The 112,816-nt window shown below is 71.6% G+C and carries 107 protein-coding genes, 5 tRNA genes and 1 pseudogene (1 of these 113 cut by a window edge); 92 read left to right on the forward strand and 21 right to left on the reverse strand.

Annotated features, from left to right (window positions below; genetic code table 11):
* From ACFC1F_RS05480 to htpX, 9 genes and pseudogenes are all read left to right on the forward strand, one after another.
* A pseudogene (locus tag ACFC1F_RS05480) lies at positions 1-529 on the forward strand (hypothetical protein); the annotation flags it as partial.
* Between the two features lie 2 nt (positions 530-531).
* Positions 532-1,485, forward strand: a complete 954-nt coding sequence (gene nuoH, locus ACFC1F_RS05485; RefSeq protein WP_376156010.1) for an NADH-quinone oxidoreductase subunit NuoH — start codon at positions 532-534, stop codon at positions 1,483-1,485.
* Complete coding sequence (locus tag ACFC1F_RS05490; protein ID WP_148644308.1) at positions 1,482-2,045, forward strand: NADH-quinone oxidoreductase subunit I; 564 nt, start codon at positions 1,482-1,484, stop codon at positions 2,043-2,045. Before nuoH ends, ACFC1F_RS05490 begins: the two co-directional genes overlap by 4 nt.
* On the forward strand, positions 2,042-2,749 hold the full coding sequence (locus ACFC1F_RS05495; RefSeq protein ID WP_376155895.1) for an NADH-quinone oxidoreductase subunit J: 708 nt from the start codon (positions 2,042-2,044) through the stop codon (positions 2,747-2,749). Before ACFC1F_RS05490 ends, ACFC1F_RS05495 begins: the two co-directional genes overlap by 4 nt.
* The gene (gene nuoK, locus ACFC1F_RS05500) at positions 2,749-3,120 is read left to right on the forward strand and encodes an NADH-quinone oxidoreductase subunit NuoK (RefSeq protein ID WP_376155897.1); all 372 of its coding nucleotides are present in this window, start codon (positions 2,749-2,751) and stop codon (positions 3,118-3,120) included. Before ACFC1F_RS05495 ends, nuoK begins: the two co-directional genes overlap by 1 nt.
* Positions 3,117-5,135: an NADH-quinone oxidoreductase subunit L gene (locus ACFC1F_RS05505; RefSeq protein WP_376155899.1), complete on the forward strand. Its 2,019-nt coding sequence runs from the start codon at positions 3,117-3,119 to the stop codon at positions 5,133-5,135. Before nuoK ends, ACFC1F_RS05505 begins: the two co-directional genes overlap by 4 nt.
* 129 nt (positions 5,136-5,264) lie before the next feature.
* Positions 5,265-6,845, forward strand: a complete 1,581-nt coding sequence (locus ACFC1F_RS05510) for a NuoM family protein (protein ID WP_209413973.1) — start codon at positions 5,265-5,267, stop codon at positions 6,843-6,845.
* 2 nt (positions 6,846-6,847) lie between these two features.
* Positions 6,848-8,515, forward strand: coding sequence for an NADH-quinone oxidoreductase subunit N (locus ACFC1F_RS05515; RefSeq protein ID WP_376155901.1), 1,668 nt, complete (start codon positions 6,848-6,850; stop codon positions 8,513-8,515).
* A 190-nt stretch (positions 8,516-8,705) separates the two neighbouring features.
* The gene (htpX, locus tag ACFC1F_RS05520) at positions 8,706-9,569 is read left to right on the forward strand and encodes a zinc metalloprotease HtpX (protein ID WP_209413975.1); all 864 of its coding nucleotides are present in this window, start codon (positions 8,706-8,708) and stop codon (positions 9,567-9,569) included.
* A 23-nt stretch (positions 9,570-9,592) separates the two neighbouring features.
* On the opposite strand, the gene ACFC1F_RS05525 is transcribed toward htpX, so the two are convergent.
* On the reverse strand, positions 9,593-11,053 hold the full coding sequence (locus tag ACFC1F_RS05525; protein ID WP_376155903.1) for a PLP-dependent aminotransferase family protein: 1,461 nt from the start codon (positions 11,051-11,053) through the stop codon (positions 9,593-9,595).
* Here ACFC1F_RS05525 and ACFC1F_RS05530 point away from each other — a divergent pair.
* The gene (locus ACFC1F_RS05530) at positions 11,052-12,068 is read left to right on the forward strand and encodes a DMT family transporter (protein ID WP_376155905.1); all 1,017 of its coding nucleotides are present in this window, start codon (positions 11,052-11,054) and stop codon (positions 12,066-12,068) included. The two genes, ACFC1F_RS05525 and ACFC1F_RS05530, sit on opposite strands and share 2 nt — an antisense overlap.
* Positions 12,069-12,222: 154 nt before the next feature.
* Here the strand turns inward: ACFC1F_RS05530 and ACFC1F_RS05535 are convergent, their stop codons facing one another.
* Positions 12,223-12,690: a hypothetical protein gene (locus ACFC1F_RS05535; protein ID WP_245205252.1), complete on the reverse strand. Its 468-nt coding sequence runs from the start codon at positions 12,688-12,690 to the stop codon at positions 12,223-12,225.
* A gap of 344 nt (positions 12,691-13,034) precedes the next feature.
* On the opposite strand from ACFC1F_RS05535, the gene ctaD reads away from it, so the two are divergent.
* From ctaD to ACFC1F_RS05555, 4 genes are all read left to right on the forward strand, one after another.
* Positions 13,035-14,693 carry a cytochrome c oxidase subunit I gene (gene ctaD, locus ACFC1F_RS05540; protein ID WP_245205261.1) on the forward strand — a complete coding sequence of 553 codons (1,659 nt, stop codon included), beginning with the start codon at positions 13,035-13,037 and terminating at the stop codon, positions 14,691-14,693.
* A 144-nt stretch (positions 14,694-14,837) separates the two neighbouring features.
* Positions 14,838-15,335 (forward strand): BlaI/MecI/CopY family transcriptional regulator, encoded by a 498-nt coding sequence (locus tag ACFC1F_RS05545; protein WP_376155907.1) that lies wholly within the window; start codon positions 14,838-14,840, stop codon positions 15,333-15,335.
* A gap of 3 nt (positions 15,336-15,338) precedes the next feature.
* Complete coding sequence (locus ACFC1F_RS05550) at positions 15,339-16,334, forward strand: M56 family metallopeptidase (RefSeq protein ID WP_376155909.1); 996 nt, start codon at positions 15,339-15,341, stop codon at positions 16,332-16,334.
* Between the two features lie 102 nt (positions 16,335-16,436).
* Positions 16,437-16,838 carry a YccF domain-containing protein gene (locus ACFC1F_RS05555; protein WP_209413980.1) on the forward strand — a complete coding sequence of 134 codons (402 nt, stop codon included), beginning with the start codon at positions 16,437-16,439 and terminating at the stop codon, positions 16,836-16,838.
* 75 nt (positions 16,839-16,913) lie between these two features.
* Here ACFC1F_RS05555 and ACFC1F_RS05560 read toward each other — a convergent pair whose 3' ends face one another.
* Entirely contained in the window at positions 16,914-17,924 is a 1,011-nt protein-coding gene (locus tag ACFC1F_RS05560; RefSeq protein ID WP_376155911.1) for an NADP-dependent oxidoreductase, read from the reverse strand.
* A gap of 174 nt (positions 17,925-18,098) precedes the next feature.
* Here ACFC1F_RS05560 and ACFC1F_RS05565 point away from each other — a divergent pair, with 174 nt between their 5' ends.
* Positions 18,099-19,025: a LysR family transcriptional regulator gene (locus ACFC1F_RS05565; RefSeq protein ID WP_376155913.1), complete on the forward strand. Its 927-nt coding sequence runs from the start codon at positions 18,099-18,101 to the stop codon at positions 19,023-19,025.
* 55 nt (positions 19,026-19,080) lie between these two features.
* Here the strand turns inward: ACFC1F_RS05565 and mug are convergent, their stop codons facing one another.
* The 5 genes from mug to ACFC1F_RS05590 form a co-directional block, all read right to left on the reverse strand.
* The gene (gene mug / locus ACFC1F_RS05570; RefSeq protein ID WP_148644320.1) at positions 19,081-19,632 is read right to left on the reverse strand and encodes a G/U mismatch-specific DNA glycosylase; all 552 of its coding nucleotides are present in this window, start codon (positions 19,630-19,632) and stop codon (positions 19,081-19,083) included.
* A gap of 130 nt (positions 19,633-19,762) precedes the next feature.
* The gene (locus ACFC1F_RS05575; RefSeq protein WP_209413983.1) at positions 19,763-20,794 is read right to left on the reverse strand and encodes a phosphatase PAP2 family protein; all 1,032 of its coding nucleotides are present in this window, start codon (positions 20,792-20,794) and stop codon (positions 19,763-19,765) included.
* Positions 20,795-20,879: 85 nt separating this feature from the next.
* Positions 20,880-21,998 carry an aminopeptidase P family protein gene (locus tag ACFC1F_RS05580; protein ID WP_376155915.1) on the reverse strand — a complete coding sequence of 373 codons (1,119 nt, stop codon included), beginning with the start codon at positions 21,996-21,998 and terminating at the stop codon, positions 20,880-20,882.
* A gap of 73 nt (positions 21,999-22,071) precedes the next feature.
* On the reverse strand, positions 22,072-23,424 hold the full coding sequence (locus ACFC1F_RS05585; RefSeq protein WP_376156012.1) for a dipeptidase: 1,353 nt from the start codon (positions 23,422-23,424) through the stop codon (positions 22,072-22,074).
* An 841-nt stretch (positions 23,425-24,265) separates the two neighbouring features.
* Positions 24,266-25,576, reverse strand: a complete 1,311-nt coding sequence (locus ACFC1F_RS05590) for an MFS transporter (protein WP_376155916.1) — start codon at positions 25,574-25,576, stop codon at positions 24,266-24,268.
* Positions 25,577-25,689: 113 nt separating this feature from the next.
* On the opposite strand from ACFC1F_RS05590, the gene ACFC1F_RS05595 reads away from it, so the two are divergent.
* Complete coding sequence (locus ACFC1F_RS05595) at positions 25,690-26,484, forward strand: winged helix-turn-helix domain-containing protein (RefSeq protein ID WP_376155918.1); 795 nt, start codon at positions 25,690-25,692, stop codon at positions 26,482-26,484.
* Between the two features lie 41 nt (positions 26,485-26,525).
* The gene (locus ACFC1F_RS05600) at positions 26,526-27,017 is read left to right on the forward strand and encodes a hypothetical protein (protein WP_376155919.1); all 492 of its coding nucleotides are present in this window, start codon (positions 26,526-26,528) and stop codon (positions 27,015-27,017) included.
* 138 nt (positions 27,018-27,155) lie between these two features.
* Here ACFC1F_RS05600 and ACFC1F_RS05605 read toward each other — a convergent pair whose 3' ends face one another.
* Together ACFC1F_RS05605 and ACFC1F_RS05610 are read right to left on the reverse strand one after the other, a co-directional pair.
* Positions 27,156-28,016: a hypothetical protein gene (locus tag ACFC1F_RS05605; protein WP_376155921.1), complete on the reverse strand. Its 861-nt coding sequence runs from the start codon at positions 28,014-28,016 to the stop codon at positions 27,156-27,158.
* A 198-nt stretch (positions 28,017-28,214) separates the two neighbouring features.
* Positions 28,215-28,703: a YajQ family cyclic di-GMP-binding protein gene (locus tag ACFC1F_RS05610; RefSeq protein ID WP_209413990.1), complete on the reverse strand. Its 489-nt coding sequence runs from the start codon at positions 28,701-28,703 to the stop codon at positions 28,215-28,217.
* Between the two features lie 216 nt (positions 28,704-28,919).
* Between ACFC1F_RS05610 and ACFC1F_RS05615 the strand changes: the two genes are divergently transcribed.
* Positions 28,920-29,000 (forward strand) — tRNA-Tyr (locus ACFC1F_RS05615).
* A gap of 71 nt (positions 29,001-29,071) precedes the next feature.
* On the opposite strand, the gene ACFC1F_RS05620 is transcribed toward ACFC1F_RS05615, so the two are convergent.
* Positions 29,072-29,737: an HAD family hydrolase gene (locus ACFC1F_RS05620; RefSeq protein WP_376155923.1), complete on the reverse strand. Its 666-nt coding sequence runs from the start codon at positions 29,735-29,737 to the stop codon at positions 29,072-29,074.
* A gap of 343 nt (positions 29,738-30,080) precedes the next feature.
* Here ACFC1F_RS05620 and ACFC1F_RS05625 point away from each other — a divergent pair, with 343 nt between their 5' ends.
* The 8 genes from ACFC1F_RS05625 (at position 30,081) to ACFC1F_RS05660 (ending at position 42,631) form a co-directional block, all read left to right on the forward strand.
* Positions 30,081-31,928, forward strand: a complete 1,848-nt coding sequence (locus ACFC1F_RS05625) for an APC family permease (protein ID WP_376155925.1) — start codon at positions 30,081-30,083, stop codon at positions 31,926-31,928.
* Between the two features lie 377 nt (positions 31,929-32,305).
* A complete protein-coding gene (locus ACFC1F_RS05630; protein WP_376156013.1) occupies positions 32,306-34,300 on the forward strand; it encodes an APC family permease in 1,995 nt (664 codons plus the stop codon).
* Positions 34,301-34,707: 407 nt separating this feature from the next.
* Positions 34,708-34,797 (forward strand): K(+)-transporting ATPase subunit F, encoded by a 90-nt coding sequence (kdpF, locus tag ACFC1F_RS05635; RefSeq protein WP_209414007.1) that lies wholly within the window; start codon positions 34,708-34,710, stop codon positions 34,795-34,797.
* Between the two features lies 1 nt (position 34,798).
* A complete protein-coding gene (gene kdpA / locus ACFC1F_RS05640) occupies positions 34,799-36,460 on the forward strand; it encodes a potassium-transporting ATPase subunit KdpA (protein WP_376155927.1) in 1,662 nt (553 codons plus the stop codon).
* Positions 36,460-38,580: a potassium-transporting ATPase subunit KdpB gene (gene kdpB / locus ACFC1F_RS05645; protein ID WP_376155929.1), complete on the forward strand. Its 2,121-nt coding sequence runs from the start codon at positions 36,460-36,462 to the stop codon at positions 38,578-38,580. The genes kdpA and kdpB overlap by 1 nt, the downstream gene beginning before the upstream one ends.
* A gap of 16 nt (positions 38,581-38,596) precedes the next feature.
* Entirely contained in the window at positions 38,597-39,232 is a 636-nt protein-coding gene (kdpC, locus tag ACFC1F_RS05650; RefSeq protein WP_376155931.1) for a K(+)-transporting ATPase subunit C, read from the forward strand.
* 151 nt (positions 39,233-39,383) lie between these two features.
* The gene (locus tag ACFC1F_RS05655; RefSeq protein WP_376155933.1) at positions 39,384-41,960 is read left to right on the forward strand and encodes an ATP-binding protein; all 2,577 of its coding nucleotides are present in this window, start codon (positions 39,384-39,386) and stop codon (positions 41,958-41,960) included.
* Positions 41,957-42,631, forward strand: a complete 675-nt coding sequence (locus tag ACFC1F_RS05660; protein WP_376155935.1) for a response regulator — start codon at positions 41,957-41,959, stop codon at positions 42,629-42,631. Before ACFC1F_RS05655 ends, ACFC1F_RS05660 begins: the two co-directional genes overlap by 4 nt.
* Positions 42,632-42,910: 279 nt before the next feature.
* Here the strand turns inward: ACFC1F_RS05660 and ACFC1F_RS05665 are convergent, their stop codons facing one another.
* Entirely contained in the window at positions 42,911-44,179 is a 1,269-nt protein-coding gene (locus tag ACFC1F_RS05665; protein WP_376155937.1) for a hydrolase, read from the reverse strand.
* A 252-nt stretch (positions 44,180-44,431) separates the two neighbouring features.
* On the opposite strand from ACFC1F_RS05665, the gene ACFC1F_RS05670 reads away from it, so the two are divergent.
* From ACFC1F_RS05670 to ACFC1F_RS05695, 6 genes are all read left to right on the forward strand, one after another.
* Positions 44,432-44,504 (forward strand) — tRNA-Thr (locus ACFC1F_RS05670).
* Between the two features lie 43 nt (positions 44,505-44,547).
* Positions 44,548-44,620 (forward strand) — tRNA-Met (locus ACFC1F_RS05675).
* An 83-nt stretch (positions 44,621-44,703) separates the two neighbouring features.
* Positions 44,704-44,868 carry a 50S ribosomal protein L33 gene (gene rpmG, locus ACFC1F_RS05680; protein ID WP_006604855.1) on the forward strand — a complete coding sequence of 55 codons (165 nt, stop codon included), beginning with the start codon at positions 44,704-44,706 and terminating at the stop codon, positions 44,866-44,868.
* A gap of 116 nt (positions 44,869-44,984) precedes the next feature.
* Positions 44,985-45,443 carry a MaoC family dehydratase N-terminal domain-containing protein gene (locus tag ACFC1F_RS05685; RefSeq protein WP_148644350.1) on the forward strand — a complete coding sequence of 153 codons (459 nt, stop codon included), beginning with the start codon at positions 44,985-44,987 and terminating at the stop codon, positions 45,441-45,443.
* Positions 45,444-45,447: 4 nt separating this feature from the next.
* The gene (locus ACFC1F_RS05690) at positions 45,448-45,870 is read left to right on the forward strand and encodes a MaoC family dehydratase (protein ID WP_148644351.1); all 423 of its coding nucleotides are present in this window, start codon (positions 45,448-45,450) and stop codon (positions 45,868-45,870) included.
* Between the two features lie 54 nt (positions 45,871-45,924).
* Positions 45,925-46,968, forward strand: coding sequence for a UDP-N-acetylmuramate dehydrogenase (locus ACFC1F_RS05695; RefSeq protein WP_376156015.1), 1,044 nt, complete (start codon positions 45,925-45,927; stop codon positions 46,966-46,968).
* Positions 46,969-47,008: 40 nt separating this feature from the next.
* Here the strand turns inward: ACFC1F_RS05695 and ACFC1F_RS05700 are convergent, their stop codons facing one another.
* Positions 47,009-48,049, reverse strand: a complete 1,041-nt coding sequence (locus ACFC1F_RS05700; RefSeq protein WP_376155939.1) for an adenosine deaminase — start codon at positions 48,047-48,049, stop codon at positions 47,009-47,011.
* Between the two features lie 95 nt (positions 48,050-48,144).
* Complete coding sequence (locus ACFC1F_RS05705; RefSeq protein WP_209414015.1) at positions 48,145-49,392, reverse strand: pyridoxal phosphate-dependent aminotransferase; 1,248 nt, start codon at positions 49,390-49,392, stop codon at positions 48,145-48,147.
* Positions 49,393-49,633: 241 nt separating this feature from the next.
* On the opposite strand from ACFC1F_RS05705, the gene ACFC1F_RS05710 reads away from it, so the two are divergent.
* From ACFC1F_RS05710 to ACFC1F_RS05790, 17 genes are all read left to right on the forward strand, one after another.
* Positions 49,634-49,706, forward strand: a tRNA-Trp gene (locus tag ACFC1F_RS05710).
* Positions 49,707-49,855: 149 nt separating this feature from the next.
* Positions 49,856-50,203 carry a preprotein translocase subunit SecE gene (secE, locus tag ACFC1F_RS05715; RefSeq protein ID WP_148644354.1) on the forward strand — a complete coding sequence of 116 codons (348 nt, stop codon included), beginning with the start codon at positions 49,856-49,858 and terminating at the stop codon, positions 50,201-50,203.
* Positions 50,204-50,414: 211 nt separating this feature from the next.
* On the forward strand, positions 50,415-51,314 hold the full coding sequence (gene nusG / locus ACFC1F_RS05720; RefSeq protein ID WP_376155941.1) for a transcription termination/antitermination protein NusG: 900 nt from the start codon (positions 50,415-50,417) through the stop codon (positions 51,312-51,314).
* A 162-nt stretch (positions 51,315-51,476) separates the two neighbouring features.
* Positions 51,477-51,911: a 50S ribosomal protein L11 gene (gene rplK, locus ACFC1F_RS05725; protein WP_376155943.1), complete on the forward strand. Its 435-nt coding sequence runs from the start codon at positions 51,477-51,479 to the stop codon at positions 51,909-51,911.
* 76 nt (positions 51,912-51,987) lie between these two features.
* A complete protein-coding gene (gene rplA, locus ACFC1F_RS05730) occupies positions 51,988-52,710 on the forward strand; it encodes a 50S ribosomal protein L1 (protein WP_148644357.1) in 723 nt (240 codons plus the stop codon).
* Between the two features lie 195 nt (positions 52,711-52,905).
* A complete protein-coding gene (locus tag ACFC1F_RS05735; protein ID WP_376155945.1) occupies positions 52,906-53,691 on the forward strand; it encodes a hypothetical protein in 786 nt (261 codons plus the stop codon).
* A gap of 96 nt (positions 53,692-53,787) precedes the next feature.
* Positions 53,788-54,609 carry a hypothetical protein gene (locus tag ACFC1F_RS05740; protein WP_376155947.1) on the forward strand — a complete coding sequence of 274 codons (822 nt, stop codon included), beginning with the start codon at positions 53,788-53,790 and terminating at the stop codon, positions 54,607-54,609.
* 135 nt (positions 54,610-54,744) lie between these two features.
* Positions 54,745-55,605, forward strand: coding sequence for a hypothetical protein (locus tag ACFC1F_RS05745; RefSeq protein WP_376155949.1), 861 nt, complete (start codon positions 54,745-54,747; stop codon positions 55,603-55,605).
* A 382-nt stretch (positions 55,606-55,987) separates the two neighbouring features.
* Complete coding sequence (gene rplJ, locus ACFC1F_RS05750) at positions 55,988-56,551, forward strand: 50S ribosomal protein L10 (RefSeq protein ID WP_209414022.1); 564 nt, start codon at positions 55,988-55,990, stop codon at positions 56,549-56,551.
* 90 nt (positions 56,552-56,641) lie between these two features.
* Complete coding sequence (rplL, locus tag ACFC1F_RS05755) at positions 56,642-57,025, forward strand: 50S ribosomal protein L7/L12 (protein ID WP_376155950.1); 384 nt, start codon at positions 56,642-56,644, stop codon at positions 57,023-57,025.
* A gap of 738 nt (positions 57,026-57,763) precedes the next feature.
* Positions 57,764-61,240: a DNA-directed RNA polymerase subunit beta gene (rpoB, locus tag ACFC1F_RS05760; protein ID WP_209414023.1), complete on the forward strand. Its 3,477-nt coding sequence runs from the start codon at positions 57,764-57,766 to the stop codon at positions 61,238-61,240.
* A gap of 103 nt (positions 61,241-61,343) precedes the next feature.
* The gene (locus tag ACFC1F_RS05765) at positions 61,344-65,237 is read left to right on the forward strand and encodes a DNA-directed RNA polymerase subunit beta' (RefSeq protein ID WP_376155952.1); all 3,894 of its coding nucleotides are present in this window, start codon (positions 61,344-61,346) and stop codon (positions 65,235-65,237) included.
* A 176-nt stretch (positions 65,238-65,413) separates the two neighbouring features.
* Positions 65,414-65,487: transfer RNA gene (locus tag ACFC1F_RS05770), tRNA-Met, on the forward strand.
* A 195-nt stretch (positions 65,488-65,682) separates the two neighbouring features.
* Positions 65,683-66,354, forward strand: a complete 672-nt coding sequence (locus ACFC1F_RS05775) for a hypothetical protein (protein WP_376155954.1) — start codon at positions 65,683-65,685, stop codon at positions 66,352-66,354.
* 82 nt (positions 66,355-66,436) lie between these two features.
* Entirely contained in the window at positions 66,437-67,624 is a 1,188-nt protein-coding gene (locus ACFC1F_RS05780) for a sensor histidine kinase (protein ID WP_376155955.1), read from the forward strand.
* Positions 67,621-68,310: a response regulator gene (locus ACFC1F_RS05785; RefSeq protein WP_376155957.1), complete on the forward strand. Its 690-nt coding sequence runs from the start codon at positions 67,621-67,623 to the stop codon at positions 68,308-68,310. Before ACFC1F_RS05780 ends, ACFC1F_RS05785 begins: the two co-directional genes overlap by 4 nt.
* Before the next feature lie 131 nt (positions 68,311-68,441).
* Positions 68,442-69,050: a hypothetical protein gene (locus ACFC1F_RS05790; protein WP_209414028.1), complete on the forward strand. Its 609-nt coding sequence runs from the start codon at positions 68,442-68,444 to the stop codon at positions 69,048-69,050.
* A 58-nt stretch (positions 69,051-69,108) separates the two neighbouring features.
* Here ACFC1F_RS05790 and ACFC1F_RS05795 read toward each other — a convergent pair whose 3' ends face one another.
* Entirely contained in the window at positions 69,109-69,285 is a 177-nt protein-coding gene (locus ACFC1F_RS05795; protein WP_376156017.1) for a hypothetical protein, read from the reverse strand.
* Positions 69,286-69,333: 48 nt separating this feature from the next.
* Here ACFC1F_RS05795 and ACFC1F_RS05800 point away from each other — a divergent pair, with 48 nt between their 5' ends.
* The 4 genes from ACFC1F_RS05800 (at position 69,334) to ACFC1F_RS05815 (ending at position 73,900) form a co-directional block, all read left to right on the forward strand.
* Positions 69,334-70,074, forward strand: a complete 741-nt coding sequence (locus tag ACFC1F_RS05800; protein ID WP_376155959.1) for an NAD-dependent deacetylase — start codon at positions 69,334-69,336, stop codon at positions 70,072-70,074.
* Positions 70,075-70,201: 127 nt separating this feature from the next.
* Positions 70,202-71,416 carry a cytochrome P450 gene (locus ACFC1F_RS05805; RefSeq protein WP_376155961.1) on the forward strand — a complete coding sequence of 405 codons (1,215 nt, stop codon included), beginning with the start codon at positions 70,202-70,204 and terminating at the stop codon, positions 71,414-71,416.
* Positions 71,417-71,438: 22 nt separating this feature from the next.
* Positions 71,439-72,434 (forward strand): ADP-ribosylglycohydrolase family protein, encoded by a 996-nt coding sequence (locus tag ACFC1F_RS05810; protein ID WP_209414033.1) that lies wholly within the window; start codon positions 71,439-71,441, stop codon positions 72,432-72,434.
* Between the two features lie 131 nt (positions 72,435-72,565).
* On the forward strand, positions 72,566-73,900 hold the full coding sequence (locus tag ACFC1F_RS05815) for a serpin family protein (RefSeq protein WP_376155963.1): 1,335 nt from the start codon (positions 72,566-72,568) through the stop codon (positions 73,898-73,900).
* 82 nt (positions 73,901-73,982) lie between these two features.
* Here the strand turns inward: ACFC1F_RS05815 and ACFC1F_RS05820 are convergent, their stop codons facing one another.
* The 4 genes from ACFC1F_RS05820 to ACFC1F_RS05835 all read right to left on the reverse strand — a co-directional run bounded on the left by ACFC1F_RS05820 (position 73,983) and on the right by ACFC1F_RS05835 (position 79,159).
* Positions 73,983-75,083, reverse strand: coding sequence for an ADP-ribosylglycohydrolase family protein (locus tag ACFC1F_RS05820; RefSeq protein ID WP_209414037.1), 1,101 nt, complete (start codon positions 75,081-75,083; stop codon positions 73,983-73,985).
* 111 nt (positions 75,084-75,194) lie between these two features.
* Positions 75,195-76,529 (reverse strand): DUF2786 domain-containing protein, encoded by a 1,335-nt coding sequence (locus ACFC1F_RS05825; protein ID WP_376155966.1) that lies wholly within the window; start codon positions 76,527-76,529, stop codon positions 75,195-75,197.
* 120 nt (positions 76,530-76,649) lie between these two features.
* Positions 76,650-78,293, reverse strand: coding sequence for a transporter (locus ACFC1F_RS05830; RefSeq protein WP_376155967.1), 1,644 nt, complete (start codon positions 78,291-78,293; stop codon positions 76,650-76,652).
* Positions 78,290-79,159, reverse strand: coding sequence for an ABC transporter ATP-binding protein (locus ACFC1F_RS05835; RefSeq protein WP_376155969.1), 870 nt, complete (start codon positions 79,157-79,159; stop codon positions 78,290-78,292). Before ACFC1F_RS05835 ends, ACFC1F_RS05830 begins: the two co-directional genes overlap by 4 nt.
* 244 nt (positions 79,160-79,403) lie before the next feature.
* Here ACFC1F_RS05835 and ACFC1F_RS05840 point away from each other — a divergent pair, with 244 nt between their 5' ends.
* The 10 genes from ACFC1F_RS05840 to ACFC1F_RS05885 all read left to right on the forward strand — a co-directional run bounded on the left by ACFC1F_RS05840 (position 79,404) and on the right by ACFC1F_RS05885 (position 92,209).
* On the forward strand, positions 79,404-79,967 hold the full coding sequence (locus tag ACFC1F_RS05840) for a DUF1707 and DUF4190 domain-containing protein (RefSeq protein WP_376155971.1): 564 nt from the start codon (positions 79,404-79,406) through the stop codon (positions 79,965-79,967).
* A 279-nt stretch (positions 79,968-80,246) separates the two neighbouring features.
* A complete protein-coding gene (locus tag ACFC1F_RS05845; protein WP_376155973.1) occupies positions 80,247-81,869 on the forward strand; it encodes a hypothetical protein in 1,623 nt (540 codons plus the stop codon).
* 55 nt (positions 81,870-81,924) lie between these two features.
* The gene (locus ACFC1F_RS05850) at positions 81,925-83,529 is read left to right on the forward strand and encodes a DUF2142 domain-containing protein (protein ID WP_376155975.1); all 1,605 of its coding nucleotides are present in this window, start codon (positions 81,925-81,927) and stop codon (positions 83,527-83,529) included.
* A gap of 380 nt (positions 83,530-83,909) precedes the next feature.
* Positions 83,910-84,281 carry a 30S ribosomal protein S12 gene (rpsL, locus tag ACFC1F_RS05855; protein WP_014144289.1) on the forward strand — a complete coding sequence of 124 codons (372 nt, stop codon included), beginning with the start codon at positions 83,910-83,912 and terminating at the stop codon, positions 84,279-84,281.
* A 2-nt stretch (positions 84,282-84,283) separates the two neighbouring features.
* Positions 84,284-84,754, forward strand: coding sequence for a 30S ribosomal protein S7 (gene rpsG, locus ACFC1F_RS05860; protein ID WP_030055803.1), 471 nt, complete (start codon positions 84,284-84,286; stop codon positions 84,752-84,754).
* 39 nt (positions 84,755-84,793) lie between these two features.
* On the forward strand, positions 84,794-86,899 hold the full coding sequence (gene fusA / locus ACFC1F_RS05865; protein WP_376155977.1) for an elongation factor G: 2,106 nt from the start codon (positions 84,794-84,796) through the stop codon (positions 86,897-86,899).
* A gap of 233 nt (positions 86,900-87,132) precedes the next feature.
* Positions 87,133-88,326, forward strand: coding sequence for an elongation factor Tu (gene tuf, locus ACFC1F_RS05870; RefSeq protein WP_376155979.1), 1,194 nt, complete (start codon positions 87,133-87,135; stop codon positions 88,324-88,326).
* Between the two features lie 191 nt (positions 88,327-88,517).
* The gene (locus ACFC1F_RS05875) at positions 88,518-90,602 is read left to right on the forward strand and encodes a hypothetical protein (protein ID WP_376155981.1); all 2,085 of its coding nucleotides are present in this window, start codon (positions 88,518-88,520) and stop codon (positions 90,600-90,602) included.
* Between the two features lie 216 nt (positions 90,603-90,818).
* Positions 90,819-91,778, forward strand: a complete 960-nt coding sequence (locus tag ACFC1F_RS05880; protein WP_376155982.1) for a glycosyltransferase family 2 protein — start codon at positions 90,819-90,821, stop codon at positions 91,776-91,778.
* Positions 91,775-92,209 (forward strand): GtrA family protein, encoded by a 435-nt coding sequence (locus ACFC1F_RS05885; protein WP_209414053.1) that lies wholly within the window; start codon positions 91,775-91,777, stop codon positions 92,207-92,209. Before ACFC1F_RS05880 ends, ACFC1F_RS05885 begins: the two co-directional genes overlap by 4 nt.
* A gap of 87 nt (positions 92,210-92,296) precedes the next feature.
* Here ACFC1F_RS05885 and rfbC read toward each other — a convergent pair whose 3' ends face one another.
* Together rfbC and rfbA are read right to left on the reverse strand one after the other, a co-directional pair.
* Positions 92,297-92,905, reverse strand: a complete 609-nt coding sequence (gene rfbC, locus ACFC1F_RS05890; RefSeq protein WP_209414055.1) for a dTDP-4-dehydrorhamnose 3,5-epimerase — start codon at positions 92,903-92,905, stop codon at positions 92,297-92,299.
* Positions 92,902-93,777, reverse strand: a complete 876-nt coding sequence (gene rfbA / locus ACFC1F_RS05895) for a glucose-1-phosphate thymidylyltransferase RfbA (RefSeq protein WP_209414057.1) — start codon at positions 93,775-93,777, stop codon at positions 92,902-92,904. Before rfbA ends, rfbC begins: the two co-directional genes overlap by 4 nt.
* An 83-nt stretch (positions 93,778-93,860) precedes the next feature.
* On the opposite strand from rfbA, the gene rfbB reads away from it, so the two are divergent.
* The 29 genes from rfbB to secY all read left to right on the forward strand — a co-directional run.
* On the forward strand, positions 93,861-94,838 hold the full coding sequence (gene rfbB / locus ACFC1F_RS05900) for a dTDP-glucose 4,6-dehydratase (protein ID WP_148644384.1): 978 nt from the start codon (positions 93,861-93,863) through the stop codon (positions 94,836-94,838).
* Positions 94,835-95,770, forward strand: coding sequence for a dTDP-4-dehydrorhamnose reductase (rfbD, locus tag ACFC1F_RS05905; protein WP_374106083.1), 936 nt, complete (start codon positions 94,835-94,837; stop codon positions 95,768-95,770). The genes rfbB and rfbD overlap by 4 nt, the downstream gene beginning before the upstream one ends.
* Entirely contained in the window at positions 95,767-97,104 is a 1,338-nt protein-coding gene (locus tag ACFC1F_RS05910; protein WP_376155986.1) for a lipopolysaccharide biosynthesis protein, read from the forward strand. The genes rfbD and ACFC1F_RS05910 overlap by 4 nt, the downstream gene beginning before the upstream one ends.
* 68 nt (positions 97,105-97,172) lie before the next feature.
* Positions 97,173-97,862 (forward strand): glycosyltransferase family 2 protein, encoded by a 690-nt coding sequence (locus ACFC1F_RS05915; RefSeq protein WP_209414059.1) that lies wholly within the window; start codon positions 97,173-97,175, stop codon positions 97,860-97,862.
* Positions 97,859-98,257, forward strand: a complete 399-nt coding sequence (locus ACFC1F_RS05920) for a DUF2304 domain-containing protein (protein WP_376155988.1) — start codon at positions 97,859-97,861, stop codon at positions 98,255-98,257. The genes ACFC1F_RS05915 and ACFC1F_RS05920 overlap by 4 nt, the downstream gene beginning before the upstream one ends.
* Positions 98,258-98,262: 5 nt before the next feature.
* Positions 98,263-99,171, forward strand: a complete 909-nt coding sequence (locus ACFC1F_RS05925) for a glycosyltransferase family 2 protein (RefSeq protein WP_376155990.1) — start codon at positions 98,263-98,265, stop codon at positions 99,169-99,171.
* Positions 99,172-99,756: 585 nt separating this feature from the next.
* Positions 99,757-101,559 carry a hypothetical protein gene (locus ACFC1F_RS05930; protein WP_376155991.1) on the forward strand — a complete coding sequence of 601 codons (1,803 nt, stop codon included), beginning with the start codon at positions 99,757-99,759 and terminating at the stop codon, positions 101,557-101,559.
* A gap of 490 nt (positions 101,560-102,049) precedes the next feature.
* Positions 102,050-102,358, forward strand: coding sequence for a 30S ribosomal protein S10 (rpsJ, locus tag ACFC1F_RS05935; protein ID WP_012785157.1), 309 nt, complete (start codon positions 102,050-102,052; stop codon positions 102,356-102,358).
* 14 nt (positions 102,359-102,372) lie between these two features.
* Positions 102,373-103,020 (forward strand): 50S ribosomal protein L3, encoded by a 648-nt coding sequence (gene rplC / locus ACFC1F_RS05940; protein WP_360184161.1) that lies wholly within the window; start codon positions 102,373-102,375, stop codon positions 103,018-103,020.
* Positions 103,021-103,024: 4 nt separating this feature from the next.
* Positions 103,025-103,702 (forward strand): 50S ribosomal protein L4, encoded by a 678-nt coding sequence (gene rplD / locus ACFC1F_RS05945; protein ID WP_148644391.1) that lies wholly within the window; start codon positions 103,025-103,027, stop codon positions 103,700-103,702.
* Positions 103,702-104,019 (forward strand): 50S ribosomal protein L23, encoded by a 318-nt coding sequence (rplW, locus tag ACFC1F_RS05950; protein WP_030280768.1) that lies wholly within the window; start codon positions 103,702-103,704, stop codon positions 104,017-104,019. The genes rplD and rplW overlap by 1 nt, the downstream gene beginning before the upstream one ends.
* A 43-nt stretch (positions 104,020-104,062) precedes the next feature.
* Entirely contained in the window at positions 104,063-104,899 is an 837-nt protein-coding gene (gene rplB, locus ACFC1F_RS05955; RefSeq protein ID WP_148644392.1) for a 50S ribosomal protein L2, read from the forward strand.
* Positions 104,900-104,910: 11 nt separating this feature from the next.
* Positions 104,911-105,192, forward strand: coding sequence for a 30S ribosomal protein S19 (rpsS, locus tag ACFC1F_RS05960; RefSeq protein ID WP_030055821.1), 282 nt, complete (start codon positions 104,911-104,913; stop codon positions 105,190-105,192).
* Positions 105,193-105,249: 57 nt separating this feature from the next.
* Positions 105,250-105,597, forward strand: a complete 348-nt coding sequence (gene rplV / locus ACFC1F_RS05965; RefSeq protein WP_030055822.1) for a 50S ribosomal protein L22 — start codon at positions 105,250-105,252, stop codon at positions 105,595-105,597.
* Positions 105,597-106,418 carry a 30S ribosomal protein S3 gene (gene rpsC / locus ACFC1F_RS05970; protein ID WP_209414069.1) on the forward strand — a complete coding sequence of 274 codons (822 nt, stop codon included), beginning with the start codon at positions 105,597-105,599 and terminating at the stop codon, positions 106,416-106,418. Before rplV ends, rpsC begins: the two co-directional genes overlap by 1 nt.
* A 4-nt stretch (positions 106,419-106,422) precedes the next feature.
* Positions 106,423-106,842 (forward strand): 50S ribosomal protein L16, encoded by a 420-nt coding sequence (gene rplP / locus ACFC1F_RS05975; protein WP_030393299.1) that lies wholly within the window; start codon positions 106,423-106,425, stop codon positions 106,840-106,842.
* Complete coding sequence (rpmC, locus tag ACFC1F_RS05980; protein WP_063348970.1) at positions 106,842-107,066, forward strand: 50S ribosomal protein L29; 225 nt, start codon at positions 106,842-106,844, stop codon at positions 107,064-107,066. The genes rplP and rpmC overlap by 1 nt, the downstream gene beginning before the upstream one ends.
* Complete coding sequence (rpsQ, locus tag ACFC1F_RS05985) at positions 107,066-107,338, forward strand: 30S ribosomal protein S17 (protein ID WP_030055826.1); 273 nt, start codon at positions 107,066-107,068, stop codon at positions 107,336-107,338. The genes rpmC and rpsQ overlap by 1 nt, the downstream gene beginning before the upstream one ends.
* 102 nt (positions 107,339-107,440) lie before the next feature.
* Entirely contained in the window at positions 107,441-107,812 is a 372-nt protein-coding gene (gene rplN, locus ACFC1F_RS05990; protein ID WP_030055827.1) for a 50S ribosomal protein L14, read from the forward strand.
* A 15-nt stretch (positions 107,813-107,827) separates the two neighbouring features.
* Positions 107,828-108,139, forward strand: a complete 312-nt coding sequence (gene rplX, locus ACFC1F_RS05995; protein WP_148644962.1) for a 50S ribosomal protein L24 — start codon at positions 107,828-107,830, stop codon at positions 108,137-108,139.
* On the forward strand, positions 108,139-108,708 hold the full coding sequence (rplE, locus tag ACFC1F_RS06000; RefSeq protein WP_030300393.1) for a 50S ribosomal protein L5: 570 nt from the start codon (positions 108,139-108,141) through the stop codon (positions 108,706-108,708). Before rplX ends, rplE begins: the two co-directional genes overlap by 1 nt.
* Positions 108,709-108,712: 4 nt before the next feature.
* Positions 108,713-108,898 carry a type Z 30S ribosomal protein S14 gene (locus tag ACFC1F_RS06005; RefSeq protein WP_030393303.1) on the forward strand — a complete coding sequence of 62 codons (186 nt, stop codon included), beginning with the start codon at positions 108,713-108,715 and terminating at the stop codon, positions 108,896-108,898.
* Between the two features lie 282 nt (positions 108,899-109,180).
* On the forward strand, positions 109,181-109,588 hold the full coding sequence (rpsH, locus tag ACFC1F_RS06010; protein WP_030232489.1) for a 30S ribosomal protein S8: 408 nt from the start codon (positions 109,181-109,183) through the stop codon (positions 109,586-109,588).
* Between the two features lie 22 nt (positions 109,589-109,610).
* Positions 109,611-110,150, forward strand: a complete 540-nt coding sequence (rplF, locus tag ACFC1F_RS06015) for a 50S ribosomal protein L6 (RefSeq protein ID WP_376155996.1) — start codon at positions 109,611-109,613, stop codon at positions 110,148-110,150.
* A 3-nt stretch (positions 110,151-110,153) separates the two neighbouring features.
* Positions 110,154-110,537, forward strand: coding sequence for a 50S ribosomal protein L18 (rplR, locus tag ACFC1F_RS06020; protein WP_209414075.1), 384 nt, complete (start codon positions 110,154-110,156; stop codon positions 110,535-110,537).
* Positions 110,538-110,585: 48 nt separating this feature from the next.
* Positions 110,586-111,209: a 30S ribosomal protein S5 gene (gene rpsE, locus ACFC1F_RS06025; protein ID WP_030055834.1), complete on the forward strand. Its 624-nt coding sequence runs from the start codon at positions 110,586-110,588 to the stop codon at positions 111,207-111,209.
* Positions 111,209-111,391, forward strand: a complete 183-nt coding sequence (gene rpmD, locus ACFC1F_RS06030) for a 50S ribosomal protein L30 (RefSeq protein ID WP_030300409.1) — start codon at positions 111,209-111,211, stop codon at positions 111,389-111,391. The genes rpsE and rpmD overlap by 1 nt, the downstream gene beginning before the upstream one ends.
* Position 111,392: 1 nt before the next feature.
* Positions 111,393-111,845: a 50S ribosomal protein L15 gene (gene rplO, locus ACFC1F_RS06035; RefSeq protein WP_209414076.1), complete on the forward strand. Its 453-nt coding sequence runs from the start codon at positions 111,393-111,395 to the stop codon at positions 111,843-111,845.
* 320 nt (positions 111,846-112,165) lie between these two features.
* Positions 112,166-112,816, forward strand: the 5' end (the start) of a protein-coding gene (secY, locus tag ACFC1F_RS06040) for a preprotein translocase subunit SecY (RefSeq protein WP_148644394.1). The gene runs 660 nt beyond the window's last position; only the first 651 of its 1,311 coding nucleotides appear in the window; its start codon is at positions 112,166-112,168; its stop codon lies off the right edge, out of view.

Here is a 112,816-nt window from a genome sequence, read left to right on the forward strand (position 1 = left end):
GGCCGGGGCTGCGGCCGAGGGCGGGCCCGCGGTGCGGGCCGACCGGCCGCGGCGGACCAGGACGGTCGGCGACGGTTCGGTCAGCCAGGCGGCGGAGCCCGCCGCGGGTGCCGACGGTACGGCGGAGAGCACGGCGCCGCCGGTGCGGGCCGACCGGCCGCGGCGGACCAGGTCGGTGTCGGAGGGCTCGGCGAGCCAGCCGCCGACGAGTGCCGCGGCGAGTGCCGCCGAGGGCGCCGCTGCGGGCGTCGCCGACGGTGCCGCGGCGAGTGCCACCGGGAGTGCCACCGAGGGCGCCGCCCCGGTGCAGCCCGAGCGGCCGGCCCGGACGCGGTCCGCGGACGCGCCCTGGCACAACCCCGTACCCGCGCACGACGAGCCCGGGCAGAACAACGTGAAGGACGCGGACGACGCGCAGGGCGCGACCGATGCGCCGAGCGTGAAGGACGCGAGCGACGCGAAGGGCGCGAACGACGCGCAGGGCGAGACGTCGGCCGATCCGGCCGGCCAGGACGGAGACAGCGCGTGAACCTGCTCGACACGTTGCTGCGCTGCGTCGGCGCGCTCGTCGTCTTCCTCAGCTTCCCCCTGGTCATCGGCCAGACCGAGCACAAGGTGATGGCGCACATGCAGGGCCGGCTCGGCCCGATGTACGCCGGTGGCTTCCACGGCTGGGCGCAGCTGGTCGCCGACGGTGTGAAGTTCGCGCAGAAGGAGGACATCGTCCCGGCCGGCGCCGACCGGCGGATCTTCCAGCTGGCGCCCGCCGTCTCGCTGCTTCCGTACCTGTTCGTGCTGCTCGCGATCCCGGTCGGCCCGGACGGCTTCGTCGGCCAGGCGATCGACGCAGGCCTGTTCTTCGTGCTCGCCGTGATGGGCGTCGGCGTGATCGGCAAGCTGATGGCCGGCTGGGCCTCGGCGAACAAGTTCTCGCTGCTCGGCGGTCTGCGGACGGCCGCGCAGCTGATGTCGTACGAGCTGCCGATGGTGCTCGCCGCCGCCTCGGTGGCGATGGCCGCCGGTACGCTCTCGCTGCCCGGGATCGTGGACGCCTGGCAGTGGTACTGGATCCCGTGGCAGATCATCGGCGCGTTCGTCTTCTTCACGGCCGGGCTGGCCGAGCTGCAGCGTCCGCCGTTCGACATGCCGGTGGCCGACTCCGAGATCATCTTCGGTGCGTACACCGAGTACACCGGCCTGCGCTTCGCGTTCTTCCTGCTCTCCGAGTACGCGGGCATCCTGGTGGTGTCCGGGCTGACCGCGGTGCTCTTCCTGGGCGGCTGGCACGGACCGCTGCCGGACCAGCTCGGCTGGCTCTGGACCGTCCTGAAGACCTTCGCGCTGGCCTTCGTGGTGATCTGGCTGCGGGTCACCTACCCGCGGCTGCGCGAGGACCAGCTGATGCGCTTCGCGTGGACCGTGCTGATCCCGCTCGCCCTCGTCCAGCTCGCCCTCACCGGCATCATCAAGGTGGCGATCTCATGAGTTTTCCAGGTGCCGGCCTGGCCAAGGGCCTGGCCGTGACGCTGCGGACGATGACGAGGAAGAGCATCACCGCGCAGTACCCCGACGTGCAGCCGGTGCTGCCGCCGCGTTCGCGCGGGGTCATCGCGCTGCTGGAGGAGAACTGCACGGTCTGCATGCTCTGCGCCCGTGAGTGCCCGGACTGGTGCATCTACATCGACTCCCACAAGGAGACGCTGCCGGCCGCCGACCCGAACGCCCGCGCCCGCACCCGCAACGTGCTGGACCGGTTCGCCATCGACTTCTCGCTCTGCATGTACTGCGGGATCTGCATCGAGGTGTGCCCGTTCGACGCGCTGTTCTGGTCGCCGGAGTTCGAGTACGCGGAGACGGACATCCTGGAGCTGACCCACGAGCGGGAGAAGCTCCGCGAGTGGATGTGGACCGTCCCGGCGCCGCCGGCGCTGGACCCGGCGGCCGAGGAGCCCAAGGAGATCGCCACCGCGCGCAAGGCGGCGGACAAGCTGGCGGCCGCCGCGGCCGCCGCCCTGGAGACGCCCGAGGGGGGTGAGCCGGAGTGAGTTCCGCGACCCTGCTGGCCGCGACCGGTTCCCTGGAGCCGGCCGCGCGTTCCTTCCTCTCCCCGACCGGGGTCGAGATCGTCTTCCTGCTGGTCGGCATCGTCGTGCTCGGCTCGGCCGTCGTCGCCGTGACGACGAAGCAGCTGGTGCACGCCGCGCTCTGGCTGGTGGCCGCGCTCGGCGGGCTGGCGGTGGAGTTCCTGCTGCTCACCGCCGAGTTCATCGCCTGGGTGCAGGTGCTGATCTACCTGGGCTCGGTGGTCGTGCTGGTGCTGTTCGGGCTGATGCTCACCAAGGCGCCGATCGGGCGCTCGCCGGACGCCGACTCGAAGAACCGCTGGGTCGCCCTGGCGGTGGCGCTGGCCTCGGCCGGAACGCTGGTGACGCTGGTCGTGGACGCCTTCCGGACCTCCTGGATCGACCTCGGCGCGGGTGGCGGCTCGGCGGCCGTGACCGGCGCCAGCCTGTTCCGCACCTGGGTGCTGCCCTTCGAGGCGCTCTCGGTGCTGCTGCTGGCCGCGCTGGTCGGCGCGATCGTGCTGTCGCGCGGGTCCGGGCGGCGGGTGCCGACGCCCCGGGCCGGGCGGATCCGGGCCGGCAAGCCGGTCGGCTCCAACGGCACGGTCGCCGCGACGGTGCCGAAGCCGTCGGCCGCCGCCTCGTCGGACCAGGCGGCCCCGACGACTTCGCCGGAGGAGAGCTGATGCACCTCGCCTACCCCGTCGTGCTCGCCTCGCTGCTGTTCAGCGTGGGCGTCTACGGCGTGCTCGCCCGGCGCAACATCATCCTGGTGCTGATGTCCGTCGAGCTGATGCTCAACGCCGTCAACCTCAACCTCGTCGCCTTCGACGCCTGGCTGCGGGACTCCCTGCACGCCGGCCAGGCGCTCACCCTGTTCACCATCACCATCGCCGCCGCCGAGATCGGTCTCGGGCTCGCGATCGTCCTGCTGCTGTTCCGGGCCCGGGGCACCGCGGACGTGGACCGGGTCACCGCGCTCGGTGACCCGTCCGAGTCCGTCGCCGAGGAGACGCCGGCCGGAGCCGAGGCGCTGAAGGGCCAGGCCGCCGCATGAACCTCGCCCTGCCCGTCCTCGTCCCCGTGCTGCCCGCGCTCGGTGCGGCCGCCACCCTGGCCACCGGCCGGAAGGTGCCCGGCCTGGCCCGGCCGCTGGCGATCGTGCCGGTCGCCGTCTCGGCGGTGCTCGCCCTGGTCGTCGCGCTCCAGCTGGGCACCGGCCAGACGCTGGAGGCCGCCACCCGGCTCGCCCCGACCGGCGGCCCGGGCATCTCGATCTCGATCTACCTGGACGGCTACAGCTCGCTGATCTCCGTGCTGGTCGGCCTGGTCGCCACCTGCGTGCAGGTCTACTCGACCGCCTACCTCAAGGACGACCCGCGCTACCCGTCCTACGCGGCGCTGGTCTCGCTGTTCACGGCGGCGATGTTCCTGGTCGTCTTCTCGGGCGACCTGATCGTGCTGCTGGTCGGCTGGGAGGTCATGGGCATCTGCTCGTACTTCCTGATCGGCCACCACTGGGAGACCGCCGACGCCCGCTCGGCCTCGCTGAAGGCCTTCCTGGTCACCAAGCTCGGCGACGTGCCGTTCCTGTTCGGCATCTTCCTGCTCGGCGCCGACGCCGGCAGCTTCCGGATCACGGACGTGCTGGCGGCCGCGGCCGACGGGCGCCTCACGCACCCGACGCTGACCGCGCTGCTGCTGCTCGGCGGCGTGGCCGGCAAGAGCGCGCAGTTCCCGCTGCACACCTGGCTCCCGGACGCGATGGCCGGCCCGACGCCGGTCTCCGCGCTGATCCACGCCGCCACCATGGTCGCGGCCGGCATCTACCTGGTCGCCCGGCTGCTGCCGGTCTTCCTGCTCTCCGGCGCGGCTCTGGTGGTGCTGGCGGTGATGGCCGCCGTGACGATGATCGGCTCGGCGCTCTGCGCGCTCGCCCAGGACGACCTGAAACGGGTCCTCGCCTACTCGACCGTCGGCCAGCTCGGCTACATGGCCGGCGCGCTGGCCAGCGGCGACCGCGAGGCCTCGGTCTTCCACCTGGTCAGCCATGGTGCGTTCAAGGCGCTGCTGTTCCTCGCCGCCGGTGTGGTGATCCACGCCGCCCACACCAACTCGATCTCCGCGATGTCCCGGATGCCCGGGCTGCGGGGGCGCGTCCCGGACGCCTACTGGACGATGGGCATCGCGCTCGTCGCCCTGATCGGGCTGCCGCCGTTCTCGGGCTTCTTCAGCAAGGAGGCGGTGCTCACCGCCGCCGAGCACGCGGCCCAGGGCGAGGCGCTGACCAACGGTGTCGGCCCGGCCTCGGCCGTCCCGCAGGCGGCCGGCTGGATCGTGCTGATCTCGGCCGGGCTGACCGCACTGCTCACGGCGGCGTACGCGACCCGGCTGTTCCTCGTCGCGTTCCACAGCCCCGCCGTCGCCGCGGAGCCGCTGGACCACGAGGCCGACGCGCCGTACTCGCCCGAGGTGGACGAGGCCGACCCGGCCACCGCCGAGCCGCCCGCGATGCGCTGGCCGCTCTGGGTGCTGGCGATCCCGACCATGGGCTTCGGCGTCGCGAGCCTGCGCACCGACTGGCTGCCCGAGCTGCTGGACGGCGGCTCGCTGCGGCCCTCGGCCGTGACCGCCGTGATCGGCACCGGCCTCGCCCTGATCGGCATGCTGCTGGCCTACGGCGCCTGGCGCTCCGCCACCGCGCGGCTCGCCGCCGGCCGGCCCGCCCCCGCGCCGGAGGGCCGGGTCCCCGACCAGGCCGGAGCCCCGGCCGCCGAGGGGATCGTCGCCGACCCCGGGCGCACCCTGCTCGGCCCGCTGTTCGGCCCGGCCCGGCACGGCTTCGGGGTCGACCGGCTCTACAGCGCGCTGTTCGTCCGCCCGGTGGCCGCCGCCGCGCAACTGGTGCGCTTCCTCGACCGCGAGGTCGTGGAGACGTACGTGCGCGGCAGCGGGGTCGGCGCCAACCTGCTCGGCCGGGCCGTCCGGCTCGCGCAGACCGGCAACGCGCAGACCTACCTCAGCGCGCTGCTGGCCGGCGTCGTCCTGCTGGCCGTCCTGGTGGCGGTGTAGCCGGATGCCGCACCCCGTTCCCCCGTTCCAGCCGGTGACCCGGGCCGTGTCCCGGACAGCGGCCCAACCGGTGACCCGGCCGGTGACCCTGACCGCGACCGAGCCGACCGCAGTCCGTAGGAGCCCCCGATGAACGCAGTCCTCATCGCCCTCCTGGTGCTGCCGCTGGCCGGCGCCGCCCTGACCCTGGCGCCGGTGTTCGGCACCGACCCGGCCGCCGCCGACCGGCGCGCGCTGCGGCTGAACAGCGTCGTCACCGGCGTCGTGCTCCTGCTGACCGTCGTCCTGGCGGCCGGCTTCGACCACGACGAACCCGGCCGGATGCAGGCCACCACGGACGTGTCCTGGATCCCGGCCATCGGCGTGCGGTTCCACCTCGGCGTGGACGGGATCTCGCTCCCGCTGATCGTGCTGACCTCGCTGCTCACCTTCCTCTGCGCGCTGTACTCGGAGAAGCGGCTGCCGACCGGGGAGGCCCGCGGCGGAGCCGGGGACGGGAACCGCCCGTCGGCCCGGGCGTTCACCGGGCTGTTCCTCCTCCTCGAAGTCGGCATGCTCGCCACCTTCGCGGTGCTGGACCTCCTGCTCTTCTTCCTGGCCTTCGAGATCGTGCTGATCCCGATGTACTTCCTGATCGCCCGATGGGGCAGCGGGGCGAAGGTGCCGGCCGCCAACCGGTTCATCCTGTACACGCTGCTCGGCTCGGCCGTGATGCTGCTCGGCTTCCTGCTGGTGGGCGGCAAGACCGGCACCTTCGACATGCAGGCCCTGGCCGCCGCGCACGGCAACGGCCTGAGCCACGGCACGCAGGTGACCGCCGCCCTGGCGATCATGGTCGGGCTCGCGGTCAAGGCCCCCGCCTGGCCGCTGCACAGCTGGCTCCCGGACGCGCACACGGCGGCCCCGACGGTCGGCTCCGTGCTGCTCGCCGGCGTGCTGCTGAAGATGGGCACGTACGGTCTGGTCCGCGTCCTCCTCCCGGTCGTCCCCGACGGCACCGCGACGCTCGCCCCCTACCTGGGGGCGTTCGCCGCCGTCGGCATCGTCTACGGCTCGCTGGCCTGTCTCGCACTGGCCCGGCCGGGGGCGAAGGGCGACCTCAAGCGCCTGATCGCGTACTCGTCCGTCGGCCACATGGGCTTCGTCCTGCTGGGCATCGCCTCCCTCACCCAGGTGGGCGTGAACGGCGCGCTGTTCGCCAACATCGCGCACGGTCTGATCACCGGCCTGCTGTTCTTCGTCGTGGGCGCGCTGAAGGACCGTTACGGCACGGCGGACCTCGACACCCTCGCGGGCACCACCGGCGCCGCCCTCTACGGACGGGCACCGCGGATCGGCGCGCTGCTCGCCTTCGCCGCCGTCGCCAGCCTCGGGCTGCCGGGGCTGGCCGGATTCTGGGGCGAGCTGCTCGCGATGTTCGGCGCGTTCGACCCGGCCGAGGGCCTCTCGCGCCCCGCGTTCGTCACCTACATGGTCCTGGCCGGCCTGGGCACCCTCCTCACCGCCGCGTACCTGCTGATCGTGGTCAAGCGCGTCTGCATGGGCGACCCGAAGCAGCCCGCCCTGGTGGAAGGGCCGGCCGACCTGCGCCCGTACGAGGCCGTCAGCTGGACGCCGCTGGCCGCCCTCACCCTGCTCGCCGGCCTCTGGCCCGCGCTCCTGCTCGGTCTCTCCGACCCCGCCGTCAAGCACCTCCTCGGGGGTGGCTGATCATGACCGGCACCACGCTCGGCGCCCAGCTCCTCAGCACGCGGCCCGGCACCGGCACCCTGCTCGGCGCCGCGACCGGCACCGCACTCGGACCTCACTCCACGGGGCAGCCCACTGTGACCTCCCTCGCCGTAGCCAACCCGGGCAGCCTGATCCAGTCCGTGGACTGGGTGGCGATCGCGCCCCCGCTGATCGCCGCCCTGGCCGCCCTCGCCGTGCTGGTCGCCGACCTCTTCCTGCCCGCGCGCCACAAGAAGCTGCTCGGCGGCATCACCGCGGCCGGACTCGCCCTCGCGCTCATCGCACTCCTCCCGCTCACCGGGGGATCACCCCGGGCGACCTTCTGTGCGCAGAACGTAACAGGGGTCACCGACAACGCGGGCTGCTCGTACGTCGCCGACCACTTCGCCCTGGTCTTCCAGCTGCTCGCGCTCGGCGGCGCGCTGATCGCCGCGCTGCTCTCGGTGCACACCGTGGACGAGGAGCGGCTCCCCGGCGGCGAGTACTGGTTCCTGCTGCTCTCCAGCGCCACCGGCGCCGCCCTGCTGCCCGCCTCCCGCGACCTCGCCACCCTGGTGATCGCCCTGGAGGTGGCCTCGCTGCCGGCCTTCGCGCTCGTCGCGCTGCGCCGGGACGGTCGCGGCGCCGAGGCCGCGCTGAAGTTCTTCCTCACCTCCGTCACCGCGACGGCCGTCATGCTGCTCGGCGTCGGCTTCGTCTACGCCGCGAGCGGCAGCCTGCACCTGGGCGCCGTCGCAGGCGGACTGGAGCACGCCCCCGCGCAGCTGAAGCCGCTGGCCGAGGCCGGCGCGGTGCTGACCATGGTCGGTTTCGCCTTCAAGGTCGCCGCCGTCCCGTTCCACTTCTGGGTGCCAGACACCTACACCGGCGCCCCGCTCCCGGTGGCCGGCTACCTGTCGGTGGTCGGGAAGGCGGCGGGCCTGTCCGGCCTGGCACTGGTCACCACGATCGCCTTCCGCCCGTACGCGCACACCTGGGGCCTGGTGCTCGCGGTGCTGGCCGCGGTCACCATGACGGCCGGCAACGTCGGCGCGCTGCGGCAGCGGTTCGACACCCGGTACAGCGCGGTGCGGCTGCTCGCCTGGTCCTCCGTCGGCCAGGCCGGCTACCTGCTGGTGCCGCTCGCCGCCGCCGGGTACGCGCCGACCGGCACCGACCCGCTCGGTGCCACCGCCGCGTACGCGCTGATCTACGGCGTGGTGAACCTCGGTGCGTTCGGCGTGGTCGCGGCGGTCGGCCGCCGGGCCGGGACCAGCGTGGACGACTTCCGCGGCCTGTTCGCCCGGCGTCGCTGGACCGCCCTGGCGCTGGCCTTCTTCCTGCTCTGCCTGGCCGGGCTGCCGCCCGGCGTGATCGGCCTGTTCGGCAAGGTGGTGGTGTTCCGCGCCGCCGTCGACTCCGGACTGGGCTGGCTGGCCGTCGTCATGGCCGTCAACGTGGTCGTCGCGCTGTACTACTACCTGCTCTGGACGGCGCGGCTCTTCGCCCCGGCGGACCCGGCGGGGACGGCGGGGACGGCCGGCGCGGTGACCGAGCGCCGGCTGCCCGCCTCGCTCGCCGCCACCCTGGGCCTCACTGCCTCGGCCGCCGTGGTGCTCTCGGTGGCCCCGCAGCTGGTCCTCCAGGTGGTGGGCGGCACCCTCTTCTGAGACCGGCCGGGCCCCGCGGGCCGGGTCCGGGTCCGGGCGGGCACGCGGCCGCGCCCGACCCGGGCCGGGCGGGGACGCCGCGCGGGTGTCACGGTGCTCACAAGGGAACAAGGCCGACGGCCCCGCCCGTTGTCGGGGCAGAGGGACGAGGCAGCGAGGGCTTCCCCACCGCACCATTGGAGGGCCTGCCGTGCACCGCCGGCACAACGGACTGAGGACCGCCGCACTGCTCGGCGGCCTCTCGGCGCTGATCCTGGTGATCGGCGGCTTCTTCGGCCGCACCGGGTTCGTGGTGGCCCTGGTGGTCGCCCTCGGGACCAACGCCTACGCGTACTGGAACAGCGACAAGCTGGCCCTGCGCGCCATGCGGGCCAGGCCGGTCAGCGAGATCGAGGCGCCGCGGCTGTACCGGATCGTCCGGGAGCTCTCCACCTCCGCCCGCCAGCCGATGCCCCGCCTCTACATCTCGCCCACCCCGGCCCCGAACGCCTTCGCCACCGGCCGCAACCCGCGCAACGCGGCGGTCTGCTGCACCGACGGCATCCTGCAACTGCTGGACGAGCGGGAGCTGCGGGGTGTGCTCGGGCACGAGCTGAGCCACGTCTACAACCGCGACATCCTGATCTCCTCGGTCGCCGGGGCGCTGGCCTCGGTGGTGATGTTCCTGGTGAACTTCGCCTGGCTGATCCCGTTCGGCCGCAGTGAGGACGACGACGGGCCGGGGCTGTTCGGGATGCTCGCGATCATGATCCTCGGGCCGCTGGCCGCCTCGCTGATCCAGCTGGCCGTCAGCCGCTCCCGCGAGTACGAGGCCGACGCCGACGGCGCCCGGATCACCGGTGACCCGCTCGCCCTGGCGAGCGCCCTGCGCAAGCTGGACGCCGGGACGCGCCGGCTGCCGCTGCCGCCGGAGCCGCAGCTCCAGACGGCCAGCCACATGATGATCGCCAGCCCGTTCCGGCCGGGCGAGGCGGGGGCGAAGCTGTTCTCGACCCACCCGCCGATGGCGGAGCGGATCGCCCGCCTGGAGCGGATGGCCGGCTACCGCGTCTGAGGCCGGCCCGGCCCGCCCCGGGGTCAGCCGGTCAGCTCCTCGTACGCCCGCCGCAGCCGGTGGACGCCCTCGACGGCGTGCGCGGCGCTGTCCACGGCGGCGTAGCTCAGCCGGAGGTTCGCGGCCGGCGGCTCGGCGGCGTAGTAGGGCTGGCCGGCGGTGACCAGGACGCCGGCGCGCAGGGCGGCGGCGGTGAGCACCCGGTCGTCGGTGCCGTCGGGCAGCCGCAGCCAGAGGTGGTAGCCGCCGGGCCGGTGCGGTCCGAGCAGGCCGGGGAGCTCGCGGCGCAGCGCGGCCACGGTGGCGATGCGGCGGTCCCGGAGTTCGGCGCCGAGGGTGCGCAGGTGACGGGCCCAGCCCGGGTCGGCGACCAGCTCCAGGGCGGCCTCCTGGAGCGGCCGGGGGACGAAGAAGCTGTCCACCACCTGGGTGGCCCGCAGCCGGTGCAGCGCCGGGCCGCGCGCGGTGAGCGCGCCGACCCGCAGGTTGGGCGAGGTGGCCTTGGTCAGCGAGCGCAGGTGCACCACCACCCCGTCCGGGTCGTCGGCGGCGAGCGGGCGGGGCAGCGCGGGGGAGTCGGCGTGCACCAGGCGGCGGGCGAAGTCGTCCTCGACGACGAAGGCGCCGGCGGTCCTGGCGATCCGCAGCACCTCGGTGCGGCGCTCGGGGGAGAGCACCGCGCCGGTCGGGTTCTGGAACACCGGCTGGCAGACGAAGAGCCGGGCCCGGGTGGCGTCGAAGGCCGCGGCCAGCAGGTCGGTGCGGACGCCGTCCTCGTCCACCGGGACCGGGACGACCCGCAGCCCGGCCGCGCGGGCGACCGCGAGGATGCCGGGGTAGGTCGGGGACTCCACCAGGACGGGGGCGCCCGGGGCGGCCAGGGAGCGCAGGGCGATGGTGAGCGCGCTCTGGCCGCCCGCGGTGACCAGGACGTCGCCCGCGCCGAGCGGCCCGCCGTTGCCGCCGATGTCGCGGGCGAACCAGCCGCGCAGCTCGGTCAGGCCGTCCACCGGCGGCCGGTCCCAGGCGCCCGGGCGCCGTCCGGCCCGGGCGAGGGCGGCGGCCAGCAGCCGTTCGGGCAGCAGCGAGGCGTGCGGGTAGCCGCCGTTGAGGTCGACCACGTCGGGCGGCGGCACGTTCAGGGTGGCGAGCAGCGGTCCGGCGCCGACGTCGCGCTGGCCGGCGTCGGCGCTCAGCGCGACCTCCTGCCAAGAGAGGTCGCCGGGCCGGGCCGGGGGCGGTGCGGCGGCCGGCGCGGCGGTGGTGCCCGCGAAGGCGGCGGCGCGGAAGACCCCGGCGCCCGGCCGGGAGACCACCAGGCCCTCGGCCGCCAGGACGGCGATCGCGCGGGAGACCGTCACGGGACTCACCTGGTGACGCTCCACCAACGCCCGGCTCGACGGCAGCTTCCGTCCCTCTGGATAGCGCTCTACCTCGCGGCGCAGTCTTTCGGCGAGATCGGCCACACTGCTACGCTCGTTCATGACGGATCAAGATAGCGCTATCCAGTCCACGGCGGTAGCACCGCAGCCGACCACGGCCCCCGGGGCTCCCGCGGCCGCCAGTTCCGCCGGGGCCGCCAGTGCTCCCGGTGCCTCCGCGGCCGCCGGTTCCGCCGGTGTCCCCGGCACCGCCAGTGCCCCCGGTGTCTCCGGCACCGCCCTGGCCGCGCTCGGTGTCCTCTCCTTCTCGGTCAGCTTCCCCGCCACCGCCTGGGCCCTGACCGGCTTCGGCCCGTGGACGGCGACCGGGCTGCGCGGTGCGCTGGCCGGGGTGATCGCCGCGGTCTGCCTGGCGGCCGCCCGCGTCCCGCTGCCCGCGCGGCGGCACTGGCCCGGGTTGCTGGTGGTCGCGGCGGGTTGCGTGCTCGGCTTCCCGCTGCTCACCACGCTCGCGCTGCGGACCTCCTCGACGGCGCACTCCGCGGTCGTGATCGGCGTGCTGCCGCTGGCCACCGCCGCGTTCTCGGCGCTGCGCACCGGCCGCCGCCCGTCCCGCACCTTCTGGGGCGCGGCGCTCGCCGGGGCGGTGGCGGTTCTGGCCTTCACCCTGTTGCAGAGCCACGGGCGGCCGACCCTCGCCGACCTCTACCTGTTCGCGGCGCTGCTGGTCTGCGCGGCCGGGTACGCGGAGGGCGGGCGGATATCGCGGGAGCTGCCGGGGTGGCAGGTGATCGCCTGGGCGGTGGTCGCGGCGCTCCCGGTCACCGTGCTCACCGTCGCGCTGGCGCTGCCGGCCGAGCCGGTCCAGCTGGGCGCGAAGGCGCTGGCCGGTCTGGCGTACACGGCGGCGGTCTCGCAGTTCGGCGGGTTCGTGCTCTGGTACCGGGGGATGGCGGCGATCGGGGTGCCGCGGGCGAGCCAGCTCCAGTTGGCGCAGCCGTTGCTGACGCTGGTCTGGTCGGTGCTGCTGCTGGGGGAGGACCTGCCGGCGGCCGCGCCGGTCACGGCGGTGGCGGTGCTCGTCTGCATCGTGGTCACCCAGCGCGCGCGTGACTGAGCCGGCCGGCGGATCGGCGGCCGGCTGCCGCTCGTGCTGCGCAACGGCGCGTGCCCGCCCCCCGGTTGGGGTGCGGGCACGGGCGGGGCGGCCGGCCGGTGCGGGCGGCGATCCGGCGCGGGCGGCCACCCGGTGGCGCCGGGGCCGTGGAGGCCTACCCGGTGGTGTCGGGGCGGTAGACGCACAGCGCCCAGATGATGAGTACGTCCGCCGCGATCACCATGATCGACCAGAACGGGTAGTACGGCAGGTCGAGGAGGTTCTCCAGGGCGCTCAGCGCGGTGATGGCGATACCGGCCCAGCGGGCCCAGGCGGCCCCCTTGAGGAGGAAGGCGCCGATCAGCGCGACGATCGCGCCGATGACCACGTGGGTCCAGCCCCACCCGGTGAGGTCGAAGCGGAAGACGTAGCGCGGCGTGCTGAGGAAGACGTCGTCGTCGGCGATCGCCATGACGCCGCGGAGGACCTCGAAGCATCCGTTGATCAGCATCAGGACACCGGCGAAGATCACCAGCCCGGGGGCCCAGTCGCTGAACTGGTTGACCGAGCTCGGCGGAGGTGGCGCGCCGGTGCCGGAACGCCAGGGCGGGGGCTGGTCGGGAGAGGGCGACGCGGTGCTCATGGACTCCTCCTAGGCCGCACGCCGGGCGGGCGGGGCGACCGCACCCGGGGATGCGACCGCACCGGAAGCCGAACGGGCGTACGGAAAGGCGTACGGAACTCGACCGTCCGCCCAAACCGCGGGGCGGGCAATCCGGCCGCACCTGTTCGGGTGACAGGCCCCGCGCGGCCGCCGGGGAGCGCGGCCGGTGCCTGGTAGTGGTGGGGCGACCACTGTCCGGGCCGGGGTCCGTCCGCCTCGGCGGGGCGCGCCGCCGCCCGGCCCGAACACGGAAGGCGCGCTGCGTGACTCTTCTGCCGAAGGACGTCGTGGAGCAGGCCCCGCACCCGTCGCGCACGCCCCGGCTGGCCCGCTGGCGTGCGGCCGCCCGCCGTCGGCGGGGACGGGCCCTGGTCGGCTGGCTCACCACCACCGACCACAAGCGGATCGGCACCCTCTACATCACCACCGCGTTCCTGTTCTTCCTGGTCGGCGGCCTGATGGCGATGGTCATGCGGGCCGAGCTGGCCCGGCCGGGGCTGCAACTGGTCAGCAACGAGGTGTTCAACCAGCTCTTCACCATGCACGGCACGATCATGCTGCTGATGTTCGCGACCCCGCTGTTCGCCGGCTTCGCCAACTGGATCATGCCGCTGCAGATCGGCGCGCCCGACGTGGCCTTCCCCCGGCTCAACGCGCTCGCCTACTGGCTCTACCTGTTCGGCTCGCTGATCGCCGTGTACGGCTTCCTCACCCCCGACGGCGCGGCCGACTTCGGCTGGTTCGCCTACGCGCCGCTGAACAGCGCCGAGCGGAGCCCCGGCCTCGGCGCCGACCTGTGGATCATGGGCCTGGCCTTCTCCGGCTTCGGCACCATCCTCGGCTCGGTCAACTTCATCACCACGATCATCTGCTTCCGCGCGCCCGGGATGACGCTGTTCCGGATGCCGATCTTCGTCTGGAACGTCCTGCTCACCGCGGTGCTGGTGCTGTTCGCGTTCCCGGTGCTGGCGGCCGCGCTGCTCTGCCTGGAGTCGGACCGCAAGTTCGGCTCGCACGTCTTCGACGCGGCCAACGGCGGTGCGATGCTCTGGCAGCACCTGTTCTGGTTCTTCGGGCACCCCGAGGTGTACATCATCGCGCTGCCGTTCTTCGGCATCGTCACCGAGATCATCCCGGTGTTCAGCCGGAAACCGGTCTTCGGCTACTCCGGCCTGATCGCCGCGACGGTCGCCATCACCGGTCTGTCGATCACGGTCTGGGCGCACCACATGTTCGTCACCGGGCAGGTGCTGCTCCCGTTCTTCTCGATCATGACGATGCTGATCGCGGTGCCGACCGGGGTGAAGTTCTTCAACTGGATCGGCACCATGTGGCAGGGCTCGCTGAGCTTCGAGACACCGATGCTGTGGACGGTCGGCTTCCTGGTCACCTTCCTGTTCGGCGGGCTGACGGGCGTTCTGCTGGCCGCGCCGCCGATCGACTTCCACGTCTCCGACTCGTACTTCGTCGTCGCGCACTTCCACTACGTGGTGTTCGGGACGGTGGTGTTCGCGATGTTCGCCGGATTCCACTTCTGGTGGCCCAAGTTCACCGGGCGGATGCTCGACGAGCGGCTCGGGCGGATCCACTTCTGGACGCTGTTCACCGGCTTCCACGCCACGTTCCTGGTGCAGCACTGGCTCGGCGCCGAGGGGATGCCGCGCCGGTACGCCGACTACCTGGCCTCGGACGGGTTCACCACGCTCAACACCGTCTCCACCATCGGCTCCTTCCTGCTGGGGATCTCCACGCTGCCGTTCCTCTACAACGTCTGGCGCACCGCCCGGTACGGCGAGAAGGTGACGGCGGACGACCCGTGGGGGTACGGCCGTTCGCTGGAGTGGGCCACCTCCTGCCCGCCGCCGCGGCACAACTTCGTCACCCTGCCGCGGATCCGGTCCGAATCCCCCGCCTTCGACCTGCACCACCCCGGGATCGCCGAGCTGGACCGGCAGCAGAACGCGCGCGAGCCGCTGGGCTGAGCGGGGGCTTCCGCCGCGGGCCGCACGCGGGCCCCGCCCGGGGCCCGCGGCGGGGCGGGGCCAGGCCCGCGCGTCGGGCCGCTCGTTAGGATGAGTGCGCGCCCCGCCGGCTGCGGGGCGCGGCATCCGGAGGGAGTGGCCGTCATGGCAGAGGAGAGGCACGCCCCGGCGGCCGGGGATCCGCGGGCCCGGCGGCGCGGCCAGGGCGAGCTGGAGGCGCAGGTGCTGGCCGTGCTCCAGCGGGCGCCCGGCCCGGCCACCGCGGGGTGGGTGCAGGAACGCCTGGACGGCGGCCTGGCGTACACCACGGTGATGACCATCCTGTCCCGGCTGCACGCCAAGAAGGCCGTCTCGCGGACCCGTTCGGGCCGCTCGTACCTGTGGCAGGCGGCCTCCGACGCGGCCGGGCTGGCCGCGCTGCGGATGCGCCGGATGCTCGACGGCGAGCCGGACCGGGACGCGGTGCTGGCCAGCTTCGTCACCGCGCTGCTGCCGCACGACGAGGAGCTGCTGCGGACGCTGCTGGACAGCGCGGCGCTGGACGGCCCCCTGGACGGCACTGCGGGCGGCGGCTCCCTGGACGGCGCGTCCGCGGTGGCCTTCACGCCCGCCGATCCGGCAGCGGCCAACCGTGAGAGCTGAGCCGTGGGCGTCTTCGTCTTCCTCCCGCTCGTCCTGCCGCTGACCGCGGTACCGATCGCCCGCCTCGCCGAGCAGCACCTGCACCCGCGCGGCGCGGCCAGGCTGCTGACCGTGATCGGCGCGGTGATGGCGGTGTGCAGTGCGGTCTGCCTGGGCCTGATCGGCGTGGTGGGCACCGCCCAGATCCCGGGCAACCCGCTGCCGGACAGCTGGTCCGACCCCGAGGTGCGGGCGGCGCTGCCGTACGACGAGACGGTCGGGACGGCGGCGATCTGCCTGCTGGCGGTGGTCGCCCTGGCCCTCCTGCGGACCGTCGTCCGCCACCTGCGGATCCGGGCCCGGGCCCGGCGGGCACTCGGCCGGGAGCTGCCCGCCACCGACCTCCCCGTCGTGGGTCTCCCCGGCGCGGGCCTGTCCGGCTCCGCCCTGTCCGACGTCGCCCTGCTCCCCGACCCCGCCCCGTACGCCTACGCGCTGCCCGGGTCCGCCCGGCTGCCCGGGCGCGTCGTCGTCTCCACCGGCATGCTGGCCGGACTGCCCGAGGACGAACGTGCCGCCCTGCTCGCCCACGAGCGGGCCCATCTTGCGCACCGGCACCACCGCTATCTGCTGACCACTCAACTCGCGGGCTGCGTCAACCCGTTCCTGCGGCCGTTGCAGCACGCGGTGGCCTACAGCGCCGAGCGCTGGGCCGACGAGGAGTCCGCCCAGGCCGTCGGCGACCGGCGGGTCACCGCCCGCGCCGTCGCCCGTGCCGCCCTCGCCTCCCACCGGGCGCCGGGCCCCGGATTCGCCGCCTTCGCGGCGCCCGGCCCCGTTCCCCGCCGTGTCGCCGCCCTGCTCGGCCCGGTCCCGGCCGCCCGGAGCTGGCCCCCGGCGCACTCCCCGGCGGGCCTGGCCGCCATGGTCGCCGCCGTCGGCACCGCGGCGTCGGCGCTCTGCGCGCTCAATGCGGCGGTGGCGCTGCTGCTGGTGCTGAAGGCGGTCACCCCGCTGTAGCGCGGGCCCCGGCGTCGGGGTGGGCTCCGCCGCGTAGACACGCCCGCCTACGGGGATGATCGGTCATAGGTGCCGACCGCGCACCGTGAGAGGGTGCCCATCATGAGGGTGATCGACTTCGTCCTGAACGTCATCTGGCTTATTTTCTGCGGCATCTGGATGGCGATCGGCTATGCCATCGCAGGAATCATCTGTTTCATTCTGATTGTCACAATTCCCTTTGGCATCGCCTCGTTCCGCATTGCCGGCTTCGTCATCTGGCCGTTCGGGCGGACGACGGTGGAGAACCCGGACGCCGGGGCGCCGTCGTGCGTGGGGAACGTGATCTGGCTGGTGTTCGCCGGCTGGTGGCTGGCGCTGATGCACCTGCTGACCAGCATCCCGCTGTTCATCTCGATCATCGGGATCCCGTTCGGGTGGGCCAACCTGAAGATGATCCCGATCTCGCTGATGCCTCTCGGGCGTGAGGTCGTGTCGACGGACGAGAAGTTCGGCGGGCGCTGAGGGCTACCAGGGCCATGGGGCCGTGGGGGGCGCGAGGGCGGCGGGAGCCGGCGGGGCGCCGGGGTCGCTGAGCCGTCAGGGGGCGTCGGTGAGCTGGACGATCATCTTGCCGGTGTTGGCGCCACCGAGCACGCCGAGGAAGGCGTCCACCACGTTCTCGAAGCCGCGGACGACGGTCTCGTCGGGGACGACGGCGCCCGAGCGCAGGTGCGGGACGAGGAAGTCGTAGAGCTCGGGGCGGGCGTCCAGGTGGTTGCGGACCAGGAAGCCCTCCAGGCGCAGGCTCTTGCCGACGACGTCGTACAGGTTGCGCGGCGCGGCGGGCGGGTCCTGGAGGTGGTCGTACTGGGCGACGGCGCCGCACCAGGCGATCCGGCCGTGGTCGCGCAGGGCGGTGATCGCGCCTTCGAGGTGGTCGCCGCCGACGTTGTCGAAGTAGACGTCGAGGCCGCCGGGCGCGGCCTCGCGGAGCCGGTCGGCGATCGGCCCGTCGTGGTAGTCGAAGGCGGCGTCGAAGCCGAGCTCCTCGGTGAGGTGCTTCACCTTGGCGGCGGAACCGGCGCTGCCGACGATCCGGCCGGCGCCGAGCAGCCGGGCGAGCCGGCCCGCGGCGGTGCCGACGCCGCCGGCGGCCGCCGAGACGAAGACCGTCTCGCCGGGCTGGAGGCGGGCGACCCTGGTCAGGCCGACCCAGGCGGAGAGGCCGGTGCCGCCGAGGATGCCCAGGTGGGCGCTGAGCGGGACGCCGGCGAAGTCGGGCACGATCCAGGCGTCGGCGGCGCCGACCACCGAGTGGGTGCGCCAGGCCCGGCGGTGGTGGACGAGCGAGCCGACCGGCAGCGCCGGGGTGCGGGACTCGACGACGCGGCCGAGCGTCCGGCCCTCCAGCGGGGCGTTGAGCTCCCAGCCGCCCTCGTTCATCTCCTCGCGCATGTACGGGTCGACGGACTGGTAGATGTTCTCGACCAGCGCCTGACCCTCGGTGAGCGCGGGGACGGTCTCCTCGACGAAGGCGAAGTCGGCGGCGGTGGCGGGGCCGGACGGACGGGAGACCTGGTGGACGGCGAGGGCGGTGGGGCGGGACATGGGCGGGCTCCAGTGTGCGGTGTGACCGTGCGGTGCTGCGTCCGGTGTGACCTGCGGAGTGCGGGCCGGGACGTGATCACCGTAGGGAGGGCGGGGGAGGGCCGGGCAGGGGTCCGCGTCGATGGAACGGCCGGTTCCATGAGCAGGATCGATGGATGCCGGTAGATTCGGCGCATGAACCACGTGCCGGGCCACGCCCCCGACCTCGCCCCGCAGGAGCTGCGCATCCTGGTCGCCGTCGAGGAGGAGGGCAGCTTCACGGCGGCCGCGGCGCGCCTCGGCACGACCCAGTCCGCCGTCTCGCACGCCGTGCGCACCTGCGAACGGAAGCTCGGCGCGGTGCTCTTCGACCGCGGCCGCAACGGCGCGCGCCCCACGGACGCCGGCGCGCGGGCCGTCGCCTACGCCCGGCGGATCCTGCGGCTGCTGGAGGCGATGGGCCCCGAGGTGCGGGGCGCCGGCGCCGGGGACGCGGCGGGCGAGGTGGCCGGGCCGCTGCGGATCGCCGCCTTCCGCAGCGTCGCCGCCCACCTGCTGCCGCCCGTCCTCGCCCGGCTGACCGCCCGCCACCCCGGGCTGACCCCGCAGGTCCGGATCGTCCGCGAGATCGGCCGGGGCACGGCCGGCGAGGTCGCCGACGGCCACGCGGACCTCGGGCTCGCCACCCTGAACACCGACGGTCCGCCGCCCGTCCCCGGGCTGGTCGCGGTGCGCCTCTTCGAGGAGGAGTACGCGCTCGCGCACCCGGCCGGCCACCCGGCGCCGCGCGGGCTCCCGCTGGTCGACTGGGACGAGAACTGCGGTTCCTACACCCGCAGTTGGTGGGACAGGCAGGACTGGATCCCGCCCGCGACCATCAACGTCGAGGACGACACGGTCGCCGTGTCGCTCGTCTCGCAGGGGCTGGGGATGGCGATCATGCCCCGGAGCGCCCTGCTGGGCGCCCCGCCCGGCCTGGCCGTCACCGGTCTCGGCCCGCAGCCGCCCCGCCGCTCCGTCGGCTACGTGACCACGCCGGAGCTGGCGGGGACGGCGCCGGTGCGGGCGTTGATCCGTGAACTTCGGGCGCTGGCCCTGCCGGAGGGGCTGGCGGCGGCCTGAGGGAAGCGGAGGAGCGGGGCCCCGGACGCGCGGCGGCCCGTCGGCCGGCGCGAGGCTACTCCACCGCCTCCCGCAGCCGCCCGAACTCCTCCGCCAGCCCGTCCAGCGTGTAGTGCGCGTTGAGACCGCTCGGGTTGGGCAGCACCCAGACCTCGGTCTCCCCGATGCCCTCCTCCTGCCGCCCCACGGCCGCCGTCCGCCGCCCGAAGGCCGTCCGGTACGCGCCGATGCCCAGCACGGCCAGGACGCGCGGGCGCAGCCGCAGGACCCGCCCGGTGAGCGCGGCGCCGCCCTCGCGCAGTTCGCCGGCGGTGAGTTCGTCCGCCTTGGCCGTGGCGCGCGGGGCGACGTTGGTGATGCCGAGGCCCAGGCCGAGCAGCTCGTCCTGCTCGTCCGGGCGGAGCAGCCGCGGGGTGAAGCCGGAGCGGTGCAGGGCCGGCCAGAAGCGGTTCCCGGGCCGGGCGAAGTGGTGGCCGGTGGCGCCGGACCAGAGCCCGGGGTTGATCCCGCAGAAGAGCACCCGCAGCCCGGGGGCGGCGACATCGGGGATGGTGGTGTCGCGGGCGGCGAGCAGCTGTTCGGCGGTGGGCTTCAGCGGAGTGGGCACCGCCCCAGTCTGGCCCACCGCCCGCCGGCGCTACGGACGCCCCCGCCCGCCGGGGCTACGGACGCCCCCGCTCGCCGGGGCTACGGACGCCCCCGCTCGCCGGGGCTACGGACGCCCCCGCTCGCCGGGGCTACGGACGCCCCCGCAGTCCGGCCCGCGGCTGCGCCCGCAGGCCCGCCCTCAGCCGCGCCTGCCGCCGCTCCCGCAGCCACCGCGCACCGAAGACCACGGCGGCCGCGTACGCCCAGCCCGCGAAGATGTCGACGATGAAGTGCTCCGCGCCGTACACCAGGGTGAACGCCATCGCGAGCGGGTACGCGACGAGCAGGGCCCGCAGCCACCGGGTGGACGTCGGCCAGAAGAAGAAGAGCAGCATCGCCGGGTAGGCGGAGTGCAGCGAGGGCATCGCGGCGACGTCGTTGGCGAACCGGCTGCCGTTCTCGAAGATCGACCCGGCCCGCTGGAGCCCGCTCTCGTTGAGGACGTCCGACACCACCCGGGTGAGCGCCGGCATGTGGCCCTCCTGGGAGGTCAGCCATGGCGGGTCGGCGGGGAAGAGGAGGTACGTCGCGAAGCCGGCGAAGGTCAGCACGAGGTAGCAGGTGAGCAGCTGCCGGAACCGGTCGTGGCGGCGCCGCCAGAGCACGGCCAGCACCACGAAGACCATGAAGAAGTGCGACATGTAGACGGTGACCGCCGCGTAGTCGTACCAGTGCGGCGAGCCGGGGGTGTAGAGCCCGTACTGGAGGCGGACCGTCCAGGTCTCACCGAGGCCGAGCAGCTCGTCGGCGCGCAGCTGCGGCCGCCAGTGCGGGGCCCACGGGGTGTGCGCGCCGTAGCCCCGCAGCAGCGAGTACGCCCAGACGGCGGCCATCACCGGGACCCAGTCGCGCAGCACCAGCAGGAAGCCGCGCCGCCCGTGGCCGCTGTGCACGGCGGCGGCCAGCAGCGCGCCGATCAGCCAGCAGAACACCACGTCGTTGGAGTACGGCAGTCCGTTGACCCGCACGTACCAGACCAGCGCGAGGAGGTAGAGCGGCCACGCCAGCAGCCTGAGCCGGGCCGGCACGCTGGCGCGCGAACCGGTCAGTGGCCGGGACACCGGGCGCAGCCGCCCGGCGCTCGGGGGCGGGGTCGGCGCCGGGCGGAGCAGTTTGGTCATGCCGGTCGAAGCTAGCAAGGCATTCTTGGAGGACTCTTTATGCGCGCCGTCCGACCGTTCAGAAAAGACTCAGGGACGGCGGGCGTCAGGAGACGATGCCGAGTTCGTGCGGCGTGTTGTTGAACCGCCGCCCGCCCTGCTCGGTCACCGTCACGATGTCCTCGATCCGCACCCCGAACCGGCCGGGCAGGTAGACGCCGGGCTCGATCGAGAAGCACATGCCGGGGACGAGCGGCTGCTCCTCGCCCTCGACCAGGTACGGCGGCTCGTGCGTGGTGATGCCGATGCCGTGGCCGGTGCGGTGGATGAAGTACTCGCCGTAGCCGGCGTCGGTGATCACGCGGCGGGCGATCCGGTCGATCTCCTGGCAGGTCACCCCGGGCCGGACGGCCTCGAACGCGGTCTGCTGCGCCCGCCGGACGACGTCGTGCACCTTCTGCACCTCGTCCGGGACGTCCGCGCCGACGTGCACGGTGCGGGTGGTGTCCGAGCCGTAGCCGTCCTTGAGGCCGCCGAAGTCGAGCACCACGGTGTCGCCGGGCCGGATGACCCGGTCGCCGGCCTCGTGGTGCGGGTTGGCGCCGTTGGGGCCGGAGCCGACCACGGTGAAGTCGACCTGGCTGTGCCCGTACTGGATGAGCAGTGCGCTGAGGTCGGCCGCCACGTCGGTCTCCCGTCGGCCGGCGAAGCCGATCTCCAGGATGCCCCGGTAGGCGGCGTCGGCCGCGCCGCCGGCCGCGGCCAGGCGCTCCAGCTCGTCGGTGCCCTTGACCGCCCGCAGCATCGGCAGCGCCTCGGTGAGCGAGGTCCAGCCGGTGCCGGGCAGGGCGGCCTGGAGGCCCAGCAGGTGCATCGCCCAGGCGTTGTCGGAGATGCCGTACCGGCCCGCGGGGTCGAGCAGCGGGGCGGTGACGGCGTACGGGTCCTCGCCGTCGGTCCAGTCGACCAGGTCCAGGGCGGGGGCGCCGGCCGCCTTCTCGGCGTCCGGACGCTCCAGCCTGGGGACGACCAGGGCGGGTGCGCGGCCGGCGGAGAGGACGAGGGCGGTCAGCCGCTCGGTGATCGCGGTGGGCTGGTAGCCGCAGAGGTAGACCAGGTCGGGGCCGGGGGCGACGACCAGGCCGGTGAGCCCGGCGGTGGAGGCGTCGGCGGTGGCCCGGGCGAGCCGGGCGGTGTAGTCGTCGGTGGTGAACGGTCGTGGCACGGGGATCTCCCGCCTTCCTGTGTCGACGGCGCTCGGCCGGATGGATGTGGGTGCACCCGGTCCTGACGCCCTATCACGTCCCTGTTCGGTTGGCGTAGTGCCGGAGGAAGAGCGCCTCGACGTTGGCCATGTGCTCGATCTCGCCCGGGTCGACGCTCTCGTTGGGCGCGTGGATGAGGCAGCGCGGCTCCTCGACGCCCATCAGGATGATCTCCGCCTCGGGGAAGGTCCGGGCGAGGACGTTGCAGAGCGGGATCGAGCCGCCCTGTCCGAGGAAGGACATCGGCCTGCCGTAGACCTCCTGCATGGCCCTGTCGAGCGCGGCGTACGCCGGCCCGCCGGTGGCGGCCCGGAACGGGGAGCCGACGCTCTCCGGTTCGACGCCGACCCGCGCGCCCCACGGCACGGCCGCCTCCAGGTGCGCGGTGAGCGCGTTCTGCGCGGCCTGCGGGTCGGTGCCCGGTGGCACCCGCAGGCTCACCCGGGCGCGGGCGGTGGCGGGGATGGCGGCGGCCGAGCCGACCACCGGCGGGCAGTCGATGCCGAGCACGGTGACGGCGGGGCGGGCCCAGAGCCGGTCGGCGACGGTGCCGGAGCCGGTGAGCCGGACGTCGTCGAGCACGCCCGCGTCGGTGCGGAACTGCTGCTCGTCGTAGCCGACGCCGCTCCAGGCGCCCTCGCAGTCGAGCCCGTCGATCCGGGTGCCGCCGTCGGTGTCGCGCAGTGAGTCGAGGGCGCGGATCAGGGCCGCCAGCGCGTCCGGGGCCGGGCCGCCGAACATGCCGGAGTGCATGTCGCCGTGCAGCGTGGACACGGTGACGACGAGGTTGGCGAGGCCGCGCAGCGAGGTGGTGGCGGTGGGCACGCCGACGGCCGCGTTGCCGGTGTCGCAGATCAGCAGGGCGTCGGCGTGGAGTTCGCCGGCGTGCGGGGGCACGTACTCCTCCAGGCCGCCGGTGCCCTGCTCCTCCGAGCCCTCGGCGACGAACTTGATGCCGACCGGGACGTCGTCACCGAGCGCCCGCAGCGCGGTGAGGTGCATGACGATGTTGCCCTTGCAGTCGGCGGTGCCGCGCCCGTACCAGCGGCCGTCGCGTTCGGTGAGCTCGAACGGTGGGGACGTCCAGGCGGAGTCGTCGAGGGGCGGCTGGACGTCGTAGTGGCAGTAGAGCAGGACGGTCGGTGCGCCGGGCGGGGGCGGGCGGTGGCCGATCACGGCGTGGCTGCCGTCCGGGGTCTCCTCCAGGTGGACGTCGCGCAGGCCGGCCTCGCCGAAGGCGGCGGCGACCCACTCGGCGGCCTCGCGGCACTTCTCCGGCGGGTACTGGCGGGGGTCGGCGACGGACGGGATGGCGACCAGTTCGGCCAGGTCGGTCTTGGCCCGGGGCATCAGGCCGGCGATCCGGCGGGCGAGTTCGTCGGTCATGTCGGTCATGGGGGCGGCTCCTGGTCGGAAGGGCGGCGCTGGGTCGGTTGCGGACGGTGTTGCCGAGCTTGAGGTCGTCGAGCCTCTCCTTGACGTCGGCGAGCTTCTCCGGGCAGTGGACGGAGAGGACGATCGCCTCGGCGAACACCACCGCGGTCGGAGAGCACCGGCCGCCGACCGGGGCCGCCGACGCCGTTGGAGCTGCCGTACCTCCACTGCACCTGGGTCAGCGCGTCGGAGGGGTTCTCGCAGACGGCGCCGCCGTCCTCGCCCAGGGTGTGGACGATCTGGCTCTGGCCGGGCACCGGGTAGCGGCCACCCGCAGCGCGTCGGAGAGCTGGGCGGCCTTCCGGTTGGGTTCGTTGGTCGAGTGCCGGGCGGCCACCGCCCCGGCCCCCGCCCCGGCCCCGCCCTGGCCGTCGTGCCGGCCGATCCGGAGCCGCCCGGACTGCCCCGGCCGGACGCGGGCAGATCCGCAGAACTCATGAGTCCTCCTCGGGTGCGGCCCCGCGCGCCCGCCCCGGGAGATCCCGGGGCGGGCCGTACACGGCCAGTTCACCCGGTTGCCCGTGGCGTCGCATGCGGCGTGCACCCGCACGGGTGAGCGGGTGTCAGGGGCGCGTGTCGGAGGTTTGGCTCCCGCGTGAGCGGGGCCGGGTTGTGGGAGCCGGGCTGCGCGGTGCTGGTAATGCGGTGCTGGGTAGTGCGGTGCTGGGTAGTGCGGTGCCGGGTTACCCGGGACCGGTTTGCTCGGGGCCGGGTTGCTCGGGGTTGCCCGGGACCGGTTCCGGGGTTCGCGGCCGTCGGCGGGGGCGGCCCCGGGCGGTTGCACCCGGGCGGGTCAGCTGTCGGCCGGCCAGGTCGCGCGGCGCAGCGTACGGCCGGCCGTCGCTGGCAGCAGGCAGGCGGCGAGCAACCCGGCGACCGTGGTCAGCGCGGCGGTGGGGGAGAGGTGGTCGAGGAGCAGTCCGCTGCCGAGCATTCCGGCCGGCATGCCGATGGTGAGCAGCGTCATGGTCGCGGCGACCACCCGCCCGCGGAGCTCGTCCGAGACCCGGCGGAACACCAGGAGGTCGATCATCACCCGCAGCGTCGGCGTCCCCAGTCCCACCAGGAACAGCGCGGCGAAGACGGTGGCGGCCCCGCCCGGCAGCAGCGGTGCCAGCGTCACCGGGACGCAGGTCCAGGCCACCGCCAGCAGCAGCGCGCCCGGTCCGGCCAGCCGGTGCAGCCGGCCGACCAGGAACGCCCCCGCCAGCGCCCCCGCCGCCTCGCCCGCCAGGGCCAGGCCGATCCCGCCGCTGGAGGCGCCGTGGCCGCGCAGCTGGACGATCACCGGCAGCAGCATCGCGGCGCCGGCCAGGTTGGTCACGAAGATGACGGCGAGGGCGGGGCGCAGCACCAGGTCGGCGGCCAGGTGGCGGAAGCCGGCCAGGGCGCCGCCCCTGCTCCGCGGCTGCTGCTCCGCGGCCTTCGGCGGGCTCGGGAAGCGCACCGCCAGGGCGGCGGAGAGCGAGAGCAGCGTCGCCACGACGGTGCCGAGGAAGGGCACCGCCCGGCCGGCCCCGAACAGGTACCCCGCCAGTGGCGGCCCGATGAGCCCGGCGCCGCTCATCCGCGCCTCGTCCTGGGCGAGCGCCTGCCGCAGCTGCTCGGGCGGGACCACCGACCGCACCGCCAGCAGCCGGACCGGCCCGCTGTACGCGATGGTGGCGCCGATGGCGACGGCGACCAGCAGGGTGTGCACGACGGTGAGCCGGTCCAGGGCCATCGCCAGCGGGACGCTCCCGGCGGCGAGCAGGCGGACGGAGTCCGCGGTGATCAGTACCCGGCGGCGGTCGTGCCGGTCGGCGACCGACCCGCCGTGCAGGCCGAACAGCACGCCGGCGCAGATCTGCAGCGCCCCGAACGCCCCGGCGAGCGTGGACGAGCCGGTGAGCGCGAGCAGCAGCAGCGGGTACGCGGTGTCGGCGACCTGCAGGCCGAGGGTGGCGGAGGCCTGGCCGGCCCAGAGCGCCTGGAACCGCCAGTTGCGGTGCAGCGGGACGAGGGCGGGCGCCCGGCCCGCTTCCTCGTCCGTCGTCCCCGTTGCCGTCTCCCTTGCCGGCCCCGTTGTCGTCGCCGGTGCGGTCCCTGCTGTCGTTGCGTCCATGTCCACCCCTTGCGCTCGCGCAACCATTCACGTTCTCGTAAATGATTACCGAAGGGAGATTGGTCACGCAAGGGTGATTGCGAGGACGGGCGGCGGTCTGCCAGGGTGGGGCCGTGGCCGAGAACGTTGAACAGCAGGCCGGCGGGGCCGGCGAGCACACCGGCGAGCGCGCGGGTGGGTACGCGGGCGAGCGCGCGGGTGGGCGTCCGGGCGGGTACGCGGGTGACCAGGTGGGCGATCAGGCACGCGATCAGGGGGAGGGTCGCGCGGCCGACCGTGCCAGGGAGCGCCGGGTGGGCGACGCCGCCACCCTCAAGGCGTTGGCCGACCCGCTGCGCCTGGGCATCCTGGGCGCCCTGATGGGGGCCGACGGCGGTTCGCTCACCGCCAAGGAGATCGCGGCCGCCCTCGGCGAGCCGCAGACCAAGCTCTACCGCCACATCAAGCAGCTGGAGACCGTCGGACTGATCCGGGTCGCCGGAACCCGGCTCGTCTCCGGCATCGTCGAGAGCCGCTACGCCGCCGCGCAGGAGTCGCTCCGGCTCTCCTCGGAGATCTTCTCCGCGGACTCCCCGGACCGCTCCGAGGCGTACGGCGCGGTGCTCGCCGGGGTGGACCGGGTCCGCGGCGACTTCCAGGCCCAGGCGCAGGCCGGCCGGGTCGACTTCAGTGCCCCCAAGGACGGATCGGCCGGCCCGCCCAGCATGTTCGCCGACTTCTCGCTCCGGCTCAGCCCGGCCCGGCTGGTCCGCCTCCGTAGCCAACTCGGAGAAATCTTCGACGAGTTGATGGCAGAGGGGCGGAGCGAGGCGAAGGACGCGGTGGACGTGACCGTCCTCACCCTGCTCTACGGCCTCCAGTCGGAGCATTCCTCCCGGGCCGATTCCCCTACAGGCACGGAATCATAAATGCCGGGCGCAGTGTCAGTGCCGTGGTTCAGGATGACTGAATGCCATACGAACTTCAGGCGCTGATCGGTCCGGCGGAGCTGCTCGCGGTGGCCGTGGCCGAGGTCCCGGCCGCCCACCTCAGCCCGCTGGCCCAGGGGCTGGCCCTGATCCCGGCTACTCCCGCCTTCCTGTCCGCGCTCCAACTCCGCGGCGGGGTAGGGGCTTCGGGCGGCAATGCCGGCTTCACGTGGTTCCCGGACGGGCTCGGGCTCCGGGTCGCCGCCTGGTCCAAGGCCGGCCCGATCGCCTGCGTCGAGGCCGACTTCTTCGGCGGCGCCGGCACCCAGCGCGCCGCCGTCTGGTCCGACGGCCGGCTCGACCTCGGCCCGCTCACCAGTGGCGAGTTCGAGCCCTTCCCGCCCGAGGGCAGCCCGATATCCCGCGCCCTGCGCCGGATCGGCGCGCGCGTGCAGGGCGGCTGCACCGACGAGTTCGAGTCCGTCGGCCTGCCGGCCCACTCCAGCACCGTCCGCTGGGTGACGCCCGGCTGAGTTCGTTCCGGGTCGCACCCGGCGTGTCGTTCTGGTGCTGTCCGCGTGCTGTCCGGGTGTCGCCCGCCGCCCGGCCCGTTCCGCGTAGCCGCGGCGGCCGGGCCGACGGGCCTGTGGACAGCGTCTGCCGACGGAGTCTCAGGCCTGGCCGGTGAAGGACGCGCAGGCGGAGCAGCGGCGGACGGCGGCGCGGCCGGTGTTCCCCTCGGTGGCCTGTGCGGGCCGGGCGCCGTCGATCAGCGTCCACAGGTCCGACGGAGGGCGGGGGATCCAGCCCCACCGCGGAGCGGCGACGTCCTGCTCGGCGACGTGGCCGCAGGCGCCGGGGCGATGGGCGTACCCGGTCGGGGAGATCAGGATGGCGTCCGGCCGGAAGCCCGTCCACGCCGTGCCGCCGGCCGAGGGCGCCCCGGGGGCGCAGGCCGCGATCCGGTCCGCGAGGCCCTCGTAGCCGACGGGCTCGCCGCAGAGCCCCTGAACGGCGGTCATGCCCAGACTGGCCCGCCCGGTGGCCTCCACGGGGGTGCGGGAGGTGACGTAGAAGCGCCACTGGCCGACGTCGAGCGGGTCGTAGTCGGCGTGGGTCCGCGCGGTGTGGAGGGCGAAGACGTAGACGTCGGCGTTGTAGGACTGCTCCTCGGCGCCACCGTCCTCGGGGGACCAGGTGCGCCCGCGCAGCCGGGAGAAACGGATGTCCGACAGCCGGGCCTGTCCCCAGGCCTGGAGGTGGGCGCTGGTCTTGACCTCGATCCTGAGCCCGTCCGGGGTCAGGACGTCGAAGCTCTCCCACTCCGCGTTGCGCTCCACGGCGCCCACCGCCCGGTGGACCAGGAACTCGGCGAGCAGGCCGCGGGTGGTGTTGGTCCGCAGGTCGGGCATCGCGTAGCGCCAGAACTCCAGCACCGTCCCGGCGTCGGCGCCGTGGAAGACCTCGCCGCCCTCAAGCGGCGTCAGTTCGGCCGGGGTGTGCCGGCCGTCGGGGGTGGAGGGTGAGGACACCGCCCCAGCCTGTCACGGACCGCCCGGCGGCCGGGGGCACATCGGGGTGGCACATCGGGGGCGGCACATCGGCGGGGCGGCACATCGGGGAAGGGGCACATCGGGGGCGGCGGCCGAGGACTCCGGCGCCGCACCCCCGATGTGCCCCGTCATGCCCTCGCGGGCCCGGCCTGCGCCCGCGCAGGCCGGGCCGCGTGACTAGCGGTAGTTCACGAACTGGAGCGCGAAGTCGAGGTCCTTGCCCTTGAGCAGGGCCTGAACGGTCTGCAGGTCGTCACGGCTCTTCGAGCTGACCCGCAGCTCGTCGCCCTGCACCTGGGCCTTCACGCCCTTGGGGCCCTCGTCACGGATGATCTTCGCGACCTTCTTGGCATCGTCCTGGGAGATGCCCTCCTTCACGTCCGCGAAGATCTTGTACTCCTTGCCGGACAGCTGCGGGTCCTTGGCGTCCAGGGCCTTCAGCGACAGACCGCGCTTGATGAACTTGCTCTGCAGCACGTCCAGCACGGCCTTCACGCGCTCCTCGCCGTTGGCCTTCATCTCGATCGTCTCGCCGGAGCGGCTGATCTCGGCGCCGACGTTCTTGAAGTCGAAGCGGGTGGCGATCTCACGGGAGGTCTGGTTGATCGCGTTGTCGACCTCCTGCCACTCGACCTTCGAGACGATGTCGAAACTGGAGTCGGCCATGGGTGTTGGTCTCCTTGATGCTCTGGCTTCACTGGCTCGGTCCGCCCCACGGGGCGTCCGCCGTCCCAGCCTATCCAGCCCCACCCCGCCCCCGCCCCCGACAGCCACGCCACAACCCTTGATCATCACGTGACCAATCGAGTGGCGAACCACCCCCCGGGATCAGGTATCGTTTACGGAGTCGAACGGGGCAAGCACCCGGGAGACACCAATCCTGGCTGGTTGCCCGAGCGGCCAAAGGGAGCAGACTGTAAATCTGTCGCGCAAGCTACGCAGGTTCGAACCCTGCACCAGCCACTGGATTACCAGACCGGCCCGAACAGCGGAAACGCTGTTCGGGCCGGTTCTGTTTTCCGGGCTGACGGGGGTCAGCGGGTGGCGAGGAGGAGGGTGGCGGCGGCGGGTGTGTCGGGGGCGGTGTGCGTGGGGACGGGGTGGGACGGGGGGAGTGGCGGGGGCGGGGCGGGGGTGATCCAGATGGACCGGAGGCCGGTGGCGTGGGCGCCGCAGATGTCGGTGGCGGGGTTGTTGCCGACCATCCAGTCGGCGGGGGTGAGGGTGCGGCCGAGGCGGGCGGCGGCGAGGTGGAAGATCTCGGGGGCGGGTTTGCGGGCGCCGGCCTCCTCGGAGACGCAGACGGCGTCGACGGCGGGGAGCAGGCCGGTGCGGGCGAGTTTCGCGCGCTGGATGTCGGTGTGGCCGTTGGTGACGACGCCGATGGTCCAGCCGGCCTCGCGGAGGGTGGCGAGGGCGTCGGGGACGCCGGGCAGCAGGTGGGTGCGGGCGGCCTCGTGGGCGACGTGGGCGTCCCAGAGGGCCCGGCCGGTGTGGGTGAGGCCGTAGTGCGCGGCGATCCGGGTGAAGCCGGCGGGCGAGGGGTCGGCGCGGAACAGGGCGAAGACGGTGGGGGCCGCGTCGGCCGGTAGTCCGTGGGTGGTGCAGAAGGCGGGGGTCCAGGCGTCCGCACCGCCGTCGCGCTCGACGAGCGTGTGGTCGAGGTCGATGAGGAGGAGGGGCCCAGGGTGACGGTTCATGTGCGGAGAGTAGTCCAGGGGTGGCCCGCGCGTTATTGCACATAGCTTGCAATTACCTTGATGAGGCAGCAAAGTGTTCCCCAGGGGGCGGGCGCGGCCTTTCAGCCTCCCCGCTGAGCAGTCCCGGACGTGTCAGCATGCGCCGGGAGTCCTCCGTACGAGCTGATCGTCTTCCCAACCGGCGCCCGCCGGGACAACGGTCCGCCCGCCCCCGTCCACCTCCCCCCTCAAAACGGCGTCAAGGGCCGCCGTCGCGGCGTCAAGAACGCGTAGGGGAGCGGAGCGCGGGGGTGCACGGCCCGCAGGATCGGGAGCAGTAGCCCGACCGCGGAGGTTCCGTTCGATGTCCAGCCCCGTCGCCGCCCAGGCCGTCACCGCCGAGCCCGAGCCGCCCGGTGCCGCCCGGCTTTCCGATCCGGACGAGCGTCATCGCCTCACCGCGTGGGGCGGGTTGGCCGCGTTGTCGCTGGACGCGATGGCGTCGGTGGCGTACGGGCCGGAGTCGATCGTGCTGGTGCTGGCGGGGGCCGGGGCGTACGGGTTGGGCTTCACCCTGCCGGTGACGGCGGCGATCGCGGTGCTGCTGGCGGTGCTGGTGGCCTCGTACCGGCAGGTGATCGCGGCGTTCCCGGACGGCGGCGGCTCGTACGCGGTGGCGAAGGCGCACCTGGGGCGGCGGACGGCGCTGACCGCGGCGGCCTCGCTGGTGATCGACTACGTGCTGAACGTGGCGGTGTCGGTGACGGCCGGCGTGGCGGCGCTGACCTCCGCGGTGCCGCGCCTGTACGACGACCGGGTCTGGCTCTGCCTGGGCGTGCTGGCGCTGGTCACGGCGGTGAACCTGCGGGGGATCGCCGAGTCGGCGCGCTGGTTCATGGCGCCCACCGCCGTCTTCGTGCTCTCGATCCTGGCGATCGTCGTGGCGGGCCTGTTCCGGGACGCGCCGGCGAGCACCGAGGCCGCCGCCGGACACGCCTCCGCGCTGGCCGGCAACGCCACCACCGTGGGCGCGCTGCTGCTGCTCAAGGCCTTCGCGGCCGGCTGCTCGGCACTGACCGGCGTGGAGGCGGTGGCCAACGCCGTCCCCTCCTTCCGCACGCCCGGCGTGAAACGCGCCCAGCACACCGAGGTCGCGCTCGGCGCGCTGCTGGGCGTGATGCTGATCGGACTGGCGGTGCTGATCGGCCGCTTCCACCTCCAGCCGGTGGAGGGTGTCACCGTCCTCGCCCAGCTCGCCGACGCCTCGCTCGGCCACGGCGCCGGCTTCTACCTCGTGCAGTTCGCCACCGTCGTCCTGCTCGGCCTGGCCGCCAACACCTCCTTCGGCGGGCTGCCCGCCCTGCTCCACCTCCTGGCCCGCGACAACCACCTGCCGCACGTCTTCGCCCTGCGCGCAGACCGGCAGGTCCACCGCCACGGCGTCCTCTTCCTCGCAGCCGTCTCCGCCGTACTGCTGGCCGGCTCCGGCGGGGACGTCAACCGCCTGGTGCCGCTGTTCGCCATCGGGGTGTTCGTCGGCTTCACCGTCTGCCAGGTCGGCATGGTCCGCCACTGGTGGCTGCAGCGGCCCGCCCACTGGCACGCCAAGGCCGCCCTCAACGGCTTCGGCGCCCTCCTCACCGGCATCGCCGCCCTCGTCGTCACCGGCACCAGGTTCACCGAGGGCGCCTGGGGCATCTGCCTCGCCCTGCCCCTGCTCGTCCTCCTCTTCGAGGCGATCCACCGCAGCTACGCCCGGATCGGCGAACGCCTCGAACTGGGCCACGTCCCCGGCCCCCTCACCCCGCAGCGCAGCCTCGTCCTCGTCCCGGTCACCGCCATCACCCGCCTCACCCGCGACGCCCTCTCCGCCGCCCTCTCCCTCGGCGACGAGGTCCTCGCCGTCACCGTCGTCCACGACGGCGCCGAGGCCGAGGCGCTGCGCCGGGACTGGGAGCTCTGGCAGCCGGGCGTGCCACTGGTGGAGATCCCCGACGGCCACCGCCGCCTCGGCCCGCCGATCGCCGCCTTCGTCAACGACCTCGCCGCCGACGGCGAGCACACCTACGACCGCCTCACCGTGCTGATCCCCGAGGTCGAGCCGGTCCGCTTCTGGCAGCGGGCGCTGCAGAACCGGCGCGGCGCCGTCATCGACCGGGCCCTGCGCCGGCACACCGACGCGGTGGTCTGCCGGCTCCGGATGCGGATGTGACGGGGCGGGCGGGGCGCGGCGAGGCGACGTGGTGCGGTGCGGGGCGGGGAGTGGCGACGCGGTGCGGTGCGGGGAGCGGCGGGGCGGGGCGGGGGCCGAGGGGGGAGATATGAAAGGAAATGTCCAAATCATCCCATCCGATCGGCATATCTTGACGATGTCTTAACGGGGGGGCTTAACGCCCTCGAAACGCCCCCGCCCGCCCCGAAAGGCCCCGCACATAGCGGCTGCGACCTGCGGGAACACTCCGCCCAATGGGCGTGCAGGGCCCGCCCGGTACTCCGTCGAGGCTTATTGCCACCCCGATAAACGCCCTTACGCTCGCCCATGTGTTCAACGTGCCCCAGGCGCTCAAGCGCCTAGTGATCGGCAAGGCCATGCGCAGCGAAGAGCTGGGCGAGACGCTGCTCCCCAAGCGGCTGGCGCTGCCGATCTTCGCTTCCGACCCGCTCTCCTCGGTCGCCTACGCGACCCAGGAGATCCTGCTGGTGCTCACCGTCGGTGGCACCGCCTTCCTGTACCTGACCCCGTGGGTCGCGGCCGGTGTGGTCGCGCTGATGGCGGTCGTCGTGATGTCGTACCGCCAGGTCGTGCACGCCTACCCGAGCGGGGGCGGCTCGTACGAGGTGGTGTCCCGCAACCTGGGCGCCAACTCCGGCCTGGTGGTGGCGGCGTCGCTGCTGGTCGACTACGTGATGACGGTCGCGGTGTCGGTGGCCTCCGGCGTCGACAACATCATCTCGGCGCTGCCCTCGCTGGCCGACTACCGGGTCGAGCTGGCGGTCGGCTTCGTCGTCCTGCTGGCGGCGATGAACCTGCGCGGGGTCCGGGAGTCCGGCAAGGCCTTCGCGGCGCCGACGTACCTGTTCATCGGCGGCATCGTGCTGATGGTGGTCACCGGCCTGGTCAAGGCGGCCTTCGGGCACACCCCGATGGCGGCCAGCGCCTCGTACGGGGTCCTGCCGGTGGACGGGAAGGACACCCTGGCCGGCCTCGGCCTGCTGATGCTGGGCCTGCGGGCGTTCGCCTCCGGCTGTACGGCGCTGACCGGCGTCGAGGCGATCTCCAACGGCGTGCCGGCCTTCCGCGCGCCCAAGTCGAAGAACGCCGCCGCCACGATGGCCGTGATGGGCACCACGGCCGTGGTCATGTTCGTCGGCATCACCGCGCTGGCCCTGATGTCCAAGGTGCACATCACCGACGACGCCTGCCAGTTGACCGGCTTCCCCGGGGACTGCCACACCGCGCCGCAGCAGACCGTGATCGCCCAGCTGGCGGCCGCGATCTTCGGCGGGGACCAGAGCTTCCTCTTCTACTTCATCCAGGCCGTCACCGCGCTGGTGCTCATCCTGGCGGCCAACACCGCGTTCAACGGCTTCCCGCTGCTGGCCTCGATCCTGGCCGAGCACCGCTACCTGCCCCGGCAGATGCACACCCGCGGCGACCGCCTCGCCTTCTCCAACGGCATCATCGCGCTCGCGGTGGTGGCCGGCGGGCTGCTCTGGCTGTACGACGCGGACGTCACCAGCCTGATCCACCTCTACATCCTGGGCGTCTTCACCTCGTTCACGCTCTCCCAGATCGGGATGGTGAAGCACTGGAACCGGGTGCTGGGCACCGAGACCGACCCGGCCGTCCGCGGCTCGGCGCAGCGCTCCCGGGTGATCAACGCCTTCGGTGCGGTCACCACGGCGCTGGTGCTGGTCATCGTGCTGCTGACCAAGTTCACGCAGGGCGCCTGGCTGGCCGTGGTCGCGGCGGCGGTGCTCTGGGTGATGATGCGCGGCATCCGCCGGCACTACGACAGCGTGGCCGAGGAACTGGCGGTGGACGACCCGAACGCCGAGTCGGTGCGGCCGTCCAACGTCCACGGGATCGTGCTGGTCTCCAAGCTGCACAAGCCCACCCTGCGGGCGCTCGGCTACGCGCAGGCGTTCCGGCCGGACTCGCTGGAGGCGCTGACGGTCGCGGTCGAGAACGACGCCACCCAGGAGCTGGAGCGGCAGTGGGAGGAACTGGACGTCCAGGTGCCGCTGAAGGTCCTGGACTCGCCGTACCGGGAGATCACCAAGCCGGTCGTCCAGTACGTCCGCGAGTACCGCCGCAGCAGCCCGCGCGACGCGGTGGCGGTGTTCATCCCCGAGTACGTGGTCGGGCACTGGTGGGAGCACCTGCTGCACAACCAGTCGGCGCTCTGGCTGAAGAGCCGGCTGCTGTTCACCTCCGGCGTGATGGTGATCAGCGTGCCGTGGCAGCTCACCTCCTCCAGCAAGGCGTACCAGCCGTCCCGCCGGGCCCCCGGCGCGGTCCGGCGCGGTGAGCCGGCTGCGCGGTCGGAGTACGAGAAGCTGCCGGCGCCCGAGAACGCCTGACACCTCGCACCGGGGCCCCGGACAGCACCGCGCTGTCCGGGGCCCTTCGGCGTGTTCCCCGGCGCGGCCGGCCCGGGAGCGGTCCCGTATGGACCTCGTCAACAAGCGAACGGGATCCGTATGGAGGGCGTCAAGAACCGCGGTGACGCCCCGTACAGGCGCTTGGCTGGCTCTGCCGGCCCTCCGCCGGCGCCGCACGGGCCCCGCAGAGGGCGCTCGCGGCCACCCCCGAACCACTGTGGTGGAGCCCATGTCCGATCTCATCTACGTCGGTGTCACGGTCGCCGTGTTCGCCGTCATCGCCCTGATCGCGCGGGGGGTGGAGAAGCTGTGAGTGAGCGCAGCGAACGAACCATCAGTGGCGGCGTGTGGCGCGAAGCGCCCGCCGAGCGGAGCGAGGTGGGCGCATGAGCGTCGAGAACATCGTGGGTCTGCTCGTGGCCGTCGCCCTCGTCGGCTACCTCGTCGTGGCGCTGATCTACCCGGAGAAGTTCTGACATGAGCTCCACTCTCACGGGCTGGCTGCAGGTCCTCGCGCTGGTCGGCGCCCTGGCCCTGTGCTACCGCCCCCTGGGCGACTACATCGCCCGCATCCTCACCACCTCCAAGCACCTCAGAGTCGAGCGCGGCCTGTACAAGGTGATCGGCGTGGACGGCGACGCCGACCAGCGCTGGCCGGTGTACCTGCGTTCGGTGCTGGCGTTCTCGGCCGTCTCGGTGCTCTTCCTCTACGGCCTGATCCGCCTGCAGGGCCACCTACTGCTGAGCCTGGGCGTTCCGCAGATGGAGGGCCACCAGGCCTGGAACACCGCGATCTCGTTCGTCGCCAACACCAACTGGCAGTCCTACGGCGGCGAGGCCGCGATGGGGCACCTGGTGCAGATGGCCGGTCTGGCGGTGCAGAACTTCGTGTCCGCCGCCGTGGGCATCGCGGTGGTGGCGGCGTTCGTCCGCGGGTTCACCCGCAACCGGACGGACCGCCTGGGCAACTTCTGGGTGGACCTCACCCGGGTGACGCTGCGGCTGTTGCTGCCGGTCTCGGTCGTCTTCGCCCTCGCCCTGGTCGCGACCGGGGTGGTGCAGAACCTCCACGGCTTCCACGAGGTCGCGACCCTGGTGGGCGACCCGCAGGCGGTTCCCGGCGGGCCGGTGGCCTCGCAGGAGGTCATCAAGCTGCTGGGCACCAACGGCGGCGGCTTCTACAACGCCAACTCGGCGCACCCGTTCGAGAACCCGACCGGGCTGAGCAACTTCCTGGAGATCTTCCTCATCCTGCTGATCCCGTTCGCGCTGCCGCGCGCCTTCGGCAGGATGGTCGGCGACCACCGCCAGGGCTACGCGATCGTCGCGGTGATGGGCCTGTTCTGGGCGGCCTCGGTCGCGCTGATCACCTTCTTCGAGGCGCAGCACTCCGGCACGGCGATGCAGGCGGCCGGCGCGGCGATGGAGGGCAAGGAGCAGCGGTTCGGCATCGCGGCGTCCAGCCTGTTCGCGGCGTCGACGACGCTGACGTCGACGGGTGCGGTGAACTCCTTCCACGACTCGTACTCGCCGTTCGGCGGCGGGATCGCCATGTTCAACATGATGCTGGGCGAGATCGCGCCCGGCGGGGTGGGCTCGGGCCTGTACGGGATGCTGGTCCTGGCGATCGTCGCGGTGTTCGTGGCCGGTCTGATGGTCGGGCGCACCCCGGAGTACCTGGGCAAGAAGCTCGGCGGGCGGGAGATGAAGTTCGCCTCCCTCTACATCCTGACCACGCCGACGATCGTGCTGATCGGCACGGGTGCGGCGATGGCGCTGCCGGGCGAGCGGGCCCAGATGCTGAACTCCGGTGCGCACGGCTTCTCCGAGGTGCTGTACGCGTTCACCTCGGGGGCGAACAACAACGGTTCGGCGTTCGGCGGGATCACCGTCAACACCGACTGGTACGACACCGCGATCGGCCTGGCGATGGTGTTCGGCCGGTTCCTGCCGATGGTCTTCGTCCTGGCGCTGGCCGGCTCGCTCGCGCAGCAGCAGCCCGTCCCCGCCACCCCGGGCACCCTGCCCACCCACAAGCCGCTGTTCGTGGGCCTGCTGTCGGGCGTCGTCCTGATCGTCGTCGGCCTCACCTACTTCCCGGCCCTGGCCCTCGGGCCGATCGCGGAAGGTCTCTCCTGATGTCGTCCACCCTTACCGACAAGCCGGCCGCACAACCGGAGGCGCCCGCCGCGGCGGCGCCGCACAGAGTCTCCGGCGGCCTGCTGGACCCGAAGCTGATCGTGTCCTCCCTTCCCGACGCGGTGAAGAAGCTCGACCCCCGGGTGATGGTGAAGAACCCGGTGATGTTCGTGGTGGAGGTCGGCTCGGTGGTCACCACCGTGGCGGCGATAGCCGACCCGAGCGTGTTCGCCTGGTCGATCACCGTCTGGCTCTGGCTGACCACGGTCTTCGCCAACCTGGCCGAGGCCGTCGCCGAGGGCCGCGGCAAGGCGCAGGCCGACACGCTGCGCAAGACCAAGACCGACACCATGGCGCGCCGGCTGCTGGACTGGCCGAAGAGCCAGGGCGAGGAGGAGGTCCCCGGCACCGCGCTGCGCCTGGGCGACCACGTGGTGGTCGAGGCCGGGCAGATCATCCCCGGCGACGGTGACGTCGTCGAGGGCGTCGCCTCCGTCGACGAGTCGGCGATCACCGGCGAGTCCGCGCCCGTCATCCGCGAGTCCGGCGGCGACCGCTCGGCCGTCACCGGCGGCACCAAGGTGCTGTCGGACCGGATCGTGGTGAGGATCGCCTCGGAGCCGGGCAAGTCGTTCATCGACCGGATGATCGCGCTGGTCGAGGGCGCGGCCCGGCAGAAGACGCCGAACGAGATCGCGCTGAACATCCTGCTGGCCTCGCTGACCATCGTCTTCCTGGTCGCGGTCGTCACCCTCCAGCCGATGGCCACCTACGCGGGCGCCCCGCAGTCGATGATCGTGCTGGTCGCCCTGATCGTGGCGCTCATCCCGACCACGATCGGCGCGCTGCTCTCCGCGATCGGCATCGCCGGCATGGACCGGCTGGTGCAGCGCAACGTGCTGGCGATGTCCGGCCGCGCGGTCGAGGCCGCCGGTGACGTCAACACGCTGCTGCTCGACAAGACCGGCACCATCACCCTCGGCAACCGCCAGGCCGCCGAGTTCCTCTCCGCCGCCGGCGTCTCCACCGAGGAGCTGGCGGACGCCGCCCAGCTCTCCTCGCTGGCCGACGAGACCCCGGAGGGCCGCTCGATCGTCGTCCTCGCCAAGACCGGGTACGGCCTGCGGGCCCGTGCCCAGGGCGAGTTGGCGCACGCCACCTGGGTGCCGTTCACCGCGCAGACCCGGATGTCCGGCGTCGACCTCGACGAGGCCGACGGCCTGCACCAGGTCCGCAAGGGCGCGGCCGCCGCCGTCACCACCTGGGTGACCGGCAACGGCGGGACCGTCACCGACGAGGTCTCCACCCTGGTGGACGGCATCTCCGCGGCCGGCGGCACCCCGCTGGTGGTCGCCGCCAGGGCGGGCACCGCCCCGGCCAGGGTCCTGGGGGTCATCCACCTCAAGGACGTGGTCAAGGAGGGCATGCGGGAGCGGTTCGACGAGCTGCGCCGGATGGGCATCAAGACCATCATGATCACGGGCGACAACCCGCTGACGGCCAAGGCGATCGCGGAGGAGGCCGGCGTGGACGACTTCCTCGCCGAGGCCACCCCCGAGGACAAGATGGCCCTGATCAAGAAGGAGCAGGCCGGCGGCAAGCTGGTCGCGATGACCGGCGACGGCACCAACGACGCCCCCGCCCTCGCCCAGGCCGACGTCGGCGTCGCGATGAACACCGGGACCATGGCGGCCAAGGAGGCCGGCAACATGGTCGACCTGGACTCCAACCCGACCAAGCTGATCGAGATCGTCGAGATCGGCAAGCAGCTCCTGATCACCCGCGGCGCGCTGACCACCTTCTCGATCGCCAACGACGTCGCCAAGTACTTCGCGATCATCCCCGCGATGTTCGCCGCGGTCTACCCGGGCCTGGACAAGCTCAACGTCATGGGCCTGCACAGCCCCCAGTCCGCGATCACCTCGGCCATCGTGTTCAACGCCCTGGTCATCGTCGGCCTCATCCCGCTCGCCCTGCGCGGCGTCAAGTACCGCCCCTCGGACGCCAGTTCCCTGCTGCGCCGCAATCTCGGGCTGTACGGGTTCGGCGGGCTGGTCGTCCCCTTCGTCGGGATCAAGCTGATCGACCTCGTCGTCCAGTTCATCCCCGGCCTGAGCTGAGAGAGGAGAACCCCAGATGTCCAAGCCCCTGCCCACCACCGTGCGCACGCACTTCACCGCGCTGCGGATGCTGCTGGTGATGACGGTGATCCTCGGCCTCGCCTACCCGCTGCTGGTCACCGGGATCGGCCAGGCCGCCTTCAGCGGGAAGGCCAACGGCTCGATCGTGAAGACCGCCGACGGCAAGGAGGCCGGCTCCAGCCTGCTGGGCCAGAGCTACGACCTGCCGAAGAAGAACCCCTCCGACACCGACGAGGCCGCCGCCCCGGACCCGAAGTGGTTCCAGCCGAGGCCGTCGGCCAACGGCTACGACCCGAAGTCCTCCGGCGCCTCCAACCTGGGCCCGAACAGCGAGGACCTCACCAAGACGATCGAGGACCGCCGCAAGGCCGTCGCCGAGTTCGACGGCGTCGACCCGGCGAGCGTGCCCGCCGACGCCGTCACCGCCTCCGGCTCCGCCCTCGACCCGCACATCTCGGTCGCCTACGCCAAGGAGCAGGTCGACCGGGTCGCCAGGGCCCGCGGGAACGTCTCGCCCGAGCGGCTGAACGAGCTCGTGGAGAAGTACACCGAGGGCCCCTCACTCGGCTTCCTCGGACAGCAGGGCGTCAACGTCGTCCTGCTCAACACCGCACTGGCACAGCAGAAGTGAGGCCGGCGAAAGTGACGGCCGACCGGCTGGACCGGTGAGACGGGCCGACCCGGGCCGGGGAACCACCCCCCGCCCGGGTCGGCCGACGTACGCCCTGACCCTCGTGCGAAGAAGACGACCCTCGTGCGAAGAAGACGAAAGAGCAGCGCCCATGGCCCGCGACCTCACCCCCGGCACCGGCCCCCGCCGCGGCCGGCTGAGGGTGTACCTCGGTTCCGCCCCCGGTGTCGGCAAGACCTACCGGATGCTGGACGAGGCCCGGCGCAGACGGGAACGCGGCGCCGACGTCGTGGTCGGCTTCATCGAGTGCCACGGGCGGCGCCACACCGAGTCCATGCTCGCCGGCCTGGAGACCGTCCCCCGGCTCACCCGCTCCTACCGCGACGCCGAGTTCGAGGAGATGGACCTCGACGCGGTGCTGAAGCGGCGCCCGGCGGTGGTGCTGGTGGACGAGCTGGCGCACACCAACATCCCCGGCGGCCGGCACGCCAAGCGCTGGCAGGACGTCGGGGAGCTGCTGGACGCCGGGATCGACGTCATCACCACCGTCAACGTCCAGCACCTGGAATCGCTGAACGACGTCGTCCAGAAGATCACCGGCATCCCCCAGCGCGAGACCGTCCCGGACGAGGTGGTCCGCCGGGCCGACCAGATCGAACTCGTCGACATGGCCCCCCAGGCGCTGCGCCGCCGGATGGCCCACGGCAACGTCTACAGGGCGGAGAAGGTGGACGCCGCGCTCTCCAACTACTTCCGGGTCGGCAACCTGACGGCCCTGCGCGAGCTCGCCCTGCTCTGGGTGGCCGGGCGGGTCGACGAGGGGCTGCGCGACTACCGGGCCAGCCACAACATCGACCGCGTCTGGGAGACCCGCGAACGCGTCGTGGTCGCCCTCACCGGCGGCCCCGAGGGCGAGACGCTGATCCGCCGCGCCGCCCGGATCTCCGACCGCACCGCCGGCGGCGACCTCCTCGCCGTCCACGTCACCCGCAGCGACGGCCTGGCCGGCGCCTCCTCCGGCGCGCTCGCCCAGCAGCGGCAACTGGTCGAGACCCTCGGCGGCACCTACCACGTGGTGGTCGGCGACGACATCCCCACCGCGCTGCTCGCCTTCGCCCGCGCCCACGACGCCACCCAGCTGGTCCTCGGCACCAGCCGCCGCGGCCGGATCACCCGCTTCCTCACCGGCCCCGGCATCGGCGAGACCACCGTGGACGCCTCCGAGGACATCGACGTCCACATGGTCACCCACGAGTTCACCGGCCGCGGCCGGCTGCCCTCGCTCGGACGCCGCCACTCCAGGCGCCGCACCATCGCCGGCTACGTCGCCGGGCTGGTCCTGCCCTGGCTGCTCACCGCGGTGCTCTCGCAGGCGCACCACACCGTCAACCTCACCACCGACGCCCTGATCTTCCAGCTCGGCGTGGTGATCGTCGCCCTGCTCGGCGGCGCCACCTCGGCGCTGCTGGCCTCCGTCGTCGCCTCGGTGCTGCTGAACTACTTCTTCATCCCGCCCGTCCACACCCTGACCATCGGCGAGACCAACAACATCGTCGCGCTGGTCGTCTTCGCCGCCGTCGCGCTGGCCGTCTCCACCGTGGTCGACCACGCGAGCCGGCTCACCACCCGGGCCGCCCGGGCCACCGCCGAGGCGGAAACCCTCTCCACCCTCGCCGGCAGCGTGCTGCGCGGCGCCGACGCGCTGCCCGCACTGCTGGAGAAGTCCCGGACGGCCTTCGGCATGGACTCCGTCGCCCTGCTGGAACGCACCGGCGGCGAGGTGCTGGCCCGCTGCGACGGGGAGGGCGAGGCAGGCCCGGGGCCCGCGCAGCCGGGGGAGACCACCGAGATCCCGGTCGGCCCCGACGCCGTGCTCGTCCTCACCGGCCGCCGGCTGCCCGCCGCCGACCAGCGCGTGCTCACCGCCTTCGCCGCGCACGTCGCCGCCGCGCTGGAACGCGACCGGCTCGCCGTGGTCGCGGCCGAGGTCGAGCCGATCAAGGCCGCCGACCGGATGCGCACCGCCCTGCTCGCCGCCGTCAGCCACGATCTGCGCACCCCGCTGGCCGCCGCCCTCGCCTCGGTCGGCTCGCTGCGCAGCCCGGACGTCGAGTTCTCGCCCGAGGACCAGGCCGAGCTGCTCGCCACCGCCGACGAGTCCCTGGTCAAGCTCACCCGGCTGGTGGACAACCTGCTCGACATGAGCCGCCTCCAGGCCGGCGCCCTCACCCTCCACCTCGCCGAGACGCACCTCGACGAGATCCTGCCCAGGGCCCTGGACTCCTTGGCGGACCCGTACGCGCCCGTCCAGCCGCTCGACCTCGACACCGTGCCGGCGGTGCTGGTCGACCCGCCGCTGCTGGAGCGCGTCCTCGCCAACGTCGTCACCAACGCACTGCGGCACAACGCCCCCGGCGCGCCCGTGCTGGTCGCCGCCAGCCACCACGCCGAACGGGTCGAGGTCCGGGTGATCGACCGCGGCCCCGGCATCGCCCCCGAGGACCGCGACCGCGTCTTCCTGCCCTTCCAGCGCCTCGGCGACACCGACAACACCACCGGCGTCGGCCTGGGGCTCGCGCTCTCCCGCGGCCTCGCCGAGGCCATGGGCGGCAGCCTGGAGGTCGAGGACACCCCCGGCGGCGGCACCACGATGCTGCTCACCCTGCCCGCCGCGCAGACCGTTCACGACGACCGCCCGGACGACCGGGCAGGAGGGGTGGGCGCATGAGCGAGATCCTGATCGTCGACGACGAACCGGCGCTGCTGCGCACCCTGCGGATCAACCTCAGCGCCCGCCGGTACGCCGTCCGGACGGCCGTCAGCGGCGGCGAGGCCCTGGACCGCGCCGCGCAGACCACGCCCGACGCCGTCCTGCTCGACCTCGGCCTGCCCGACCTGGACGGCATGGAGGTGATCCGGGGCCTGCGCCGCCGCAGCGCCGTGCCGATCATCGTGCTCTCCGGCCGCTCCGGCGCCGCCGACAAGGTCGACGCGCTCGACGCCGGTGCGGACGACTACCTCACCAAGCCGTTCCTGATGGAGGAGCTGCTGGCCAGGCTGCGCGCCGTGCTGCGCCGGACGCCGGGCGGCCCCGCTCCGGCCGCGGCGGTGATCGGCGACCACACCGTGGACCTCGCCGCCACCACCGTGACCGGCCCCGACGGCCCGGTCCGGCTGACTCCCACCGAATGGCGGATCCTCGCCCTGTTACTCGCCGCCCCGGGCCGGCTGGTGCCCGGGCGGCAGATCCTGCGCGAGGTCTGGGGCCCGGCGCAGGAGGGGCACGGCAACTACCTGCGGGTCTACCTGGCCGGGCTGCGCCGCAAGCTGGAACGCGACCCGGGCCGGCCGCGCCACCTGATCACCGAGCCCGGGATCGGCTACCGCTACGAGCCCTGAGACCGCTCCGGCCGGCCCGGAGAGGTGTCAGAGGTGTCAAAGGAGCGTCAGGAGGAGCCCGGCGGACGACAGGAGGGCGTCAAGGCCGGCCGGGACGGACCGTCGGCGGGCGTAGCGTCGCGGTGAGGGAGCGGCCCCGCTCCGTGTGGGGGATGCCTGGGGCCGCTCCGCCGCCCCGGCGGCGGCCAGCAGGTGGGGAGGGGCGCGCGGACAACACCGCGCGCCCCGTCACCTGCTGAGGCCCCGTCCCGTCAGCCCCCGCCCCGTCAGCCCACCCCGTCAGCCCCCGCCCGTGCTCCCCGACTGCCGGGGCAACGCCAGCACCACCGTGTCGGCGAACTCCCGCACCGCGCTGGTCCGGCTGACCACCCGTCCGCTGTGCACCACCAGGCGGCTGTGCCCGCCCGCGAGCGCCCCCGCCAGGCTGTCCCCGCGCACCGCCAGCAGCTCCGCGGGGAACCCGGCGTCCACCCGGACCGGCGGCAGCCCGAGCACCGCCCGCGCCTGGTTGGCCACCGCGTCGTACGCGGCCTCCGGCGCCATCAGCCCGCCCGCCGCCAGCAGGTACGCGGCCTCCAGCGGATCGGCCCGCCCCACCGGGTTGGCCGGGTCGCGCAGCGAGCCGCTGCCCGCCGCGAACGGCACCCGGGCCTCCAGCAGCTCGCGCAGCAGCCCCGGTCGCTGCTCGGCGGCCCGGCCCTCCAGCCCGCTGCACCGGCCGTTCTGCGGCAGGCAGACCACCCGGACGCCGCTGGTGGCCAGCACCGTCGCGGCGCCCGGCGCCGGCGATCCGCACGGGCCGAGCACCACCCGCGGCCGCAGCGGTGCCAGCGCGCTCGCCAGCCGGGCCAGCTGGACCGGGTCGGCGCCCGTGGTGTGCAGGTCCACCGGGCAGTCCGCCTCCCGGGCGGCCTCCAGCAGTACCTGGACGTACCCCGCCGGGTCCGGGTCCAGCTCCGGGCAGCCGCCGGCCGCCGTCGCGCCCAGCTTGAGGGCGTCGCGCAACTGGGCCCGGCCGTCCGCCCCGGCCCGGCCGGTGAGCAGCCGGGGCATGGCGACGGCCTGCAGTTCGGCGAGCCCGCGCAGCGCCTGGCGGGCGGTGAGCACGGCCTCCAGCCGGCGCAGCCCGTGCACGTCGCCGATCCGGACGTGGGTGCGCTGGGCGGTGGCGCCGTAGCCGAGCGAGGTGAGCGCGGCCTCGGTGACCCGCCGGGTGAGGTCGGCGGGGGTCTCCGGCGGCGGGGTGGGCAGGGCAGCGGAGAAGGCGACGTCGTAGTGGGCGTGCGCCTCGGCCGGGGCCGGCAGCAGCAGGTAGCCCTTGAGGTCGATCCGGGCGCCGGTGGTGGCGGTGGGGGTGCCGGGCAGGGCGGGCAGCGGGCCGAGGCTGCCGGCGGTGCCGACGGCCTGGATCCGGTCGCCGCTGATCCGCACGTCCACCACCCGGCCGTCGGCGAGCCGGGCGTCGGTGAGCAGCAGCACGGGGCCGTGCCCGAGCGGGTTGGCCGCCGGGCCGGGTCCGGAGTGCCCGTCGGCGGCTGCGCTGTCCATCGCCCGGCTCCTTCTCGCGCTGGCCCGTCCGACTGCCCGGTCCGTCCCGATCAATGAGCGTCGAGCCTATGGGGCGCGGGCGCGGGGCGCCGGGAGGCGGGCATTAGTCGTATCGGGTCGGGCCGCGCCGCCGGAGGCCGGTCGAACACCCGGCCTTCGATCGCTCGCCCGTGCACGCCGCCGACCTGCGGTCTTCGCCACGGGATACCGATTTCACCTCTGGGCGCGGAACGTGTAATCTCTTCCTCGTTCGCCCCTATAGCTCAGTCGGTAGAGCGTCTCCATGGTAAGGAGAAGGTCTGCGGTTCGATTCCGCATGGGGGCTCTGGTGAAAAGGAGTCAGCTTCGGCTGTGCTCCGGATCACTGTGGCGGTGTAGCTCAGTTGGTAGAGCAAGCGGCTCATAATCGCTGTGTCACCGGTTCAAGTCCGGTCACCGCTACCCCGCGTAGTCGGTCGGGAGATCGCACTCCCGGTCGGCTACTCTTGTTGTGTTCTTATTCATTGTCCAAGGAAGGCACTCCCGTGGCTGCCACCGACGTCCGCCCGAAGATCACGCTGGCCTGCGTGGAGTGCAAGGAGCGGAACTACATCACCAAGAAGAACCGGCGTAACGACCCGGACCGTCTTGAGATGAAGAAGCACTGCCCCCGCTGCAACTCGCACACCGCGCACCGCGAGACCCGCTGACCCTGTTGCAGGGCGCCGGGCCTGTGTGATTCAGGTCTTCGACTCCGGGCCGCACCCTCACTGGGTGCGGCCCGGAGTCTTTTTTGCCATCCACCGGACTGACGAGGAGTTTGCCCGTGGCACTCGACCCCTCCTTCATCGGGCGGACCTACCCGCCCACCGAGCCGTACGAGGTCGGCCGGGAGAAGATCCGCGAGTTCGCGGTGGCCGTGGGTGACGCCAACCCGGCGTACACCGATCCGGAGGCCGCCAAGGCGCTCGGGCACCAGGACGTCATCGCCCCGCCGACCTTCCCGTTCGTGCTGACCTTCCGGGCCGCCGCCCAGGTGGTCCAGGACCCGGAGCTGGGCCTGGACTACAGCCGGGTGGTGCACGGCGACCAGAAGTTCGCGTACACCCGCCCGGTGCGGGCCGGCGACCGCCTCTCGGTCGCGGTGACCATCGACAACATCAAGTCGCTCGCGGGCAACGACGTGCTCACCGTGCGCGGCGAGGTGTCGGACGCGAGCGGCGAGCACGTGGTGACGTCGGTCATGACCCTGGTGGCCCGTGCCGCCGACGAGGCGGGGGAGTAGCACCATGGCGATCAGCTTCGACGAGGTCGCGGCCGGCACCGAGCTGCCCGCGCAGTCCTTCCCCGTGACGCGCGCCACACTGGTGCAGTACGCGGGCGCCTCCGGCGACTTCAACCCGATCCACTGGAACGAGAAGTTCGCCAGGGAGGTCGGCCTGCCGGACGTCATCGCGCACGGCATGTTCACCATGGCCGAGGCGATCCGGGTGGTCACCGACTGGGTCGGCGACCCGGGCGCGGTGGTCGAGTACGGCGTGCGGTTCACCCGCCCGGTGCCGGTGCCCAACGACGGGGTCGGCTCCGTGATCGAGGTCACCGGCAAGGTGGCCAAGCTGCTCGACGACCGCAAGGTCCAGGTCGACCTGGTGGCGACCTACGGCGGCCAGAAGGTGCTGGGCATGTCCCGCGCCGTCGTCCGGCTGGCCTGAGACGCCCGGCGGGGGAGGGGCGGCCCGGCCCCTCCCCGTACGCTGGTGGGCGTGCTGGTAGAACTCGACGCCCCCCTCGCCCCGCTGACCACGCTCCGGCTCGGTGGTCCGGCCCGCCGCCTGGTGACCGCGACCACCGACGACGAGGTGGTCGCCGCCGTCCGCGAGGCCGACGCCGCCGGTGAGCCGCTGCTGGTCCTCGGCGGCGGCTCCAACCTGGTGATCGGCGACGCCGGCTTCCCCGGGACGGTCCTGCGGATCGCCACCACCGGCTTCGCGCTGGACGGCACCACCCTGGAGCTGGCCGCCGGCGAGGTGTGGGCCGAGGCGGTGGCCCGTACGGTGGAGCACGGCCTGGCCGGCATCGAGTTCCTGGCCGGCATCCCCGGCTCGGCCGGTGCCACGCCCGTCCAGAACGTCGGCGCGTACGGCCAGGAGGTGGCGCAGTCCGTCACCGAGGTGGTCGCCTACGACCGCCGGGCCGGCGAGACCGTGACGCTCTCCAACGCCGAGTGCGCCTTCTCCTACCGGCACAGCCGCTTCAAGGCCGACCCGGACCGCTACGTGGTGCTGCGGGTCCGGTTCGGGCTGGCCGACCACGGCGGGCTCTCCACCCCGGTCGCCTACGCCGAGACGGCCCGGCACCTGGGCGTCGAGCAGGGCCAGCCGGTCGGGCTGCGCGAGGCCCACGACGCCGTGCTGCGGCTGCGCTCGGGCAAGGGCATGGTGCTCGACCCGGCCGACCACGACACCTGGTCGGCGGGTTCCTTCTTCACCAACCCGGTGCTGACCGCCGAGCAGTACGACGCCTTCCTGGCCCTGGCCGCCGAGCGCGAGCTCACCGCCCCCGCCTACCCGGCGCCGGACGGCTGCACCAAGACCTCGGCCGCCTGGCTCATCGACAAGGCGGGCTTCGGCAAGGGCTACGGCAGCGGCCCGGCCACCCTCTCCACCAAGCACACGCTGGCCCTGACCAACCGGGGCGCGGCCACCGCCGAGGACCTGCTGGCGCTGGCCCGGGAGATCCGCGACGGCGTCCGGGCGGCGTTCGGCGTCGAGCTGGTCAACGAGCCGGTCATGGTGGGCGTCAAGCTCTAGGTCCCGCCCCGGAGGACGGCCCCGCCCCGGAGGGCGGACCCTAGGGGCGGGACCCGTCCAGCAGCCAGGTGTCGATGTCCGCCAGCAGCTCCTTGCGGGTGCTCTCCGGCGCGCACGAACCGCGCACCGACTGGCGGGCCAGCTCGGCGAGTTCCGCGTCGTTGAAGCCGAGCACGTCGCGGGCCAGGTCGTACTGGGCGGCCAGCCGGGTGCCGAACAGCAGCGGGTCGTCGGCGCCCAGCGCCAGCTGCACGCCCGCGTCGAACAGCCGGCGCAGCGGGACGTCCTCGGCCCGCTCGTAGACGCCCAGCGAGACGTTGGACGAGGGGCAGACCTCGCAGGTGACCTGACGGTCGGCCAGCCGCTGCATCAGCCGCGGGTCCTCGGCGGCCCGGACGCCGTGGCCGATCCGCCCCGCGCCGAGGTCGTCCAGGCAGTCCCGGACGGACTCCGGGCCGGCCAGCTCGCCGCCGTGCGGGGCGGCCAGCAGCCCGCCCCTGCGGGCGATGTCGAAGGCCCGGTCGAAGTCCCGGGCGAGGCCGCGCCGCTCGTCGTTGGAGAGGCCGAAGCCGACCACGCCCTGGTCGGCGTACCGGACGGCGAGCCGGGCCAGGGTCCGGGCGTCCATCGGGGACTTCATCCGGTTGGCCGCGACCAGGACCCGGATGCCGACACCGGTGACCTCGGAGGCGTGCCGGACGGCGTCCAGGATCAGCTCCAGCGCGGGGATCAGACCGCCGAGCCGGGGCGCGTACGAGGTCGGGTCGACCTGGATCTCCAGCCAGCGGGAGCCGTCCCGGCGCTCGTCCTCGGCGGTCTCCAGGACCAGCCGGCGGATGTCGGACTCGTCCCGCAGGACGGACCGGGCGGTGTCGTAGAGGCGCTGGAACCGGAACCAGCCGCGTTCGTCGGTGGCCCGCAGGCTGGGCGGCTCGCCGGAGCTGAGTGCCTCCGGCAGGCGGACGCCGTGCTTGTCGGCCAGTTCCAGCAGGGTGGCGGGGCGCATCGAGCCGGTGAAGTGCAGGTGCAGGTGGGCCTTGGGGAGGTCCCTGACGTCTCGCGGATTCAGCAGGCGTTCCATTCGCCGATACTGCCGCATCGGGCCCGGATACGGGAACCGCCCCCTTCACGTCCCCCGAAGGGGTGAAGGGGGCGGTCCGGGCCGGGCGGGTGCCGTCAGGCGGTCGCCTCGGCGAGCAGCTTCTGGATCCGGCCGACGCCCTCGACCAGGTCGGCGTCGCCGAGCGCGTACGACAGGCGCAGGTAGCCCGGGGTGCCGAAGGCCTCACCGGGGACGACCGCGACCTCGGCCTCGTCCAGGATCAGGGTGGCCAGCTCGGCGGAGGTCTGCGGGCGCTTGCCGCGGATCTCCTTGCCCAGCAGGCCCTTGACGGACGGGTAGACGTAGAACGCGCCCTCGGGCTCGGGGCAGAGGACGCCCTCGATCTCGTTGAGCATCTTCACGATGGTCCGGCGGCGCCGGTCGAAGGCGGTGCGCATCTCGTGCACGGCGGAGAGGTCGCCGCTGACGGCGGCGATCGCGGCGCGCTGCGCGACGTTGGAGACGTTCGAGGTGGCGTGCGACTGCAGGTTGGTCGCGGCCTTGACGACGTCCTTCGGGCCGATCACCCAGCCCACCCGCCAGCCGGTCATCGCGTACGTCTTGGCGACACCGTTGACCACGATGGTCTTGTCGGCCAGCGCGGGCAGCAGGGCCGGCAGCGAGGTGAACTTCGCGTCGCCGTAGACGAGGTGCTCGTAGATCTCGTCGGTCAGCACCCAGAGGCCGTGCTCCAGCGCCCACTCGCCGATGGCCCGGGCCTCGGCCTCGGTGTACACCGCGCCGGTCGGGTTGGACGGCGAGACGAAGAGCACCACCTTGGTGTTCTCGGTGCGGGCGGCCTCCAGCTGCTCGACCGAGACCTTGTAGCCGGTGGTCTCGTCGGACACGACCTCGACCGGGACGCCGCCGGCCAGCTGGATCGACTCCGGGTAGGTGGTCCAGTACGGGGCCGGGACGATGACCTCGTCGCCCGGGTCGAGGATCGCGGCGAACGCCTCGTAGATCGCCTGCTTGCCGCCGTTGGTCACCAGGACCTGGGAGGCGTCCACCGAGTAGCCGGAGTCGCGCAGCGTCTTGGCGGCGATCGCGGCCTTCAGCTCGGGCAGACCGCCCGCCGGGGTGTACCGGTGGTTCTTCGGGTCGCGGCAGGCCTCGACGGCCGCCTCGACGATGTAGTCCGGGGTGGGGAAGTCCGGCTCGCCGGCGCCGAAGCCGATCACCGGTCGGCCGGCCGCCTTGAGGGCCTTGGCCTTGGCGTCCACGGCGAGGGTCGCGGACTCGGCGATGGCGCCGATCCGGGCGGAGACCCGTCGGTCGGCGGGGCGGACGGAACTGTCGGGCTGCGGGGTGGAAGCGCTCATGCCTGCATGGTCGCAGAATCGGGACGGACCGGGCATGGGGGTTTCACCATATGTACGGCGGTGTCCGCATGGCGACCGCGCCGACGTGGGCGGTTGAAGAAGAGGTTCGACCAAACCCCACTCGACCACGTACACTCACTGCTCGACGGCCACCGAGAAAGCCGAAGCTTTCACCGCTTGTGCATACAGCGGCGGGAGATGCGGTAGGTTGGTGGTCGCTACAGGAGCCGCGAGGCACCGTAGGGCAATAGCTCAATTGGTAGAGCACCGGTCTCCAAAACCGGCGGTTGGGGGTTCAAGTCCCTCTTGCCCTGCTGCTTGATCCGTATTCAGCCCGTTCGCTCCACAGAGCGAGCGGGCTTGATGCGGAGAGGGCACCGAACAGCACCGCTTTAGCCGGCCGCTCGTGCCCGATCGGGTACGCAGGTGATGCTCGGCAGGACCCGGATTCAGGTGAGGACGAGTGACGGAGACCACGGGCTCCACCGCAACGCCTGAGAGCGGCAACCCCGAGGGTGCCGACGGCGCGGACGAGACCACGCCCGCCGAGGGCGAGTCGCGTCGCGACCGCAAGCGGGCCGGCCGCTCCGGCGACAAGAAGTCCGGCAAGCGGGCCAAGAAGGGCGTCTTCGCCCGGCTCGCCCTGTTCTACCGGCAGATCATCGCCGAGCTGCGCAAGGTCGTCTGGCCCACCCGCAGCGAGCTGGTCAACTACACCACCGTGGTGGTCGTGTTCGTCGTGGTCGTGATGGCCTTCGTGGCCGGTCTCGACTACGGGTTCTCGAAGCTCAGCCTCTGGATCTTCGGCTGACCGAGCCGCCCCACCTTCGAAACAGCTTCCCGACCCGGGCCGATTCATCGGCCCGGGTCGAGCTGTCGGCGCCGGACGTACGCGGCCGCTACCGTTGACTCGGTACTGTTGAAGTCTCCGAGACAGTTGCCGGCGCCCGCGTGAGCGGAGCGGCGCCGGAGCGGCCTTGGAGCGCGCCACCTTCACCATCTCCAGGAAAGAAGCAGCCACCGTGTCTGAGTCCCCCCTGTACGACGCCGACGAGACCGTCCGCGAGGCGGATGTCGCCGCCGAGCTGGACGCGGCCGAGCTGGCTGACGACGTCGAGGCCGCCGAGCAGATCGTGGACGCCGCGGACAGCGACGAGGACGAGGCCGAGGCGTACGACGAGGCCGAGGCCGGCGAGCCGGCCGAGGAGGCCGCGCTGCACGTGGAGTCCGACGAGGAGCCCGCCGTCGAGGAGGCCGAGGAGGCCGCCGACGAGGTCGAGGACGAGGTCGAGGTCGAGGCCGAGGAGGCCGTCGAGGTCGACCCGGTCGCCAAGTTCCGCGAGGACCTGCGCTTCATGCCGGGCGAGTGGTACGTGATCCACACCTACGCGGGCTACGAGAACCGGGTCAAGCAGAACCTGGAGCAGCGCGCGGTCTCGCTGAACGTCGAGGAGTACATCTTCCAGGCCGAGGTGCCGCAGGAGGAGGTCGTCCAGATCAAGAACGGCGACCGCAAGACCATCCGCCAGAACAAGCTCCCCGGCTACGTCCTGGTGCGCATGGACCTCACCCCGGAGTCCTGGGGCGTCGTGCGCAACACCCCCGGTGTCACCGGCTTCGTCGGCAACGCCTACGACCCGTACCCGCTGACCCTGGACGAGGTCGTCAAGATGCTGGCGCCCGACGTCGAGCGCCAGGCGGCCAAGGAGGCCGGCAAGCCCTCGCCGGTCAAGCCGAGCGAGATCCAGGTCCTCGACTTCGAGGTCGGCGACTCGGTCACCGTCACCGACGGCCCGTTCGCCACCCTGCAGGCGACCATCAACGAGATCAACCCGGACTCGAAGAAGGTCAAGGGCCTGGTCGAGATCTTCGGCCGGGAGACCCCGGTCGAGCTCTCCTTCGACCAGATCCAGAAGAACTAGCACTGAGCTTCGGCTTCGGGGCGGGGCTGCGGCTCCGCCCCGAAGTCGTTTTGGTCCAGCGGCGCATCCGCGTTAACCTGGTCCGATGTGTGTGCTGGCGGCCGGGTGTCGCCCCGGTTCGGCACGCACCAGCAATCACCTCTCGGAAGGACCCGGAGAGAAATGCCTCCCAAGAAGAAGAAGGTCACGGGGCTTATCAAGCTCCAGATCAACGCCGGTGCGGCCAACCCGGCGCCGCCGGTCGGCCCCGCGCTGGGTCAGCACGGCGTCAACATCATGGAGTTCTGCAAGGCCTACAACGCTGCGACCGAGTCGCAGCGCGGCATGATCGTGCCGGTGGAGATCACGGTCTACGACGACCGTTCCTTCACCTTCATCACGAAGACGCCGCCGGCCGCGCGCCTCATCCTGAAGGCCGCGGGCGTGGAGAAGGGCTCCGCCGAGCCGCACAAGACCAAGGTCGCCAAGCTCACGGCCGCCCAGGTCCGCGAGATCGCCACGGTCAAGCTCCCCGACCTGAACGCCAACGACCTGGACGCCGCGTCCAAGATCATCGCCGGCACCGCCCGGTCGATGGGCATCACGGTCGAGGGCTGATCACCCTTCTCGTCCATGTGGTAGGGCCTGCGCGGCCCGTCGATACCACGACTCCATTCCCCACTCAGGAGCAGCAGTGAAGCGCAGCAAGGCTCTGAAGGCCGCGGACGCTCAGGTCGACCGCGACCGCCTCTACGCCCCCCTCGAGGCCATCCGCCTCGCCAAGGCGACCAGCACCTCCAAGTTCGACGGCACCGTCGAGGTCGCCATGCGTCTGGGCGTCGACCCGCGCAAGGCCGACCAGATGGTCCGCAGCACCGTGATCCTCCCGCACGGCACCGGTAAGACCGCTCGGGTCCTGGTCTTCGCGACCGGCGAGCGTGCCGAGGCCGCGCGTGCTGCGGGTGCCGACATCGTCGGTGCCGACGAGCTCATCGACGAGGTCGCCAAGGGCAAGCTGGACTTCGACGCCGTCGTCGCCACCCCGGACCTCATGGGCAAGGTCGGCCGCCTCGGCCGCGTGCTCGGTCCCCGTGGTCTGATGCCGAACCCGAAGACCGGCACCGTCACCCCCGATGTCGCCAAGGCTGTCAACGACATCAAGGGCGGCAAGATCGAGTTCCGCGTCGACAAGCACTCGAACCTGCACTTCATCATCGGTAAGGTCTCCTTCACCGACGAGCAGCTGGTCGAGAACTACGCCGCCGCGCTGGACGAGGTGCTCCGCGCCAAGCCGTCCGCCGCCAAGGGCCGCTACATCAAGAAGACCGCGGTCTCCACCACCATCGGCCCCGGCATCCTGGTGGACCCGAACCGCACCCGCAACCTCCTGGTCGAGGAGGACCCGGCCTCCGTCTGAGCCCCGAGCTCACACCGGTAGCCGCGTCCTGGGCGCAGCAGTAGTCCGTACGACGGGCCCGTACCCCTTCACCGGGGTGCGGGCCCGTCGTCGTGTCCGGATCGAGACCGGGGCGGGGGGAAAGAGGGGTGTGGCGCGTCGTACGCTCAGCCGGTCGGATCATGTGACTTTCTTGTGTGACTGCCGGAGTGTGCCGTGCTGCCCGCCCTTCGCCCCGCCGTCTGGGGGGCAGCCCTGCTGCTGCTCGCCGGCTGTCTCACCGCATGCAGCCTGATGGCCGTCTCGGGGGAGCGCACCCCGGGTGACGGGGCCGCGACCGTCCGGCCGCCCAAGCAGGTGCTGCTCTCGGCCGCGCAGGCCCTGGACGACGTCGGCGGCGCGCAGGTCCAGACCGTCGAGGAGGGTCCCGCCGGGCGGCGGACCGCCTCCGGAACCGTCATCTGGGGCGCCAAGGACGCCGTCGACCTGACCGTCACCGACGAGTCGGGCACCGGCCGGCTCCAGACCCGGGACGGCGCGCTCGACCTCGCGTACGGCGGGGCGCCGGCGAGGCGGGCCGAGCGGGCCGACGTCGAGTCGCTGGACCCGCGGGCGCCCGGTGCGGCGTACGCGGGCGGCTGGCTGAGCGGGCTGGTCGCCAATCCGGGCGGCCCGGCGCACGCGATGGCGCTGGCCGGGAAGCTCACCTCGCTCGGCGGCGAGCAGCTGGCCGGCGGCACGGTGGCGCACTACCGGGCCACGGCGCCGGTGGCCGAGTACTTCGGCGCCGACGAGGGGCTCGGCCCCGACCGGCTCGCGGTGGTGCTCGCCTACCAGCGGCAGCAGGGGGTCACGACGATCGGCTACGACTTCTGGGTGGCGCCCGGGAACCGGCTGGTCCGGCTCCGCGCCACGGTCCAGGGCAGCGCCGGAACGGTGGTCACCACGACCGACGTCTCCGAGGCCGTGGCGGCCACGGAGACCCCGGCGGCGACCGGCTGAGCCGTTCCGGGGGTGGCCGTTGTCAGGCGGACTTTGACGATCCGTTAGAGTCCGCTGAGTATTACCTGACAATCGGGCCTCATTGGGGGTTTCTTCATGCGTGCTCTGCGCCTCGCTTCCGTCGCCGTCACAGCCGCCGTGCTGCTCGGAGGACTGGCGGCCTGCGGTGACGGCAAGGCGGACACCAAGTCCTCCGAGGACCCGGCCGCCGGCAAGGCCTCCGGCTTCGAACCGAAGGCCGCGCTGGCCGCCTCGGCCGTGGTGATGGAGAAGGCCGCCAACGGCAACGTCGAGCTGGCCCTGCCGGACAACACCATGACCGGCACCGCCCAGTGGAAGCAGAGAACCGACATCGACGTGGCCGGCAAGGGCAAGGCGTCCACCAAGACCCGGGTGGTCGGCGACGACATCTTCCTCGGCGGCGGCCCCGACGTGACGGCCGCCCTGGCCGGGAAGCACTGGGCGAAGGTCACCCCGCAGGACCCGGGCGTGGGCCCGATGGCCGGCATGTTCCTGACCGTGACCCAGCTGAGCAACCCGGTGCTCCAGCTCACCGTGGCGGCCCAGGCCGGCAAGCCGACCAAGGTCGGGGCGGAGGCCGTCGGCGGGGTCCAGACCACGCACTACCGCGCGGTGGAGGACGTCGCCAAGCTGACCGAGGCGATGACCGCGCTCGGCAGCGACCAGCGCGCCGCCGTCCAGCAGACCCTCGCGGCGGGCGGCAACACGATGACCGTCGACTTCTGGATCAACGGCACCCAGGAGCTGGTCCAGCTCAAGGGCTACAGCAACAAGAACGGCGAGCAGCAGGCCGTCACCGTCAAGTACTCGGGTCTCGGCACCGCGGCCAAGATCGAGGCGCCGGCCTTCGGTGACGTCGGCAAGAGCTCCGACTTCTCCAGGCTCTTCGGCGGCTGAGCCCGCCCCGCCCCCGGTCCGGTCCGGGCCGGTCGGCCGCTCACCCGGTCGGAGGAGGGGGCGCCGCCCGTCGGCCGGGCTCCTGGTGGCAAGGTGGCTCGGAACAGGCGCGTCAGGGACGGAAGGGGAGCTGACATGGCGGTGCGGCGGCAGCTGGCGGCGGTGGTGGCCGCGACGCTGCTGGCGGGCGGCCTGACGGCGTGCGGCGGGGGTGACGGCTCGCCGTCGGTGCCCTCCGGCACGCCGACGCCGACCAGCGCCTCCCCGACCGGCCCGGCCAAGCCGACCGACCGGTCGCCGCACGGCGTCCTGCTCTCCGCCCAGCTGGCCATGCAGACCGCCCGCCGGGCCAAGGTCAGCTACCGGCTCGGCCCGGACGCCGGCTCCGGCCCGATGTTCTGGCTGCCGAAGACCGCCCTCCAGGTCAAACGTTCCACCCCGGCCGAGGCCGAGCAGCTGATCGTCGTGGACACCGTGGCGTACCAGGGCGGCGACGCCGCGACCGCGGCCCGGCTCGGCGGCCGCCACTGGGAGCGGTTCACCGGCACGCCGGGCCCGGACGGCCACCGGGAGGTCCCGTACGCCGGGCTGATCGACCTGCTCAACCCGATCGAGGCGCTGGCCGCCGCGACCGCGGACGGGGTGGAGGCGCAGTTCCTCGGCGAGGAGAAGTTCGAGGACTCGGCGGTCGTGCACTACCGGGTCACCACCGACGCCGGGCGGTACGCGGCCGCGCAGACCCAGCTGAGCCCGGCCCGCCGGGACGGCCTGCGCGCCGCGCTCGCCCCCGGGGGTTCGGCCTCGCTGACCCTGGACCTCTGGCTCAACGACAAGGACCAGTTGGTCAAGCTCCAGCGGACCGGCACCGGGGAGGGCGGCCGGGCGGACGACTCGGTGCTCTACTCCGAGTTCGCCGGCAGCCTCTCGGCCCAGGCCCCGGCCGAGGCGGACACCGTGGACGCGGGCGTCCGCAACGTCTCCCCGCTGGCCCGCTGACCGTCCCGGCCTCCCGTTGCGCCCCGGCCGTCCCGCCGGTGGGCGGTGATGCTGGGCGATTTGCCCCGGACGGTGGGCTCCGGCTACTGTTGCCGAAGCCAAAGACCGCTGGTTGTCGCCATGCGCCCGCAGGGGAGTGTGCGACCGAAGGATCTGCGCTTTCAGCGCAGGCAGCCCGCGCAGGATTGTTTGGAGCTTGGACTTCCGGGTCCCCCGTGTTCGCACGTGGGCCTGTCGAGGTCGTACTGAGCCCCGTGCGCCTGCGCACCGGGGCTCATCTGCTTTTCTGCAGGAGCTTTCCTTCCGTCCGGCGGTCCGAGGTGAGAATGGTCGACTTTTGCGGTCGGCCGGACTTCGACATCACGGAAGGAGGCGTAAGCCTATGGCTAGGCCCGACAAGGCTGCTGCCGTCGCCGAGATCGCGGACAAGTTCCGCGCCTCGAACGCGGCCGTACTGACCGAGTACCGCGGTCTGACGGTGAAGCAGGTCAAGACCCTGCGTCGCTCGCTGGGTGACAACGCCCAGTACGCCGTGGTGAAGAACACGCTGACCAAGATCGCTGCCAACGAGGCCGGGATCACGGAGCTCGACGACCAGTTCAACGGTCCGACGGCTGTCGCCTTCGTCACCGGTGACCCGGTGGAGTCGGCGAAGGCTCTGCGTGACTTCGCCAAGGAGAACCCCGCTCTCGTCATCAAGGGCGGTGTCCTTGACGGCAAGGCGCTGTCCGCCGATGACATCAAGAAGCTCGCGGACCTCGAGTCCCGCGAGGTGCTGCTCGCCAAGCTGGCCGGCGCCATGAAGGCCAAGCAGTCCCAGGCTGCTGCGCTCTTCCAGGCCCTGCCGTCGAAGCTCGTCCGCACTGTGGACGCGCTGCGCGACAAGGTCGAGCAGGGCGGTGCCGGTACGCCGGCTCCCGCCGCCGAGGACGAGGCCGCCGAGTAATTCGGCAGGCTCACGCCTCGCTGCGGGCCCGTACGCCCGCCAACCCGTACATACGGCACCACCTGCCGAATTAGTGGAAGGACGCCAATCATGGCGAAGCTGACCCAGGACGAGCTGCTCGCGCAGTTCGAGGAGCTCACCCTCATCGAGCTCGCTGCCTTCGTGAAGGCCTTCGAGGACAAGTTCGACGTCACCGCTGCCGCTCCGGTCGCCGTTGCCGCCGCCGGCGTTGCCGGCCCGGCCGCCGAGGCCGCTGAGGAGCAGGACGAGTTCGACGTCATCCTCGACGGTGCCGGCGACAAGAAGATCCAGGTCATCAAGGAGGTGCGCACCCTGACCTCCCTCGGCCTGAAGGAGGCCAAGGACCTCGTTGACACCGCTGGTGCCAAGGTCCTGGAGAAGGTTGCCAAGGACGTTGCCGAGAAGGCCAAGGCTGCCCTCGAGGCCGCCGGCGCCAAGGTCACCGTCAAGTGACTTTCCCCCGGCCCTAGCGGCCGGGAGGTGCCCCCCAGCCCCCTAGTGGGCTGAGGACGCCTGGGCCGGGCCGATCACCCTCGCGGGTGGTCGGCCCGGCCTTTTCGCGTTCCCGGCCCCCGGCGGGCCCGGCGGCGGGGAACCACCGGTGTGGCCGAGAGCGCACTCGGCAGTGTCGGCGCGGGCGGGTATGGTGATCGCTGTCATCGAGAGTGGCCCTCACCACGGCTTCTGTAACGCCGGGCGGGTTCGCAGCGATGGACGGGTCGAGGTCCGCGCCGGAGGCGGACCCTTGACGAACCAGGCGCGGCGCGCGATTCTCAAGGCGCGAGTCCGCCCGGTTGGTTCGTTGCTGGATGCATAACCAGCACCTCCGGCGGGAAGTGACTCCAGGTGAGTCGTGAAGGCCCGGGAGTGCCCGGGCCGGTGCAGTACCCGGGGGGCGTTCGCGCCCGCCGGCTACCGGGAGGAGTCTCCGATTCGGTTTCCGAATCAGAGCTGGACAGCAGTGTGCCATTTGGCTACACTGTCCCTTTGCGCTGCCTGTTAGCTGCTCCGTGACTCGTCGCCCGGAGTTTGCGTTGCCCTGAAGGGGTCTGGCACCGCCTCCGCAAAACGGCTCTGACCTCGGGTTTTCACCCCCGGCAGAGGCCAGTGGCGAGGGAGGTGGGACCAAGCCTTTCCAGGCCCGGCCGGTACGCGCGTAGTGAGCTCCGAGCCCTCGGAAGGACCCCCCTCTTGGCCGCGCCGCGCAACGCCTCGAACAATTCCGCCGCATCCACCGCCCCGCTCCGCGTCTCCTTCGCGAAGATCAAGGAGCCCCTCGAGGTCCCGAACCTCCTGGCCCTGCAGACCGAGAGCTTTGACTGGCTGCTCGGTAACGCGGCCTGGAAGTCCCGGGTCGAGGCGGCCCTGGAGAGTGGTCAGGACGTCCCCACGAAGTCCGGTCTGGAGGAGATCTTCGAAGAGATCTCCCCGATCGAGGACTTCAGCGGGTCGATGTCGCTGACCTTCCGCGACCACCGTTTCGAGCCGCCGAAGAACTCCATTGACGAGTGCAAGGACCGCGACTTCACGTTCGCGGCTCCGCTCTTCGTCACGGCCGAGTTCACCAACAACGAGACCGGTGAGATCAAGTCTCAGACGGTCTTCATGGGCGACTTCCCGCTCATGACCCACAAGGGCACGTTCGTGATCAACGGCACCGAGCGTGTCGTCGTCTCGCAGCTGGTCCGCTCCCCGGGTGTGTACTTCGACTCCACCCTGGACAAGGTGTCCGACAAGGACATCTACTCCTGCAAGGTCATCCCCTCGCGTGGTGCCTGGCTGGAGATGGAGATCGACAAGCGCGACATGGTCGGCGTCCGCATCGACCGCAAGCGCAAGCAGTCCGTCACCGTGCTGCTCAAGGCGCTCGGCTGGACCAACGAGATGATTCTCGAGGAGTTCGGCGAGTACGAGTCGATGCGTGCCACCCTGGAGAAGGACCACACCCAGGGCCAGGACGACGCGCTGCTGGACATCTACCGCAAGCTGCGCCCGGGCGAGCCGCCCACGCGCGAGGCCGCGCAGACGCTTCTGGAGAACCTCTACTTCAACCCGAAGCGCTACGACCTCGCGAAGGTCGGCCGTTACAAGGTCAACCGCAAGCTGGGCAACGCCGAGTCGCTGGACTCCGGCGTGCTCACCGAGCCCGACATCATCGGTGCAATCAAGTACCTGGTGAAGCTGCACGCGGGCGAGACCGAGTGGCGTGACGACGAGGGCCGCGACATCGTGGTCGAGGTCGACGACATCGACCACTTCGGCAACCGCCGCCTGCGCAACGTCGGCGAGCTCATCCAGAACCAGGTCCGTACGGGTCTCGCCCGTATGGAGCGGGTCGTGCGCGAGCGCATGACCACCCAGGACGTCGAGGCGATCACGCCGCAGACCCTGATCAACATCCGGCCGGTCGTCGCCTCCATCAAGGAGTTCTTCGGCACCAGCCAGCTGTCGCAGTTCATGGACCAGACGAACCCGCTGTCGGGCCTGACCCACAAGCGTCGTCTGTCCGCGCTCGGCCCCGGCGGTCTCTCCCGTGAGCGCGCCGGCTTCGAGGTCCGTGACGTGCACCCCTCGCACTACGGCCGCATGTGTCCGATCGAGACCCCCGAAGGCCCGAACATCGGTCTGATCGGGTCGCTGGCCTCGTACGGCCGGGTCAACGCCTTCGGCTTCATCGAGACCCCGTACCGCAAGGTCGTCGACGGTGTGGTCACCGAGAAGGTGGACTACCTGACCGCCGACGAGGAGGACCGCTACGTCATCGCCCAGGCGAACGCGCCGCTGACCGCGGACCTGCACTTCGCCGAGCCGCGCGTCCTGGTCCGCCGCCGTGGTGGCGAGATCGACTACATCCCCGGCACCGAGATCGACTACATGGACGTCTCGCCGCGCCAGATGGTGTCGGTCGCGACCGCCATGATCCCGTTCCTCGAGCACGACGACGCCAACCGCGCGCTCATGGGCTCGAACATGATGCGCCAGGCGGTGCCGCTGCTGAAGAGCGAGGCTCCGCTGGTCGGCACCGGCATGGAGTACCGCTGCGCCGTCGACGCCGCGGACGTCATCACCGCCGAGAAGGCCGGTGTCGTCCAGGAGGTCTCGGCCGACTACGTCACCGTGGCCAACGACGACGGCACGTACACCACGTACCGCGCCGCCAAGTTCACCCGCTCGAACCAGGGCACCGCCTTCAACCAGAAGGTGCTCGTGGACGAGGGCGCCCGGGTCGAGGCCGGCCAGGTGCTGGCCGACGGCCCGTGCACCGACGAGGGCGAGATGGCCCTCGGCAAGAACCTGCTCGTGGCGTTCATGTCGTGGGAGGGTCACAACTACGAGGACGCGATCATCCTGTCGCAGCGCCTCGTCCAGGACGACGTCCTCTCCTCGATCCACATCGAGGAGCACGAGGTCGACGCCCGTGACACCAAGCTCGGCCCCGAGGAGATCACCCGGGACATCCCGAACGTCTCCGAGGAGGTCCTCGCCGACCTCGACGAGCGCGGCATCATCCGCATCGGCGCCGACGTCGTCACCGGCGACATCCTGGTCGGCAAGGTCACGCCCAAGGGTGAGACCGAGCTGACCCCGGAGGAGCGCCTGCTCCGCGCGATCTTCGGTGAGAAGGCCCGTGAGGTCCGCGACACCTCGCTGAAGGTGCCGCACGGTGAGTCCGGCAAGGTCATCGGCGTCCGCGTCTTCGACCGCGAAGAGGGCGACGAGCTGCCCCCGGGCGTGAACCAGCTGGTCCGCGTCTACGTGGCCCAGAAGCGCAAGATCACCAACGGTGACAAGCTCGCCGGCCGCCACGGCAACAAGGGTGTCATCTCCAAGATCCTGCCGGTCGAGGACATGCCGTTCCTGGAGGACGGCACCCCGGTCGACATCATCCTGAACCCGCTGGGTGTCCCGTCCCGAATGAACCCGGGACAGGTCCTGGAGATCCACCTCGGGTGGCTCGCCAAGCAGGGCTGGGACGTCTCCGGCCTCGCCGACGAGTGGGCCCAGCGCCTGCAGGCGATCGGCGCCGACACGGTCCAGGGCGGCACCAACCTGGCCACCCCGGTCTTCGACGGCGCCCGCGAGGACGAGATCACCGGCCTGCTGGACAACACCACCCTCACCCGTGACGGTGAGCGCCTGGTGAACTCCACCGGCAAGGCCCGGCTGTTCGACGGCCGCTCCGGCGAGCCGTTCCCGATGCCGGTCTCGGTCGGCTACATGTACATCCTCAAGCTGCACCACCTGGTCGACGACAAGCTGCACGCCCGTTCGACCGGCCCGTACTCGATGATCACCCAGCAGCCGCTCGGTGGTAAGGCGCAGTTCGGTGGTCAGCGCTTCGGTGAGATGGAGGTGTGGGCCCTTGAGGCGTACGGCGCGGCCTACGCGCTGCAGGAGCTGCTCACCATCAAGTCCGACGACGTTCTCGGCCGCGTGAAGGTCTACGAGGCCATCGTCAAGGGCGAGAACATCCCCGAGCCCGGCATTCCCGAGTCCTTCAAGGTCCTCATCAAGGAAATGCAGTCGCTCTGCCTCAACGTGGAGGTGCTGTCCTCGGACGGCCAGTCCATCGAGATGCGGGACTCCGACGAGGACGTGTTCCGCGCCGCCGAGGAGCTCGGCATCGACCTGTCCCGGCGCGAGCCGAGCAGCGTCGAAGAGGTCTGACGGAGGTTGGGCCGGCTCTTAACCACTGAGAGCCGGCCCGCCCCCAGGCCCCCCTCAGACCACACGAACGACTCTCGACTTACGAAAGAGGGCTTGACGACCAGTGCTTGACGTCAACTTCTTCGACGAGCTCCGCATCGGCCTGGCCACCGCCGACGACATCCGCCAGTGGTCGCACGGCGAGGTCAAGAAGCCGGAGACCATCAACTACCGCACCCTGAAGCCCGAAAAGGACGGACTCTTCTGCGAGAAGATCTTCGGTCCGACCCGGGACTGGGAGTGCTACTGCGGCAAGTACAAGCGCGTCCGCTTCAAGGGCATCATCTGTGAGCGCTGCGGCGTCGAGGTGACCCGCGCCAAGGTGCGCCGTGAGCGGATGGGCCACATCGAGCTGGCCGCCCCGGTCACCCACATCTGGTACTTCAAGGGTGTCCCGTCCCGTCTGGGCTACCTGCTCGACCTGGCGCCGAAGGACCTCGAGAAGGTCATCTACTTCGCCGCCTACATGATCACCTGGGTCGACGACGAGCGCCGCCAGCGCGACCTCCCGTCCCTGGAGGCGCACGTCTCGGTCGAGCGTCAGCAGATCGAGAACCGCCGCGACTCCGACCTCGAGGCCCGTGCCAAGAAGGCCGAGACCGACCTGGCCGAGCTGGAGGCCGAGGGCGCCAAGGCCGACGTGCGCCGCAAGGTGCGCGAGGGTGCCGAGCGCGAGATGAAGCAGCTGCGCGACCGTGCGCAGCGCGAGCTCGACCGCCTCGACGAGGTGTGGGCCCGCTTCAAGAACCTCAAGGTCCAGGACCTCGAGGGCGACGAGCTGCTCTACCGCGAGCTGCGCGACCGCTTCGGCACCTACTTCTCCGGCTCGATGGGCGCGGCGGCCCTCAAGGACCGCCTCGAGACCTTCGACCTGGCGGAGGAGTCCGAGCGCCTGCGCGAGATCATCCGCACCGGCAAGGGCCAGAAGAAGACCCGTGCGCTCAAGCGCCTCAAGGTCGTCTCCGCGTTCCTGCAGACCACCAACAAGCCCAACGGCATGGTGCTGGACTGCGTCCCGGTCATCCCGCCGGACCTGCGTCCGATGGTGCAGCTGGACGGTGGCCGCTTCGCGACCTCCGACCTGAACGACCTGTACCGCCGCGTCATCAACCGCAACAACCGCCTGAAGCGGCTTCTCGACCTCGGTGCCCCCGAGATCATCGTGAACAACGAGAAGCGCATGCTCCAGGAGGCCGTCGACGCCCTGTTCGACAACGGCCGTCGTGGTCGCCCGGTCACGGGCCCCGGCAACCGTCCGCTGAAGTCCCTCAGCGACATGCTGAAGGGCAAGCAGGGTCGTTTCCGCCAGAACCTGCTCGGCAAGCGAGTCGACTACTCGGCCCGTTCGGTCATCGTCGTCGGCCCGCAGCTCAAGCTGCACCAGTGCGGTCTGCCCAAGGCCATGGCGCTGGAGCTCTTCAAGCCGTTCGTGATGAAGCGCCTGGTCGACCTGAACCACGCGCAGAACATCAAGTCGGCCAAGCGCATGGTCGAGCGCGCCCGCCCGGTCGTGTGGGACGTCCTCGAAGAGGTCATCGCCGAGCACCCGGTGCTGCTGAACCGTGCACCCACCCTGCACCGCCTCGGCATCCAGGCCTTCGAGCCGCAGCTGGTCGAGGGCAAGGCCATCCAGATCCACCCGCTCGTCTGCACCGCGTTCAACGCGGACTTCGACGGTGACCAGATGGCCGTCCACCTGCCGCTCTCCGCGGAGGCGCAGGCCGAGGCCCGCATCCTGATGCTGTCCTCGAACAACATCCTGAAGCCGGCCGACGGTCGCCCCGTCACCATGCCGACCCAGGACATGGTGCTCGGTCTGTTCTTCCTGACCTCGGACCGCGACAACGTGAAGGGCGCCGGCCGCTCCTTCTCGTCGACCGCCGAGGCGATCATGGCCTTCGACGCCCGCGAGCTGGACGTCCAGGCCCCGATCGAGCTGCGTCTGCCGATCGGCACCGTCCCGCCCCGCGGCTGGACCCCGCCGGTGGACGAGGAGGGTCAGTCGAGCTGGTTCGAGGGCGAGTCCTTCCGCCTGAACACCACCCTGGGCCGCGCGCTCTTCAACGAGCTGCTGCCCGAGGACTACCCGTTCGTCGACTACGAGGTGGGCAAGAAGCAGCTCTCCGCGATCGTCAACGACCTGGCGGAGCGCTACCCCAAGGTCACCGTCGCGGCGACCCTGGACAACCTGAAGGCGGCCGGCTTCCACTGGTCGACCCGTTCGGGTGTCACCGTCTCCATCTCGGACGTCATCGTCCCGCCGAGCAAGCCCCAGATCCTCGAGGGCTACGAGGCGAAGGCGGAGAAGGTCCAGAAGCAGTACGAGCGCGGTCTGATCACCAACGACGAGCGCAAGCAGGAGCTCGTCGGCATCTGGACCCAGGCGACCAACGAGGTCGCGGACGCCATGGCCGCGAACTTCCCGAAGACGAACCCCATCTTCATGATGGTCGACTCGGGTGCCCGTGGAAACATGATGCAGATGCGCCAGATCGCCGGTATGCGTGGTCTGGTGTCGAACGCCAAGAACGAGACCATCCCGCGACCCATCAAGGCGTCGTTCCGTGAGGGCCTCACCGTTCTGGAGTACTTCATCTCCACCCACGGTGCCCGTAAGGGTCTGGCCGACACCGCTCTGCGTACCGCCGACTCCGGTTACCTCACCCGTCGTCTGGTCGACGTCTCCCAGGACGTCATCATCCGCGAGGAGGACTGCGGCACCGAGCGCGGCCTGAAGCTGGCGATCGGCACCGTCGGTGCGGACGGCGTCCTGCGCAAGACGGACGACGTCGAGACCAGCGTCTACGCCCGCATGCTCGCCGAGGACATCACGGTGGACGGCAAGCTCCTTGCCACCGCCAACACCGACCTCGGTGACGTGCTGATCGACGAGCTGATCCGCCACGGCATCAGCGAGGTCAAGACCCGCTCGATCCTGACCTGTGAGTCGGCCGTCGGCACCTGCGCCATGTGCTACGGGCGCTCGCTGGCCACCGGCAAGCTGGTCGACATCGGTGAGGCGGTCGGCATCATCGCCGCCCAGTCCATCGGTGAGCCCGGTACCCAGCTGACCATGCGTACCTTCCACACCGGTGGTGTGGCCGGTGACGACATCACGCAGGGTCTGCCCCGTGTCGTCGAGCTCTTCGAGGCCCGTACCCCCAAGGGTGTGGCCCCGATCTCGGAGGCGCAGGGCCGGGTCCGCATCGAGGACACCGAGAAGACCCGCAAGCTGGTCATCACGCCGGACGACGGCAGCGACGAGATCGCCTACCCGGTCTCGAAGCGCGTGAAGCTGCTCGTCAGCGAGGGCGAGGCGGTCGAGGTCGGCCAGAAGCTGACCATGGGTGCCACCAACCCGCACGACGTGCTGCGGATCATGGGCCAGCGTGCCGTCCAGGTCCACCTGGTCGCCGAGGTCCAGAAGGTCTACAACTCGCAGGGTGTGTCGATCCACGACAAGCACATCGAGATCATCATCCGGCAGATGCTCCGCCGCGTGACGATCATCGAGTCGGGCGACGCCGAGCTGCTCCCGGGCGAGCTCGTCGAGCGCGGCCGCTTCGAGACCGAGAACCGTCGCGTGGTCTCCGAGGGCGGTCACCCCGCCTCCGGCCGTCCGCAGCTGATGGGTATCACCAAGGCCTCGCTGGCCACCGAGTCCTGGCTGTCGGCCGCCTCCTTCCAGGAGACGACCCGGGTCCTCACCGACGCGGCGATCCACGCCAAGTCGGACCCGCTGCTGGGCCTCAAGGAGAACGTCATCCTCGGTAAGCTCATCCCGGCCGGTACGGGTCTGCCCCGCTACCGCAACATCCGGGTCGAGCCGACCGAGGAGGCCAAGGCCGCCATGTACTCGGCCGTCGGCTACGACGACTACGACCTGTCGCCCTTCGGCGCCGGCTCCGGCCAGGCGGTCCCGCTGGACGACTACGACTACGGCCCGTACACCGGCTGAGTCCCCCTTCCTGCCCGTCGTCGGGCAGGAGGGGCCAGGTCACTGATCGCAGGGCGGTCACCCCTCACGGGGTGGCCGCCCTGCGGCGTTCCCGGTGCCGGTTGCGCCGCCGGTCCAGGCCGTGGGGAAAGCGATTAGGCATCCCGGCCGAAGTCGCGTAAGGTCATACCTACCGACGCGGGGTGGAGCAGCTCGGTAGCTCGCTGGGCTCATAACCCAGAGGTCGCAGGTTCAAATCCTGTCCCCGCTACTCAGTAGCAACGAAGGGCCCGGAGGCATCAAGCCTCCGGGCCCTTCGTCGTTCCCGGGGCCCGGCACGCCGCGGCCGGGCCGGCTCCCCCGTGCGGGGGAGGCGGGGAAACCGCCCGGGCGGGCGAGGCGGCCGCCGGGTGCGGCGGGGGAGGCTCTTCGGCGTCGGGTAAACGGACGTGGAGGGGAGCCGGTCATGAAGCGGATGCTGGGAGCGGTGGCGATCACCGGGGCGGTGCTGGCAGGGATGTCGGGGTGCTTCGCCGGGGGCGACGAGCAGCGGCGGGACGTCGCGTACGACGTGAGCGGGCCGGTGCGGGAGCTGGTGGTCGTGGCGCACACGGGCGGGGTCACCGTGCGTGGCGGCGGGAGCGCGGTGAAGGTGGCCGAGCACCAGAGCTACCACGCCGAGGCGCCGAGGAGCAGCCACGAGCTGAAGGACGGCACGCTGACGCTGACGTACGACTGCGAGGACTGCGGGATCGGGTACGAGGTGGACGTGCCCGCCGGGACGAAGGTGCGGGTGAAGGCCGAGACCGGCGGGGTGACGCTGGCCGGGCTGGCCGGCGAGGTGGAGGCCACGGTCGAGACCGGCGGGGTGGAGGCGAGCGGGCTGACCTCGCCGACGGCGCTGCTGCGGACCGGGACGGGCGGCATCGAGGCGTCCTTCGCCGGGGCGCCGGCCAGGGTGGAGGCGCGGGCGGGGACCGGCGGGGTGCGGGTGACGGTGCCGGCCGGGGAGGCCTACGCGGTGGACGCGAGCGCGGGCGCGGGCGGGGTCGACGTGTCGGTGCCGCGCCAGCCGGGGGCACAGCACGCCATCCTGGCGCGGACGGACGCCGGGGGCGTGACGGTCGCCCATGGCTGAGCGCCGCGTACCGGGGTTCGTCCCGGTGGGGCATGATCTTCTCCGCGGGGACGCCCTCCCCGCGCCCGGGGGAGGAGCGGTGATGGGGCTGGTGGCGCGCTGGCGGAGCCGGATGGCCGGGGTGAACCCGTACGTGCTGGACGTGCCGTTGGCACTGTTCTCGGCCGGGGTCTCGGTCTGGGCGGTCCTCAACGACGACAGGGCGTGGCCCTGGTGGGTATATGCGATGGCGCTCTGCACGGCCCTGCCGCTGCCGTGGCGCCGCCGGGCGCCGCTGACGGTGGCCGCGCTCAGCGGTCTGGCGTCCATCCCGGTGTCGGTGGTCGCCCACTCGGTGATGCCGCAGATCCCGGTGTACGCGGTGCTCACCATCTACACGGTCGCGGACCGGGCGCGGGACTGGCAGCGCGGGCTGCTGCTGGTCGTCCTGGTCGTCTCCAACATCCTGGGCACCCACTCGGTGAACGGGGCGTTCTTCAGCCTGCTGCTGACCGTCGGCACCTTCGTGTTCGGCTCGCTGGTGCGCGAGCTGCGCCGGCTCGCGCTGGTGGAGTCGGAGCGGGCGCGGGAGGCGGGCCGGCGGGCGGCCAGCGACGCGGCGCGGGCGGTGGCGGAGGAACGGGCCCGGATCGCCCGGGAGATGCACGACATCCTGGCGCACGCCGTCTCGCTGATGGTGATCACGGCGGAGGCGGGGCCGCTGGTGGTGCACAGCAGTCCGGAGCGGGCGGTCAAGGCGTTCGACACCATCGCCGACTCGGGCCGTGACGCGATGGTGCAGCTGCGGCGGGTGCTCGGCGTGCTGAAGGAGGAGGGCGCGGCGCCGGAGCTGGCGCCGCAGCCGCGGCTGGCCGAGCTGGCGGCGCTCGCCGAGCGGGTGCGCGGGGCCGGCCTGCGGGTGGAGCTGGACCTGGGGACCTTCGACGGGCCGTTGCCGGCCGACGTGGAGGCGGCGGCGTACCGGATCGTCCAGGAGGCGCTGACCAACACGGTGAAGCACTCGGGCGCGTCCGGGGTCTCGGTACGGGTGGTCCGGGCGGGGGAGGAACTGGAGGTCGTGGTCTGCGACGACGGGCACGGCGTACGGCCGAGCGCGGACCGGGCGGTCAGCGACTGGTCCGGCGGGCGCGGGCTGGTCGGCATCCGGGAGCGGGCGGCGGCCTGCGGCGGGCGGGCCGAGGCCGGTCCCGGTCCGGAGGGCAGGGGTTTCCTGGTGAGTGCCCGGCTGCCGGTGGGTGCAGCGGGCCTGGCGGAGAGGGTGGGCGGATGACGCCGATACGGGTGGTCGTCGCGGACGACCAGGAGCTGGTGCGGGCCGGGTTCGGGATGATCCTGGACGCGCAGCCGGACATCGAGGTGGTCGCGGAGGCCTGCGACGGCGTCGAGGCGATCGAGGCGGTGCGCGAGCACGGCCCGGACGTGCTGCTGCTGGACGTCCGGATGCCGGTGATGGACGGCCTGGAGGCGGCCCGCCGGGTCTGCGCGGAGTACCCGGCCACCAAGGTGATCATGCTGACCACCTTCGACATCGACGACTACGTCTTCGACGCGCTGTACGCGGGGGCCAGCGGGTTCCTGCTCAAGGACGTCCGGCGGGACGACCTGGCGCACGGCGTGCGGATGGTGGCCTCCGGGGAGGCGCTGCTGGCGCCGTCGGTGACGAGGCGGCTGATCGGGGAGTTCGCCGCGCGACGGCCGGGCGGGGCGGCGCAGCCGGCGCAGGGCGTGCGGGCGCCGTCCCGGCTGCTGGAGCAGCTGACGGCGCGCGAGCAGGAGACGCTGCGGCTGCTGGCGCGCGGGCTCTCCAACGCGGAGATCGCGGCCGAGCTGGTGGTGAGCGAGCACACGGTGAAGACGCACGTCAGCAATGTGCTGAGCAAGCTGGGGCTGCGGGACCGGGTGCACGCGGTGGTGTTCGCGTACGAGGCGGGGGCGGTCGTCGCGGGGGAGGGCTGAGGCCGGGCTCGCCGGTGTCTCCCCCGCACGGGGGAGGCGGCGGGTTCGCCGGTGCGGGCGATCCGCGACGAGGGGGCCGGCCGACAGCATCTGGGGTGTCGGAATCGGAACCCGCAGACCGGAGAACACCCGTGGACAGCACGAAGCGCGACCGCCTCACCCCGTACGCCGTCGCCGGCGGCCCCGCCCTGATGGCGCTGTACGGCGGCATCCGGCTGCTGGACGGCTCCCGCGACCCGGGCCCCGGCTGGCTGGTCGGACACAGCCTGATGCTGGCCGGGCTGCTGCTGTTCGGCCCGGTGCTCGCGGCCCTGCACGGGCGGCTCTCGCCGCGCGGCACGGCGGGCCGGATCGGCGCCGGCACGCTCGCCGGGGTGGCCTTCGCGGGCCTGGCGGCCTCGGTGGTGCAGATCGGCATCGACCTGTACGTCGGGGCGGTGGCCGTCGACAAGGCGGACCAGCACCGGCTGTTCGACAGCATCCAGAGCCGGCCGGGGGTGCTGCCGGCCTTCTACTCGGTGGGACCGCTGCTGTTCTACGTCGGACTGCTGGCGCTGCTGGTCGCCGCCTCGGTGGGTCCGGCGCGCACGCTGCGCTGGTGGAGCCCGGTGCTGGTGCTGTGCGGCGTCGCGATGACGGCGGCCGACCTGGCGCTGATCCCGCCGGCCGCGGTGCTGTTCCTGGTGGCGCTGGCACCGCTGGCCGGCTTCGGCGGGGCCCGGCGCCCGGCGGTCGCCTGAACACCGCGGCAGGACGGGCCGCCGCGCCCCCGCGGGTGGCGGGGCGGCCCGTCCTGCGTCAGCGCATCCGGAAGACCGGCCCGCGCGGGGTGAACGGCAGGACGGCGCCCTGCGGGCCGAGGTGGGCGTGCTCGCGCCGCACGCGCAGCACGTCGCACTCGCCGTCGGTGATGACCGGGACGGGCCCGCCGGGCGGGAAGTCCTCGGCCCGCTCCAGCAGGTCCACGCCGGGCACGGGATTTTCGGTGGCGGCCCGGGACGACGGGCCCGTACCGTCCGGGGCATGAACGAGAAGCGCCCGCTGATCGCCGTCCTCACCGGCGCCGGGATCTCCACCGACTCCGGAATCCCCGACTACCGCGGCCCGAACGGCCTCTGGCAGCGCGACCCGAAGGCCCAGGAGCTGGTCACCATCGGCCCGTACCTGGCCGACCCGGACGTCCGCCGGCGGGCCTGGCTGATGCGCCGGGACGCGGGCGCGCTGGCCGCCGAGCCCAACGCCGGGCACCGGGCCCTGGTCGGGCTGGAGCGCAGCGGGCTGCCGGTGCGGGTCCTCACCCAGAACGTCGACGGCCTGCACCAGCGGGCCGGGCAGACCGCCCGCAAGGTGCTCGAACTGCACGGCACCGCGCGGGAGGTGAAGTGCGTGGACTGCCGGGCGGTCGGCCCGATGGAGGAGGCGCTGGAGCGGGTGGCGGCCGGCGAGCCGGACCCGCCCTGCCGGGGGTGCGGGGGCGTTCTCAGGCCCCGCACGGTGATGTTCGGCGAGGACCTCGACCCGGTGGTGCTGGAGCAGGCCGACGCGATCTCCAAGGCCTGCCACGTCTTCATCGCCGTCGGGACCAGCCTCAAGGTCTTCCCGGCGGCCGCGCTGCCGTTCAACGCGGTGAAGACCGGGGCCCGCCTGATCATCGTGAACGGCGAGCCCACGCCGTTCGACGAGGCGGCGTCCGAGGTGATCCGCGAGCCGATCTCCACCGCGCTCCCGGCGCTGGTCCGCCGGCTGGTGGCCCGTCACGTGTAGCGGACGCGGGCGGCCCGTCCGGTCCGGGCCCTGCCGGAGCCGCAGCTCGAAGGGGCTTAAACCGGACAGGCCGCGTGCGTACGATGATCACTCCGGCTACCCCCTCACGGCCTGGAGTGATCGACCGATGACGACGACGGCGAAGTTCGACCCCTGGTCGGCGGAGTTCGTGGCCCACCCGTACGACGCGTACGCCGAACTGCGCGAGCACGCCCCGGTGACGTACTACGAGCCGACCGGCCAGTGGCTGGTCTCGCGGTACGAGGACGTCAGCGCGCTGCTGCGGGACCGGCGGCTCGGGCGCACGTACACCCACCGGTTCACGCACGAGGAGTTCGGGCGGCCCGCGCCCGACCCGGCGCACGAGCCGTTCCACACGCTCAACGACAACGGGCTGCTCGACCTGGAGGCGCCCGACCACACCCGGATCCGGCGGCTGGTCTCCAAGGCGTTCACCCCGCGCATGGTCGAGGGGCTGCGTCCGACCGTGCAGCGCCTCGCCGGCGAGCTGGTCGACGGGCTGCTCGCGGCCGGCGGCGGCGACCTGGTCTCCGCCGTCGCCGAGCCGCTGCCGGTCGCGGTCATCGCCGAGATGCTCGGCGTCCCGGAGTCCGACCGCCACCTGCTGCGGCCGTGGTCCGCCGACATCACCGGCATGTTCGAGCTCAACCCGACCGAGGAGACCGCCCGCCGGGCCGTCACCGCGAGCGTCGAGTTCTCCGACTACCTGCGGGCCCTGATCCGCGAGCGCCGGGCCGCGCCGGGCACCGACCTGATCAGCGCCCTGATCCAGGCTCAGGAGGGCTCGGACGCGCTGAGCGAACAGGAGATGGTCTCCACCTGCGTCCTGCTGCTCAACGCCGGCCACGAGGCCACCGTCAACACCACCGGCAACGGCTGGTGGGCCCTCTTCCGCAACCCGGACGAACTGGCCCGGCTGCGCGGCTCGGTGGACGAGCTGCTGCCCACCGCCGTCGAGGAACTGATGCGCTGGGACACCCCGCTGCAGATGTTCGAGCGCTGGGTGCTGGAGGACGTCGAGGTACGCGGCGTCACCGTCCCGCGCGGCTCCGAGATCGCGCTGCTCTTCGGCTCCGCCAACCGCGACCCGGTCCGCTTCGCCGACCCGGACCGGCTCGACCTCGGCCGCACCGACAACCCGCACATCACCTTCGGCGCCGGAATCCACTTCTGTCTCGGCGCCCCGCTTGCCAGACTGGAGCTCACCGAGTCGTACGGCGCACTGCTGCGCCGGGCGCCGGGCCTGCGGCTGGTCCGCGAGCCCGAGTGGCGCCCGGGCTACGTGATCCGGGGGCTGGAGGAACTGCTGGTCGAGGCCTGAGAGGGCCGGGGGGAGCCGAACAATGGGCAAGGCGACGGGTGCACTGCTGGGGCTGGCGATCGGGGACGCGCTGGGGCACCGCACCGAGTTCGACGAGATCGAGCACATCGCCCAGTACTGCGAGCACTGGCGTGAACTCCCGCTCCCCGAGAAGGCGCTGGTCACCGACGACACCCAGATGACGCTCGCCCTCGGCCGCGGCCTGCGCACCGCCCTGGAGCGCGGGCCGCTCGGCCCGCTGCGCCTGGAGCGGCCACTGCGCGAGGAGTTCGTCGACTGGTGGCGCTCGCCCGAGAACAACCGTGCCCCCGGCGGCACCTGCCTGCGCTCCTGCCAGCGGCTCTCCGACGGCCGCCGCTGGCAGGAGGCCAGCGACACCGGCTCCAAGGGCTGCGGCGCCAACATGAGGGTCGCCCCGATCGGCCTGGTCCGCGAGCTCGACACCCGGCAGCTGGCGGGCGCCGCCCAGCTGCAGTCCGCACTCACCCACGGCCACCCCACCGCGCTCGCGGCCAGCGACCTCACCGCGTACGCCGTCCGCAAGCTCGCCGAGGGCCTGCCGCCCGCCGGGCTGGTGCCCGTCCTGCGGGCCTACGCACTGGCCAACCGCACCCGGTACGACGAGTCCTGGCTCGGCGACCTCGCGGCGCACGCCCAGGACCGCTCGGCGGAGCAGTTCATCGCACGGGGCTGGGACGAGTGCCTCGGCATCCTCGACCGGCTGAACGCGGCGCTCGCCGCGCCCGACGTCGAGGCGGACCCGTGCCTGGCCACCGGCGAGGGCTGGATCGCCGAGGAGGCGCTCGCCACCGGCCTGCTCTGCTTCCTCCTGCTCCCGGACGACCCGGTGGCCGCCGTCCGCCGGGCCGCGTACTCCTCCGGCGACTCCGATTCGATCGCCTGCCTGACCGGTGCCTTCGCCGGTGCCCACCACGGGGAGGCGGCCTGGCCGGCGGACTGGGTGGAGCGGATCGAGTACCGGGACGAGCTGCTGGCGCTCGGCGCGCTCTGGGACTGAGCGCGCCGCATCCCACCGCGCAGCAGTGACTCCCGCCGGAGACCCCTGCGGCAGACGATCACGGCACCGCGGCCCTGCCGACGCCCCGTGCCCGGACGGAACCGTTCGGGCACGGGGCACGTCGAACCGCCATGAACAGTCGAACCGGCCGGACCGGCCCCCGCCCGGCGGTCCTGCTCCTCACCGCGACCCTCACCGCCGTGCTCGCCGCGCCGCTGCTCACCGGCTGCGGCTCCACCGGCGCCGCCGCACCGCCCGTCGTCCGCGCCTCCGCGCCCGCCTCGCCGCCGCCGGCCGACCCGGCCCAGGTCGCCGCGACCGCGGCCGCCACCAACGCCTTCGGCCTGGACCTCCTGCACACCCTCACCGCCGACCCCGGCCAGGCCGGCCGCAACATGGTGCTCTCGCCCTCCGGCCTGGCCACCGTGCTCGCCATGGTGCTGCCCGGAGCCCGCGGCACCACCGCCGACGAGCTCGCCAAGGCCCTGCACACCGAGCTCACCCCGCAGCAGTACGCCCTCGCCACCGGCGCCCTCGGCCGCCCGCTCCCGCCCACCGACGGGCTGACCCTGCGGCAGTCCGACGACCTCTGGGCCCAGCAGGGCTTCCCGCTGAACCAGGACTACCTGGCCACCCTCGCCACCGCCTTCGACACCGGCGTGCACACCGCCGATTTCAGGAAGGACCCGGAGGGCGCCCGCAAGGCCGTCAACGCGGCCGTGGAGAAGGCCACCGAAGGCCGGATCAAGAACCTCTTCGGCGAGCGGGCCGTCAACCCGGACACCCGGCTGGCGCTCACCGACGCGCTCTACCTCAAGGCGAAGTGGGCCTCCCCGTTCAAGGCCGGGTACACCGCCGACAAGCCGTTCCACCGCCTGGACGGCTCGGCCCCCGCGGTCAGCACGATGCGCCAGAGCGGTACCTTCCGCTACGCCGAGGGCTCCGGCGGGATCCTCGGCGAGCCCTGGCAGGCCGTCGAGCTCCCGTACGCGGACGGCACGCTGGCGATGGACCTGCTGGTGCCCGCCCAGGGCGGCTTCGCGGGCTTCGTCAAGGGCCTGGACCAGGCCGAGCTGGCCCGCATCCTGGGCGAACTCACCGAGCGGTCGGTCGACCTGACACTGCCGCGGTTCCACTTCGACACGGCCAACGAGCTGACCCCGACGCTGCGCGCGCTCGGCGTGAACGCCGCGTTCGACGCCGCCGACCTCGGGGGCATCCCCGGGCCCGGTACGAACGAGCGGTTGAAGATCGGCACCGTCGTCCAGAAGGCCACCATCGAGGTGGACGAGGAGGGCACGGTGGCCGCCGCCGGCAGCGGCGTCGGCCTGGAGGCGGCGGGTGCGGCGGCCCCGAAGCAGCCCGCCGAGTTGCACATCGACCGGCCGTTCCTGTTCCTGATCCGGGACACCGCCACCGGCCGGCCGCTCTTCCTCGGCCAGGTCACCGACCCGCAGGCGCGCTGAGCAGCGGCCGGACGCAGGGCCGCGGGGTCACCGGGCGGGGCGGCGGCCCGTCACCGGGGACGGGCCGCCGGCCGGACCCGGCCTACCAGGCCGGGTAGCGGCCGCCGAGCGCCGGGTGGGCCGGCTCCCGGCTGCCGAACAGCACCAGCAGGTCGTCCGCCACCCGCAGCAGCGTCTCGTTGCCCTCCACCGCCTCGGTCCAGGCGGCCGGGAGGGCGGCCGCGCCGTAGGCCGCGCCGACCAGGTTGCCGCAGACCGCGCCGGTGGAGTCGCTGTCCCCGGAGTGGTTCACCGAGAGCAGCAGCGCCGTCCGGGCCGGGTCCGGCCCGGAGGCGGCGGCCAGCAGGCAGTACACCGCGATGGCCAGGCACTCCTCGGCGATCCAGCCGAGCCCGACCCGCTCCACCGCCTCCGCCGACGGCTCGGACTCCTCGGCCACCCGCACGGCCCGGGCCAGCGCCTGGACGGTCTCCTGGGACGCCGGCCACTCCCGGGTCTGGTCGACGGTCTGCCCGACCGCCGCCCACGGCTCCACGCCGTCCGCCAGCCGCTCCACCAGCGCCGCGAAGGCGCCCGCCGCCAGGTAGCCGGTCGGGTGCCCGTGGGTGAGCTGCGCGCACTGCGCGGCCAGCCCGAAGGACTGCTCGGCGCCCAGCCGGGCCAGCCCGAACGGCGCCGAGCGCATCACCGTGCCGCACCCCTTGGAGTGCGCGTTGATCGGCCCCGGCTGCCCGAACGGCGCCGGCGCCTCGAACTCCGGGTGGTACGACACCCCGCTCAGGCAGGCGTTGCCCGGCGCCCGCCGCGCGTACAGGAACGGCTGCCGCAGCAGCCAGCCGTCGTACGGGCGGGGGAGCGGCTGCTGGTCCGGCGCGCCCTGGCTCTGGGTCAGCAGCCAGCGCCGGTAGGCGCCGTGGACGGCCTCCGGCACCGAGCCGCCGCCGCCGGACCAGCCCCGGACGAAACCGCGGATCAGCCCCTCGGCGGTGAACAGCGTCATCTGGGTGTCGTCCGTGACCTCGGCGATCCGGCCGCCGGACGGCAGCCCGGTCACGCCGGCCGGGCCGCGCTGGTCACGGATCTGGTGCAGCTGCTGGAACTCCACGGGCCAGCCCAGGGCGTCCCCGACGGCCCCGCCGAGCAGCGCCCCGCGCACCCGGTCCTGGTACCCCGACTCCGTCACCGCCACCGTTCCCCCTCAGCTCGTGCCGGAGTCCGTTCTATCAGGCCGGGGCCGCCGCGCCGCCGCTCGCCGGTCCGGGCCGGGCGCCCTCCCGGCCCGGACCCGCGCCGCTCAGGGCCGGATCTGACCGGCCCGGCCGTGCAGCGCGGCCCGGTCGGCGGCGGCGCGGCCGGCCGCCCAGCCCTCGCCGTCGCTCACCCGGACCCGCTGCGAGACCAGCTTCGGGAACATCCGCCCCACCTCGTGGTCCACCGCCTCGGTCCGGGCCGCCAGCGCGGGCAGCAGCCGCTCGTCCGGCACCAGCTGCTCCGCGGTGCCGTCCTCGCGCAGGTGCCGGCCGGCCGCCGCGTCGCTGGTCGCCCGCTCGGTGGCGGCGACCAGCCGCTCGCGGATCCGGGCCGCGTACGCCACCAGGAAGGAGTGCCGGAACGCCTTGGTGCGCGAGGCGCCGTCCAGGTGCTGGCGCGAGCCGGCCTTGTTCATCGCGTGCGTGGCCTGCACCAGCAGCGAGGTGTAGAGCAGCTCGACGCCGTCCAGGTCCGCGTCGAAGCCGATGATGGTGCAGAAGCCGAACTCCTTGGCCCAGACCACCCGGCACCGGTTGGCCGCCGCCACCGCGTCCAGCAGCATCGTCTTCGGGCCCTCGTACGGGTTGTCCACGCCGATCCGCAGCGACGCCGGGGCGTTGCGGTCCGCGCCGGAGACGGCCAGCAGCGCCTCGTCGATGCTGTGTTGGGCCATCAGCTGCTGGGCCTTGGCGGTCAGCGCCTCGGCCTCCTCCGGGTACTCGGTGGACTCCGCCTTCGCCAGCAGCGCCCGGATCCGGGAGAGCATCCGGGGCTCGCCGGACACCGGCCCGGACGACGCCTGGCCGTCGCGGGGCGCGCCCCCGGCCTGGCGGCCGGGAGCTGCCCCCGCCCCGGGCGCCGGGCCGACCGGGGCGATCGGGGGCAGCCGTCCCCAGGACCGCAGCAGCTCCAGCACCGCGGTGGCCAGCGCGAAGCGGTCCAGCCGGTGCCGGTGCGCGAAGGCGGCCAGGTACGCCTCGTCGCCCTGCCACCAGACCTCGGCCTCCAGCTCGCGCAGCTGCTCCTGCCAGCGCCGGTCCAGGGCCGCCGCCGGGTGGCGCCGCCCCTCGGCGGCGATCAGGTCCACCGCGAGCGCCAGGTGGACCGGCTTCAGCTCCCGCCGCACCACCCGGACCAGGTCGGCCGGCCGCCACCCCGCCGACCAGCACCGCCCGACCGCGGTGTCCGCGTGCGCCAGCAGCGCCCGGCTCACCGCCGGCCACTGGGCGGGCGCCGCCGCCAGCAGCGAGGCCCCGGTGTCCAGTGCGAGGTCCAGCCGCTCGTCCGGCGCCGTCAGCACCGCTCCCACCGCCTGCGCCAGCAGCGGTCCGGCGCCGCCGTCCGCACCGGTCTGCTCCTGCTGCCTGCGCTTGCCCACGGTGTCGTCCGCTCTCCTCGTACCCGCCCTGCGGTCAGGACAGCCTCCCGCCCATGATGCCGGAGCGCCCGGCCCCGCGACGGGGACCGGGCGCTCCGGGGGTGCCTGCGGAGGCGGCCGTCAGCGTTCGACGGTCTTGGCGAGGATCTCCGGGATCCGCTCCAGCAGGCGGCCGGCCGCGAGGCGCAGACCGAGGACGGCGACCAGCACGCCGTAGAGCGGGCCGAGCAGGAGGACCGGCCAGGCCGGGCCGTCGGCGATCAGGGCCCACCCCAGGTAGCCGGCCACAGGGGCGCCGAGCAGGGCGGCGCCGAACATCGAGCCGAAGCTGTTCAGCATCACCAGGCCGCTCTGGCCGGGAGCGGCGTTGCGCATCGGGCTGCTGTCGGCCGGCATGGTGTACGGCGTCAGCACGCTGAACACCGCGCCGATCGCGATGCCGCAGCCCAGCAGGGCGAACGCCAGGCCGACGGCCGGTGCCAGGCCGGCCCAGTCGCCGGTGACGGCGGCCAGCGGCACGGCCAGCACGAGGGTCACCGGCACCGCGTACGAGAGCACCGCGTAGGCCCGCCCGCGCAGCTCGTCCCGGGCGTCGGCGGGGGTGAGCAGGGTCGCGGCGACCATCCAGAAGGCCGAGCCGTCCATGCCGAACAGGTTGACCATCTGCAGGCCGAGGAACAGCCCGGTCGCCGCGATCAGGTACACGGTGGACCAGCCCTGGACGACCGAGAGCACGCAGAGCACCACGGTCATCCCGATGCTGGTGAAGACGGCGGCCTTGGCCCGCGGCTCCCGCCAGGCGTACCTGAGGTGACGCTGCATCACCGCGCCGGTCCGGCCCTCGGGCAGGAAGCGCCAGCCGCGGGAGGACTGCACCCCGCGCGCCACCTCCAGGGTGGAGGCGTCCGCGGTGACCATCAGCTGCTGGAGACTGGCCCGCCACCAGCGCAACAGCAGCGCCAGCAGGGCGGCGGTGGAGGCGAGCTGGAGCAGCGCCAGGCCGTAGCGCCCCTCGCCGGCGGTGCGGGCGGCGTCCACCGCGCCGACCGGCGGCACCCAGCGCAGCACCGAGGCGATCGGCGCGAGCGGGCTGAGGTCGACGCCGTGCTCGCCGGGCTTGCCGAAGACGCTCTGCGAGCCGAGGTTGGCGATCTGGACGAGCAGCGCGAAGAGCAGGCCGCCGAAGATCGCGAAGTCCTTGCCGCGCCGGCTGGAGAGCAGCCGGGCGTTGCCGGCCGCGACCGAGCGCGAGAGCGTCACCAGGCAGACCACGGCCAGCGGGACGCCCGCCAGCGCGGCCACCGCGGAGGCGGCGCCGTCCGCGCCGGACAGTGCGGCGCCGGTGAGCAGCACCAGCGCGACCAGCGGCCCGGGCCCGATCATTGCGGCCAGCAACGAGCCGCGCAGCAGCGGCCCGGGGCGCAGCGGCAGCATGGTGAGCCGGGTCGGGTCGGAGCTCTCGTCGCTGGCGAAGAGGAAGAGCGGCAGCGCGGCCCAGCCGATCGCGAGCACGCCGGTCAGCATCACGCCGGCGTCCCCGGCACCGTCGTGGCCGTTGAGCACCGCCATGCCGACGGCGATCAGGGCCGCGAACAGCAGGCCGACCACGGCGCCGATGACGTAGACGGCGGTCCGGCCGGGGCTGCGCCGCAGCCCGTTGCGGAGCAGCCGGAGTTTGAGCGCGACGAGCGCGCGGACCACCGTCCGGCCGTCGGGCACCGGGGTGGGGGCGGCGCGGACGCCGGTGGTCTGGGGGGAGCTCACCGCTGTTCGCCCCCGAGCCGGTCGCCCTCGGGGCGCCCGTCGCCGGCCGGTGCGCCGTCGGTGCGGCCGTTCCCGAGCCAGCCGAGCGCCTGGACGTCGTCCTCCCGGACGCCGATCAGGGACAGGAAGGCCTCGTGCAGGCTGCGCTCGCCGCGGACGGCGTCCAGCGGCCCCTGGGCGATCACCTGGCCGGCGTTGACCACGGCGACCCAGTCGCAGAGCTGTTCGACCAGTTCCATGACGTGGCTGGAGAAGACGACGGTGCAGCCGGCCGCGGCGTACCGCTTGAGCACCCCGCGGATGGTCTGGGCGGAGACCGGGTCGACGCCCTCGAAGGGCTCGTCGAGGAAGAGCACGTCCGGGTTGTGCAGCAGCGCGGCGGCCAGGCCGATCTTCTTGCGCATGCCGGTGGAGTAGTCGGCGACCAGCTTGTCGGCGTCGCCGGCCAGGTCGAGGACGGCCAGCAGCTCCTCGGTCCGGCGGTCCACCTCGGCGCCGGGAAGGCCGCGCAGCCGGCCGTTGTACTGGAGCAGTTCGCGGCCGCTGAGCCGCTCGAACATCCGCAGGCCCTCGGGCAGGATGCCGATCCGGGCCTTGACCGAGACCGGGTCGGCCCAGACGTCGGAGCCGTGGACCAGGACGGTGCCCTGGTCCGGCCGGAGCAGGCCGGTGACCATCGACAGGGTGGTGGTCTTGCCGGCGCCGTTCGGGCCGACCAGCCCGATGAACGCCCCGGCCGGCAGCTCCAGGCTCAGCCCGGCCACCGCGGCCTGGGAGCCGAAGCGCTTCCACAGGCCTTGGATGCTCACGGCCGAGGGGGCGCTGGGGGCGGGTGCGGGGGAGGGCGGCGGCGCTGACGCCTGCATGGTGGCCTTCTCTGCGGTGGTAGGGGTGGTTCGGCGACAGCCTGCCACCGCCGGGACGGGGCTGTCGCCCCCTTAATGATCTTCGGCGCGTCTGGGCCGAACGGGTGACCCAGACGAGGTGTGCGGGCCCCGTTCCGGACGTTCCCGAGTCCGCCGGGAAAAGTGGCAACTACTCAGCGCCCCGGTTCGTCCTGCACTATGAGAGGCAGTGAGCGCGCTGGGCGCCGGGTGTCGGAGGTGGCGGATGGCGGTTCAGCCGTGGGGCGAGCAGAGCCCCGGGTACGGGGCCAGGCCACCGCAGGTGCCCTCCGATCCGTACGCCAGGTCGCGCCCGCCCGCGCAGGTGCACCAGTCGCAGATGCGGGCGGCGCACACGGACCGGGACCGCACGGTCGACGTGCTGAAGGCCGCGTACGCCGAGGGCCGCCTCACCGCCGACGAGTACGGCCAGCGCTTCGACGCGGTGAGCGCCGCGCAGACGTACGGCGAGCTCGCCCGGCTGGTGGCCGACCTGCCGTCCGGCCCGATGATGACGCCGATGACGCCGGTGGGCCAGGTGCCGCCCACCTTCCTGCCGCCGCCCCTGCTGCCCCCGGCACGGCCCACCAACAGCATGGCCGTGACCTCCCTGGTGCTCGGCGTGATCGGGCTCGGGCTGCCCGCGGTGATCACCGGCCACATCGCCAAGAACCAGATCCGCGAGCGCAACGAGGACGGCGACGGGATGGCCACGGTCGGCCTGATCTTCGGCTACCTGGGGTCACTGGCCTGGACCCTGCTGATGCTGGCCGTGGTCGCCGCGGGGTGACCGGGCCGTCGGCGGCCCGGTCGACGGCCGGTCACCTCCGCTGGACGGGTGGGCGACCGAAAGGGCGATCCACAGTGAACTCCTGTGCTATCAAGCCTTAGGATTCCCGGAGCAACTGCCCCGGAGGAACCGCCGGGGGCCTCGCTTCCGCAGCCGGCCGCGGAGCCGCGGGTCCGGAAGCCAGCCGGAGTATTCACCAGCCGAGGGACCAGTCCAGTGACAGTCAGTGCCGAGGACGCCAGCAGGCTCTCCTTGACCGGGGCACGTACCCGAACGGCGGTGTCGACCCGGGGTCATCGCACGGGCGCCGACCGCCGGGCCTCGTCCCCGTTGCTGCTGGCGGGGGAGGCGGTCGTCGCCTTCCTGGCGGCGCTGGTGCTGCCACTGCTGGCCCGCGGCTTCGACCTCGACCCGCTGGACCGGATCGCCCAGGTGAGCGGCCTCGCGGCGCTCCAGTTCCGGTTCGCCCTGATCGGCCTGGCGCTGCTCGCGCTGACCGTCGTCGCGCTGCGGCTCCGGGCCGGCCGCCACTTCGACCTGGTCACCCGTTTCGCCGCCGCCGGTGTGGCCGGCCTCGCCAGCGGCTTCGTCGCGGCGGGTGCCGTCGTCGCACTGCTCGGCACTCCGTGGCCGATGTTCGGCCTCAACGGCGACAGCGGACGAATCGTCGAATGGGCTCACGCGGTCGCGAACGGGCAGCCTTCCGGCTCGCCGGTCTATCCACCGCTGCCGCTCTACACCCTCGGCTACTACGCCGAGTGGTTCCGCGGCGGCAACACCGCGTACGCCTTCAAGGACCTCCAGATCCTCGGCGCGGCCGGGTTCGGCCCGCTGGTGTACCTGGCCTGGCGGATGCTGCTCAGCCCGGTGCGCGCGCTGGCCTTCGGCGTGCTGCCGGCCTTCGCCCTGATCGATGCCTACAAGCCCTACAGCCAGACCGTGCTGGTTCTCCTGGTGCCGGTGCTGGTCGCGCTGGTGGTCGAGCTGCGCAGCAGCGGGACGGCGCCCTGGCGGCCGGTGCTGCTCAAGGCGGCCGGCTTCGGCGCGGCCCTGGGCGTGCTCTTCCTGACCTACTCGGGCTGGTTCCTGTGGAGCGCGGCCGGCGTCGTGGTCGCGGCGCTGCTCTACTTCCCGTGGCGGACGGGCCGGGCCAAGGGCCTGGCCTTCCTCGGTGTCACCGCTGCGACCTTCCTGGCCGTCGCCGGCAGCTACCTGCTCACCATGCTGACCGTGGGGCAGGACACCAAGGACTTCAACTTCCGCTTCGACAACTTCACCGACCCGGCGTACTTCCTGATGTGGCGCACCGACATGCCGGGCAAGGTGGGCGAATGGCCACCGCCGGGCGAGTTCGGCGGCATGGGGCTGTTCGCCGTCGTGATGTTCGTCTGCCTGGGCGCCGCGCTCTGGCTCGGCCTGCGCAAGCCGCTGGTGGTCACCATCTGCTGCATGTTCGCCAGCGCCTGGCTGATGCGCATGTACATCGCCTCGCACATGTACGAGACGCAGACCGTCCAGCTCTACACCCGCACCAACAACCAGCTCCTCTACTGCGGTCTGATCATCTGCGCCCTGGTAGCGCATCTGGTGTCGCTGCGGCTGGCGGAGCGTCGCACGGCGGGCGGCGAGCTCACGCCGGCCGGCGCGAGCACGGCGTCCGGTGAGGCCTTCCCGAACCTGCGGGCCGCGGCCGTCGGCACACTGTTCGCCCTGCTGTTCCTGTTCGGCACGGTCTCCTCGTCGATGGCGGACCGGTACATGCCGGCCAAGGAGAACTCCTACCGGATCCTGCCGTGGGTGTCGCACACGGTGCAGAAGTTGGACGGCAGCTGCCCGAAGTTCGCCCCCGGCGGCACGTGCTCGAAGAACGGTGACCAGTCTTGGTCCAGCATGATCCGGTGACCGGCTCCCGGCCTGTCCCGACCGACCCGAATCCCCCGAGGCCCAGCACCCGATGATGAACGCCCTGAAGCGGCTCGCCGACCGGCTCGCCACGACCCCCGGACGGCTCTGGGCCGTGTCCTTCGCCCTGTTCTTCGTGCTGGGCGGCTCCTGGTCGATGGCCACCCCGATCGGGGCCTCGCCGGACGAGCACGCGCACATCATCAGGGCCGCCGCCGTCGCCCGCGGCCAGATCGAGGGCCGCGAGGTGATGGTCCCGCACGTGGTCGCCGACATCGAGGGCAAGTTCGCCGAGACCGGGGTCATGCTGCCGAAGTTCTACCAGGACCTCAAGGACGTCAACACCTGCTACGTCTTCAAGTCCACGGTCCCGGCCGACTGCGCCCCGAAGCTGAGGGACAACGGGGGCGAGGTGCAGGTGACCACCGCCGCCGGCCGGTACAACCCCGCCTACTACCTGGTCGTCGGCTGGCCCAGCCTCATGGTGTCCGGTGAGGGCGGGATCTACCTGATGCGCCTGATGTCGGCGCTGGTCTGCGCCGCGCTGCTGGCCAGCGCGGTGATCTCGGCCGCCGAGTGGCGCCGGCGCTCCGTCCCGCTGCTCGGCGTGATGGCCGCCGCCACTCCGATGGCCCTGTTCATGTCGGGCATGGTCAACCCCAGCGGCCCGGAGATCGCGGCCGGCGTCCTGGCCTGGAGCGCCGGACTGCCGATACTCATGGTGCCGGACGCGGCGCTGCTCACCCGCCGGCTGGGCCGGCTGGGCATCGGTGCGATCGTGCTGATCAGCATCCGGCCGCTGGGCCTGATCTGGTTCGCCGGCGCGCTCTTCTTCGCCCTGCTGCTGCAGGAGCGCGGAGCCCTGCGCCAGGTGCTGCGCCGCCGCTCGGCCTGGCTCTGGGGCACCGCCATCGCCGCCGCCACGGTCGGCGCGATGGCCTGGGCCTCCCAGCACCCCGACCACTCCGTCATCGCGACGCCGGACGACCTGACCGCGCTGAAGGCGGCCCGGATCACCTTCGACAACACCCTCATCTGGGTCCACCAGATGATCGGCCTGTTCGGCTGGCTCGACGCCCCGTCGCCGGCCGCGACATTGCTGCTCTGGAGCGGGATCGTGGTGATGCTGGGCCTGCTCGCGCTCTGCTTCGCCCGCTTCCGCGAGGCGCTGGCGATCGTGGGCGCGCTGATCGGCATCGTCGTGATCCCGGTGGCCGCCCAGGCCAATCAGGCGAGCACGCTCGGCCTGATCTGGCAGGGCCGCTACCTGCTGCCCTTCTCGGTGGGCCTGCCGATCATGGCCACCGTGATCCTGGCCCGGCAGTCCTGGCGGCCGGGGATGCCGTGGCGCCGGCTGCTGCTGCTCTCCGCCTTCGCGCTCGCGTTCGCGAACGTGGCGGCCTTCGTCTGGGCGCTGCGCCGCAACGCCGTCGGCACCACCGGATCGTTCTTCCTCCACCCGGCGATGTGGGCGCCGCCCGGTGGCTGGCCGCTCTGGGTGGGCGTCTACACGGCGGCGGCCCTGGTCCTGGCCCTGCTGGTGGTGGTCACCGACCGGGAGGAGCCCCCGCAGCGACCGGTGGCGGGGGAGGAGTCACGCGGTCACCGGGCCGGGCGCGGGCGGCACCGTCCGCTCGCGGCGACACCGGCGGACGCGTAGGGTCGGGAGTGCGGACATTCCGGATGTGTGGTAGAGGGGCCGGGAGCTCCCCGGCACCCCGGCCGTACTTCCGTCCCGACGGCCACGACCTGCGGCGTTGCATTTGTTTTGACCGAGCCCGATGCGCTAGGTACGCTCTGACCTTGTGCCTGGGGTGTCCCCGGGTCCTTGTGCGTGCATGCACACCGGTCGCCGCGCCAAGCCGGAGCGCCTTTTCGGCGCGCCGCGCGTGAGCGCCGTCGCTGTACAGCAGCCCATGGGATTCCGTGCCGGAATAAACCCAACACACCCGACCGCGTGGGTCGACCACGGGGCCGTGTGCGACGGGAACACCGCAGGTTAGTTCCACCAAGCCTTGGCACACAGAAAACGGAGAAACGGTGCCTACGATCCAGCAGCTGGTCCGAAAGGGCCGGCAGGACAAGGTCGAGAAGAACAAGACTCCCGCGCTGAAGGGTTCCCCGCAGCGCCGTGGGGTCTGCACGCGTGTGTACACGACCACCCCGAAGAAGCCGAACTCGGCGCTTCGCAAGGTCGCCCGTGTGCGCCTCACCAGCGGGATCGAGGTCACCGCTTACATCCCGGGCGAGGGCCACAACCTGCAGGAGCACTCCATCGTGCTGGTCCGCGGTGGTCGTGTGAAGGACCTTCCTGGTGTCCGCTACAAGATCATCCGCGGTTCGCTTGACACCCAGGGTGTCAAGAACCGCAAGCAGGCCCGCAGCCGCTACGGCGCCAAGAAGGAGAAGTAAGAATGCCTCGTAAGGGCCCCGCCCCGAAGCGCCCGGTCATCATCGACCCGGTTTACGGCTCCCCGGTCGTCACCCAGCTGGTCAACAAGATCCTGCTGCACGGCAAGCGCTCCACCGCCGAGCGGATCGTCTACGGCGCCCTCGAGGGCGTCCGTGAGAAGACCGGCTCCGACCCCGTCGTGACGCTGAAGCGCGCGCTGGAGAACGTCAAGCCGGCCCTCGAGGTCAAGTCCCGCCGTGTCGGTGGCGCGACCTACCAGGTTCCGGTCGAGGTCCGTCCGGGCCGCGCCAGCACCCTGGCGCTGCGCTGGATGGTCGGTTACTCCCGCGCCCGTCGCGAGAAGACCATGACCGAGCGCCTGATGAACGAGATCCTCGACGCCAGCAACGGCCTGGGCGCTTCCGTGAAGCGTCGCGAGGACACTCACAAGATGGCCGAGTCCAACAAGGCCTTCGCGCACTACCGCTGGTAGTCCCTACCCCGTCACTAGACAGAGAGAGAACGAGCCACCATGGCTGCAACCTCCCTTGACCTCGCCAGGGTCCGCAACATCGGGATCATGGCGCACATCGACGCGGGCAAGACCACCACCACCGAGCGGATCCTGTTCTACACCGGTGTCTCGTACAAGATCGGTGAGGTCCACGATGGCGCTGCCACCATGGACTGGATGGAGCAGGAGCAGGAGCGCGGCATCACGATCACGTCGGCCGCGACGACCTGTCACTGGACGCTCGACGGCGTCGACAACACCATCAACATCATCGACACCCCGGGTCACGTCGACTTCACCGTCGAGGTGGAGCGTTCGCTGCGCGTCCTCGACGGTGCCGTCACGGTGTTCGACGGTGTCGCCGGTGTCGAGCCCCAGTCCGAGACCGTGTGGCGGCAGGCTGACCGCTACGGCGTCCCGCGCATCTGCTTCATCAACAAGCTGGACCGCACGGGCGCGAACTTCTTCTTCTGCGTCGACACCATCGTGGAGCGCCTCGGCGCGACCCCGCTGGTGATGCAGCTCCCGATCGGTGCCGAGTCGGACTTCCAGGGCGTTGTCGACCTGGTCCGCATGAAGGCGCTGGTCTGGACGGCCGAGGCCGCCAAGGGCGAGATGTACGACATCGTCGACATCCCGGCCGAGCTGGCCGACCAGGCCGCGGAGTACCGCGAGAAGCTGCTGGACACCGTGTCGACCGTCAGCGACGAGGTGATGGAGCTCGCCATGGAGGGCGAGGACGTCCCCCAGGAGCTGCTGATCGCCGCGATCCGCAAGGGCACGCTGAACTCGGACTTCACGCCGATCTTCTGCGGCACCGCCTTCAAGAACAAGGGCGTTCAGCCCCTGCTCGACGCGGTCGTCAACTACCTCCCGTCGCCGCTGGACATCGAGTCCATCGAGGGCACCAAGCCCGGCGACGACACGGTCAAGATCTCCCGCAAGGCGTCGGACGACGAGCCGCTCGCGGCTCTGGCGTTCAAGATCATGTCCGACCCGCACCTGGGCAAGCTCACCTTCGTCCGGATCTACTCCGGGCGCCTTGAGGCCGGCACCGCCGTCCTCAACGCGGTGAAGGGCCGCAAGGAGCGCATCGGCAAGATCTACCGCATGCACGCGAACAAGCGTGAGGAGATCGACTCGGTGGGCGCCGGCGACATCGTCGCCGTCATGGGTCTCAAGCAGACCACCACCGGCGAGACCCTGAGCGACGAGAAGCACCCGGTCATCCTGGAGTCCATGGACTTCCCGGCCCCGGTCATCCGCGTCGCGATCGAGCCGAAGTCCAAGGGCGACCAGGAGCGGCTCGGTACCGCCATCCAGCGCCTGGCCGAGGAGGACCCGTCCTTCCAGGTCAACACGGACGAGGAGACCGGCCAGACCATCATCGCGGGTATGGGCGAGCTGCACCTCGAGGTGCTGGTCGACCGTATGAAGCGTGAGTTCAAGGTCGAGGCCAACGTCGGCAAGCCGCAGGTCGCGTACCGCGAGACGATCCGCAAGGCCGTCGAGCGTATCGACTTCACGCACAAGAAGCAGACCGGTGGCTCCGGCCAGTTCGCGAAGATCCAGATCGCGATCGAGCCGATCGAGTCCGGCGAGGGCTACGAGTTCGTGAACAAGGTCACCGGTGGCCGCGTGCCGAAGGAGTACATCCCTTCGGTCGACGCCGGCTGCCAGGAGGCCATGGAGTTCGGCGTGCTCGCCGGCTACCCGCTCCAGGGTGTCCGCGTCACGCTGCTCGACGGTGCCTCGCACGACGTCGACTCCTCCGAGCTCGCGTTCAAGATCGCCGGCTCGATGGCCTTCAAGGAGGGCGCTCGCAAGGCGTCCCCGACCCTGCTCGAGCCGATGATGGCCGTCGAGGTCACCACGCCCGAGGACTACATGGGCGATGTGATCGGCGACATCAACTCTCGTCGTGGCCAGATCCGGTCCATGGACGAGCGCTACGGTGCCCGCGTCGTTTCGGCGCTGGTGCCGCTCTCCGAGATGTTCGGCTACGTCGGTGACCTGCGCAGCAAGACCTCTGGTCGCGCGAGCTACTCGATGCAGTTCGACTCGTACGCCGAGGTTCCGCGGAACGTGGCGGACGACATCATCGCCAAGGCCAAGGGCGAGTAAGGACCGGCACCTGCCGGCTCTTGCTTGAGACCGCAGTACGTCCCGACATTCGGGACGATTGCGAACCCTTAGGCTATTAGGAGGCAACCCGGGGGAATCCGGCCGGATTCCCCCGGGCATCTCCGCCCCCACCCGCGGGACGGCATGGGCTGCTTCGGCATCCCGTACCCAAACCCGATCAAAGACCAACTGACGTCAGCACGGCGTACAGAACTGTCCTCAGGAGGACTGCAGTGGCGAAGGCGAAGTTCGAGCGGACGAAGCCCCACGTCAACATCGGCACCATCGGTCACATCGACCACGGTAAGACGACCCTTACCGCGGCCATCACCAAGGTGCTGCACGACGCGTACCCGGAGATCAACCCCTTCACGCCGTTCGACCAGATCGACAAGGCGCCGGAGGAGCGGCAGCGCGGTATCACCATCTCGATCGCGCACGTCGAGTACCAGACCGAGGCGCGTCACTACGCCCACGTCGACTGCCCGGGTCACGCGGACTACATCAAGAACATGATCACCGGTGCGGCCCAGATGGACGGTGCGATCCTCGTCGTCGCCGCCACCGACGGCCCGATGCCGCAGACCAAGGAGCACGTCCTCCTGGCCCGCCAGGTCGGCGTCCCCTACATCGTCGTCGCCCTGAACAAGGCCGACATGGTGGACGACGAGGAGATCCTGGAGCTCGTCGAGCTCGAGGTCCGTGAGCTCCTCTCCGAGTACGAGTTCCCGGGCGACGACCTGCCGGTCGTCCGCGTCTCCGCGCTGAAGGCGCTGGAGGGCGACAAGGAGTGGGGCGAGAAGCTCCTCGGCCTGATGCACGCGGTCGACGAGGCCATCCCGACCCCGGCCCGCGCCGTGGACCAGCCGTTCCTGATGCCGATCGAGGACGTCTTCACGATCACCGGTCGTGGCACCGTCGTCACCGGTCGCATCGAGCGCGGCATCCTGAAGGTCAACGAGACCGTCGACATCATCGGCATCAAGGACACCAAGACCACCACCACGGTCACCGGTATCGAGATGTTCCGCAAGCTGCTCGACGAGGGCCAGGCCGGTGAGAACGTCGGTCTGCTCCTCCGTGGCATCAAGCGCGAGGACGTCGAGCGCGGCCAGGTCATCATCAAGCCCGGTTCGGTCACCCCGCACACCGAGTTCGAGGCCCAGTCGTACATCCTGTCGAAGGACGAGGGTGGCCGTCACACCCCGTTCTTCAACAACTACCGCCCGCAGTTCTACTTCCGTACCACGGACGTGACCGGCGTCGTGACCCTCCCCGAGGGCACCGAGATGGTCATGCCGGGCGACAACACCGCCATGACGGTCGTGCTGATCCAGCCGATCGCCATGGAGGAGGGCCTCAAGTTCGCCATCCGTGAGGGTGGCCGCACCGTGGGCGCCGGCCAGGTCACCAAGATCCTCAAGTAATTGACGATCTGACACTTGACCCCTGGTCAAGGAGGGCTTGGCGGAGATCGCATGATCTCCGCCAAGCCCTCTGTCTTTGGGCAAAAACCGCTTGCTCTATGATCGCTGGGTATTGCCGGAGTAAAGGTGGGCACCGTGCGTGCCCGAATAAGGGATGGGGTTTCAGGGTCTCGATGGAAAGACTCCGCACCATGGCGGCCACGCTCTCCTCTCCCGAGGAGCCGGAACCGGGCGGTGCGTCCGGGCCGGTGGAACCGGGCGGCGGGTCCGGGTCCGTGGAACCCCCCGCCGGAAAAACGCCCCGTAGCCTCCCCGTCCTCGCCGGCGCCCTCGCGGCCTCGTGGCTGCTGCCCGCCGCGCTGATCGCCACCGGCCTGGGCATCCTGGTGCTGCCGCTGCTGGTGGTGGCGGTCGCCTCCCTGATGCGGGTGGGCGGCGTGCTGCTCGACCGGCTGTTCGCGGCGGCCCTGACCGTCGCCGGCGGGGTGCTGGTCCTCGGCCTGGCGTTCTCGCTCTGGCCGTGGGGGCTGGCCCCGATCCCCACCTCGGGCGCGCTCCTCACCGTCGTGACGCTGACCGGCTGGCTGAGCCGCCGGGCGCCGCGGCTGCCGTTGCGGTTCCGGCCCTCCGACCTGCTGGTGCTCGGCACCACCTACGTTCTCTGGCACTACCTGCACAAGCCCCTGGTGGGCAAGGGGAAGGGCTGGCGGCTGGAGTTCCTCACCACCGCCGAGGACCGGCTGAACCACTTCTCGTACTTCGTCGGCATCGAGCACGTCGGCGGTTACAACTTCCTGCACCAGGAGGCCGCCAAGGCCTACATGATGTCGCCGGCCGAGGCGGTGTACCCGCAGGGTTCGCACTTCCTGCTGGCCTGGGTCGACTCGCTGGTCCGCTCGTCCTCGGACCTCGGGTCGACGCTCGACACCATGAACCGCTACCTGATCTACATCCTGGTCGCCTACGCCCTGCTGGGCACGGCGCTGGTGTGGGCGGCCCGCTGGATCGGCGGACCGCGACTGCGCGGCTGGCGCACCGCGGCGGTCTGCGGGACGGTCGCGGCGCTGGTGTTCTCCAGCAACTACACCGACCTCGTCACGCACGGCTTCGACTCGACGATCATCGGCCTGCTGATGGTGGCCGTCCTGGTCGCCTTCCTGGTGCGGCCCGCCATGCGGACGCCCGAGTTCCTGCTGATCGCCGGGCTCGGCCTGATCACCGTCACCTACGTCTACAACCTCTTCGGTGCCGTCGCGGGAATCGCCGTCGTGGCGACGCTCGTCGTGCACCGCAGGAGGTTCCGTCGCAAGGCCTGGCTCCTCTACGGCCTGGCCGGCGTGGTCACCCTGGGCCTGGCCGGACTGCCCAGCGTGGTCTCCGTGCTCTCCAAGCTCGACGTGGCCAGTACCTCCAACCTGGGCGGCCCGAGCGTCGGGGCGGACCGGACGATCCTCGTCGGCGGCCTCCTGCTGGCGCTGCTCGCCGCGGCCGCGCCGACCAACCGCCGGACCGGGACCGGCCAGGCCCACCTGGCCCTCGTCCTCGGCTCCGGCCTGGTCATCGCCGGCTTCGCCTGGTGGCAGATGCGCACGATCGGCCACGTGTCGTACTACTTCGAGAAGCTCGCGGGCACCGGTGTGGTGATCGCCCTGGTCTCGCTCGGTGCGGTCGGACCGCTGCTGCGGACGACGTCGCCGGCCCGGGTGGGCGTGCTGCAGCGCAGGGCGGGCGACGCCGTCCTCTCGGTGCTCTCGGTGGCGACCGCGCTCAGCCTCTTCGCCGGGGTCCAGTGGGGCATGGAGTCGTTCAAGGCCGCGCCCACGGCCTGGTACAACAACTCGCTGATGGCCTGGAGTCGCGGTGAGTCCTGGAGCGACATCGGCCCCCGCAACGGTGCCACGGTGATGGAGGACCTCGACGGCATCTCCGGCCCGATGATGGTCCTCTACTCCAACGACGACTACAAGAACCTCAAGTCGACGTGGATCGCCACCCTGCTGCGTAACCGCGGCGGCGACATGCTCCCGCTGTACGAGACCCACTGGGTGAACATCGGCGCCGCCGAGCGTCCGGCGGCGGAGTACGAGGCGGCCCTGGCCCACGTGAAGAAGGCCGCCGAGAAGCTGGGCGAGCCGATGACCGTCGTGGTCGCCGACCCGGCCACCGGCGACCGGATGCGCAAGGACCTCGCCGGTTCGACGCCGCGGATCACCGTGGTGGCCAAGCCCGGCAACAACTGGGTCCACTCGTGGCACCGCAGCTTCCCCGGGGACTGATCCACGGCCCGGGGGCACCGGGCCGATGACTGCGAGCGCGGGGCGCCGCCCGTCCGACGGGGGGTGCCCCGCCGCCGTGTCCGGCCGGTGCCGGCGGGCCCCGCAGCGGGCGCCGCGATGCGCTAATCCCCTGCTCATCGATCTCATAGGGGGCTCACGACCAACTGCTATTGTCGGCCGTAATCCAGCCCCCCCAGCGGAAAGCGGGACCAACTCATGTCGAGGGCACCGCAGTTGTCGGTCGTCATGCCGATCTACAACGAGCAGGAGGCGCTTCCGCTGACCGTCGAGCGGCTGCGGCCGATCCTGGACGGGCTCGGGGTCGACTACGAGGTCGTCGGCGTGGACGACGGCAGCACCGACGCCACCCCGGTGCTGATGCAGAAGATCCGGCAGGACTGGCCGCAGTTCCGGATCATCCGGTTCTCCCGCAACTCCGGGCACCAGGCGGCGCTCAAGGCCGGCCTCCACCGGGCGTTCGGCGACTACGTGGTGAGCATCGACGCGGACCTGCAGGACCCGCCGGAGAAGATCCCGGAGATGCTGGCGCTCGCCCGCGAGGAGAACCTCGACATCGTCTACGGGGTGCGCGGGGACCGCGGGACGGACAGCTCCTTCAAGCGGCGCACCGCCGGCGCCTACTACTGGCTGATGCGCAAGCTGGTCGGCAAGCGGATGCCCAACCAGGCCGGCGACTACCGGCTGCTCAGCCGGGCGGCGGTGGACGCGCTCAAGGCGCTGCCCGAACACCAGCCCGTCTACCGGCTGCTGGTGCCGTGGCTCGGCTTCCCCAGCGGCGAGGTGGTCTACGTCCGGGAGGAGCGGGTCGCCGGCGCCACCCACTACCCGCTGACCAAGATGGTGCGGCTGGCGCTCGACAGCATCACCAACTTCTCGGCCGCCCCGCTGCGGCTGGCCACCTGGCTCGGGATGCTGAGCTTCCTGGTCTGCATCTGCCTGGCGATCTACACCACCATCGCGTACGCGATGGGCTCGACGGTGCCCGGCTGGTCCTCGCTGTTCATCGGGATGCTCTTCATCGGCGCCGTCCAGCTCTGCTGCGTCGGCATGCTCGGCGAGTACGTCGGGCGGATCTACTCGGCCGTCCAGGCCCGTCCGGCGTACTTCGTCGGCTACGACTCGGCCGAGGACGAACGGGAGGGAAAGACCCGATGACCTTCACCGGCGAACCGGTCCGTCCGCCGGAGGAGGGCCGGAGCACCCGGCGCCAGCTGCCGTCCTTCCTGGTCATCGGTGTTCTGAGCACGGTCTTCTACCTGCTGCTGTTCGCGGGCGTCCGCCTCTTCACCGGTGCGCAGGCCGCCAACCTGGTCGCGCTCGCGGTGAGCGCGGTCGCCAACACCGCGGCCAACCGCCGCTTCACCTTCGGGGTCACCGGCAGCGAGGGCGCGCTGCGCGACCAACTCCAGGGCGCGGTGGCCTTCCTGATCGGTCTCGGGCTCAGCAGCGGCGCGCTCGCCCTGCTGGCCGTGCTGGTGCCGGACGCCTCCCGGCCGGTCGAGGTGGCCGGGCTGGTGGTGGCCAACGGACTCGCTACCGTCGCCAGGTTCCTGCTGCTGAAGGTCTGGGTCTTCCGCGGTCGCTGAGCCGGCCACGGCTCCGCCGTCAACGACCAAAACCCAAGGGCCCGGCCGCAGTTGATGCGGCCGGGCCCTTGTTTGCGGGAGTCCGGATCAGGCCTGGTAGGCCTTGCTCAGGCCCGCCGTGAACTCCTTGACGGCCTTGTACTCCGGCAGCAGCCCGCTCGCCAGCGCCTCGGCCAGCGACGGCGCCTGGGCGTCCTTGGCGGAGAGCTGCGGCGCCTCGGCCGGCCACTCGATGCCGAGCTCCGGGTCGAGCGGGTGCACCCCGTGCTCACCGGTCGGGTTGAACGTCTCGGAGCACAGGTAGCTGAGGGTCGCGTCGTCGCTGAGCGCGCAGAACCCGTGGCCCAGGCCCTCGGAGATGTAGACCGCCTTGCGCTCGTCCTCGTCGAGGCGCACGCCCTCCCAGCGGCCGAAGGTCGGCGAGCCGACCCGCAGGTCCACGATGACGTCCAGCACCGCGCCGCGCACGCAGGTCACGTACTTGGCCTGGCCGGGCGGGACGTCGGCGAAGTGGATGCCGCGCACGACACCGCGGCTGGAGACCGAGAGGTTGGCCTGGGCCAGCCGCAGCGGGTGGCCGACCACCTCGGCCAGCTTGTCGAAGCGGAACCACTCGGTGAACAGGCCGCGCGGGTCGCCGTGCAGCTGGGGCGTGATCTCCCAGGCGCCCTCGATGGACAGCTCCTTGAACTTCACCGGGAGCCCTCCTCGTCCAGCAGCGCCACCAGGTACTGGCCGTAGCCGCTCTTGAGCAGCGGCTCGGCGAGCTCGCGCAGCTGCGCGTCGTCGATCAGGCCGGCCCGCCAGACCGCCTCCTCGATGCAGCCGATCTTGAAGCCCTGGCGCTCCTCGATGACCCGGACGAACTCCGAGGCCTGCACCATCGACACGAACGTGCCGGTGTCCAGCCAGGCGGTGCCCCGGTCGAGGATCGTCACGTGGAGGTCGCCGGCCTGGAGGTAGGCCTCGTTGACGGCGGTGATCTCCAGCTCGCCACGGGCACTGGGCTTCAGACCGCGGGCGATCTCGACCACGCGGTTGTCGTAGAAGTACAGGCCGGGGACGGCGTACCGGGACTTGGGCTCGGTCGGCTTCTCCTCGATGGAGATGACCTGGCCGTCCTCGTCGAACTCCACCACGCCGTACGCGGTCGGGTCGGCGACCGGGTAGGCGAAGACCCGCCCGCCCTTGGCGTCGGTGTGCTCGGAGAGCCGGGTGCCCAGGCCGCTGCCGTGGAAGATGTTGTCGCCGAGGATCAGCGCGACGGGCTCGTCGCCGATGAAGTCCGCGCCCAGCACGAAGGCCTGGGCGATGCCCTCGGGGCGTTCCTGGACGGCGTACTCCAGGCGGAGGCCGAACTGGGAGCCGTCGCCCAGCAGGCGCTCGAACTGCTCCCTGTCGTTCGGGGTGGTGATGATCAGGATCTCGCTGATCCCCGCCATCACAAGGGTCGAGAGGGGGTAGTAGATCATCGGCTTGTCGAAGACCGGGAGGAGCTGCTTCGACACCGCCCGGGTCAGCGGCCAGAGCCGCGAGCCGGTGCCGCCGGCCAGAAGGATTCCACGCATGCGTGCACCTTATTCGAGTCCCGGGCGGCGGGTGAGGCCCGGGTCGGTGGGGGCGTCGGCGCGACGGTAGACTACGGCGCACTATGCGCATCCTCGTGACCGGCGGTGCCGGCTTCATCGGTTCTGAATTCGTCCGCCAGCTCCTGGGCGCCGACACCACTGACCAGATCACGGTCTTCGACAAGCTCACGTACTCGGGCGTCGAGGCCAACCTGGCGCCGGTGGCGGGCCACAGCGGCTACTCCTTCGTCCGGGGCGACATCTGCGACGTCGACGCCGTCGACCAGGTCATGCCCGGCCACGACGTCGTGGTCCACTTCGCGGCCGAGTCCCACGTGGACCGCTCCATCGCGGGCGCCGGCCCCTTCGTGCTGACCAACGTCGTCGGCACCCAGGTCCTGCTGGACGCGGCCCGCAAGCACGGCGTCGGCCGCTTCGTGCACATCTCCACCGACGAGGTGTACGGCTCGATCAACGAGGGCTCCTGGACGGAGGAGTGGCCGCTGGTGCCGAACTCCCCGTACTCGGCCTCCAAGGCCTCCTCGGACCTGCTGGCGCTGGCGTACCACCGCACGCACGGCATGGACGTCGTGGTGACCCGCTGCTCCAACAACTACGGGCACTACCAGTTCCCGGAGAAGGTCATCCCGCTGTTCACCACCAACCTGATCGACGGCAAGAAGGTGCCGCTGTACGGCGACGGCGGCAACGTCCGCGACTGGCTGCACGTCTCGGACCACTGCCGGGGCATCGAGCTGGTCATGCGCAACGGCCGCGCCGGCGAGGTCTACAACATCGGCGGCGGCACCGAGGCCACCAACAAGGAGCTCACCGGGCTGCTGCTGGAGGCCGCCGGGGCGGGCTGGGACATGGTCGACTACGTCGCCGACCGCAAGGGCCACGACCTGCGCTACTCGATCGACATCAGCAAGATCCGCGAGGAGCTCGGCTACGAGCCGCAGGTCCGCTTCGAGGACGGCCTCGCCGCGACGATCGCCTGGTACCGCGAGAACCGCGCCTGGTGGGAGCCGCTGAAGACGAAGGCGGCTCTGGAGAAGTGACCGCCAACGCCTCCGGGCAGGTCCGCTGGCTCGTCACCGGCGCGGCCGGGATGCTCGGGCAGGACCTGCTCGCGGTCCTGGCCGCCGACGGGTCCGCCGAGGTCACCGCCCTCGGCCGGGCCGACCTCGACATCACCGACGCGGCGGCCGTGCTGGCCGCCGTCGAGGGCCACGACGTCGTCGTCAACTGCGCGGCGTGGACCAACGTCGACGGCGCCGAGAGCGCCGAGGAGGCCGCCACCGCCGTCAACGGGACCGGCGTGCGCCACCTGGCCGCCGCCTGTGCCAAGACCGGTGCCCGGCTGCTGCAGGTGTCCACGGACTACGTGCTGCCCGGCGACGCCACCGAGCCGTACGCCGAGACCGCGCCCACCGGCCCGGTCAACGCCTACGGCCGCGGCAAGCTGGTGGGGGAGCAGGCCGTCGCCGAGCTCCTCCCGGAGCACGGCTACGTCGTGCGCACCGCCTGGCTGTACGGCGAGCACGGCAAGAACTTCGTCGCCACCATGCTCAGGCTCGCCACCCAGCGCGACACCCTCGACGTGGTGGAGGACCAGCAGGGCCAGCCGACCTGGTCGCTCGCCCTCGCCCGCCAGCTCGTCGCGCTCGGCCTGGCCGCGCTCGCCGGGCAGGCCCCGGCCGGGGTCTACCACGGCACCGGCGCCGGCCGGACCACCTGGTTCGGGCTGGCCCGCGAGACGTACCGGCTGAGCGGGCTGGACCCGGAGCGGATCCGCCCGACCACCTCCGCGGCCTTCGTCACCCCGGCCGTCCGGCCCGCGTTCAGCGTGCTGGGCCACGACCGCTGGGCGGCCGCCGGCCTGAGCCCGCTGCCCGACTGGCACGACCAGCTCGCGGAGGCGCTCGGCACTCCCGTCTTCACCGAACTGGCCATAGCGGCCCGGACGACCGAGAGCGACAGATCTCAGTGAAGAATCCGCTGACGAAGGTGGCCGCCGCGCTACCGCCGGGAACCCTGGCGGTGGCCGGCGGCACCGTCGTGCTCGGCGCCGCCTCGTACATCCACCTCGGTGTGGCGGGCCACAGCCTGTCGGTCGACGACATGGCGAACGTCTCGCTGCTCTGGACGATCGTGATGTCCGTCGGTATCGGCGTGTTCTTCCCGATCGAGCAGGAGCTCACCCGGATCGTCGCGGCCCGCGCCGCGCTCGGGCACGGCGCCACGCCGGTCCTGCGCCGGGCCACCCTGCTGACGGGGGCGATCCTCGGCACCGTCCTGCTGGCGCTGGGCGTCGGCTCCGGGAAGATCGCCGACGTGATGTTCCACGGCGACCGCTCGCTGGTGCTCGCGCTGGGCGGCGCGTTCGCCGGCATGGCCGTCTGCTACCTGACCCGCGGCGTGCTGGCCGGCCTCGGCCGGTTCGGCGCCTACGGCACCCAGCTGGGTGTCGACGGCGGCCTGCGGATCGGGCTCGCCTTCGGGTGCGGCGTCGCCGGTGTGCACTCCGCCCTGGCGTTCAGCCTGATCCTCGCCGTGGCGCCGATCGCCGCCACCCTGGTGACGCTGCCCGCGCTGCTGCGGGTGGTCCGGCCCGGGCCGCGGATCCCCTGGTCCGAGCTCTGCTCCGGGCTCGGCCTGCTGATCTGCTCGACCCTGCTCTCCCAGGTCGTGGTGAACGCGGCGGTGGTCAGCACCAAGCTGCTCGCCCCGTCGGACTCGGCCCTGATCGCGGCGCTGCTCAACGCGCTGGTGCTGGCCCGGGTCCCGCTCTTCGTCTTCGGCTCGCTCCAGGCCTCGCTGCTCAACGGACTGTCCGCGGCGATCGCGGTCGGCGACCGCGCGGCCTTCAGCGGCATGCTCCGCCGGATCGGCGCCGTGGTCGGCCTGCTCGGCCTGCTCGGCGGGATCCCCGCGGTGGCCCTCGGCCCCTGGCTGATCCAGGTGCTGTTCGGCGCCAAGCCGGTGCTCGGCTGCCTCGACTTCTTCTGGATGTCCGCAGGGACCGTGGCGTACATGTTCGCGATGGTGCTCGGCCAGGCGCTGATGGTATTCAAGCGGCACAACCTCCAGCTGCTCTGCTGGGCGGCCGGAACCGTCGTCCTCGTCGGCGTCACGTTCATGCCGGGCGAGGTGTCCACCCGTGTGGTCCTGGCCTACGCGGCCGGGTCGGTGGCCACCGTGCTCGGTATGCTGGCGGCGCTCAGGCGCAGCTTCCCCGGTTCGACGGCGAACCAGGCCGGTCCCGCGCAGAGCGCGTCGGAGCAGGCACTGCCTACGCTGAGTGCCGGGGCGGTCGGCGAATGACCGCGCCGGCCCCCGATATACAGATTGCCGCGCACGAGCGCGGGCGAGACCCCGAACATGGAGCCCCCGTGTCCCAGTACGACGATGTGTGGCTGGTGATCCCGGCCTACAACGAAGGCCAGGTGATCGCTGACGTTGTGGAGGGAGCGCGCAAGACGTTCCCCAACATCGTCGTGGTCGATGACGGCAGCGCGGACGACTCCGCCAAGCACATCATGACCACCGGTGCGCACCTGGTGCGCCACCCGGTCAACCTCGGCCAGGGCGCGGCTCTGCAGACCGGCCTCGCCTACGCGCTCGCCCAGCCGGACGCCAAGTACTTCGCGACCTTCGACGCGGACGGCCAGCACCAGACCGCCGACGTCGAGAAGATGGTCGCCGTGCTCCGTGCGGGCGAGGCCGACGTGGTCCTCGGCTCGCGCTTCATCGAGCAGAACGGCCAGGTGCCGTGGATCAAGCGGGTGGTCCTGCGGACCGCCGCGACGGTCAGTCCCACCGCGCGCAAGCTCAAGCTCACCGACTCGCACAACGGCCTGCGGGTCCTCAACCGTGAGGCGGCCAGCCGGCTGCGGATCACCATGAACGGCATGGCCCACGCCTCGGAGATCGTCAGCTTCCTGGCCGGAGCCGACCTCCGGGTGGCGGAGCTCCCGGTCGACATCCTCTACACCGACTACTCACGCGCCAAGGGTCAGTCCCTGATCAACGGCGTCAACATCATCTTCGACATTTCGCTTCGGGAGCGTGGCCGCCGATGAACTACTTCTGGATCCAGCTGGTTCTGATCTTGGGCGCGGTCTCCCTTGCGTTCATGTTCATCCGGCGCTGGGACGCAGCGAACACCCGGGCCTGGAAGCGCATCGCCTTCTCCGTCTTCGTGATCGCGAACATCTACGCGATCCTGCGCCCCGGCGACGTGACCTGGGTGGCCCACAAGATGGGCGTCGGCCGCGGCACCGACCTGGTGCTGTACGTGATGGTCCTGGCCATGGGCTTCCTGACGCTGAACACCTTCCTGCGTTTCCGCTCGCTGGAGAAGAAGCTCACCGACCTCGCCCGGACCGTGGCGATCAACGAGGGCGCCCGGCTGAACGAGGAGCGGTTCGACCTGGACCTCCCGGTCTCGGCCCCGGTCAACACCAGCGGAGTCTGACCGTCATGGCCACCTTCGAGTTCATGCTGCCGTACTACGGCGACGTGGCCCTGATGCAGGCCGCGGTACGCAGCATCCTGGGCCAGACCGACCCGGACCTGCGGCTGACCGTCGTCGACGACGGCAAGGAACCGGACGTCCCGGGTTGGTTCGCCGCGCTCGGCGACGACCGGGTGCGCTACCTGCGCAACGAGCAGAACCTCGGCATCACCAAGAACTTCCAGAAGTGCGTGGAGCTCTCCACGGCGGACCACGTGGTCATCATGGGCTGCGACGACCTGCTGCACCCGCACTACCTGGAGACCGTCCGGGCGATCCTCAAGGCCAACCCGGACCTGGGCATGGTGCAGCCGGGCGTCGAGGTGATCGACGGCGACGGCGTGGTCAGCTCCGGCCTGGCCGACAACGTCAAGGGCAAGCTGTACGCCCCGACCGTCAAGGGCCGGCGCCTGATGGGCGGCGAGGAGCTGGCGGCCAGCGTGCTGCGCGGCAACTGGCTGTACTTCCCGTCGATCTGCTGGCGGGGCGAGGCGCTGCGCGCGGTCAACTTCCGCGACGAGTACTCGGTGATCCAGGACCTGGCCCTGGTCGTCGACCTGCTGGAGCGCGGCGAGTCGATGATGGTGGACAACACCACCACCGTCTTCCAGTACCGCCGGCACGCGGTCAGCGAGTCCTCCGTGCAGGCCTTCTCCGGTACCCGCTTCACCGAGGCGGAGCGCTACTTCAACGCGGTGGCCGAGCGGATGGACGCCCGTGGCTGGCCCAAGGCGGCGCGTGCGGCCCGGGTCCGCAGCGCCTCGCGCTTCCACGCCATCACGATGCTCCCGGGCGCCCTGCGCCGGGGTCAGAGCGCGGGCGTGAAGGTCCTGGCCCGGCACGCCTTCACCGGCGGCCAGCGCCACGAGGGCTGACCGCAGGACCCTGTGAACGGCATGAAGAAGCCCGGCCGCGCTGCTCAGACAGGGGGCCGGGCTTCTTCGTACCCCTTCCGTCGGTCGGCCGACAGCGTCAGGACGGTGGGCCGGACGGACTCGCGCAGAGCGGAGGAAAGCCCCGGAGGCCTTCCCGCGACGGGCGTTCTGCGCCCCGGTCACCGCCCGGAGGCCGCTTCGACCGCACTGGCCCGGGTCAGGGGCGCATGGCAGACTGCGCCAGTGATCCGGAGGGTCCGGAGGGATGGCGGCGGAGCGGCCACGAATCCGCCCCGGCCTCTCCCGCGGGTTGCACCGGACGGGGCCGTGCCCGCCGTCCGCCCCCTCGCGCGGCGCGATATGACGGTCAACTGCATATGCTTTTTCTCGGCCGGTACGGTATACGTACTCGGAGTGCCCGTGCCGTCCGGACCGCGGGCCCGCCGCCCCGGGGCCGGAGCACCCGCTGCGCCGGTACCGGCCCCTGATGACCCGGCAGGCCTCCACCGGGCGGTAGTGTCCACGAGGGCCGACCTGCCCGGCACCGCTCAGCAGACGTCCGCAGTCCTACGGAAGTGAAGCGACATGACCGATCTGGCAACCGACCGGCCCAGCGGATCGGAGCTCTCCCCCGACGGGAGCGGCACGACCCGCTCCGACGGCTCGGCGGGCGGCTCGGCCGGCGCCCGGTGGACCGAGCGACGCTGGGTGCTGGTGACCGGTGAGGTCCTGGTCAGCGTGGTGGCGGCGCTCGGGTTCACCCTGCTCTGCCGGCACATCAGCGTGAACCCGCTGAACCGGATCGGACAGGTCAGCGGCCTCGCCAAGATCCAGCAGTACGCGGCGCTCATCGGCCTGCCGGTCCTGGCGGTGCTGGTCTACACCGCCTACCGGGGCGGACTGCGCCGCCACGGGCTGGTCCAGCGGCTGGTCTGCGCGGCCCTGGCGGGCCTCTCCACCGGCGTCATCGCCGGCGGCGTCGTGGTCGCCCTGCGCGGCACCCCCTGGCCGCTCGGCGGGCAGGAGGGCGACCCGAGCGTGCTGGTCGACATGGCCACGTCGATGATGCACGACAAGGGCCTGTCCGGCGTCTACCCGCCGCTCTTCCCGGCGGCCATCGCGCTCTGGTCGGAGATCCGCTACGGCGGGGTCGGCGGCGCCGGCTTCGCCCTGCACGACCTGCAGATCGTCTGCAGCGCCCTGGTCGGACCGATGAGCTACCTGGCCTGGCGGCTCATGCTGCGGCCGTTCTGGGCGCTGGCCATCGCCGTCCCGTCCGCGCTGGTGTTCCTGGACCCGATCCGCCCGTACAGCCACGTGACGATGATCGTCCTGCTGCCGCTGCTGGCGGCCTGCCTGCGCGAGCTACGCCGGGCGGGGGAGCTGTCGACCCGGTCGCTGCTGCTGCGCGGCACGGGCTTCGGCGTCGTCTTCGGCGTGCTGTTCCTCTGGTACTCGGGCTGGTACCTGTGGTCGGCGCCGGGCGTGTTCCTGCTGACCCTCTTCGTCTTCCCGTGGCGGCGCGGCCGGCAGACCGTCCGCCGGGGCCTGCTGTTCCTGGCCGCGACCGTGGTGACCGCCGGGGCGATCGGCTCCCCGCTGCTCTACCAGATCGTGAAGCTCGGCGCCGACACCCCGGACCGGTACGCCTACATCGTCAACTACGTCGACCCGGCGTACGTGCTCGGCTGGATGTCGGACCGCAACGGCCAGCTGACCTACCACAACTGGCCGCAGGCCGGTGAGCTGGCCGGCCAGACCGGCTTCGGGATCATGCTCATCGTGGCGGTCGGCATCGGCGTGGGCCTGGGCCTGCGCAACATGGTGGTCCGGGTGGCGGCGGCGGTGCTGGCCGGAGCCTGGCTGCTGCGCTTCTGGTTCGCCTCGCACATGGCGCACTCCCAGACGATCCAGCTGTACCCGCGGACCACCTGGATCATCATGTACTGCCTGCTGATCCTCGCCGTGGTGGGGCTGATGGTCGGCCTGGAGCGCGGTGCCGGCTGGCTGGAGCGGACCCTGCGCTCCAGTGGTCGCACCGCCGACGGGCCGGCCATCCCGCGCCGGGTCACCCGGCAGCTGGCCGCCGGCCTGATCTGCGCGATGGCCCTGTTCGCGACCATGGGTGCCTCCTGGTCGGTGGACCGCTACATGCCGCAGGCGGAGTCCACCAACACCATGGGCCTGGACGCCTGGCGGGCCCACACGATCAAGAAGAAGGACGGCACCTGCCCGAAGTTCTCCCCGGTGGCGAAGTGCGCGGACATCATCACCAAGGACTGGAAGCCCGACACGGACAAGGGCTTCATCTGGTGCGCCAACGTGAGCACCGAGGACTGGCCCGCGGTCTGCGGCCGCCAGGCCCCCTGGCTGAAGGAACAGAAGTAACGGCGGGTGCCCGTGCGACCGGGGCCGGTGGGGGAGACCCCACCGGCCCCGATTGGCTTTCCGGCTGCTTCATGTGGCAGTATGTCCAAGTTGCTCGGTTGAGTGCCGATGCTGCGCGCCTCCCGCCGGGAGGACCGGAAGCGAGTCCCAAGTACTCGTCGTTCCCGTGATGGCCGTTCATGTGTTCACGTGAAGTATGTGAACGCAGTGGTGTGAAGTCGACACCGCGGCAGCTGCGGGGCGGACGTACGGGAATCTTCCGGGAAGCGTGGGCGGGGCCTCGATCCGGCGCCTGGTGGGTGCAAGACCTCACCGATCCCGTGGGAAATCCGCAGAGGGAAACCTCGTGCCGGATTTTTTGCAAGCGGTAGGGCGACACGCCCGAGCGCGGGGGTCGGAGGTAACCATCCAGGGGCGCCACCGGACACAGTCCACCTGGATGAATCCGGCCGCAGAAGCAGCAGACGACACAAAGGACTACTGAGTAGCCATGGCGGGACAGAAGATCCGCATCCGGCTCAAGGCCTACGACCACGAGGTGATTGACTCCTCGGCGAAGAAGATCGTCGAGACCGTCATTCGCACTGGTGCGCAGGTCGCGGGCCCGGTGCCGCTGCCCACTGAGAAGAACGTGTACTGCGTCATCCGCTCGCCGCACAAGTACAAGGACTCGCGCGAGCACTTCGAGATGCGCACTCACAAGCGTCTGATCGACATCCTCGACCCCACGCCGAAGACGGTTGACTCGCTGATGCGTCTCGACCTGCCGGCTGGTGTCGACATCGAGATCAAGCTCTGAGAGGCACACCGAAGATGGCTAAGCAGATTAAGGGCATCCTGGGTGAGAAGCTCGGCATGACCCAGGTCTGGGACGAGAACAACCGGATCGTTCCGGTGACCGTCGTCAAGGCCGGGCCGAATGTCGTGACCCAGGTCCACACCGCCGACAGCCCGGCCGGCTACGACGCCGTCCAGATCGGCTTCGGCGAGATCGACCCCCGCAAGGTGAACAAGCCCCTCGCGGGCCACTTCGCCAAGGCCGGTGTCACCCCGCGCCGCCACCTGGTCGAGCTCCGTACCTCGGACGCGTCCGAGTACACCCTGGGCCAGGAGATCACCGCGGAGCTGTTCGAGGCGGGTGTCAAGGTCGACGTGACCGGCACCTCCAAGGGCAAGGGCTTCGCCGGTGTCATGAAGCGCCACAACTTCCGGGGCCTCGGCGCCGGTCACGGTGTGCAGCGCAAGCACCGCTCGCCCGGCTCGATCGGTGGCTGCGCCACCCCGGGCCGCGTGTTCAAGGGCGTACGGATGGCCGGCCGGATGGGCCACGAGCGTGTGACCACCCAGAACCTGACCATCCATGCCGTTGACGCGGAGAAGGGGCTGCTCCTGATCAAGGGCGCAATCCCGGGCCCGAACGGCGGCCTCGTCCTCGTCCGCACCGCGGCGAAGGGGCTGTGAGGATATGAGCACCATTGACATCCTGTCGCCCTCGGGCGACAAGACCGGCAGCCTTGAGCTGCCGGCCGAGATCTTCGACGCGAAGGTCAGCGTTCCGCTGATGCACCAGGTCGTCGTGGCGCAGCTCGCTGCGGCCCGTCAGGGCACCCACAAGACCAAGACTCGTGGCGAGGTCCGCGGCGGCGGCAAGAAGCCGTACCGCCAGAAGGGCACCGGCCGCGCCCGTCAGGGCTCGACCCGTGCGCCGCAGTTCGCCGGCGGTGGCGTTGTGCACGGTCCCGTGCCGCGCGACTACTCGCAGCGGACCCCGAAGAAGATGATCGCCGCCGCCCTGCGCGGTGCGCTCACCGACCGGGCCCGCCACAGCCGCATCCACGTCATCACCGACGTGACCGCGACCGAGGCGCCGTCGACCAAGGCCGCCAAGAGCCTGTTCGGCAAGATCACCGACCGCAAGAACGTCCTCCTGGTCGTCGAGCGTGCGGACGAGCTGGGCCTCAAGTCCGCTCGCAACCTGCCGAACGTGCACATCCTGGACGCCGGTCAGCTGAACACCTACGACGTGCTCGTCTCCGACGATGTGGTCTTCACCCAGGCCGCCTTCGAGCGCTTCGTGGCCGGTCCGGCCGCGTCCGCCAAGGCCGTTGCCGCTGAGGGCGAGCTCGAAGGGAGCGCCGCCTGATGAGCGACGTTACGAGCAAGACGTTCACGGACCCCCGTGACGTCCTGGTGAAGCCGGTCATCTCCGAGAAGAGCTACAGCCTTCTCGACGAGAACAAGTACACGTTCATCGTGTCGCCGGGCGCCAACAAGACCCAGATCAAGCAGGCCGTCGAGGCGGTCTTCTCGGTCAAGGTCGAGGCTGTCAACACGATCAACCGTCAGGGCAAGCGCAAGCGCTCCAAGACGGGCTTCGGCAAGCGCAAGGACACCAAGCGCGCCATCGTGACGCTGGCTGAGGGCAACCGCATCGACATCTTCGGTGGTCCGGTCTCCTAACGGAGATCGTGATCGTCGATAAGGACGAGGACGAGAGAGCCAAATGGGCATCCGCAAGTACAAGCCGACTACGCCGGGCCGTCGTGGCTCCAGCGTGGCCGACTTCGTAGAGATCACGCGGTCCACGCCGGAGAAGTCGCTGGTTCGCCCCCTGCACAGCAAGGGCGGCCGTAACAACGCCGGTCGGATCACCGTTCGCCACCAGGGTGGTGGACACAAGCGCGCCTACCGCGTGATCGACTTCCGTCGTCACGACAAGGACGGCGTGCCGGCCAAGGTCGCGCACATCGAGTACGACCCGAACCGCACCGCGCGCATCGCGCTCCTGCACTACGCGGACGGCGAGAAGCGCTACATCGTCGCGCCGCGCGGCATCGCGCAGGGTGACCGGATTGAGAACGGCCCCGGCGCCGACATCAAGCCCGGCAACAACCTGCCGCTTCGCAACATCCCGGTCGGTACGACCATCCACGCGGTGGAGCTGCGTCCCGGTGGCGGTGCCAAGATGGCCCGCTCCGCCGGCGCCGGCATCCAGCTGCTGGCGCGTGAGGGCAAGATGGCGCACCTGCGCATGCCCTCCGGTGAGATCCGCCTGGTCGACGCGCGCTGCCGCGCGACCGTCGGCGAGGTCGGCAACGCCGAGCAGTCGAACATCAACTGGGGCAAGGCCGGCCGTATGCGCTGGAAGGGCGTTCGCCCGACCGTGCGTGGTGTCGCCATGAACCCGATCGACCACCCGCACGGTGGTGGTGAGGGTAAGACCTCTGGTGGTCGCCACCCGGTCTCGCCGTGGGGCCAGAAGGAGGGTCGCACCCGTCGCCCGAAGAAGGCGTCGGACGCTCTCATCGTGCGCCGCCGCAAGACCAACAAGAAGCGCTAGGAGCAGGTCAGATGCCGCGCAGTCTCAAGAAGGGCCCCTTCATCGACGGCCACCTTCTCAAGAAGGTGGACGCGCAGAACGAGGCGGGTACCCAGAACGTCATCAAGACCTGGTCCCGTCGCTCCGTGATCTTCCCGGCCATGCTCGGCCACACGATCGCGGTTCACGATGGTCGCAAGCACGTCCCGGTGTTCGTCACCGAGTCGATGGTCGGCCACAAGCTGGGCGAGTTCGCTCCGACCCGCACCTTCCGCGGCCACGTCAAGGACGACCGCAAGTCGAAGCGTCGCTAGTCGCCTGAGCTTCACCGCCAGAACGACTCAATGACTTACTCCATTAAGGGGACAACCATGGAAGCCAGGGCCCAGGCGCGGTACATCCGCGTCACGCCCATGAAGGCCCGCCGCGTGGTGGACCTCATCCGTGGCCTGCCGGCCACGGAGGCCCAGGCCGTCCTGCGTTTCGCTCCGCAGGCCGCCACCGTGCCGGTCGGCAAGGTGCTCGACAGCGCCATTGCCAACGCCGCGCACAACTACAACCACTCCAACGTGGACGACCTCGTCATCAGCGAGGCGTACGTTGACGAGGGTCCGACCCTGAAGCGGTTCCGTCCGCGTGCCCAGGGCCGCGCCTACCGGATCCGCAAGCGGACCAGCCACATCACCGTGGTCGTCAGCAGCAAGGAAGGGACCCGGTAATGGGCCAGAAGGTTAACCCGCACGGGTTCCGCCTCGGCATCAGCACGGACTTCAAGTCCCGCTGGTACGCCGACAAGCTGTACAAGGACTACGTCAAGGAAGACGTTGCCATTCGTCGCATGATGACGAAGGGCATGGAGCGCGCCGGCATCTCCAAGGTCGAGATCGAGCGCACCCGCGACCGCGTCCGCGTCGACATCCACACCGCTCGCCCCGGCATCGTCATCGGCCGCCGTGGCACCGAGGCCGACCGCATCCGCGGCGACCTCGAGAAGCTGACCGGCAAGCAGGTCCAGCTGAACATCCTCGAGGTCAAGAACCCCGAGCTGGACGCCCAGCTCGTGGCTCAGGGCGTCGCGGAGCAGCTGTCCTCCCGCGTCTCCTTCCGTCGTGCCATGCGCAAGTCGATGCAGGGCACCATGAAGTCCGGCGCCAAGGGCATCAAGGTCCAGTGCTCCGGTCGTCTCGGCGGCGCCGAGATGAGCCGTTCGGAGTTCTACCGCGAGGGCCGTGTGCCGCTGCACACCCTGCGCGCGAACGTCGACTACGGCTTCTTCGAGGCCAAGACGACCTTCGGCCGCATCGGTGTGAAGGTCTGGATCTACAAGGGCGACGTCAAGAACATCGCCGAGGTCCGCGCTGAGAACGCCGCTGCCCGCTCGGGCAACCGCCCGGCCCGTCCCGAGGGTGGTCGTCCCGCCCGCGGTGGCGAGCGCCGTGGTGGCGAGCGCGGTGGCCGTGGCCGTCGCCCCGCCGCCGAGGCCCCCGCGGCCCCGGTGACCGAGGCTCCGGCTGCCGAGAACACCGGAACGGAGGCCTGACCCAATGCTGATCCCCCGTCGGGTCAAGCACCGCAAGCAGCACCACCCGAAGCGCCGTGGCGCCTCCAAGGGTGGCACCGAGCTCGCCTTCGGCGAGTACGGCATCCAGGCCGTCACCCCGGCCTACGTGACGAACCGGCAGATCGAGTCCGCTCGTATCGCCGTCACCCGTCACATCAAGCGTGGCGGCAAGGTCTGGATCAACATCTACCCGGACCGTCCGCTCACCAAGAAGCCGGCCGAGACCCGCATGGGTTCCGGTAAGGGTTCGCCCGAGTGGTGGATCGCGAACGTGCACCCGGGTCGGGTCATGTTCGAGCTGTCGTACCCCAACGAGAAGGTGGCTCGTGAGGCGCTGACCCGCGCAGCTCACAAGCTCCCGATGAAGTGCCGGATCATCCGGCGCGAGGCAGGTGAGAGCTGATGTCGGCCGGCACCAAGGCTGCTGACCTCCGCGAGCTGGACAACGAGGGTCTCGTTGCCAAGCTCCGTGAGGCCAAGGAGGAGCTGTTCAACCTCCGCTTCCAGGCGGCGACCGGGCAGCTCGACAACCACGGACGGCTCAAGCTCGTCCGTAAGGACATCGCGCGGATCTACACCCTGATGCGCGAGCGCGAGCTGGGCATCGAGACGGTGGAGAACGCCTGATGACTGAGAACACCAACGAGACGCGCGGTTTCCGCAAGACCCGTGAGGGCCTCGTCGTCAGCGACAAGATGGACAAGACCGTCGTCGTCGCCGTCGAGGACCGCGTCAAGCACGCGCTGTACGGCAAGGTCATCCGCCGTACGAACAAGCTGAAGGCGCACGACGAGGCGAACGCCTGCGGCATCGGCGACCGGGTCCTCCTCGCGGAGACCCGCCCGCTGTCCGCGACGAAGCGCTGGCGCGTCGTCGAGATCCTCGAGAAGGCCAAGTAACGAAGTTGATGCGGTACGGCCGTATGTGCACCAGGCCCCCTGCGGGCGCTGGTGTGAGCAGCGGCCGGCCCGTCAGCTCTCGTTGACGATCAGGAGAAAGCTGTGATCCAGCAGGAGTCGCGACTGCGTGTCGCCGACAACACGGGCGCGAAGGAAATCCTTTGCATCCGCGTTCTCGGTGGCTCCGGTCGCCGCTACGCCGGTATCGGGGACGTCATCGTCGCCACCGTCAAGGACGCGATCCCCGGCGGTTCGGTGAAGAAGGGTGACGTCGTCAAGTGCGTCGTCGTCCGTACCGTGAAGTCGCGCCGTCGTCCCGACGGTTCGTACATCCGGTTCGACGAGAACGCCGCCGTCGTGCTCAAGAACACCGAGGGTGACCCCCGCGGTACCCGCATCTTCGGCCCGGTCGGCCGTGAGCTGCGCGACAAGAAGTTCATGAAGATCATCTCGCTTGCGCCGGAGGTGCTCTAACTCATGGCGAACAGCATGAAGATCAAGAAGGGTGACCTGGTCCAGGTCATCACCGGCAAGGACCGCGGCAAGCAGGGCAAGGTCATCCAGGCCCTCCCCGCCGAGAACAAGGTCCTGGTCGAGGGTGTCAACCGGGTCAAGAAGCACACCAAGCCGGGCCCGGGCACTCAGGGTGGCATTGTCACCGTCGAGGCCCCGGTGCACGTCTCCAACGTCCAGCTGGTCGTGGAGAAGGACGGCAAGAAGGTCGTCACCCGCGTTGGCTACCGCTTCGATGACGAGGGCAACAAGATCCGCGTTGCCAAGCGAACCGGTGAGGACATCTGATGTCTGAGACGTCTGTTGAGAAGGTGACCCCCCGACTCAAGGAGCGTTACAACTCCGAGATCAAGGGTCAGCTGCAGGAGCAGTTCTCGTACGAGAACGTCATGCTGACGCCCGGCCTGGTCAAGGTCGTCGTCAACATGGGTGTCGGCGAGGCCGCCCGTGACAGCAAGCTGATCGAGGGCGCGATCCGCGACCTGACCGCGATCACCGGTCAGAAGCCGGCCGTGACCAAGGCTCGCAAGTCCATCGCGCAGTTCAAGCTGCGCGAGGGCCAGCCGATCGGCACCCACGTCACCCTCCGTGGTGACCGCATGTGGGAGTTCCTGGACCGTCTGGTGTCGCTGGCCCTGCCGCGTATCCGTGACTTCCGTGGTCTCTCCCCCAAGCAGTTCGACGGCCGTGGCAACTACACCTTCGGTCTGACCGAGCAGGTCATGTTCCACGAGATCGACCAGGACAAGGTCGACCGTCAGCGCGGTATGGACATCACCGTCGTGACCACCGCTCAGACCGACGACGAGGGCCGGGCGCTCCTGCGCGCTCTGGGCTTCCCGTTCAAGGAGGCGTGAGCCAATGGCGAAGAAGTCCCTCATCGCGAAGGCCGAGCGGAAGCCGAAGTTCGGCGTCCGGGCCTACACCCGGTGCCAGCGCTGCGGCCGTCCGCACTCGGTGTACCGCAAGTTCGGCCTCTGCCGTGTCTGCCTCCGTGAGATGGCGCACCGCGGCGAGCTGCCGGGCGTGACCAAGAGCTCCTGGTAATCCAGGACGTTCTCGTCAGCTAGCGAAGCAGAGGTGCCCGGCCCCACACCGCCCACGCTGTTCTTTGAGCAGTTTTGGGCTCCCGTACGGAATCCCGTAAGGTAGTGGGGTCGGGCCCCCTGTCACGGCCGCCCCATGGCGGCAGGTGATCCTCTTTGGAGGGCTCGCACCCAGTCTTACGACGCCGCAGGTCCCCTGCGTCTGTGCCCCTGCCGCACTCCCCGGAGTGCGGCAGGGGGACCTGGCGCGGAGAAACCACGGCGAGAGAGGCCTGAGGCCATCATGACCATGACCGACCCCATCGCAGACATGCTCACGCGTCTGCGTAACGCGAACTCGGCGTACCACGACACCGTGGCGATGCCGGCCAGCAAGATCAAGGCGCACGTCGCCCAGATCCTGCAGCAGGAGGGGTACATCTCCTCCTACAAGGTTGAGGAGCCCGTCGAGGGCGAGGTCGGCAAGAAGCTGACCATCGAGCTCAAGTTCGGCCCCAACCGTGAGCGCTCGATCGCTGGCATCAAGCGGATCAGCAAGCCGGGCCTGCGGGTCTACGCAAAGTCCACCAACCTGCCGAAGGTTCTCGGCGGCCTGGGCGTGGCGATCATCTCCACGTCCTCCGGTCTCCTCACCGACAAGCAGGCAGCCAAGAAGGGCGTAGGCGGAGAAGTTCTCGCCTACGTCTGGTAATTCGGGAAACGGAGGTACAGCAATGTCGCGCATTGGACGGCTGCCCATCCCGGTTCCCGCCGGCGTGGACGTCACCATCGATGGCCAGGCGGTCTCGGTGAAGGGCCCGAAGGGCACCCTCACCCACGTTGTCGCCGCGCCGATCGAGATCGGCAAGGGCGAGGACGGCACTCTGGCTGTCACCCGCCCCAACGACGAGCGTCAGTCGAAGGCCCTGCACGGCCTGACCCGCACGCTGGTGGCGAACATGATCACCGGCGTGACCGCGGGCTACCGCAAGTCGCTGGAGATCAGCGGTGTTGGTTACCGAGTCGCTGCGAAGGGCTCCGACATGGAGTTCCAGCTCGGCTACAGCCACCCGATCCTGGTCGAGGCCCCGGAGGGCATCTCCTTCGTGGTCGAGTCGCCCACCAAGTTCCACGTGGACGGCGTCGACAAGCAGAAGGTCGGCGAGGTCGCCGCGAAGATCCGCAAGCTGCGCAAGCCCGACCCGTACAAGGCCAAGGGCGTCAAGTACGCGGGCGAGGTCATCCGCCGCAAGGTCGGAAAGAGTGGTAAGTAAGCGATGAGCGTCTCTGTCAAGATCGGCAAGGGCAACGCCTACAAGAGCGCCGCTCGCAAGCGCCGCGCGATCCGCGTTCGCAAGCGCGTCGTCGGCACCGAGGTGCGTCCGCGCCTCGTCGTGACGCGTTCGAACCGTCACATGGTCGCCCAGGTCATTGACGACGCCAAGGGTCACACCCTGGCGTCGGCGTCCACTCTCGACGTGTCCATCAAGGGCGTCGAGGGCGACAAGACCGAGCTGGCCAAGAAGGTCGGGAGCCTGGTCGCCGAGCGCGCCAAGGCCGCCGGCATCGAGTCGGTCGTCTTCGACCGCGCGGGCAACCGGTACGCAGGCCGCATCGCCGCTCTGGCCGATGCTGCCCGTGAGGCCGGGCTCGACTTCTAAGCCGCTCGTCGGCTCAGTCGACGGACGTAATCGAGAGAGGTAATTCCAATGGCTGGACCCCAGCGCCGCGGTAGCGGCGCCGGCGGCGGCACCGGCGGTGGCGAGCGGCGCGACCGTAAGCGTGACGACCGGGGTAACGCCCCCGCCGTCGAGAAGACCGCTTACGTCGAGCGTGTCGTTGCGATCAACCGTGTCGCCAAGGTTGTCAAGGGTGGTCGTCGTTTCAGCTTCACCGCGCTGGTCGTGGTGGGCGACGGTGACGGCACCGTGGGTGTCGGTTACGGGAAGGCGAAGGAGGTTCCGGCCGCCATCGCCAAGGGTGTTGAGGAGGCCAAGAAGAACTTCTTCAAGGTTCCCCGTATCCAGGGCACCATCCCGCACCCGATCCAGGGCGAGAAGGCTGCTGGCGTCGTGCTCCTGAAGCCGGCTGCCCCCGGTACCGGTGTTATCGCCGGTGGCCCGGTGCGTGCCGTGCTGGAGTGCGCGGGCATCCACGACATCCTGTCGAAGTCGCTCGGCTCCGACAACGCGATCAACATCGTGCACGCCACCGTGGCCGCTCTGAAGGGCCTCGTGCGCCCCGAGGAGATCGCTGCCCGTCGTGGCCTGCCGCTGGAGGACGTGGCTCCCGCCGCTCTGCTGCGGGCTCGTGCTGCAGGGGTGAGCGCCTGATGGCTCGCCTGAAGATCACGCAGACCAAGTCCTACATCGGCAGCAAGCAGAACCACCGCGAGACGCTGCGCTCGCTGGGTCTGAAGCGCATGCACGATGTGGTCGTCAAGGAGGACCGTCCCGAGATCCGCGGGATGGCCCAGACCGTGCGTCACCTCGTCACGGTCGAGGAGGTGGACTGAGATGGCTGACTCGCCGATCAAGGTGCACAACCTGCGTCCCGCCCCGGGTGCCAAGACCGCCAAGACCCGTGTCGGTCGTGGTGAGGGCTCCAAGGGTAAGACCGCCGGTCGTGGCACCAAGGGCACCAAGGCCCGCTACCAGGTTCCGCAGCGCTTCGAGGGTGGCCAGATGCCGCTCCACATGCGCCTGCCGAAGCTGAAGGGTTTCAAGAACCCGTTCAAGATCACGTTCCAGGTCGTCAACCTCGACAAGCTGGCCGAGCTCTACCCGCAGGGTGGAGAGGTCACGGTCGAGGACCTGGTCGCCAAGGGCGCGGTTCGCAAGAACTCCCTCGTCAAGGTGCTCGGCACCGGCGAGATCTCGGTTGCCCTGCAGGTGACGGTTGACGCCGTCTCCGGCTCCGCCGCCGAGAAGATCACCGCCGCCGGCGGTACCGTCACCGAGCTCGTCTGAGCCCGCTGACTTCCCACGAGCCCCGCACCCCCTTCGGGAGGTGCGGGGCTCGTGTCGTTCCGGTGGTCGTCCTGTCGGCGTCCCCGGTAGGTGCGGCCCTCGTTCTTTTGTGTGGCAAACCCGGGCATCCCGTACCCCGTGAGTGGGGGAGGGGCCGTACGCGCTTCTTTCGAGTGGCCGCGCACTGTTAGAGTCCGTGGAGTTCCCTTGTAGGCTGCGCGTAGGCTCGCCTGTGCCGTCTGTACGGGGGCCCGAACCGAAAACTCCCCATTCAGGACCGACCCTCCCGCCGACGACGCGCGGGAGGCGCAGGAGGCACCGTGCTCAGTGCGTTCGCGCGGGCGTTCCAGACGCCCGACCTGCGCAAGAAGCTGCTGTTCACGCTGGGCATCATGGTGCTGTTCCGGCTGGGCTCCCACATCCCGGTACCCGGGGTGGACTTCCAGGCCGTCAACGCCTGTGTGAAGGAGACCAAGAACAGCGGTCTGTTCGGGCTCGTCAACCTGTTCAGCGGTGGCGCGCTCCTCCAGCTGACGATCTTCGCGCTCGGCATCATGCCGTACATCACGGCCAGCATCATCCTCCAGCTCCTCACCGTCGTGATCCCGCGACTCGAGGCGCTGAAGAAGGAGGGGCAGGCCGGTACCGCGAAGATCACCCAGTACACCCGGTACCTGACCATCGCGCTCGCCGTGCTCCAGGGCACCGGCATCGTGGCGACGGCCTCCAGTGGCGCGCTCTTCTCCGGTTGTGTCTACGCCAACCAGATCGTGCCCGACACCGGGGTGTTCCGGATCGCCGTCATGGTCCTCACCATGACCGCCGGCACCACCTTCATCATGTGGCTCGGCGAGCTGATCACCGACCGCGGCATCGGCAACGGCATGTCCCTGCTGATCTTCACCTCGATCGCGGCGCAGTTCCCGTCCTCGATGTGGGCGATCAAGCAGTCCGGCACCATCGGCGGCGGC

It is taken from the genome of Kitasatospora sp. NPDC056181 (genome assembly GCF_042266225.1).
GTDB lineage: Bacteria > Actinomycetota > Actinomycetes > Streptomycetales > Streptomycetaceae > Kitasatospora.

Coding starts and splice junctions, on each gene's coding strand:
- ACFC1F_RS05490 (WP_148644308.1), top strand. CDS start 1,482: ATGAGTTTTCCAGGTGCCGGCCTGGCCAAGGGCCTGGCCGTGACGCTG.
- nuoK (WP_376155897.1), top strand. CDS start 2,749: ATGCACCTCGCCTACCCCGTCGTGCTCGCCTCGCTGCTGTTCAGCGTG.
- ACFC1F_RS05505 (WP_376155899.1), top strand. CDS start 3,117: ATGAACCTCGCCCTGCCCGTCCTCGTCCCCGTGCTGCCCGCGCTCGGT.
- ACFC1F_RS05510 (WP_209413973.1), top strand. CDS start 5,265: ATGAACGCAGTCCTCATCGCCCTCCTGGTGCTGCCGCTGGCCGGCGCC.
- ACFC1F_RS05515 (WP_376155901.1), top strand. CDS start 6,848: ATGACCGGCACCACGCTCGGCGCCCAGCTCCTCAGCACGCGGCCCGGC.
- ACFC1F_RS05530 (WP_376155905.1), top strand. CDS start 11,052: ATGACGGATCAAGATAGCGCTATCCAGTCCACGGCGGTAGCACCGCAG.
- ACFC1F_RS05525 (WP_376155903.1), bottom strand. CDS start 11,053: ATGAACGAGCGTAGCAGTGTGGCCGATCTCGCCGAAAGACTGCGCCGC.
- ACFC1F_RS05535 (WP_245205252.1), bottom strand. CDS start 12,690: ATGAGCACCGCGTCGCCCTCTCCCGACCAGCCCCCGCCCTGGCGTTCC.
- ACFC1F_RS05545 (WP_376155907.1), top strand. CDS start 14,838: ATGGCAGAGGAGAGGCACGCCCCGGCGGCCGGGGATCCGCGGGCCCGG.
- ACFC1F_RS05555 (WP_209413980.1), top strand. CDS start 16,437: ATGAGGGTGATCGACTTCGTCCTGAACGTCATCTGGCTTATTTTCTGC.
- ACFC1F_RS05560 (WP_376155911.1), bottom strand. CDS start 17,924: ATGTCCCGCCCCACCGCCCTCGCCGTCCACCAGGTCTCCCGTCCGTCC.
- ACFC1F_RS05565 (WP_376155913.1), top strand. CDS start 18,099: ATGAACCACGTGCCGGGCCACGCCCCCGACCTCGCCCCGCAGGAGCTG.
- ACFC1F_RS05575 (WP_209413983.1), bottom strand. CDS start 20,794: ATGACCAAACTGCTCCGCCCGGCGCCGACCCCGCCCCCGAGCGCCGGG.
- ACFC1F_RS05585 (WP_376156012.1), bottom strand. CDS start 23,424: ATGACCGACGAACTCGCCCGCCGGATCGCCGGCCTGATGCCCCGGGCC.
- ACFC1F_RS05590 (WP_376155916.1), bottom strand. CDS start 25,576: ATGGACGCAACGACAGCAGGGACCGCACCGGCGACGACAACGGGGCCG.
- ACFC1F_RS05600 (WP_376155919.1), top strand. CDS start 26,526: ATGCCATACGAACTTCAGGCGCTGATCGGTCCGGCGGAGCTGCTCGCG.
- ACFC1F_RS05610 (WP_209413990.1), bottom strand. CDS start 28,703: ATGGCCGACTCCAGTTTCGACATCGTCTCGAAGGTCGAGTGGCAGGAG.
- ACFC1F_RS05620 (WP_376155923.1), bottom strand. CDS start 29,737: ATGAACCGTCACCCTGGGCCCCTCCTCCTCATCGACCTCGACCACACG.
- ACFC1F_RS05625 (WP_376155925.1), top strand. CDS start 30,081: ATGTCCAGCCCCGTCGCCGCCCAGGCCGTCACCGCCGAGCCCGAGCCG.
- ACFC1F_RS05630 (WP_376156013.1), top strand. CDS start 32,306: ATGCGCAGCGAAGAGCTGGGCGAGACGCTGCTCCCCAAGCGGCTGGCG.
- kdpF (WP_209414007.1), top strand. CDS start 34,708: ATGAGCGTCGAGAACATCGTGGGTCTGCTCGTGGCCGTCGCCCTCGTC.
- kdpA (WP_376155927.1), top strand. CDS start 34,799: ATGAGCTCCACTCTCACGGGCTGGCTGCAGGTCCTCGCGCTGGTCGGC.
- kdpB (WP_376155929.1), top strand. CDS start 36,460: ATGTCGTCCACCCTTACCGACAAGCCGGCCGCACAACCGGAGGCGCCC.
- kdpC (WP_376155931.1), top strand. CDS start 38,597: ATGTCCAAGCCCCTGCCCACCACCGTGCGCACGCACTTCACCGCGCTG.
- ACFC1F_RS05655 (WP_376155933.1), top strand. CDS start 39,384: ATGGCCCGCGACCTCACCCCCGGCACCGGCCCCCGCCGCGGCCGGCTG.
- ACFC1F_RS05660 (WP_376155935.1), top strand. CDS start 41,957: ATGAGCGAGATCCTGATCGTCGACGACGAACCGGCGCTGCTGCGCACC.
- ACFC1F_RS05665 (WP_376155937.1), bottom strand. CDS start 44,179: ATGGACAGCGCAGCCGCCGACGGGCACTCCGGACCCGGCCCGGCGGCC.
- ACFC1F_RS05690 (WP_148644351.1), top strand. CDS start 45,448: ATGGCGATCAGCTTCGACGAGGTCGCGGCCGGCACCGAGCTGCCCGCG.
- ACFC1F_RS05700 (WP_376155939.1), bottom strand. CDS start 48,049: ATGGAACGCCTGCTGAATCCGCGAGACGTCAGGGACCTCCCCAAGGCC.
- ACFC1F_RS05705 (WP_209414015.1), bottom strand. CDS start 49,392: ATGAGCGCTTCCACCCCGCAGCCCGACAGTTCCGTCCGCCCCGCCGAC.
- rplK (WP_376155943.1), top strand. CDS start 51,477: ATGCCTCCCAAGAAGAAGAAGGTCACGGGGCTTATCAAGCTCCAGATC.
- ACFC1F_RS05740 (WP_376155947.1), top strand. CDS start 53,788: ATGCGTGCTCTGCGCCTCGCTTCCGTCGCCGTCACAGCCGCCGTGCTG.
- ACFC1F_RS05745 (WP_376155949.1), top strand. CDS start 54,745: ATGGCGGTGCGGCGGCAGCTGGCGGCGGTGGTGGCCGCGACGCTGCTG.
- rplJ (WP_209414022.1), top strand. CDS start 55,988: ATGGCTAGGCCCGACAAGGCTGCTGCCGTCGCCGAGATCGCGGACAAG.
- rplL (WP_376155950.1), top strand. CDS start 56,642: ATGGCGAAGCTGACCCAGGACGAGCTGCTCGCGCAGTTCGAGGAGCTC.
- ACFC1F_RS05775 (WP_376155954.1), top strand. CDS start 65,683: ATGAAGCGGATGCTGGGAGCGGTGGCGATCACCGGGGCGGTGCTGGCA.
- ACFC1F_RS05780 (WP_376155955.1), top strand. CDS start 66,437: ATGGGGCTGGTGGCGCGCTGGCGGAGCCGGATGGCCGGGGTGAACCCG.
- ACFC1F_RS05785 (WP_376155957.1), top strand. CDS start 67,621: ATGACGCCGATACGGGTGGTCGTCGCGGACGACCAGGAGCTGGTGCGG.
- ACFC1F_RS05800 (WP_376155959.1), top strand. CDS start 69,334: ATGAACGAGAAGCGCCCGCTGATCGCCGTCCTCACCGGCGCCGGGATC.
- ACFC1F_RS05805 (WP_376155961.1), top strand. CDS start 70,202: ATGACGACGACGGCGAAGTTCGACCCCTGGTCGGCGGAGTTCGTGGCC.
- ACFC1F_RS05810 (WP_209414033.1), top strand. CDS start 71,439: ATGGGCAAGGCGACGGGTGCACTGCTGGGGCTGGCGATCGGGGACGCG.
- ACFC1F_RS05815 (WP_376155963.1), top strand. CDS start 72,566: ATGAACAGTCGAACCGGCCGGACCGGCCCCCGCCCGGCGGTCCTGCTC.
- ACFC1F_RS05835 (WP_376155969.1), bottom strand. CDS start 79,159: ATGCAGGCGTCAGCGCCGCCGCCCTCCCCCGCACCCGCCCCCAGCGCC.
- ACFC1F_RS05840 (WP_376155971.1), top strand. CDS start 79,404: ATGGCGGTTCAGCCGTGGGGCGAGCAGAGCCCCGGGTACGGGGCCAGG.
- ACFC1F_RS05850 (WP_376155975.1), top strand. CDS start 81,925: ATGAACGCCCTGAAGCGGCTCGCCGACCGGCTCGCCACGACCCCCGGA.
- rpsG (WP_030055803.1), top strand. CDS start 84,284: ATGCCTCGTAAGGGCCCCGCCCCGAAGCGCCCGGTCATCATCGACCCG.
- fusA (WP_376155977.1), top strand. CDS start 84,794: ATGGCTGCAACCTCCCTTGACCTCGCCAGGGTCCGCAACATCGGGATC.
- ACFC1F_RS05875 (WP_376155981.1), top strand. CDS start 88,518: ATGGCGGCCACGCTCTCCTCTCCCGAGGAGCCGGAACCGGGCGGTGCG.
- ACFC1F_RS05880 (WP_376155982.1), top strand. CDS start 90,819: ATGTCGAGGGCACCGCAGTTGTCGGTCGTCATGCCGATCTACAACGAG.
- ACFC1F_RS05885 (WP_209414053.1), top strand. CDS start 91,775: ATGACCTTCACCGGCGAACCGGTCCGTCCGCCGGAGGAGGGCCGGAGC.
- rfbA (WP_209414057.1), bottom strand. CDS start 93,777: ATGCGTGGAATCCTTCTGGCCGGCGGCACCGGCTCGCGGCTCTGGCCG.
- rfbB (WP_148644384.1), top strand. CDS start 93,861: ATGCGCATCCTCGTGACCGGCGGTGCCGGCTTCATCGGTTCTGAATTC.
- ACFC1F_RS05920 (WP_376155988.1), top strand. CDS start 97,859: ATGAACTACTTCTGGATCCAGCTGGTTCTGATCTTGGGCGCGGTCTCC.
- ACFC1F_RS05925 (WP_376155990.1), top strand. CDS start 98,263: ATGGCCACCTTCGAGTTCATGCTGCCGTACTACGGCGACGTGGCCCTG.
- ACFC1F_RS05930 (WP_376155991.1), top strand. CDS start 99,757: ATGACCGATCTGGCAACCGACCGGCCCAGCGGATCGGAGCTCTCCCCC.
- rpsJ (WP_012785157.1), top strand. CDS start 102,050: ATGGCGGGACAGAAGATCCGCATCCGGCTCAAGGCCTACGACCACGAG.
- rplC (WP_360184161.1), top strand. CDS start 102,373: ATGGCTAAGCAGATTAAGGGCATCCTGGGTGAGAAGCTCGGCATGACC.
- rplD (WP_148644391.1), top strand. CDS start 103,025: ATGAGCACCATTGACATCCTGTCGCCCTCGGGCGACAAGACCGGCAGC.
- rplW (WP_030280768.1), top strand. CDS start 103,702: ATGAGCGACGTTACGAGCAAGACGTTCACGGACCCCCGTGACGTCCTG.
- rplB (WP_148644392.1), top strand. CDS start 104,063: ATGGGCATCCGCAAGTACAAGCCGACTACGCCGGGCCGTCGTGGCTCC.
- rpsS (WP_030055821.1), top strand. CDS start 104,911: ATGCCGCGCAGTCTCAAGAAGGGCCCCTTCATCGACGGCCACCTTCTC.
- rplV (WP_030055822.1), top strand. CDS start 105,250: ATGGAAGCCAGGGCCCAGGCGCGGTACATCCGCGTCACGCCCATGAAG.
- rpsC (WP_209414069.1), top strand. CDS start 105,597: ATGGGCCAGAAGGTTAACCCGCACGGGTTCCGCCTCGGCATCAGCACG.
- rplP (WP_030393299.1), top strand. CDS start 106,423: ATGCTGATCCCCCGTCGGGTCAAGCACCGCAAGCAGCACCACCCGAAG.
- rpmC (WP_063348970.1), top strand. CDS start 106,842: ATGTCGGCCGGCACCAAGGCTGCTGACCTCCGCGAGCTGGACAACGAG.
- rpsQ (WP_030055826.1), top strand. CDS start 107,066: ATGACTGAGAACACCAACGAGACGCGCGGTTTCCGCAAGACCCGTGAG.
- rplX (WP_148644962.1), top strand. CDS start 107,828: ATGAAGATCAAGAAGGGTGACCTGGTCCAGGTCATCACCGGCAAGGAC.
- rplE (WP_030300393.1), top strand. CDS start 108,139: ATGTCTGAGACGTCTGTTGAGAAGGTGACCCCCCGACTCAAGGAGCGT.
- ACFC1F_RS06005 (WP_030393303.1), top strand. CDS start 108,713: ATGGCGAAGAAGTCCCTCATCGCGAAGGCCGAGCGGAAGCCGAAGTTC.
- rpsH (WP_030232489.1), top strand. CDS start 109,181: ATGACCATGACCGACCCCATCGCAGACATGCTCACGCGTCTGCGTAAC.
- rplF (WP_376155996.1), top strand. CDS start 109,611: ATGTCGCGCATTGGACGGCTGCCCATCCCGGTTCCCGCCGGCGTGGAC.
- rplR (WP_209414075.1), top strand. CDS start 110,154: ATGAGCGTCTCTGTCAAGATCGGCAAGGGCAACGCCTACAAGAGCGCC.
- rpsE (WP_030055834.1), top strand. CDS start 110,586: ATGGCTGGACCCCAGCGCCGCGGTAGCGGCGCCGGCGGCGGCACCGGC.
- rpmD (WP_030300409.1), top strand. CDS start 111,209: ATGGCTCGCCTGAAGATCACGCAGACCAAGTCCTACATCGGCAGCAAG.
- rplO (WP_209414076.1), top strand. CDS start 111,393: ATGGCTGACTCGCCGATCAAGGTGCACAACCTGCGTCCCGCCCCGGGT.